This is a genomic window from Halosolutus amylolyticus (assembly GCF_023566055.1).
GTDB classification, from domain to species: domain Archaea; phylum Halobacteriota; class Halobacteria; order Halobacteriales; family Natrialbaceae; genus Halosolutus; species Halosolutus amylolyticus.
On the sequence record NZ_JALIQP010000002.1, the window covers coordinates 1 to 110,517 of the forward strand.

113 protein-coding genes, 3 tRNA genes and 3 pseudogenes (1 of these 119 only partly in view) are annotated in these 110,517 nt (G+C 65.1%); 53 read left to right on the forward strand and 66 right to left on the reverse strand.

The window, feature by feature from the left end; genetic code table 11:
• The 5 genes and pseudogenes from MUN73_RS06365 to MUN73_RS06385 form a co-directional block, all read left to right on the forward strand.
• A pseudogene (locus MUN73_RS06365) lies at nt 1-119 on the forward strand (integrase core domain-containing protein); the annotation flags it as partial.
• An 8-nt stretch (nt 120-127) separates the two neighbouring features.
• A pseudogene (locus tag MUN73_RS06370) lies at nt 128-802 on the forward strand (PD-(D/E)XK nuclease family protein); the annotation flags it as partial.
• Nucleotides 799-4,266 carry an ATP-dependent helicase gene (locus MUN73_RS06375; RefSeq protein ID WP_250139625.1) on the forward strand — a complete coding sequence of 1,156 codons (3,468 nt, stop codon included), beginning with the start codon at nt 799-801 and terminating at the stop codon, nt 4,264-4,266. The pseudogene MUN73_RS06370 and the gene MUN73_RS06375, both read left to right, overlap by 4 nt.
• 385 nt (nt 4,267-4,651) lie before the next feature.
• Nucleotides 4,652-5,746 (forward strand): site-specific integrase, encoded by a 1,095-nt coding sequence (locus tag MUN73_RS06380; RefSeq protein ID WP_250139626.1) that lies wholly within the window; start codon nt 4,652-4,654, stop codon nt 5,744-5,746.
• A gap of 493 nt (nt 5,747-6,239) precedes the next feature.
• The gene (locus MUN73_RS06385; RefSeq protein WP_250139627.1) at nt 6,240-7,598 is read left to right on the forward strand and encodes a tyrosine-type recombinase/integrase; all 1,359 of its coding nucleotides are present in this window, start codon (nt 6,240-6,242) and stop codon (nt 7,596-7,598) included.
• Between the two features lie 75 nt (nt 7,599-7,673).
• Here MUN73_RS06385 and MUN73_RS06390 read toward each other — a convergent pair whose 3' ends face one another.
• The 3 genes from MUN73_RS06390 to MUN73_RS06400 form a co-directional block, all read right to left on the reverse strand.
• On the reverse strand, nt 7,674-8,804 hold the full coding sequence (locus tag MUN73_RS06390; protein ID WP_250139628.1) for a tyrosine-type recombinase/integrase: 1,131 nt from the start codon (nt 8,802-8,804) through the stop codon (nt 7,674-7,676).
• A gap of 220 nt (nt 8,805-9,024) precedes the next feature.
• Nucleotides 9,025-9,099, reverse strand: a tRNA-Glu gene (locus tag MUN73_RS06395).
• A 102-nt stretch (nt 9,100-9,201) separates the two neighbouring features.
• Nucleotides 9,202-10,464: a helix-turn-helix transcriptional regulator gene (locus MUN73_RS06400; RefSeq protein ID WP_250139629.1), complete on the reverse strand. Its 1,263-nt coding sequence runs from the start codon at nt 10,462-10,464 to the stop codon at nt 9,202-9,204.
• Nucleotides 10,465-10,661: 197 nt separating this feature from the next.
• Here MUN73_RS06400 and MUN73_RS06405 point away from each other — a divergent pair, with 197 nt between their 5' ends.
• Nucleotides 10,662-11,240 carry an MBL fold metallo-hydrolase gene (locus tag MUN73_RS06405; RefSeq protein WP_250139630.1) on the forward strand — a complete coding sequence of 193 codons (579 nt, stop codon included), beginning with the start codon at nt 10,662-10,664 and terminating at the stop codon, nt 11,238-11,240.
• Between the two features lie 25 nt (nt 11,241-11,265).
• Here the strand turns inward: MUN73_RS06405 and MUN73_RS06410 are convergent, their stop codons facing one another.
• From MUN73_RS06410 to rpl7ae, 10 genes are all read right to left on the reverse strand, one after another.
• Entirely contained in the window at nt 11,266-12,096 is an 831-nt protein-coding gene (locus tag MUN73_RS06410) for an ATPase (RefSeq protein ID WP_250139631.1), read from the reverse strand.
• Nucleotides 12,093-12,359 (reverse strand): DUF5827 family protein, encoded by a 267-nt coding sequence (locus MUN73_RS06415; RefSeq protein ID WP_250139632.1) that lies wholly within the window; start codon nt 12,357-12,359, stop codon nt 12,093-12,095. Before MUN73_RS06415 ends, MUN73_RS06410 begins: the two co-directional genes overlap by 4 nt.
• A 31-nt stretch (nt 12,360-12,390) precedes the next feature.
• A complete protein-coding gene (locus MUN73_RS06420) occupies nt 12,391-15,501 on the reverse strand; it encodes an FAD-binding and (Fe-S)-binding domain-containing protein (protein WP_250139633.1) in 3,111 nt (1,036 codons plus the stop codon).
• Nucleotides 15,502-15,673: 172 nt separating this feature from the next.
• A complete protein-coding gene (gene sod, locus MUN73_RS06425; protein ID WP_250139634.1) occupies nt 15,674-16,276 on the reverse strand; it encodes a superoxide dismutase in 603 nt (200 codons plus the stop codon).
• Nucleotides 16,277-16,470: 194 nt separating this feature from the next.
• Entirely contained in the window at nt 16,471-16,845 is a 375-nt protein-coding gene (locus tag MUN73_RS06430; protein ID WP_250139635.1) for a DUF7344 domain-containing protein, read from the reverse strand.
• Between the two features lie 161 nt (nt 16,846-17,006).
• A complete protein-coding gene (locus tag MUN73_RS06435; RefSeq protein WP_250139636.1) occupies nt 17,007-18,704 on the reverse strand; it encodes a sensor histidine kinase in 1,698 nt (565 codons plus the stop codon).
• Between the two features lie 173 nt (nt 18,705-18,877).
• On the reverse strand, nt 18,878-19,342 hold the full coding sequence (ndk, locus tag MUN73_RS06440) for a nucleoside-diphosphate kinase (protein ID WP_250139637.1): 465 nt from the start codon (nt 19,340-19,342) through the stop codon (nt 18,878-18,880).
• Complete coding sequence (locus MUN73_RS06445) at nt 19,339-19,749, reverse strand: 50S ribosomal protein L24e (protein WP_250139638.1); 411 nt, start codon at nt 19,747-19,749, stop codon at nt 19,339-19,341. The genes ndk and MUN73_RS06445 overlap by 4 nt, the downstream gene beginning before the upstream one ends.
• Nucleotides 19,749-19,973 carry a 30S ribosomal protein S28e gene (locus MUN73_RS06450; protein WP_006064297.1) on the reverse strand — a complete coding sequence of 75 codons (225 nt, stop codon included), beginning with the start codon at nt 19,971-19,973 and terminating at the stop codon, nt 19,749-19,751. The genes MUN73_RS06445 and MUN73_RS06450 overlap by 1 nt, the downstream gene beginning before the upstream one ends.
• 11 nt (nt 19,974-19,984) lie before the next feature.
• Nucleotides 19,985-20,347: a 50S ribosomal protein L7Ae gene (gene rpl7ae, locus MUN73_RS06455; protein ID WP_250139639.1), complete on the reverse strand. Its 363-nt coding sequence runs from the start codon at nt 20,345-20,347 to the stop codon at nt 19,985-19,987.
• A 290-nt stretch (nt 20,348-20,637) separates the two neighbouring features.
• Here rpl7ae and tmcA point away from each other — a divergent pair, with 290 nt between their 5' ends.
• Nucleotides 20,638-22,938, forward strand: coding sequence for a tRNA(Met) cytidine acetyltransferase TmcA (tmcA, locus tag MUN73_RS06460; RefSeq protein WP_250139640.1), 2,301 nt, complete (start codon nt 20,638-20,640; stop codon nt 22,936-22,938).
• Between the two features lie 135 nt (nt 22,939-23,073).
• On the opposite strand, the gene MUN73_RS06465 is transcribed toward tmcA, so the two are convergent.
• Complete coding sequence (locus MUN73_RS06465; protein ID WP_250139641.1) at nt 23,074-23,811, reverse strand: SDR family NAD(P)-dependent oxidoreductase; 738 nt, start codon at nt 23,809-23,811, stop codon at nt 23,074-23,076.
• A 159-nt stretch (nt 23,812-23,970) separates the two neighbouring features.
• On the opposite strand from MUN73_RS06465, the pseudogene MUN73_RS22765 reads away from it, so the two are divergent.
• The 4 genes and pseudogenes from MUN73_RS22765 (at nt 23,971) to MUN73_RS06490 (ending at nt 27,548) form a co-directional block, all read left to right on the forward strand.
• A pseudogene (locus MUN73_RS22765) lies at nt 23,971-25,769 on the forward strand (SLC13 family permease).
• Nucleotides 25,770-25,840: 71 nt separating this feature from the next.
• Nucleotides 25,841-26,326, forward strand: a complete 486-nt coding sequence (locus tag MUN73_RS06480) for a DUF456 domain-containing protein (RefSeq protein ID WP_250139644.1) — start codon at nt 25,841-25,843, stop codon at nt 26,324-26,326.
• Between the two features lie 48 nt (nt 26,327-26,374).
• Nucleotides 26,375-26,539: a DUF8014 family protein gene (locus tag MUN73_RS06485; RefSeq protein ID WP_250139645.1), complete on the forward strand. Its 165-nt coding sequence runs from the start codon at nt 26,375-26,377 to the stop codon at nt 26,537-26,539.
• Nucleotides 26,540-26,654: 115 nt separating this feature from the next.
• The gene (locus MUN73_RS06490) at nt 26,655-27,548 is read left to right on the forward strand and encodes a carboxypeptidase regulatory-like domain-containing protein (RefSeq protein WP_250139646.1); all 894 of its coding nucleotides are present in this window, start codon (nt 26,655-26,657) and stop codon (nt 27,546-27,548) included.
• A gap of 15 nt (nt 27,549-27,563) precedes the next feature.
• Here MUN73_RS06490 and MUN73_RS06495 read toward each other — a convergent pair whose 3' ends face one another.
• From MUN73_RS06495 to MUN73_RS06510, 4 genes are all read right to left on the reverse strand, one after another.
• A complete protein-coding gene (locus MUN73_RS06495) occupies nt 27,564-29,282 on the reverse strand; it encodes a glutamate--tRNA ligase (protein WP_250139647.1) in 1,719 nt (572 codons plus the stop codon).
• 58 nt (nt 29,283-29,340) lie between these two features.
• Nucleotides 29,341-30,027, reverse strand: coding sequence for a DUF8159 domain-containing protein (locus tag MUN73_RS06500; protein ID WP_250139648.1), 687 nt, complete (start codon nt 30,025-30,027; stop codon nt 29,341-29,343).
• Between the two features lie 144 nt (nt 30,028-30,171).
• Nucleotides 30,172-31,230, reverse strand: coding sequence for a geranylfarnesyl diphosphate synthase (gene idsA3, locus MUN73_RS06505; RefSeq protein ID WP_250139649.1), 1,059 nt, complete (start codon nt 31,228-31,230; stop codon nt 30,172-30,174).
• A 1-nt stretch (nt 31,231) separates the two neighbouring features.
• Nucleotides 31,232-32,584: a ribonuclease J gene (locus MUN73_RS06510; RefSeq protein ID WP_250139650.1), complete on the reverse strand. Its 1,353-nt coding sequence runs from the start codon at nt 32,582-32,584 to the stop codon at nt 31,232-31,234.
• 343 nt (nt 32,585-32,927) lie between these two features.
• Between MUN73_RS06510 and MUN73_RS06515 the strand changes: the two genes are divergently transcribed.
• Entirely contained in the window at nt 32,928-33,836 is a 909-nt protein-coding gene (locus MUN73_RS06515; RefSeq protein WP_250139651.1) for a DUF726 domain-containing protein, read from the forward strand.
• A gap of 58 nt (nt 33,837-33,894) precedes the next feature.
• Here the strand turns inward: MUN73_RS06515 and MUN73_RS06520 are convergent, their stop codons facing one another.
• Together MUN73_RS06520 and mvk are read right to left on the reverse strand one after the other, a co-directional pair.
• Complete coding sequence (locus tag MUN73_RS06520) at nt 33,895-34,647, reverse strand: isopentenyl phosphate kinase (RefSeq protein ID WP_250139652.1); 753 nt, start codon at nt 34,645-34,647, stop codon at nt 33,895-33,897.
• The gene (gene mvk / locus MUN73_RS06525) at nt 34,644-35,630 is read right to left on the reverse strand and encodes a mevalonate kinase (RefSeq protein ID WP_250139653.1); all 987 of its coding nucleotides are present in this window, start codon (nt 35,628-35,630) and stop codon (nt 34,644-34,646) included. The genes MUN73_RS06520 and mvk overlap by 4 nt, the downstream gene beginning before the upstream one ends.
• Before the next feature lie 125 nt (nt 35,631-35,755).
• On the opposite strand from mvk, the gene MUN73_RS06530 reads away from it, so the two are divergent.
• Complete coding sequence (locus tag MUN73_RS06530) at nt 35,756-36,679, forward strand: thiamine-phosphate synthase family protein (RefSeq protein WP_250139654.1); 924 nt, start codon at nt 35,756-35,758, stop codon at nt 36,677-36,679.
• Between the two features lie 43 nt (nt 36,680-36,722).
• Here the strand turns inward: MUN73_RS06530 and MUN73_RS06535 are convergent, their stop codons facing one another.
• Nucleotides 36,723-37,346, reverse strand: coding sequence for a helix-turn-helix domain-containing protein (locus tag MUN73_RS06535; RefSeq protein ID WP_250139655.1), 624 nt, complete (start codon nt 37,344-37,346; stop codon nt 36,723-36,725).
• A 435-nt stretch (nt 37,347-37,781) separates the two neighbouring features.
• Here MUN73_RS06535 and MUN73_RS06540 point away from each other — a divergent pair, with 435 nt between their 5' ends.
• The 6 genes from MUN73_RS06540 to MUN73_RS06565 all read left to right on the forward strand — a co-directional run bounded on the left by MUN73_RS06540 (nt 37,782) and on the right by MUN73_RS06565 (nt 42,763).
• Complete coding sequence (locus tag MUN73_RS06540) at nt 37,782-38,213, forward strand: cupredoxin domain-containing protein (protein ID WP_250139656.1); 432 nt, start codon at nt 37,782-37,784, stop codon at nt 38,211-38,213.
• Between the two features lie 2 nt (nt 38,214-38,215).
• The gene (locus MUN73_RS06545) at nt 38,216-39,643 is read left to right on the forward strand and encodes a YncE family protein (protein WP_250139657.1); all 1,428 of its coding nucleotides are present in this window, start codon (nt 38,216-38,218) and stop codon (nt 39,641-39,643) included.
• Nucleotides 39,644-39,670: 27 nt separating this feature from the next.
• On the forward strand, nt 39,671-40,279 hold the full coding sequence (locus tag MUN73_RS06550; RefSeq protein ID WP_250139658.1) for a hypothetical protein: 609 nt from the start codon (nt 39,671-39,673) through the stop codon (nt 40,277-40,279).
• On the forward strand, nt 40,276-41,034 hold the full coding sequence (locus tag MUN73_RS06555) for a cytochrome c biogenesis CcdA family protein (RefSeq protein WP_250139659.1): 759 nt from the start codon (nt 40,276-40,278) through the stop codon (nt 41,032-41,034). Before MUN73_RS06550 ends, MUN73_RS06555 begins: the two co-directional genes overlap by 4 nt.
• A gap of 11 nt (nt 41,035-41,045) precedes the next feature.
• Nucleotides 41,046-41,258 (forward strand): hypothetical protein, encoded by a 213-nt coding sequence (locus tag MUN73_RS06560; protein WP_250139660.1) that lies wholly within the window; start codon nt 41,046-41,048, stop codon nt 41,256-41,258.
• A 458-nt stretch (nt 41,259-41,716) separates the two neighbouring features.
• Nucleotides 41,717-42,763 carry an outer membrane protein assembly factor BamB family protein gene (locus MUN73_RS06565; RefSeq protein ID WP_250139661.1) on the forward strand — a complete coding sequence of 349 codons (1,047 nt, stop codon included), beginning with the start codon at nt 41,717-41,719 and terminating at the stop codon, nt 42,761-42,763.
• A 118-nt stretch (nt 42,764-42,881) separates the two neighbouring features.
• On the opposite strand, the gene MUN73_RS06570 is transcribed toward MUN73_RS06565, so the two are convergent.
• The 19 genes from MUN73_RS06570 to moaA form a co-directional block, all read right to left on the reverse strand.
• Nucleotides 42,882-45,908, reverse strand: a complete 3,027-nt coding sequence (locus tag MUN73_RS06570; RefSeq protein ID WP_425492718.1) for a DUF7286 family protein — start codon at nt 45,906-45,908, stop codon at nt 42,882-42,884.
• Nucleotides 45,905-47,074, reverse strand: a complete 1,170-nt coding sequence (locus tag MUN73_RS06575; RefSeq protein WP_250139663.1) for a DUF7284 family protein — start codon at nt 47,072-47,074, stop codon at nt 45,905-45,907. The genes MUN73_RS06570 and MUN73_RS06575 overlap by 4 nt, the downstream gene beginning before the upstream one ends.
• A 2-nt stretch (nt 47,075-47,076) precedes the next feature.
• A complete protein-coding gene (locus tag MUN73_RS06580) occupies nt 47,077-47,592 on the reverse strand; it encodes a DUF7285 family protein (RefSeq protein WP_250139664.1) in 516 nt (171 codons plus the stop codon).
• On the reverse strand, nt 47,570-48,481 hold the full coding sequence (locus MUN73_RS06585; protein ID WP_250139665.1) for a DUF7283 family protein: 912 nt from the start codon (nt 48,479-48,481) through the stop codon (nt 47,570-47,572). Before MUN73_RS06585 ends, MUN73_RS06580 begins: the two co-directional genes overlap by 23 nt.
• 146 nt (nt 48,482-48,627) lie before the next feature.
• On the reverse strand, nt 48,628-48,756 hold the full coding sequence (locus MUN73_RS22560) for a hypothetical protein (RefSeq protein WP_265339155.1): 129 nt from the start codon (nt 48,754-48,756) through the stop codon (nt 48,628-48,630).
• A 156-nt stretch (nt 48,757-48,912) separates the two neighbouring features.
• Nucleotides 48,913-49,692 (reverse strand): 30S ribosomal protein S2, encoded by a 780-nt coding sequence (gene rpsB / locus MUN73_RS06590; RefSeq protein ID WP_250139666.1) that lies wholly within the window; start codon nt 49,690-49,692, stop codon nt 48,913-48,915.
• A complete protein-coding gene (eno, locus tag MUN73_RS06595; protein WP_250139667.1) occupies nt 49,689-50,900 on the reverse strand; it encodes a phosphopyruvate hydratase in 1,212 nt (403 codons plus the stop codon). Before eno ends, rpsB begins: the two co-directional genes overlap by 4 nt.
• On the reverse strand, nt 50,897-51,082 hold the full coding sequence (locus MUN73_RS06600) for a DNA-directed RNA polymerase subunit K (RefSeq protein WP_250139668.1): 186 nt from the start codon (nt 51,080-51,082) through the stop codon (nt 50,897-50,899). The genes eno and MUN73_RS06600 overlap by 4 nt, the downstream gene beginning before the upstream one ends.
• A gap of 2 nt (nt 51,083-51,084) precedes the next feature.
• Entirely contained in the window at nt 51,085-51,279 is a 195-nt protein-coding gene (locus MUN73_RS06605; RefSeq protein WP_250139669.1) for a DNA-directed RNA polymerase subunit N, read from the reverse strand.
• A 12-nt stretch (nt 51,280-51,291) separates the two neighbouring features.
• A complete protein-coding gene (locus tag MUN73_RS06610) occupies nt 51,292-51,690 on the reverse strand; it encodes a 30S ribosomal protein S9 (RefSeq protein WP_250139670.1) in 399 nt (132 codons plus the stop codon).
• Complete coding sequence (locus MUN73_RS06615) at nt 51,684-52,133, reverse strand: 50S ribosomal protein L13 (protein WP_250139671.1); 450 nt, start codon at nt 52,131-52,133, stop codon at nt 51,684-51,686. Before MUN73_RS06615 ends, MUN73_RS06610 begins: the two co-directional genes overlap by 7 nt.
• The gene (locus MUN73_RS06620; RefSeq protein WP_250139672.1) at nt 52,130-52,483 is read right to left on the reverse strand and encodes a 50S ribosomal protein L18e; all 354 of its coding nucleotides are present in this window, start codon (nt 52,481-52,483) and stop codon (nt 52,130-52,132) included. The genes MUN73_RS06615 and MUN73_RS06620 overlap by 4 nt, the downstream gene beginning before the upstream one ends.
• A gap of 87 nt (nt 52,484-52,570) precedes the next feature.
• Nucleotides 52,571-52,655, reverse strand: a tRNA-Leu gene (locus MUN73_RS06625).
• A 130-nt stretch (nt 52,656-52,785) separates the two neighbouring features.
• On the reverse strand, nt 52,786-53,535 hold the full coding sequence (locus MUN73_RS06630; protein ID WP_250139673.1) for a DNA-directed RNA polymerase subunit D: 750 nt from the start codon (nt 53,533-53,535) through the stop codon (nt 52,786-52,788).
• 3 nt (nt 53,536-53,538) lie between these two features.
• A complete protein-coding gene (locus MUN73_RS06635) occupies nt 53,539-53,928 on the reverse strand; it encodes a 30S ribosomal protein S11 (RefSeq protein ID WP_006182145.1) in 390 nt (129 codons plus the stop codon).
• A gap of 3 nt (nt 53,929-53,931) precedes the next feature.
• Nucleotides 53,932-54,453 (reverse strand): 30S ribosomal protein S4, encoded by a 522-nt coding sequence (locus tag MUN73_RS06640; protein WP_250139674.1) that lies wholly within the window; start codon nt 54,451-54,453, stop codon nt 53,932-53,934.
• Nucleotides 54,453-54,971 carry a 30S ribosomal protein S13 gene (locus MUN73_RS06645; RefSeq protein WP_250139675.1) on the reverse strand — a complete coding sequence of 173 codons (519 nt, stop codon included), beginning with the start codon at nt 54,969-54,971 and terminating at the stop codon, nt 54,453-54,455. The genes MUN73_RS06640 and MUN73_RS06645 overlap by 1 nt, the downstream gene beginning before the upstream one ends.
• A 144-nt stretch (nt 54,972-55,115) precedes the next feature.
• Nucleotides 55,116-55,198 (reverse strand) — tRNA-Ser (locus MUN73_RS06650).
• Between the two features lie 140 nt (nt 55,199-55,338).
• Entirely contained in the window at nt 55,339-56,331 is a 993-nt protein-coding gene (gene moaA / locus MUN73_RS06655) for a GTP 3',8-cyclase MoaA (RefSeq protein ID WP_250139676.1), read from the reverse strand.
• 183 nt (nt 56,332-56,514) lie between these two features.
• On the opposite strand from moaA, the gene MUN73_RS06660 reads away from it, so the two are divergent.
• Nucleotides 56,515-57,189, forward strand: a complete 675-nt coding sequence (locus MUN73_RS06660; protein WP_250139677.1) for a helix-turn-helix domain-containing protein — start codon at nt 56,515-56,517, stop codon at nt 57,187-57,189.
• A 47-nt stretch (nt 57,190-57,236) separates the two neighbouring features.
• A complete protein-coding gene (locus tag MUN73_RS06665; protein WP_250139678.1) occupies nt 57,237-57,449 on the forward strand; it encodes a hypothetical protein in 213 nt (70 codons plus the stop codon).
• Between the two features lie 54 nt (nt 57,450-57,503).
• Here the strand turns inward: MUN73_RS06665 and MUN73_RS06670 are convergent, their stop codons facing one another.
• From MUN73_RS06670 to MUN73_RS06680, 3 genes are all read right to left on the reverse strand, one after another.
• On the reverse strand, nt 57,504-58,970 hold the full coding sequence (locus tag MUN73_RS06670; protein ID WP_250139679.1) for an RtcB family protein: 1,467 nt from the start codon (nt 58,968-58,970) through the stop codon (nt 57,504-57,506).
• A 213-nt stretch (nt 58,971-59,183) separates the two neighbouring features.
• Nucleotides 59,184-60,251 (reverse strand): DoxX family protein, encoded by a 1,068-nt coding sequence (locus MUN73_RS06675; protein WP_250140809.1) that lies wholly within the window; start codon nt 60,249-60,251, stop codon nt 59,184-59,186.
• Between the two features lie 131 nt (nt 60,252-60,382).
• Nucleotides 60,383-60,871, reverse strand: a complete 489-nt coding sequence (locus MUN73_RS06680; RefSeq protein ID WP_250139680.1) for an archease — start codon at nt 60,869-60,871, stop codon at nt 60,383-60,385.
• A gap of 193 nt (nt 60,872-61,064) precedes the next feature.
• On the opposite strand from MUN73_RS06680, the gene MUN73_RS06685 reads away from it, so the two are divergent.
• The gene (locus MUN73_RS06685) at nt 61,065-61,541 is read left to right on the forward strand and encodes a GNAT family N-acetyltransferase (protein WP_250139681.1); all 477 of its coding nucleotides are present in this window, start codon (nt 61,065-61,067) and stop codon (nt 61,539-61,541) included.
• Between the two features lie 94 nt (nt 61,542-61,635).
• On the opposite strand, the gene MUN73_RS06690 is transcribed toward MUN73_RS06685, so the two are convergent.
• Nucleotides 61,636-62,172, reverse strand: a complete 537-nt coding sequence (locus MUN73_RS06690; RefSeq protein ID WP_250139682.1) for an ArsR/SmtB family transcription factor — start codon at nt 62,170-62,172, stop codon at nt 61,636-61,638.
• A gap of 217 nt (nt 62,173-62,389) precedes the next feature.
• Here MUN73_RS06690 and MUN73_RS06695 point away from each other — a divergent pair, with 217 nt between their 5' ends.
• The 6 genes from MUN73_RS06695 (at nt 62,390) to bcp (ending at nt 68,226) form a co-directional block, all read left to right on the forward strand.
• Nucleotides 62,390-62,605 carry a heavy-metal-associated domain-containing protein gene (locus MUN73_RS06695; protein WP_250139683.1) on the forward strand — a complete coding sequence of 72 codons (216 nt, stop codon included), beginning with the start codon at nt 62,390-62,392 and terminating at the stop codon, nt 62,603-62,605.
• Between the two features lie 6 nt (nt 62,606-62,611).
• Nucleotides 62,612-64,585: a heavy metal translocating P-type ATPase gene (locus MUN73_RS06700; protein ID WP_250139684.1), complete on the forward strand. Its 1,974-nt coding sequence runs from the start codon at nt 62,612-62,614 to the stop codon at nt 64,583-64,585.
• Nucleotides 64,586-64,617: 32 nt separating this feature from the next.
• Nucleotides 64,618-65,265, forward strand: a complete 648-nt coding sequence (locus tag MUN73_RS06705; protein WP_250139685.1) for a formylmethanofuran dehydrogenase subunit E family protein — start codon at nt 64,618-64,620, stop codon at nt 65,263-65,265.
• Nucleotides 65,266-65,502: 237 nt separating this feature from the next.
• Complete coding sequence (priS, locus tag MUN73_RS06710; RefSeq protein WP_250139686.1) at nt 65,503-66,678, forward strand: DNA primase small subunit PriS; 1,176 nt, start codon at nt 65,503-65,505, stop codon at nt 66,676-66,678.
• Nucleotides 66,675-67,640 (forward strand): DNA replication complex subunit Gins51, encoded by a 966-nt coding sequence (locus MUN73_RS06715; RefSeq protein WP_250139687.1) that lies wholly within the window; start codon nt 66,675-66,677, stop codon nt 67,638-67,640. Before priS ends, MUN73_RS06715 begins: the two co-directional genes overlap by 4 nt.
• A 109-nt stretch (nt 67,641-67,749) precedes the next feature.
• Nucleotides 67,750-68,226: a thioredoxin-dependent thiol peroxidase gene (gene bcp / locus MUN73_RS06720; RefSeq protein WP_250139688.1), complete on the forward strand. Its 477-nt coding sequence runs from the start codon at nt 67,750-67,752 to the stop codon at nt 68,224-68,226.
• Nucleotides 68,227-68,334: 108 nt separating this feature from the next.
• Here bcp and MUN73_RS06725 read toward each other — a convergent pair whose 3' ends face one another.
• Both MUN73_RS06725 and MUN73_RS06730 read right to left on the reverse strand, forming a co-directional pair.
• A complete protein-coding gene (locus MUN73_RS06725) occupies nt 68,335-70,599 on the reverse strand; it encodes a CDC48 family AAA ATPase (protein WP_250139689.1) in 2,265 nt (754 codons plus the stop codon).
• Complete coding sequence (locus MUN73_RS06730; RefSeq protein WP_250139690.1) at nt 70,596-70,844, reverse strand: DUF7127 family protein; 249 nt, start codon at nt 70,842-70,844, stop codon at nt 70,596-70,598. The genes MUN73_RS06725 and MUN73_RS06730 overlap by 4 nt, the downstream gene beginning before the upstream one ends.
• A 275-nt stretch (nt 70,845-71,119) precedes the next feature.
• On the opposite strand from MUN73_RS06730, the gene MUN73_RS06735 reads away from it, so the two are divergent.
• Nucleotides 71,120-71,896 (forward strand): alpha/beta fold hydrolase, encoded by a 777-nt coding sequence (locus tag MUN73_RS06735; RefSeq protein WP_250139691.1) that lies wholly within the window; start codon nt 71,120-71,122, stop codon nt 71,894-71,896.
• Nucleotides 71,897-72,141: 245 nt separating this feature from the next.
• On the opposite strand, the gene MUN73_RS06740 is transcribed toward MUN73_RS06735, so the two are convergent.
• The 4 genes from MUN73_RS06740 to MUN73_RS06755 all read right to left on the reverse strand — a co-directional run bounded on the left by MUN73_RS06740 (nt 72,142) and on the right by MUN73_RS06755 (nt 75,500).
• The gene (locus MUN73_RS06740; RefSeq protein WP_250139692.1) at nt 72,142-72,336 is read right to left on the reverse strand and encodes a DUF7511 domain-containing protein; all 195 of its coding nucleotides are present in this window, start codon (nt 72,334-72,336) and stop codon (nt 72,142-72,144) included.
• Between the two features lie 196 nt (nt 72,337-72,532).
• Nucleotides 72,533-73,345 carry a 3-methyl-2-oxobutanoate hydroxymethyltransferase gene (gene panB / locus MUN73_RS06745; RefSeq protein ID WP_250139693.1) on the reverse strand — a complete coding sequence of 271 codons (813 nt, stop codon included), beginning with the start codon at nt 73,343-73,345 and terminating at the stop codon, nt 72,533-72,535.
• 242 nt (nt 73,346-73,587) lie between these two features.
• The gene (locus tag MUN73_RS06750) at nt 73,588-73,725 is read right to left on the reverse strand and encodes a hypothetical protein (protein ID WP_250139694.1); all 138 of its coding nucleotides are present in this window, start codon (nt 73,723-73,725) and stop codon (nt 73,588-73,590) included.
• A gap of 368 nt (nt 73,726-74,093) precedes the next feature.
• Nucleotides 74,094-75,500, reverse strand: a complete 1,407-nt coding sequence (locus MUN73_RS06755; RefSeq protein ID WP_250139695.1) for an FAD-binding oxidoreductase — start codon at nt 75,498-75,500, stop codon at nt 74,094-74,096.
• A 319-nt stretch (nt 75,501-75,819) separates the two neighbouring features.
• Here MUN73_RS06755 and MUN73_RS06760 point away from each other — a divergent pair, with 319 nt between their 5' ends.
• Nucleotides 75,820-76,056 (forward strand): DUF5822 domain-containing protein, encoded by a 237-nt coding sequence (locus MUN73_RS06760; protein ID WP_250139696.1) that lies wholly within the window; start codon nt 75,820-75,822, stop codon nt 76,054-76,056.
• 42 nt (nt 76,057-76,098) lie between these two features.
• On the opposite strand, the gene MUN73_RS06765 is transcribed toward MUN73_RS06760, so the two are convergent.
• Nucleotides 76,099-76,638, reverse strand: a complete 540-nt coding sequence (locus tag MUN73_RS06765; protein WP_250139697.1) for an HAD family hydrolase — start codon at nt 76,636-76,638, stop codon at nt 76,099-76,101.
• Between the two features lie 189 nt (nt 76,639-76,827).
• Nucleotides 76,828-77,952, reverse strand: a complete 1,125-nt coding sequence (locus tag MUN73_RS06770; protein WP_250139698.1) for an acyl-CoA dehydrogenase family protein — start codon at nt 77,950-77,952, stop codon at nt 76,828-76,830.
• A gap of 261 nt (nt 77,953-78,213) precedes the next feature.
• Between MUN73_RS06770 and MUN73_RS06775 the strand changes: the two genes are divergently transcribed.
• On the forward strand, nt 78,214-79,335 hold the full coding sequence (locus tag MUN73_RS06775; RefSeq protein ID WP_250139699.1) for a hypothetical protein: 1,122 nt from the start codon (nt 78,214-78,216) through the stop codon (nt 79,333-79,335).
• A 113-nt stretch (nt 79,336-79,448) separates the two neighbouring features.
• Here MUN73_RS06775 and MUN73_RS06780 read toward each other — a convergent pair whose 3' ends face one another.
• Nucleotides 79,449-80,126 (reverse strand): helix-turn-helix domain-containing protein, encoded by a 678-nt coding sequence (locus MUN73_RS06780; RefSeq protein WP_250139700.1) that lies wholly within the window; start codon nt 80,124-80,126, stop codon nt 79,449-79,451.
• A gap of 388 nt (nt 80,127-80,514) precedes the next feature.
• A complete protein-coding gene (locus MUN73_RS06785; RefSeq protein ID WP_250139701.1) occupies nt 80,515-81,831 on the reverse strand; it encodes an HAD family hydrolase in 1,317 nt (438 codons plus the stop codon).
• Between the two features lie 140 nt (nt 81,832-81,971).
• On the opposite strand from MUN73_RS06785, the gene gfcR reads away from it, so the two are divergent.
• Nucleotides 81,972-82,628, forward strand: coding sequence for a transcriptional regulator GfcR (gene gfcR / locus MUN73_RS06790; protein ID WP_250139702.1), 657 nt, complete (start codon nt 81,972-81,974; stop codon nt 82,626-82,628).
• A gap of 72 nt (nt 82,629-82,700) precedes the next feature.
• On the opposite strand, the gene MUN73_RS06795 is transcribed toward gfcR, so the two are convergent.
• The gene (locus MUN73_RS06795; protein WP_006108914.1) at nt 82,701-83,663 is read right to left on the reverse strand and encodes a transcription initiation factor IIB; all 963 of its coding nucleotides are present in this window, start codon (nt 83,661-83,663) and stop codon (nt 82,701-82,703) included.
• Between the two features lie 162 nt (nt 83,664-83,825).
• On the opposite strand from MUN73_RS06795, the gene rnhA reads away from it, so the two are divergent.
• Together rnhA and MUN73_RS06805 are read left to right on the forward strand one after the other, a co-directional pair.
• Nucleotides 83,826-84,419, forward strand: a complete 594-nt coding sequence (gene rnhA, locus MUN73_RS06800) for a ribonuclease HI (RefSeq protein WP_250139703.1) — start codon at nt 83,826-83,828, stop codon at nt 84,417-84,419.
• A 71-nt stretch (nt 84,420-84,490) separates the two neighbouring features.
• Nucleotides 84,491-85,120: a DUF7108 family protein gene (locus MUN73_RS06805; protein WP_250139704.1), complete on the forward strand. Its 630-nt coding sequence runs from the start codon at nt 84,491-84,493 to the stop codon at nt 85,118-85,120.
• A gap of 23 nt (nt 85,121-85,143) precedes the next feature.
• On the opposite strand, the gene MUN73_RS06810 is transcribed toward MUN73_RS06805, so the two are convergent.
• Nucleotides 85,144-85,512 carry a PadR family transcriptional regulator gene (locus MUN73_RS06810; protein ID WP_250139705.1) on the reverse strand — a complete coding sequence of 123 codons (369 nt, stop codon included), beginning with the start codon at nt 85,510-85,512 and terminating at the stop codon, nt 85,144-85,146.
• 203 nt (nt 85,513-85,715) lie between these two features.
• On the opposite strand from MUN73_RS06810, the gene MUN73_RS06815 reads away from it, so the two are divergent.
• The 5 genes from MUN73_RS06815 to MUN73_RS06830 all read left to right on the forward strand — a co-directional run bounded on the left by MUN73_RS06815 (nt 85,716) and on the right by MUN73_RS06830 (nt 89,600).
• Complete coding sequence (locus tag MUN73_RS06815) at nt 85,716-86,249, forward strand: inorganic diphosphatase (protein ID WP_250139706.1); 534 nt, start codon at nt 85,716-85,718, stop codon at nt 86,247-86,249.
• A gap of 232 nt (nt 86,250-86,481) precedes the next feature.
• Nucleotides 86,482-86,607 carry a hypothetical protein gene (locus tag MUN73_RS22565; protein WP_265339157.1) on the forward strand — a complete coding sequence of 42 codons (126 nt, stop codon included), beginning with the start codon at nt 86,482-86,484 and terminating at the stop codon, nt 86,605-86,607.
• A 280-nt stretch (nt 86,608-86,887) separates the two neighbouring features.
• Nucleotides 86,888-88,231, forward strand: coding sequence for an alkaline phosphatase family protein (locus MUN73_RS06820; protein WP_250139707.1), 1,344 nt, complete (start codon nt 86,888-86,890; stop codon nt 88,229-88,231).
• Between the two features lie 55 nt (nt 88,232-88,286).
• Nucleotides 88,287-88,706 (forward strand): DUF371 domain-containing protein, encoded by a 420-nt coding sequence (locus MUN73_RS06825; protein ID WP_250139708.1) that lies wholly within the window; start codon nt 88,287-88,289, stop codon nt 88,704-88,706.
• An 81-nt stretch (nt 88,707-88,787) separates the two neighbouring features.
• A complete protein-coding gene (locus MUN73_RS06830) occupies nt 88,788-89,600 on the forward strand; it encodes an endonuclease III domain-containing protein (RefSeq protein ID WP_250139709.1) in 813 nt (270 codons plus the stop codon).
• Nucleotides 89,601-89,925: 325 nt separating this feature from the next.
• On the opposite strand, the gene MUN73_RS06835 is transcribed toward MUN73_RS06830, so the two are convergent.
• Nucleotides 89,926-91,860 carry a beta-CASP ribonuclease aCPSF1 gene (locus MUN73_RS06835; protein ID WP_250139710.1) on the reverse strand — a complete coding sequence of 645 codons (1,935 nt, stop codon included), beginning with the start codon at nt 91,858-91,860 and terminating at the stop codon, nt 89,926-89,928.
• Between the two features lie 362 nt (nt 91,861-92,222).
• Here MUN73_RS06835 and MUN73_RS06840 point away from each other — a divergent pair, with 362 nt between their 5' ends.
• Nucleotides 92,223-92,705, forward strand: coding sequence for a DUF7984 family protein (locus tag MUN73_RS06840; RefSeq protein WP_250139711.1), 483 nt, complete (start codon nt 92,223-92,225; stop codon nt 92,703-92,705).
• A 54-nt stretch (nt 92,706-92,759) separates the two neighbouring features.
• On the opposite strand, the gene MUN73_RS06845 is transcribed toward MUN73_RS06840, so the two are convergent.
• Nucleotides 92,760-93,305, reverse strand: a complete 546-nt coding sequence (locus MUN73_RS06845; protein ID WP_250139712.1) for a hypothetical protein — start codon at nt 93,303-93,305, stop codon at nt 92,760-92,762.
• 117 nt (nt 93,306-93,422) lie between these two features.
• Here MUN73_RS06845 and nucS point away from each other — a divergent pair, with 117 nt between their 5' ends.
• Nucleotides 93,423-94,166, forward strand: coding sequence for an endonuclease NucS (gene nucS, locus MUN73_RS06850; protein ID WP_250139713.1), 744 nt, complete (start codon nt 93,423-93,425; stop codon nt 94,164-94,166).
• Nucleotides 94,167-94,182: 16 nt separating this feature from the next.
• On the opposite strand, the gene MUN73_RS06855 is transcribed toward nucS, so the two are convergent.
• Nucleotides 94,183-94,638, reverse strand: coding sequence for a YbhB/YbcL family Raf kinase inhibitor-like protein (locus tag MUN73_RS06855; protein WP_250139714.1), 456 nt, complete (start codon nt 94,636-94,638; stop codon nt 94,183-94,185).
• 100 nt (nt 94,639-94,738) lie between these two features.
• Between MUN73_RS06855 and MUN73_RS06860 the strand changes: the two genes are divergently transcribed.
• On the forward strand, nt 94,739-95,206 hold the full coding sequence (locus tag MUN73_RS06860; RefSeq protein WP_250139715.1) for a DoxX family membrane protein: 468 nt from the start codon (nt 94,739-94,741) through the stop codon (nt 95,204-95,206).
• Nucleotides 95,207-95,253: 47 nt separating this feature from the next.
• Here MUN73_RS06860 and mutS read toward each other — a convergent pair whose 3' ends face one another.
• Complete coding sequence (mutS, locus tag MUN73_RS06865) at nt 95,254-98,010, reverse strand: DNA mismatch repair protein MutS (protein ID WP_250139716.1); 2,757 nt, start codon at nt 98,008-98,010, stop codon at nt 95,254-95,256.
• 157 nt (nt 98,011-98,167) lie between these two features.
• On the opposite strand from mutS, the gene MUN73_RS06870 reads away from it, so the two are divergent.
• Nucleotides 98,168-99,670, forward strand: a complete 1,503-nt coding sequence (locus MUN73_RS06870) for a winged helix-turn-helix transcriptional regulator (RefSeq protein WP_250139717.1) — start codon at nt 98,168-98,170, stop codon at nt 99,668-99,670.
• Between the two features lie 243 nt (nt 99,671-99,913).
• On the opposite strand, the gene gvpO is transcribed toward MUN73_RS06870, so the two are convergent.
• Genes gvpO through gvpA form a run of 3 tightly spaced genes read right to left on the reverse strand, consistent with a single transcriptional unit; the run spans nt 99,914 to nt 101,818 of the window.
• Nucleotides 99,914-100,456, reverse strand: a complete 543-nt coding sequence (gene gvpO / locus MUN73_RS22685; RefSeq protein ID WP_321575758.1) for a gas vesicle protein GvpO, halophile-type — start codon at nt 100,454-100,456, stop codon at nt 99,914-99,916.
• A gap of 46 nt (nt 100,457-100,502) precedes the next feature.
• The gene (gene gvpN / locus MUN73_RS06880; protein ID WP_250139718.1) at nt 100,503-101,531 is read right to left on the reverse strand and encodes a gas vesicle protein GvpN; all 1,029 of its coding nucleotides are present in this window, start codon (nt 101,529-101,531) and stop codon (nt 100,503-100,505) included.
• Nucleotides 101,531-101,818 (reverse strand): gas vesicle protein GvpA, encoded by a 288-nt coding sequence (gene gvpA, locus MUN73_RS06885; protein ID WP_250139719.1) that lies wholly within the window; start codon nt 101,816-101,818, stop codon nt 101,531-101,533. Before gvpA ends, gvpN begins: the two co-directional genes overlap by 1 nt.
• 323 nt (nt 101,819-102,141) lie before the next feature.
• On the opposite strand from gvpA, the gene MUN73_RS06890 reads away from it, so the two are divergent.
• The 8 genes from MUN73_RS06890 to gvpM all read left to right on the forward strand — a co-directional run bounded on the left by MUN73_RS06890 (nt 102,142) and on the right by gvpM (nt 107,064).
• Nucleotides 102,142-102,759, forward strand: a complete 618-nt coding sequence (locus MUN73_RS06890; protein WP_250139720.1) for a GvpL/GvpF family gas vesicle protein — start codon at nt 102,142-102,144, stop codon at nt 102,757-102,759.
• Between the two features lie 2 nt (nt 102,760-102,761).
• Complete coding sequence (gene gvpF, locus MUN73_RS06895) at nt 102,762-103,016, forward strand: gas vesicle protein GvpF (RefSeq protein ID WP_250139721.1); 255 nt, start codon at nt 102,762-102,764, stop codon at nt 103,014-103,016.
• On the forward strand, nt 103,016-103,873 hold the full coding sequence (locus MUN73_RS06900) for an Hsp20/alpha crystallin family protein (protein WP_250139722.1): 858 nt from the start codon (nt 103,016-103,018) through the stop codon (nt 103,871-103,873). Before gvpF ends, MUN73_RS06900 begins: the two co-directional genes overlap by 1 nt.
• Nucleotides 103,866-104,795: a hypothetical protein gene (locus tag MUN73_RS06905; protein ID WP_250139723.1), complete on the forward strand. Its 930-nt coding sequence runs from the start codon at nt 103,866-103,868 to the stop codon at nt 104,793-104,795. Before MUN73_RS06900 ends, MUN73_RS06905 begins: the two co-directional genes overlap by 8 nt.
• Before the next feature lie 68 nt (nt 104,796-104,863).
• Nucleotides 104,864-105,439: a gas vesicle protein GvpJ gene (gene gvpJ / locus MUN73_RS06910; RefSeq protein ID WP_250139724.1), complete on the forward strand. Its 576-nt coding sequence runs from the start codon at nt 104,864-104,866 to the stop codon at nt 105,437-105,439.
• Between the two features lies 1 nt (nt 105,440).
• Complete coding sequence (gene gvpK, locus MUN73_RS06915; protein ID WP_250139725.1) at nt 105,441-105,785, forward strand: gas vesicle protein GvpK; 345 nt, start codon at nt 105,441-105,443, stop codon at nt 105,783-105,785.
• A gap of 20 nt (nt 105,786-105,805) precedes the next feature.
• Nucleotides 105,806-106,678 (forward strand): gas vesicle protein GvpL, encoded by an 873-nt coding sequence (gene gvpL / locus MUN73_RS06920; RefSeq protein ID WP_250140811.1) that lies wholly within the window; start codon nt 105,806-105,808, stop codon nt 106,676-106,678.
• On the forward strand, nt 106,675-107,064 hold the full coding sequence (gene gvpM / locus MUN73_RS06925; protein ID WP_250139726.1) for a gas vesicle protein GvpM: 390 nt from the start codon (nt 106,675-106,677) through the stop codon (nt 107,062-107,064). Before gvpL ends, gvpM begins: the two co-directional genes overlap by 4 nt.
• Before the next feature lie 143 nt (nt 107,065-107,207).
• On the opposite strand, the gene MUN73_RS06930 is transcribed toward gvpM, so the two are convergent.
• Nucleotides 107,208-107,423, reverse strand: coding sequence for a hypothetical protein (locus MUN73_RS06930; RefSeq protein WP_250139727.1), 216 nt, complete (start codon nt 107,421-107,423; stop codon nt 107,208-107,210).
• Between the two features lie 658 nt (nt 107,424-108,081).
• Between MUN73_RS06930 and MUN73_RS06935 the strand changes: the two genes are divergently transcribed.
• Nucleotides 108,082-108,240, forward strand: a complete 159-nt coding sequence (locus tag MUN73_RS06935) for a hypothetical protein (protein ID WP_250139728.1) — start codon at nt 108,082-108,084, stop codon at nt 108,238-108,240.
• Here the strand turns inward: MUN73_RS06935 and MUN73_RS06940 are convergent.
• Both MUN73_RS06940 and MUN73_RS06945 read right to left on the reverse strand, forming a co-directional pair.
• Nucleotides 108,195-109,262 (reverse strand): zinc-dependent alcohol dehydrogenase family protein, encoded by a 1,068-nt coding sequence (locus tag MUN73_RS06940; protein ID WP_250139729.1) that lies wholly within the window; start codon nt 109,260-109,262, stop codon nt 108,195-108,197. The genes MUN73_RS06935 and MUN73_RS06940 overlap by 46 nt on opposite strands.
• Nucleotides 109,263-109,331: 69 nt before the next feature.
• Nucleotides 109,332-109,739, reverse strand: coding sequence for a hypothetical protein (locus MUN73_RS06945; protein WP_250139730.1), 408 nt, complete (start codon nt 109,737-109,739; stop codon nt 109,332-109,334).
• Between the two features lie 117 nt (nt 109,740-109,856).
• On the opposite strand from MUN73_RS06945, the gene MUN73_RS06950 reads away from it, so the two are divergent.
• Nucleotides 109,857-110,517, forward strand: the beginning of a protein-coding gene (locus MUN73_RS06950; RefSeq protein ID WP_250139731.1) for an aldehyde ferredoxin oxidoreductase family protein. Its footprint extends 1,142 nt past the window's final position; the window shows 661 of its 1,803 coding nt (coding positions 1-661); its start codon is at nt 109,857-109,859; its stop codon lies beyond the right edge, outside the window.

Consider the following 110,517-nt stretch of genomic DNA (forward strand, 5'->3'; position numbering starts at 1 on the left):
GGCGGGGCAGTCCGGCCAGCGCAAAACGCTGGCTCAGACGCTTCAGACACCACTACAACTACGATCGACCGAATCAAGCACTCAATGGCCGAACGCCAGCCGAGGAGGTGCTGAACTAGACAGTGCCGACGCACACTTAGAGCCTGACGAGTACGAGTCACGCGCACACCAGGCGTATCAGCGATCGGAGAACCGCGCGGCCATCGACGCGTTCTTAGACCCCGACGACGGTGACGGCATTCGTCACGCGCGACAGTCGGTTGTGACCGAGAAGTGGCTCGAAAGCGCCCACGACGAGCTAGGGCTGCACGGCTACGCGGACAACGTTCTGCGAACTGAGGACGGGCTCCACGTGATCGATTACAAGCGGAACGTCCACGGCGTCCTCACGTCGTACACGGCGAAATACCTGGCTGACCATTTGAACGGTGAGGCACACGAACCAGGTCGAGTCAAGAACGCGTTCCAGACGGCGACGTATATCGAGGGCGTCAAACAATCGGATCTTTACGAGGACGGGATGGACGTTCGCTTCAGTTTCTACGGGCTGCTCCACAGTACGGACGTCGAGAGTACACCGGACGGGTACGAGGTCGTGGTGAGCGGTCGGTCGCGGGAAACGACCAGCGTGTACGACGAACACTACGAGACGATCTGGTCGCTCATCGAGACCGCACACGAAGGCATCACGAACGAAGCGTACTCTCCAGACCCGTTCGAACCGATCAACGAGGAGGCCTGTCCGGACTGTGACTACCAGGCGATGTGTCCGGAGTATCTCGCCGAGGAGGTGCACCGATGACTGCCGACGGTCCCGAGTGGCTCCCGACCGCCGAGGACGATGTCGAGCCGGAACCCCAGCAGGCAGCCATCATCGAATCGGATGCGTATCCGATGCGCGTCCTCGCCGGCGCCGGGACCGGGAAGACGTTCACGATGGTCCGGAAAATCGAGCACCTGATCGACGAGGACGGTGTATCACCGGATCGGATTCTCGCACTCACGTTCACGAACAATGCTGCCGGCTCCATGCGGGAGAAACTCAACGCAAAACTCGGCACCGCCGGGTACGACATCGACGCGTACACGTACCACTCGATCTGTAACGAGTTGCTGACCGACTACGCGTACGAGGCTGGGATCGATCCGGATTTCGACGTCGTCAGCGAGGTCGAGAAGTACGCGATCGTGCTGGACGTTCTCGACGACATCGAGTATCGGTGGGTGAAGCCCAACGTGTACGGCCCCGACTCGTATGGGAGCGGTGCAGCGTCCAAACTCCTCTCGTTCATCGGGACGATGAAACGCAGCGGTATCCAGCCCGCCGAAATCGATGAATTCCTCGGGCCTGCCGAGCGGCTGTACGATCTCGCCAATCTTCCGGAGCGGATCGAAGCGATCGCAAGCGAACATCTCGGCGGACGGTCAGTATCGACGGTTCTCGATGGACTGCCGGACGTTCGAGGTGAGCTCGTCGCTGAACGCGACGCACTCGGCGAGACGGATGTCGAAATAGCCGTCGCGGAGTTCCTCGATCGGTTGATCGCGCTGTGTAACGGGCTTATCGACACGTTCGAAGCCCACGAGGACGGCAACCGATCACTGCCCGACGCTGCACACAAACTCCCGAAGTACTTGTTGGGCGGGTACAGCAGCGGCGCACCGTCCGGGATTCCGGCGCTGGATCTGGAGTTACCCGACCACCTCGATGCGTTTCTCGATGATTGCCTGACGGCACGGGATCTCGTCGCGGGGTACGCAGCGTACGAACGGGAACTCGACGAGCGAAACCTCCTCGACTTCGACGGGCTCGTCGTCAACACTGTCGGGTTACTCAACAGCGATGCGGGGTACGAGATCGCAGACAAGTGGGAGTACGTATTCTGTGACGAGTTCCAGGATACGGATCGTCTCCAGTTCGAACTGGTCGACTCGCTCGTCTCGAACGGCCAGTTGTTCGTCGTCGGTGACGACGATCAGGCGATTTACGAGTGGCGCGGCGCTCGCGTGTCGAACATTACGACCGAACTGACCGACGAGTACGGCCCAACGCTCACCGATAAGCCGCTGGAAGAGAACTTCCGGTCGCGGCAACCGATTCTCGACCTTGCGAACGACCTGCTCACCCGGTTGGAAGGCCGCGGGAACGAGAAAACCCTGACGCGCGTTGACGAACCCGAGTATGACGGCGACACGGTCGCCGTCGTCGACGAAGCAGACGATGACGAGGCACGGGCCCAGCAACTGGTGACCGTCACGCAGAACCTGCTGAGCGGCGCGGGTGACGAACTCGATACCGCGTACGATCCCGGGGATATCGCGCTGCTCGTCAGGAAAACCGCTCACGCCGAACCCGTTCTGAACACGTTCGATCAGGCAGGCATTCCGTACCAGGTCGCTGGCGACCTCTCGACGGACTCGATCGGCGTCGAGACCGTCGTCGCCTACCTGAAAGCGCTCGCACGACCGAAAGAAGACGAAGTGAGTTGGAATCGCGTGCTGACGATGCGGTACCGGCTGACCGACGCGGATCTTCGTCGGCTCAACGAGTACGACGACGATGACGGGTGTTTGCTGGCGGAACTCCGCGACGCTCCGCTGTCGGAGTTCGATGAACCGGAGCGCGTCCGCGAAGCCCGCACTCACGTGACGGAGTTACTGGAACTACGGGACAGGTCGTCACTGTCACACCTGTACAGCGAACTCAAGGACATCACCAACATCGAGTGGTATCTGAGCGAGCAGGAACGACGTGACCTATCTCAACTCGACGAAGTCGTCAGTCAGTACGGACAGGACGCCGTGCAACCGCCGTTGACGACCGAGTTCATCGACTCGCTGCAACACTACGAGTCACTGTTCTCCGAGAGCGGTGCGTCACCGACCGATCAACCCGAATTGGCAGACGATGCGGTTAACGTCATGACGGTCCACAAGAGCAAGGGTCTGGACTTCCCGGTCGTCCTCATGCCGCGGTTGACGGCCGACGAGTGGGAACCGAGTTCCCGCACGTACGACGCCCTCGAAGCGGGCCTCACTAACGGCGCGACTGCCGTCTTCGATGACGACTTCGTCGCACGCGATGCCAGGGAAGCCCGCCGCCTGCTTCACGTCGGCATTACCCGTGCCGAGGACGTCCTCGTCCTGCAGGGCGGCCGCGACGATGACGACGCTGATCCGTCCGATCCCCATCCGATTACGGAATCGGTCGAGGCGATTCTTCCGGACCGCCTTCCCTGGCGACCGGAGCGCAGCCAGTTGCCTGTCTGGCGCGATATTCAGGCCTGCCTTCCGCCGGATGCAACCAACTGGACAGAAACATTAGCCAGCGATCTCATCGGTCAAATCGGTGGGACTGTGCAATATGAGGACGACGTCCTCTCGACAGAGACAGCTCGTGATCGCGTTCTCGATCTCGCTTCTGCGTCGCTCAACGGCAGCCTCGATCCAACGGGTGAACAGGTACGGATTCGGGTGGAAATGCTTACGGGGCCGAGGACGCCGGCTCCGTCCCTCTCGCATAGCTACACGTCGCTACAAACCTACGAAACCTGTCCGAGACAGCACTACCTCGACTACGTCGTTAACGCGTTCCCTGACTACAGTCCTGCCGAGAATCACGAGAGCGACGGCGTCTCACAACAAGAAATCGGGATCCTGTTCCACGATACAGCGGAACAAGCCGCCGAAAACGGCGTACAGGAACGAGCTGGCTGGTACGAGATCTGCGAGCGACTCGCCAGCCAACAACGAGCTGAAGACGCGCTTCCCCCGGCGAAACGATGTATCGACCGGTATTTCGACTTACCGTTAAGCGACTACGAGATCATCGACGCCGAACGCGAGTTCGAAATCGATATCGACGGGCACGAACTCGTCGGCTTCATCGATGCCGTGTATCGAACGCCGGACGACGAATTGCTCGTTATCGACTACAAGGCGACTGAGAGACACCGCGATCTCGACGACGACAAGCAACTCCCGATCTACCTGCTGGCATGTCGTGATCTGTACGACGAGCCAGTAACGCAAGCAGGGTACGCGTATGTCGGCGACATCGGACCAAAGGTCGAAACCCGCTCGTTCAACGAGTCGGAACTCGAAGCCGTCGAAGAGGATATCATGGCTGCGATGAACCGGATTGCCGAGTTCTCGTTTACTGAGTACTCTACCGGTGACCACTGCCAGTGGTGCCAGCATCACCATCTACCGTGTGCACCCGATTTGCTATCCGACATTTCAGAGACACAGATCACCAACAAATAGTACCTGGAAAGACGAAGTGATGGGCTGATCCAACGACGAGTTTCGCGGAAATCCGCGAGTTTTCTCAAGCAGGGGGAACCTGCTCACGTCACGGGATTACGAAAAGTTCGTTACAAGATCGGCGGAACAGCTGGCTGTCGCGCGCCAAGCCGACTATATTCCATCCATGAGAATCCAACAATAACTGGTTCGGAACTCTTCCAATGCCGAACGATAACGAACCCAGAAACGCCAAAACCGGCAGACGGAGACCGATTTCGTTACTCTTCTCTTCTCCGAAATCGGCTGGCAGAGAAGGAGGGTGACAACCCGAGGGTACCTATATAACCGGTGAATAGTCTGCCTTGTCGAACACGAGAGAAGAGACGACATGAGACTACGACCAATGGAAAAACGGGTCCGCGTGTATCTGGCCCCGCATGAATACGAGACCTATTTGGACCACTGTGAGCGTCGAACGAGACTCGGTTCACGGATCATCGGTGAGTCGTCACCCCGAATCGGGAAAACGGTAGAACTCAGACGGAACGATTTCTTCGTTCCGGACGATCCGAATGTGAACATCGCGTTCGTAAGGTTACGTGAAACGAAAGACACCACCGAAGGAGAAAATGCACTCGGTGGAAAGACACGGATCTCGTGGGTCCCCTGGGACTTATACGAAGAAGTACAGCAGTACTGTGAGGACAATGGCATCGGGGGCGACGATAAGATCTTCGACATAACCAGTAAACGGTTAGGAGACCTAATCAAAGAAGCAGCTGAGGCCACAGCAATCGCGACAGGTAACGAAGACTACAGGCACATCACGTCCCACGACTTCCGGGCGTTCTACGCGACGAACATGGTGCGACGACTCGGCGTTGATATCGAGACGGTGATGGAGATGGGAAGTTGGGGGAGCCGGAAAGCGATCGAACCGTACCTTGCGAGCCCCTTGCCTCGGGATCTGCAGAACGATCTGGCACGCGCGGGGGTGCTGGAGCGAGATGTGCCTGTCCCGCCACAACTAGACGAGTTTGGAGAGATCTTGGCCCGGCTCGAAAAGATCGAACGCGCCCTTGATCTCGATCGAGTAGTTGACGACGTGAGAGACTTGACTACAAGCGAGGTACGTGCGCTGAAACACCACGTTGAGGAAGCGGAGACTAAGTCCGACCAGCGGGAGTTCGAAGCGACCCGATCGCTGAACGAGTTCGTGAATTCGGTTACGCTGATCGGCGCAGCTACGGTCTGGAGTGGACTAGCTCTAGACCGAACGGTGACTCGAATCACACGGGAGTACAACGCGATGAATGCGACGACGGCAGCGTTGACACCAGTCGCCGGCTCCAGTGCCTACACGATTGGTTTGCTGGCAGTCATCCTTCCGCTAATGGTCATGTCGGGCACGATCATTTCGCTCGACGTAATTGCAGCGGCGACGGGAGGCGTGCTCGGATCGACCCAGTTCGAATTCCAGGGCTCGATCGAGAAGTAACGGTTCGAAACCAGAGTAGCCGATCAGCGAGCCTTAGGCAGCACCCCCACTTTGAGGTAAGTTCGAGATCAAGAGCAGTAGTCACCGATCAGAGGGATTTGTCGATCATGCGTTCAGCATCGACGACTGCGACCGGTCCGTAATTCGCGCAGACCAGGGTGGGCGTCACCTGAGTGAATCCAAGTTGCCTGGTGGGCAATCAACAGGTAGGTTTTATTAACCGTCAGCCCCAGTATCTACTCACACGGCCGAGAACCCGCGTTTCAAAGGATCGGGTTGCTCCGAAATTCGGTCTTTGCCTCCCAGGGGCGTATTGCCCTCTCGACGCTATAACCACGTTCGAGTGGTCAGTTCGTCGACGATCGCGACTCCGAGTCAGAGTTTCATCGCTTAACTCGATTCGGCGGCGGGCCCTGTCGTCGATATCTTCTATGCAGTGTGCTGAGGGCAAGTGCTTTTAAGTGAGGGCTGAATACGCCGTTTCACGAGACTCATGAGTTCAGAACGCTCACACGTAGAAATAACCGGGAAGATGCAGGAGGTAGCTGGAAAACAGGCTGCCCAAGTCCAAGCAGCGTACGATAAGTTCTACGACTGGATGCTTCGAGAAGGGAAGAAACCACGTGAAGGGACCCCGTTACAGGAATCCACGGCGAGAAATTACGTTCAACGACTCGACCAGGCACACCGGCACGTAATTCGCACGCTCAACCCCGAAGACAACGCGACGATTCGACCCGAACACGCCGACGCGTACCTCGAGCTGCTCAGAGACGACGAAATCAAGAAAGATGATGGGGATGAGTACGGGAACTCGGCCAAACGGAAATTCGAAGAGACGCTGCTGAAATACTTCCAGTGGCGATTCTACGACGGGTCACTGGCCGACGAGTGGGAGAAACCGATCAACTTCTCAGACGACACCGGAGAGGATGCGTACCGGTTCACCTACGCGGAACTCGGGAAGCTATTCGAGGTGACCACGTCCTACGGGGCGCTCCCATCGTACGGTGACGTCTCCGAAGCCGAACGCGACGAATACAACACGGTCATCGCGCAGCGTCTCAGTATCCCCAAAGATGAACTCACACAGGAAGACTGGCTGCGCGCGGATTACACCACGAAGAATCGCTCACTCGTCATGGTCGGGCACGACGCTGGACTGACACCGAAAGAAGTCGCAAATGCGGAACGAAGCTGGTACGATCCGAAGCGCAAAATCCTGAAAATCCCCACGGAAAAAGCGTGCAAACAACGCAAGAAAGAAGAAGCCGCGCTCAGCGACGAGGCTGCTGACGCACTCGAGCGGTGGTTCGAACTCCGTCAACGCCTCTCAGTGTATGACGGCACGGAGAAACTCTGGCTGAACCTGAACGGGACCCCGTACACGTCGGGGAGTCTGTGTCGCCTGCTGAGAACGCTCTGCGAAGAGGCAGGCATCGAGACCGAGGGGAAACCGATCAAGTGGTACAGTTTACGCTACACGATGGGGAGGAACGTAACCGAGGAAGGCGAGCTGTCGGAGGCGAACGATCAACTGCGACACTCCACCACCAAGGCGACCAAAGGATACGACAAAACACCGGTGGAAAAACTCCAGAAGCGAGTCACCGCAACGCACGAGAAGGCAGCCGCTGCAGCCGCCGATCCCGACTACGACCCGTTCGATGAATCGATCGATCACAGCCAAACTGCGACGCAGCGAGAATCCGTCGATATAACCGCGACGGTCGCTGCCGATCCGATCACGAAAACGCGCGGTGGGAACATCCACGCCGACGTCGTGATCCCGGACACGACCGAAGCCCGCGCGAAACTCGCTCGGATGCTCCTCTCTGAAGAGACGGAGTAACCGAGACGGCGCCGGAATTGAAGCAGGGCCTGACGGATCGACGGTTCGCGCGGCGAAAAAGACGGAGGCGCTTCGCTACCCTATTCGCTCGAGCGCGTCTTTCCGGTCTTCGACCGGGACCTGATCGTATCGCATCGTGGATTTCGGGTCACGGTGGCGGAGTTGCGTCTGTGCAGCGGCTAGATCCTCTTCCCGAACCATGTACGTCCCCGTCGAGTGCCGGATCGTATACCAGCTCATTTGTCGATCTTCGATGTCGATATCGGCGAGCTCGCAGAGCCGGTGCAGCACCGACCGGAGCGACGCTGACTGGTACGGGTTCGACTCACGCGTCAACCACAGCGCGTCCGTCCCGTCGTACTTCGCTATCGACCGGCGCTGATCGAGCCACCGGTCCAACATCTCGACGGTCTGGTCTTTGAGCCCGACGACCCAGTTCTCACTGTTCTTGGCGGCGTCTTCGCGTGGAATCCTGAGCACGCCGTTCTCGATGTCGACCCACGACGTGCGCGCTCGCTCGACCTCGATCGGGCGGAGCGCAGCGTCGAGACTCGTCCACGTGAGCGTCGGGATCTTCCAGGAGTTCGCGCGCTCCCAGTCGTCCCGCGTGAGCTCCGATTTCGGCTTCTCGAAGCGCTGTGCGAGGTACGTCTTCCATCGCTCGCGTTTCTCACCGGAGACGCTGTCGACGTTCGGGACGCTCCCGTACTCGAGTGCTGCCTCGCGGATCTTCGATCGTTCTTCCCGCGTCAGGTAGTCGCGTGGCGTGGTCGTCTGATTCGACCTGGAGAACGTGATCGTCGGTTCCCACTGCTCGGCACCGCGCTTGTGGTGGCGCCACTTGTACAGCATCATCAGCGCTTTTCGGCACGCCGATTTGTGCGAGTTCGACGTCTCCTGCCGTGCGAGGTACTCGAGGTACGCGTCGGCGTGTTCGTGCGTGAGGTCCGTCGTGTACCTGCTTTCTTCCCGCCAGACCCAGCGGTAGTACTGGTCCATGCGGCTCGCTCGGTTCTTCACGGTCGAGTGTGCGTACCCATCGGCGCGTTTCGGGTTCTTGCCGAACGCCAGCAGCCACTCGAGACAGTGTTCGCGCTCGGTCCGGTAATCGATCACCTGTCGCTCGTTCAGCTGTTCAGCGGAGGGTTCTGGGACGACCGAGATCTCCGCTAACGGACCGGGAGCGGCGTCGCTATCGTCGGTCATTGCCCCACCTCCGAACAGGGGCCCGTTGATTGCCCACGAATTTTCGCCGATCGCCGGACGGCGCCGAAAATTTCCCGTCGAGTTTCATTGCCCTTAATTTCAGGCGAATCGCAAGAGGGAGACGGGTTCGGTACTCCACTTGAATCGAATTGCCCAACATCATGGTCGTGTAGCGTACTCGTTCACGACCGAAAACCGCAGGAAGGAATCGGGGTAGGAGTGCTCCGACGGGGATTCGAACCCCGGTCATTGCCTCGAGAGGGCAATATGATTGGCCGGACTACACTATCGGAGCGGCCTGCGTCTGCATTTCTTCGTAGCGCGGACCGATGTTTAAGCATTCCGTTTCATTTCGAGAGTGTCGGACGATGACACGCACTACAATCGGCCGATCGGCTCACTCCTCGAACGGTGACTTCGTCGCCTCGGGTTCGAATCCCTGGAGACTGATGATGTTCTCGCGGCCAACGCGGAGTTTACTGATGGTTCCCTCCTCTTCCATGTCCGACAGAAGCATACTGACCTTGGACTTCGACCAGCCGGTCTCCTCGACGATGTTGACCTGTTTCATCCGGCCGCCGTTCTCGCGGATGAGTGTGACGACGCGATCCTCGTCGGTGAGCAGTTCCTCCTCGGGAAGTCCACCGTCGTCCGCGTCGTCGAGGTCTCCGGCCTCCGCCGTCGATCGATCCCCGGCGGCGTCCGGCGGTGGGGCCGATTCGAGCGACTCGGTGGTTGCCGCGGTCGCCTCGTCGTCGGACCGATCGGATCGGCGATACCAGACGACGGCACCGCCGATCCCCGCCAGGATCGCGAGAACGACCAGTGGCCACAGGAGGTCACTGGCCGCGCCCGTCACCGTCGAGACGGGGTCGTCCGAATCGGGACCGGTGATGTCGGGATCGTCGTAGACGACGCGGGGATGGCCGGCGAGGAACTCGCGGTCGCCGTTCCAGACCACCTCGTCGGCATCCGCCAGTTCGGGGGAGGTATACTGCGCGTCGTCCGGCGCGACGGACTCGAAGACGAGGTCGCCGCCCGGCCGGAACACGATCGACTGATCGGAGTCGATGATGAGCCCATCGAAGACGTCACCGGCAGTCACCGACCCGCCGTCGACGTCCGCGAAGCCCTCCCAGGTGAACGACTGTTCGACGACGCCGATCTCCGGCTCTCTACTCGGGTCCAGATTCGTTTCCTGGTCGATGTACGCGGTCGCCGTAAAATCGCGGGCCGCCATCTCCCGCCCCGTGGTATTGGAACCTTTCGCCGCCAGTGCGCGTGCCTGGCTCTCGAAGAGATCGGTCACACCGGAGTCGTTCGATTCGAAATCCTCGATGATCGCCTCGAACGCCTCCCGGTCGTCGCTGGATTCGTTGAGATCCATCTCGTGGCGGTGGGTCCACGTCGCGGAACCGTTCTCGTAGACGGTGACGACGAACGTGGTCCTGTCGAAGGTGGCACTGTTGATACCGTCTGACTGGAGCGCGGCCGGAGCAACGCCGGTCGACGACGAGGCGCCGCTGGAGAGCGATGCGGTTGCGCTCGTCGGTTCCTGGACCGACGCCGTTACCCCGACCACCGCGAGCGGTCCACCGATGCCGGCGACAGCGACGACCACAGCGAGGACGACGAGTCCCACGGAGCCCGGCCGGTTCATTCGTCTACCACTACGTGCCGAAGCTAAAAATCCTTGTGAATAGGGAGTTCGAACCGCAATCCGGCGCGTAACGGCTCTCGTCCCGCTAGAAGCAGAGGTTTGCAGACGACACCGGTCGTTCTATCAGCGTCGGATACTGTTCGTCAGCCCCGAATCGTGTCGATACGCACAAACGGGTCGACACCCTACCGGCGGCCATGATCGCCAATCTCGCACAGGGAGTGCAGGCCTTCACGAGTAACGTCTTTCTCGTCCCCGGCGACCGAACCGTCCTCGTCGATCCGGGCGCGAACTTCGACGTCGTCCCGGCGATCCGATCGCGCGTCGACGACCTCAACGCGGTCGTGCTCACGCACACCCACCCGGATCACGTCGGGAATCTCGGGGACGTGAAGGCGGCGTTCGACGTCGACGCGTGGGGGTGCGATCCGTCGATCGACGGCGTCGACCACGCCATCGCGGACGAGGAGCGGGTCCAGCTGGGCGATCACGAGTACGTCGCGTTGCACACGCCCGGCCACAAGGACGATCATCTCTGTTTCTACGCGGCCGACCCCGGCGTGCTCTTCGCCGGCGATCTGGTCTTCCAGAACGGGAGCTTCGGCCGGACGGATCTCGAGGAGGGCGATCGCGGGACGCTGATCGAGAGCATCGATCGGGTCCTCGAGTGGATCGACGAGGACCTCGCGGAGATGCACACCGGTCACGGGCCGAGCGTGACCAACCGGCCGTACGACCACGTCGAACTGTCGGCCCGGATGGCGCGCCAGGCGTAGGTTCTGGAGTCCAACGCCGACCGCGCTAGACCCGCTTCGCGGCGTCCAGCAACGCGTCGTAGGCGGGCGCGTAGGCGTCCGCGATCCGCGCGGGATCCGATCTGGCGTCGCCGGGAAGGGGCGGTAACGGGACGCGATCGACGGGGTCCAGGTAGTCGAGCACGGCCGGGACGCGCTTCTCGAGCGTCCCGTCTTTCGGACTCGAACTGGTGATCTCGCAGGCGCGACAGTAGCGATCGCCGGGGTAGATTCGCGCGCGACCGGGTTCGACGGCCGCGACGGCGGCGATCGACGCGGGATCGACCGACGAGAGCGGCTGGGCGATGTCGCTGTAGGACTCGACGACCGCGACGTTCGCCCCCTCGACGTCGGCGGCGAGGGTCTCGAACGCCGGCACGTACTCCCGTTCGACGATCGCGTTGAGTTCGTCGACCGTCTCGACGGGGATCGCGTCCGCGACCGGAAGTGCGTCGCCGACCGCGTCCGGCAGGTCGACGGTGGCGTTACGGACGAACGTCGGGTCGTCGGCTGCGCGACCGATCCGATCGACGAGGAACTCGCGGTCCGAGCGGCCGAGCAGACCGCTGCCGCCGTTCGGCGAGGGTCGCCACAGCCGGTGGACCGGGTTGAGGCGTTCGGGGTCTCGATCGCGCCCTTCCGCGCTCGCGAGACGGGCCGCGTCCTTGCCGTAGAGGCGGCCGTCCGCGATCGCTGACCGGCAGTCGTCGTGGTCGAACCAGTAGTCGTTGCCGGCGCGGGGTTTGTAGCCGACCGCTCCGGTTCGTTCGAGCAGGCCGACCGAGAACGTCGTCTTGCCGGCGTCGACGCGATCGGCACCGACGACGAGGAGGATCATTCTTTCAGGCCGTAGTAGCCGGGTTCGTCGTCGGATCGCGGCTCGGCGACCACGAGGTCGTCGGCGTTGGTCATGATCCAGGGGATCGCCCAGTCGAGCAGGATGTCCTCGGTCCCTTCGTCGATCTCCGCGTCGGGATCGAGCCCCTGCAGGAGGCGGGCGATCTCGTAGACCGTGTACATCTGGTCGGACTCGAGCAACTCCGCGGGCGTGTAGAAGTCACACGGCGGCAACTGGTCGAACTCGGATTTCGGAACCGGCATGGGCGGTATTACTAGCGCCTGACTCAAGACCTCACCGATCCAGATCCCTCGCGAGGACCTCGATCGGGTGGGGCGGCCGCTCGTACTCCTCGAAGTCGCCGATCTGGGTCCGACAGGAGGTACCGGGTGCGACGACGGTCTCGCCGTCGCTGTCCGAAAGCTGGTCGACGAGCAGGGAGCCGATCGCCCGCGAGAGGTCGTAGTGATCCGCCTCGTAGCCGAAACTGCCGGCCATCCCGCAACAGCCCGAGTCGACCGGATCGACCGCGTAGCCGGCGCGCCGGAGCACGCCGACCGCGTGGTGGTCGGTCCGGCGGGCCTTCTGGTGGCAGTGCCCGTGATAGGTGAGTCGATCGGTCCGCGCGTCTACCGGGAGGTCCTCCTCGGCCCGATTCAGGTCGAGGTACTCGAAGACGTCGTAGGCGTTCGCCGCGAGCGCCTCGACCCGATCGTCCCCGAGCAACGAGCGGTACTCGTCGACGACCATCGAGGCGTCGGAGGGTTCGACGAAACAGACCGACCAGCCGTCTTCCAGGTAGGGGGAGAGGTCGTCGAGCAACTCGCGGGCGTCCGCCGCCGCCCGATCGAGCAAGCCCTGGGAGTAGGCGGCCCGGCCGGTCGGGCCGAGGTCGGGAACCACGACGCGAACGTTCGCGGCCTCGAGGACCCTGACGGCCGCTTTCCCCACCTCCGGATGGGAGTAGTTCGTGTCCGTATCTGGAAAGAGCACGACCCGATCGGTCGCGTCGGCGGCACGCACCTGCGGCCCCCGGTCCCTGAACCACTCCACCAGCGACTCCCGCCGGAAGGTCGGGAGCGATCGATCGGGAGCGATCCCCGCCGTGCGCTCGAGGATCGTCCGCGCGCCCGGCAGGTCGGGCAGTCGGTTCGCGACCGGGGCCAGCACGCTCCCTGCAGCGGCGAGGCGATCGATGTTCGCGAACAGCCGTTCCCGCGCGCTGACGCCCTCGCGATCGTGGTACTGGTGTTTCACCTCGACTTTGAGTTTCGCGAGGTCGACCCCCGTCGGGCAGTCGCTCTGACAGCCCTTGCAGCCGATACAGAGGTCGAGCACCTCGGACTGGAACCGCTCGCTGTAGAGTTCGTCGGGATCGATTTCGCCGCTGATCGCCGCCCGGAGGAGGTTCGCCCGCCCGCGGGTCGTCGCGATCTCCTCCTCGGTAGCCCGGTAGGTCGGACACATCACGTCGCTTCCGGTCTGGCGACAGGTCCCACAGCCGTTACAGAGTTCCACGAGGTGGGAGAAGCCGCCGTCGTCATCGAAGTCGAGCGTCGTCCGCGGCTCGAGCGACGCGTAGTCGGGGCCGTACCGCAGGTGCTCGCGGATGTCGGTGGGATCCTCCTCGCGGTAGACGACCTTGCCGGGGTTCATCCGCCAGTCCGGGTCGAACGCCGACTTGAGTTCCTTGAACGCCGCCCAGAGGTCGGGGCCGTACAGCTTCGGATTGAACTCTGTCCGCGCCAGCCCGTCCCCGTGTTCGCCGGAGAACGCGCCGTTGTGTTCTACGACGAGGTCCGTGACGTCGTCGGCGATCGATCGCATCGTCTCGACGTCCGCGTCGGTCTTCAGGTTCAGGATGGGCCGGATGTGGAGCGTCCCGACCCCGGCGTGGGCGAAGTACGCGGCCGTCGTGTCGTGATCCTCGAGTATCTCCTGGAAGCCCGCGACGTACTCGGCCAGTTCCGCGGGCGGGACCGAGGCGTCCTCGACGAAGGGGTACGGTTTCGGATCGCCCTCCATGCTCATCAGCAGGGGGATGGCGGCCTTCCGGAGCTTCCAGAGTCGATCCTGTTTCTCGGGACTGAACGCCTCGATCGACTCGAACGCCGTCCCCGCGTCGACGAGTTCGTCCGTCGCCAGATCGATCGCGTCGGGGAGGTCGTCGACGACTTCGTCGTCGAACTCGAGCATCAGCGCCGCGGCGGTGCCGTCGGGGATCGGCTCCGCGTACTCGGCGTACTCCTGCGAGTCGGCCGCGAGACGGAACACCTCGCTGTCCATGAGTTCGACCGCGCTGGCGTCGAGCGCGAGCGCCCCGGGGACCGCCGCGAGGGCCTCGAGCAGGTCGTCGTAACAGCAGACGACCAGCGCGGTCTCCTCGGGCCGAGTCACGAGCGACAGCGTCGCTTCGACGACGACGCCGAGGGTGCCCTCGGCCCCGACGAGGAGTTTCGAGAGGTTGATGATCCGATTCCCCTCCTCGCGGGCTTCGCCCGCTCGGTCTTCCGAGGCGGCGCCAGCCGCCTCGCTCTCCCCGTCCTCTCGAATTACCTTCTGCAAGTTGTAACCGCTCACGCACCGCTTGAGATCCGGATACCGCTCCTCGATCTCGTCGGCGTTGTCCTCGACGATCGCCCGGACCGTTCGGTAGATCGCCGCCTCGCGATCGTCCTTCGAGACGATCCGGTCCCACTCCGGGCTGTCGAGAACGACGTCGCGGGTCCGGATCAGCGAGCCGTCCGCGAGGACGACCTCGCACTCCTCGACGTAGGCGTCGGTGATCCCGTAGCGGACCGAGTGGGCACCCGTCGAGTTGTTCCCGATGCCGCCGCCGATCGTTGCCCGGTTCGAGGAGGCTGGGTCGGGGGCGAATCGAAGGCCGTACGGTTCGAGCGCGTCGTCGAGGTCGTCCTGCACGACGCCCGGCTGGACGATCGCTCGCCGCCCGTCGGGGTCGATCTGGCGGATCTCGTCCATGTGTCGCGAGCAGTCGAGGACGACGCAGCCGGGTCCGACGGCCTGACCGGCCAGCGAGGAACCCGCCCCGCGGGGCAACACCGGGACGCCGTGGTCGGCCGCGACCCGGACCGCGGCTCGCACGTCGTCCGTATCCCGCGGAAAGACGACGCCGGCAGGCTGTGCCCCGTAGATGCTTCCGTCGGTCGCGTAGAGGACCCGCGTGTACTCGTCGAACCGGACGTCGCCGCGACAGGCGTCGTCCAGCGCACGCGCCAGCGAGGCCGCCGCTTCGGGTCCCTCCCGATCGGCCGCTTCGCTCCGTGACCTGCCCGGTTCGACCGTCACGTCGGGGTGTCCGATCTCACTGCCTCCGACGCCCCGGGAGTCGACGCCCCGGGAGTCGACGCCACTGTCGTCGCTGTCGCTATCCTCGACCGCCATACACGGCCCCAATCGTCCCGTGTGTAGTTAAACTATGGTACCGGTTCACAGTGGCCGAACGGGGATTGCGGCTCCGCCGCGAAACTGAGCTACCCATCCGGGACGGCCCACTCGCTACTCGGCGATCGGTTTCAAAAAAGTCGGGATCGACTGGCTCGGCGCGTAGCGCAACTTACTCGAAGTGGTCGAGGCACTTCTGGTACTCTTCTTCGGCCTTCTCCCAGTTGACGACGTCGAAGAAGGCGTCGATGAAGCTCCCGCGGTCCGGACCGTAGTCGTAGTAGTAGGAGTGCTCCCAGACGTCCAGCGCGAGCACCGGGTGCGAGCCCCAGAGCGCGCCCTGGTCGTGCTTGTCGACCGCGATATTGCGCAGCTGCTTTGCGACCGGGTCGTATACCAGCAGCGCCCAGCCACCGGCGGCACCGGCAGCGGCCTCGAACTCGCCCTTCCAGCCCTCGTAGGAGCCGAAGTCCTCCTCGATGCGGTCGGCGAGGTCGCCCTCGGGTTCGCCGCCGCCGTCGGGAGACATGTTCTCCCAGAACAGCGTGTGGAGATAGTGGCCACAGCCGTTGTGGGTGACGTTCGAGAGCGCGCCGGGCGTCGAGCCGAAGTCGCCCGATTCGCGGTTCTCGGCGAGGGTCTCCTCGGCCGAATTGAGGCCGTTGACGTACCCCTGGTGGTGCGTGTCGTGGTGCCAGGTCAGCACCTGCTCGGAAAGCGCCGGTTCCAGTGCGTCGTAATCGTACGGTAGTGGTGGAAGTTCGTGATCAGTCATGGATCTCACCTGTGAATCTGTATCGGTAGCTCCCCTGTTAAGTTTTGAGGAGTGAAACGATATCACACCTCACAAACCGTCGGCTACCGTGGTTTTCGTCGTACCCCTCCAGTGGTATCACCACGGACCACGTGTTAAACCTTTCAGCGACGGCGACCCCGCGCGCCTCTCGGTCCCGTCGACGGTAGGTGAGTCTAGGACCGTTCTTTGTGCTGTGCGTGCTCGAGCCACTCCTCGAGCGACGGCTGGGTCCAGTACCGAACCGTCTCGCTGCGGCGATCGTGTTCGACGATCCCCGCGTCTTCCAGTTTCGGTAGGTGAACGTGCTGAAGTTCCGTCCGGATCAGGTTGCGCTCCTCGTCCGCGTCGCGGTCCGCCCTCCCGGACTCGTGCTCGCGTGCGGCGACCGTGTCCGTCAGTTCGTCGACCGTGGCGACGCCGTCCGGCCGATCGTTGAGATGGTACAGCACTTCCCGCCGATGCCGGTTCGAGAGTATATCGAAGATCAGATCTAGCGACGGCGTCGCCTCGACCGCGAGTGACGTCGGCTCGCCCTCCGTTTCACGCATCCACGAACCACCTACCGTAAGTTACCATTCGAAACCACCAGCGGACCCTACTGCAGCCGACACATTAGATGTTACGTCTCTCTAGAACTAAACGTATATTATTTATTATATCTATAAAATAGTAAAAAACTCCCTCAGTAGCTATCGTGCTGGTTCGGTGGTCACTCGATCGACTCGGTCGTTGCCGCGTGGAGTGCGATTTCGACGATCGTCCCCCGCGGAGATCGGTCGGCGATGTCGAGCGTTCCGCCCGACACCCGGACGAGCCACGTGACCAGCCACAGTCCGAGCCCACTGGTGTGTTCGAGCGCGGTCTCCTGACCCGTCTCGAGGACCTCCCGCTCGTGGTCCGGGATCCCCGGACCGTCGTCACTCACGCGAAGAATCGTCTCCGCCTGGCCGCGCTCGACGGTCACGGTGACGTCGGGTGCGGGCCGATCGGCGTGCTCGAACGCGTTGCTGAGCAGTTCCTCGAGGGCGAGTTCGAACGACTCGTGGGCGACGACCGGGGCCCGATCGGGGAGCGTCGTCGAGATCGGATCGCCGTCACGGCTCGCACGAACGTCCACGACCGTTTGCTCGACCACCGACACGAGGTCGATCGTCTGCCGATTCGCGCTCGCCTCGCCCATCGTTCGTTCGGCGAGTCGCGATCGTTCGCTCAGGGTCGCGAGGTTCTCGGCGGCGGCCTCGATCTGCTCGACGTGCTCGTGCTGGTCCGACGGAAGGGTCTCGCGCAGGATCGAACTGTGGCCGAGCATGAGGTTCGTATCGTGACGGACGTTGTGTCGCAACACGCGATTGAGGACGTCGAGTTGCTGTTCCCGGAGTGCCTGTTCGGTGACGTCGTGCAACAGCAGGAGTCGACCGACGATGTGGGCCCCTCGTTCGATATCGCTGACCTCGACGTCGTAGTGGCGGGTTCCCGACGCCGTCCCCATCACGACCGATCGATCGACGTCGTCGTCGGAATCCAGTATCGCCGCGAGCGGTTCGGCGACCTCCTCGAGACGGGTCCCCCGGGAGAGTTCGCGATCGGTACACTCGGTCGCTCGTGCGTTGTACTCGACGATCCGCCGGCGCGTGTCGACGACGATCACGCCGCTTTCCATCTCCGCGAGGACGGTCCGACTGGCGACGAGCGGCGACACCGGAACGACCTCGAAGAGGTCCCGTTCGAACAGCGCCCAGCCGAAACAGACCATCGAGACGGAAAACGCGACCGGCGTTGGATCGACGCCCGGAATCGGGCCGTCGTAGAGCAGTTGCCAGCCTCCGGCGAGAGAGGGGGCGAACACGCCCAGCAACAGCGCCGTCGTGCGACCGCGATAGAGCCCCTGGGAGGTGCCGAGCAACGCGAGCAAGACCGCCGCACCGGCGAGCACGAGGAGAAAACTGTAGCCGATCGCGAGGTAGTAGGGAAGTTCGAACGCGACCCCCCACGTCGGATAGCCGGTGCCGATCGCGAACGCCGACGGATCGCCGTCCCGAACGAGTCCGTGGAACGGGTTCGTCCAGACCAGGACCTGCACGACCAGGGGGACGACACACAGCGCGGCGATCGATCGGCGCGTGACGTACTGGTGCTGACCGGCGTACCTGAGTGCGAACACGAGCCACGCGACCGGGGCGAACATGATCCCGATCCACTCCACGTTGACCCAGATCCAGAAGCCCTCGAACGTCGCACTCGCGAGCCGAAACGCGTGCGCCGCCGTCCAGACGCCCATCAGACCGGCGAGGGCGGCGAACGCACCGGCACCGGGCAGTTCCTGTCGCCGGTAGCCGTACCAGGCGATCGCCGTCGCACCGCCCGACAGCGCGACGAGCGCCAGCGGCAGGAACCGTATCTCGGTCATCGTTCGCCCCCCATCCGGTCGGGATAGACAGGCATCCCACTTGAACTACTGGTTTGTTCGACAACCAGTTCCCACGACGGCAGGAACGGCCACGGGCGGCGCGGTGAGACGGTACGCGATCGGCTACGCCGGTGGTGAAACTGCAAAACAGACGCGACGGTCGACGTGGGTGGCTACTCGTAGAGCCACTCGGCGTCGTGCTGATCGTAGTCGATCAGCTCGTCTTCGTCGAAGTGGATCGCGATTTCGCGTTCGTTCGCGCCCTCGTCCTCGTGATCGGCGGCGTGGACGACGTTCCGACCGAGATCGAGCGCGTAGTCGCCCCGGATCGTGCCGGGGGCGGCCTCGAGCGGATCGGTCTCACCGATCATCTGGCGGACCTGTCGGGTCGCGTCCTGGCCCTCCCAGACCATCGGGACGACCGGTCCCGAGGTGATGAAGTCCACGAGGTCGTCGTAGAACGGCTTGTCCTCGTGTTCGCTGTAGTGTTCTTCGGCCCGTTCGCGGGGCATGGTCTCGACCTTGATGCCGACGAGTTTGAGCCCGCGGTCCTCGAGTCGGGAGACGACCTCGCCCACGAGGCCGCGCGCGAAGGCGTCGGGCTTGACCATCACGAAGGTACGCTCGTGATCGCTCATTGTTCGGCTTCCTCGGCCTCTTCGGCTTCCTCGGCCTCTTCGGCCTCCTCAGCGTCTTCGGCCTCTTCGACCTCTTCAGTTTCGTCGACGGTTTCGTCCCCGGCGGGTACGTCTTCGTCGTCCTCGACGTCCTCGGTCTCCGCTTCGAGATCCTCGTCTTCGCCGGCCTCGACCTGCTCGGTCCCGTCGGCCTCCTCGTCTGCGGGGGTGTCGGTCTGGGCCGGACCCTTGCCGCGACGACCTTCCTCGGTCCACTCGAGGTCGCGCGGTTCGCGACCGAGCTTGTAGTTTTTCTCCGCCTTGGAGTCGACGAAGTGGAGCACGGAGCCGTCGTTCTTGACGTACATGATACCCGTGCCGGGTTCGATCTCTTCGCCCGTGTAGTCACAGGTTCGTTTCTCGACCATTATTGCCCTCCGATGGAGTCGGCCTCGCGGGCGGTCTCGCGAAGCTGGAGTACGTCGCCCTCGCGGACCGGCCCGAGGCAGTTTCGGGTGATGATGCGTCCCTGGTTCTCGCCCTCCTTGATTCGGCACTTGACCTGCATGGCCTCGCCGTGCATGCCGGTCTTGCCGACGATCTCGATGACCTCGGCGGGCGTGGAGCCGCTTTCTTCCTCTTCAGCACTCATCTCTAATCACCTCAGTCGAGGTCCTCGACCTTGTCGGCGATGTCCTCGACGTCGCCGTCGGCCTCGCCGGCGTCGACGATCGCCGCGGCGGCCGAGCCGACCTCGAGGCCGGCGGCGTGGCCGACGTCGTCCTGGGTCTCGATGAAAACGACGGGGATGCCCTTCTCCTCCGCGAGGTCGGGAAGGTGCATGACGATCTCTTCGGGGGAGACGTCCTCGGCGACGTAGACGAGATCGGCGTTGCCGCGCTCGATCGCTTTCGTCGTTTCGTTGGTTCCTTTCTTTACGCGTCCGGTGTCTCGAGCGACCTCGAGCGCCTCGAGGGCGTCGTCTGCGAGGTCGGCTGGGATGTCGGTTGTGACGTAGACTGACATTGGTTGTTCACCTCTCCTACACGTGGGCTCGCGCTCCCCTGCCGTCCGGGGGCTGGGCCCCGGGCCGAGTTCGACCCGGCGGAAGTCCTGTGAGGCTAGGAGCATCATCAACCCCGCGTAGGGTGTACTACGCAGTAGCGTTGCCCCCCTTAAAAGCGTGTTCAAACGGCCGAGGCCGTGAGACACCTCCGCACGGGCCGCAGTCGCGCCGACGACAGGTTGGGCGTCCGAACGGACGCTCCTCGTGGCGTTCCGGTGCCTATTACTCTCGAGCCAACCGATCGGGTCACATGGAGGCCGACGTCGTCGATCTCACCCGCAGGCTCCGCACGGAAGCGACGCGGACCGACGAGCGCCGACTCCTGGTGCTCGCGGGCGATCGCGAGCGGGGCTACGACGTCCTCGACGCCGTCCTCGACGACCTCTCGGTCCCGATCACGCGGACGACGCTCGTCGGCCCGGACGATCGACTTCGCTGCGAACAGGTCCCCCAGTCGAACGCCGGTGATCTCCTCGGGACGACGCGGGACGCCGTGGCGATCGACGCCCACGCGGAACTCCGTCCGAACGCCGTCGGCAAACTCGTCGGCACCGTCGACGGCGGCGGCCTACTCGTCCTCCTGACGCCGCCGCTCGAGGTGTGGCCCGATCGGCGCGACGGGTTCGACGAGTCGCTAGCCGTCCCACCGTTTTCGCTGTCGGACGTGACCGGGCGGTTCCGCCGCCGTCTCGTCGAGACGCTCCGGGAACACCGTGGCATCGCGATCGTCGACTGCGACGCCGGCGCGATCGAGGACGACGGACTCACCCACCCGGCACCTCGCCTGACCGCCGAAACGGAGTCGCCGATCGTGTCCGACGACCACCTATTTCCGGCGGCAACCTACGAGGCCTGCCTCACGGCCGACCAGGCCGAGGCCGTCGCCGCGTTCGAGTCCCTCGCGAGCGCCGACTCCGCGGAGCCCGACCGCGGGGAGCCGCGGGCCGTCGTGCTCGAGGCCGATCGGGGCCGCGGCAAGTCGAGCGCGGCAGGACTCGCGGCGGGGGCGTTCGCCGCCGACGGCCAGGACGTGCTCGTCACCGCCCCGCAGTTCCGGAACGCGCGGGAGGTGTTCGATCGCGCGGGCGAACTCGCCGAGACGCTCGGCGTCGCGACGGCCGTCGAATCGACGCTGGTAGAGACGGACGCCGGGGGTCGCGTCCGGTTCCGTGATCCCGACGAGGCCGTCGATCGACTCTCGAGCGTCGACGTCGTCGTCGTCGACGAGGCGGCCGCGCTCCCGGTCGCGAGGCTCGAGTCGCTGCTCGACGCCGATCGGGTCGCGTTCGCGACGACGATCCACGGCTACGAGGGCGCGGGCCGGGGCTTCTCCGTCCGGTTTCGCGATCGACTCGCCGAGAGCGACCACGCGGTCACCGACTGCACGATGTCGGAGCCGATCCGCTACGCCGCGGGGGACCCGATCGAGGTCTGGGCGTTTCGCGCCCTGCTCCTCGACGCCCGGCCGCCCGTAGAACCGCTCGTCGCGGACGCGAAACCGGATTCGGGCGCGATCGAGTACCGGCGGCTCGACCCCGACGCACTCCTCGCCGACGAGACCCTGCTGCGGGAGGCGTTCGGCCTGCTCGTGCTCGCTCACTACCGGACCGAGCCCAACGACCTCGCGCGACTGCTCGACGCCCCGAACCTCGAGGCGCGGGCACTGGTCCACGACGGGCACGTCGTCAGCGTCGCCCTGCTGGCCCGCGAGGGGACCCTCGCGAGCGAGACGCGATCGGCGATGTACGAGGGCGGGCGGGTCCGCGGGAACATGCTCCCGGACGTGCTCACGAGCCAGTTGCGCGACGAAGCGGCGGGCGACTCCGCGGGACTCCGGGTCGTCCGCATCGCGACCCACCACGCCGCCCGATCGCGGGGCCTGGGTTCGCGCCTGCTCGCGGAGATCCGGACCGAGTACGGCGAGGACGTCGACTGGCTCGGGACCGGTTTCGGCGCGACGCCGGGGCTCCTGCGGTTCTGGCACGAGAACGGCTACGGGGCGATCCATCTCTCGACGACGCGCAACGACGCCAGCGGGGAGTACTCCGCGCTCATGCTCGCGCCCACGAGCGACGAGGGACGAGCGCTCCGCGATCGCCACGCCGACTGGTTCGCCCGGCGATTCGCCGCGGTCTGTTCCGATTCGCTCGACGACCTGGACCCGGACGTAGCCCGCGCGGCGTTGCGAAGCGTCGATCCCGACGCGGCCCCGCCGATCGACCTGACCGATCACGAGTGGCGGGTCGTCGCCGGTGCCGCCTACGGCCCCGGACTCTTCGACGTGGATCCCGGCCCGTTCCGATCGCTGGTCGTCAGGTGCCTGGTCGAGGACCCGGCCGCGATCGATCTGACGGACCGCGAGGAGCGACTGCTCGTCCTCCGGGTGCTGCAGGCTCGCGAGTGGTCGACGGTAGCCGATCGCCTCGACTATCCCTCGTCCGGGCAGTGCATGCGCGCCCTCGGCGACGCGTTCTGTCCCCTCGTCGATCACTACGGCGGGGACTCAGCGCTCGCGGTCCGCGATCGGTTTCTCGACTCTAGTAGCAACTGAAACGACTCATACGGTTTACTGTAAGTCAGTTCCGGCGCAACCGCCGCCCGGATCGCGGTTGCGCCGGTAAATCGTTACAGCAATCCGTATCACACACTGATCTCCGATCAGGAGTTTATTGACTTTCAGTTGCTACTAGGAAAACGCGCGCCGGATGACGAACTCGGGTAATAGGTCGAGGAGCCACGCGACCAGTCGCCAGCGACGGGTGACGTACGCGTGCTTGCGCTCGTTCTCGATCGCACGGGAGATCTGACGGGCGGCCGTCTCGGGCGAACACTCCCAGAACGTGCCCATCGAGAGGTCGGTGTCGACGAACCCCGGTTCGATGGTGGTGATCGCCACGTCCGACTCGGCACCGCGCTGGCGGGCCCGTAGCCCCTCGAGGTAGGTCGAGACGAACGCTTTCGAGGCGTTGTACGCCGGCGTCGCGCCGTTCCCGAAGTGGGCGGCGACCGACGAAACCCCGACGAGGTGGCCGTCACGGTCCCGCGCGTGGTCCGGATTCGCCTCGAAGTACTCCATCGCGGCCGTCGCGATCGCGGCGAACCCGCGGACGTTGACGTCGATCGTCCGGCGTTCCCGCTCCCAGCGCAGTTGATAGTTCGCGTACCCGACCCCGGCACTGAGAACGACGACGTCGACCGACGGCATCGCCGCGGCGAGTTCGAAAAACCCCTCGCGGGCGTCCGCGGTATCGGTCACGTCCATCGTCGCGACGTAGGCCTGCGTCGGTAACTCGGCCCCGATCGCTTTCAGTCGCTCCGTCCGTCGCGCCGTCAGGCCGATCTCGTAGCCCCGATCGGCGAGTTCCCGGGCAAGCGCTTCGCCGATCCCCGAGGACGCACCGACGATGATGGCACCACGTGTCATGGGTAGACGTTCAATCCGGACACCATAATGGTGCCGAGTCGACGCCCCGGCCGGAGTGCTCACACTCGCGACAGCCGTCCTGTCGACGGCGGCGGTATCGATTCCGGTGAGAATCGACAGGGGGTATTTGACAGTCGCTCTGGAAGTACGTCCAACCGGATGGCCACGCTGACGACTGGGACGGTGCTGGTCTTCCTGATCATCTTCGTCGCGCTGGTGTTGTTCGTCACCGAACCGGTCCCGATCGACGTCACGGCGATCGGGATCATGGTCAGTCTGATGGTCCTCGGCCCGTGGACGGGCGTCTCACCGAGCGACGGCGTGGCCGGATTCTCGAACCCCGCGACGATCACGATCCTCGCGATGATGATCCTGAGCGAGGGGGTGCGCCGGACCGGCCTCATTCAGCGTCTCCAGCAGACCGTCGCCGCCTACACCGGGACGAGCGAACACAAGCAACTCGGCGCGACGATCGGCATCGTCGGGCCGCTGTCGGGGTTGATCAACAACACGGCGGCGGTCGCCGTGCTGGTGCCGATGGTCAACGACCTCGCCCACGAGAACGGGACCTCCCCGTCGAAACTCCTCTTGCCCCTGTCGTACGCGTCGATGTTCGGCGGCATGCTCACGCTCATCGGCACCTCCACCAACCTCGTCGCGAGCAGTCTCTCCGCCCAGTACATCGATCGGCCCTTCTCGATGTTCGAGTTCACCCGGCTCGGCGTCGTCGTGTTCGTCGTCGGCTCGATATACCTGCTCACGATCGGCTACTGGCTCACCCCAGCGCGTGTCACGCCCCGGAGCGAGCGAGCGACGACGGCGAAAGAGGAGTACCTCACGGAACTGGTCGTTCGCGAGGAGTCGCCGGTGATCGCACGACGATCCGGGATGCCCTCGAGGAGGTCGACTTCGAGGCCGAGGTCACCCAGCTGATCCGGAACGATCGGTACATGTCCAACCCCTCGCTGTCGACGGCCGTCCAGAGCGGCGACGTCTACACGGTCCGGCTCACCGACGACGCGCTCCAGACGTTGCTCGACGTCGACGGCGTCGACCTCGTTCCCGGCGTGACGACCGAAGCCGACCTCGAGACGCTCGCGCCGGAACAGACGCTCGTCGAGATCGTCCTCACGGCGGGTTCCGACCTGATCGGCGAGACGATCGACTCGGCCCGCTTTTCCGACAGCTACCGGGCTCGCGTGCTCGCCGTTCGCCGCGGCGGCAGGATCACCCACGAACGGCTCTCCGAATTCCGGTTCCGGCCGGGAGACGCGCTCCTCATCGAGTCCGAGTCCGAGACGGTCGATCGCCTCGCGGACGACCCGAACGTCATCGCCGCCGGTGATCTCGCGCTCCAGCAGTTCCGACGCTCGAAACTGCCGATCGCGGTCGGCGTCGTACTCGCCGTGGTGGGGCTGGCCGCGATCGGCCTGTTACCGATCATGGTCTCCGCGCTGGCCGGCGTCGTCACGATGCTCGCGACCGGCGTCGTCAAACCGGCCGAAGCGTACGAGGCCGTCCAGTGGGACGTCATCTTCCTGCTGGCCGGCGTTATCCCCCTGGGGAACGCGATGGCCGAGACCGGCGGCGCGGACGTCGTCGGCGCGATCGTCGTCTCGAGCGCCGACGTGTTGCCGGCGATCGGCGTCCTCGGCCTGTTCTACCTGCTGACCGCCATGATGACGAACGTCGTCAGCAACCAGGCGAGCGTCGTGTTGCTCGTCCCGGTCGCCGTCGACGTCGCCGCGCGGCTGAACGCCAACGCATTCGCGTTCGTCCTCGCGGTGACCTTCGCCGCCAGCACGGCGTTCATGACGCCCGTCGGCTACCAGACCAACCTCTTCGTCTACGGGCCGGGGAAGTACCAGTTCCAGGATTTCGTCCGCGTCGGTGGCCCGCTCCAGTTCCTGCTCGCGGTCGTGACGACCGTCGGCATCGCCTTCTTCTGGGGTGTGTGATCGCCGGGACCGGTCGCCGACCTGCCGCAGCCAGCGGTACGTCTTTGACCCGAGCACCCGTCGACAATCGTATGGTCGACGCGGTGACGATCCTCGCGATCGCGTTGCTGGCTGGTGCAATCGTCGGGGCGGCCGTCCCGATGGTTCCGAGCGGCCTCCTCTCGCTGGCCGGACTCGGCCTCTACTGGTGGGGCTCCGGATTCACCGACCTCGGGGTTCTCGCCTTCGTCGTCCTCGTCTCGATCGCCGTCCTCACTGCGCTCGTCGAGTTCTTCGGCGGCTCGATCGCCGCGAAAGCCGGCGGCGCCTCGTGGGGAACGACCGCCGCCGCCGCGGTCGCCGGGCTCGTCCTCATGATCGTCACGGGCCCGCTGGGGCTGGTCGTCGGCCTCTTCGGGACCGTCTTCGCGCTCGAATTCGTCCGAAACGGGGAACTCGAGGGGAGCACGCGATCGGCCGCCTACACGACCGTCGGCGTCTTCGCGTCGACGGCGGTGCAGGTCCTGCTGACGGCGTCGATCCTCCTCGGCTTCCTCGTGGCCGTCTTCCTGTTCTGATCGGCGACGGGGAAACACTCAAGCCGTGGGCATCGTTCACACGAATGAATGGAGTGTTCCGAAGCGGACTGCGATCGACCCGCCGCCGTCGAGTTGCACATCCCGTGGGCCGAGAACCGGTACGTCTGTGCCGCCCACGCCCGCGTGCTCGGCCGTCAGGACGGCGTCGTCGCGGACCCGGTACCCGATCGGGCCGACGACCTGCTCGAGTGAGCCGGCGATCGGCGATTGTATACCGGAACTGAAATACACTAAAAGCACACATTCGGTGATTTAGACGGCCCTCTTTCCAGAAGATCTATGGTCGGACGGTCGGTTTCACCTGGGGATGACACATTCTCGACGAACCATCCTCCAGCGCACGGGTCTCGCCGGCACGGCGATCGTCGGCGGAGCGACCGGGACCGTCGGGGCGTCCGACGACGCCCGGGTCGACGGAACGATCACGGACTTCGGCAGCCCCGTCGCGGGCGCGACCGTGACGTTCGACGGCGAGGGCGCGGGGTCGGAGGGGGAACTCACGACCGAGTCCGACGAAGACGGCTCGTTCTCCCGGACGCTCTCGCCAGGCACGTACACGATGACGGTGGCCGCCGACGGCTACGCCGAGGAAACCCGATCGGTCGCGGTCGAGTCCGGCGACGCGGTCACCGTGACCGTCCAGCTCGATCGCTCCTGGGGTCCGGGCGAGGGCGAACTCGAACTGGACGTCACGCGCCGCGGCGGCGGGCGGACGATCCCCAGTTACGTGACGGTCTACGGCGACGAGGTGTACGGGGAATACGCACCGCGCGGCTCGATCCCGGACCCCGACCAGCACGGCCGGGGCTTCGTCGTGAGTGAGGGCTGGTGGGAGATCCGCGTCTCGAACGTGGACGGCTACAGCGACGGGTACGCGGCGGTCTACGTCCCGGCGGACGAAACCGTCCGCCCGTGGGTCCAGCTTTCTGCGGGCGAGGAGACGATCGCCCGCATGGGAACGATCGCGGGGCGGATCCTCGGCGGATCGAGCGTCCCGATCGCCGACGCGACGGTCACCGTCGATGGCGAGCCGATCCCGATCGCGGCTGACGGAACGTTCGAAACGGACGTCGCCCATGGCCGTCACGAGGTCGAAGCGAGCGCGCCGGGCTACGAGCCCAGGCGCAGAACGGTCGAGGCCAGGTTCGGCCGGACGACGACGCTGCCGGTACGATTCGCGACCGATTCGAACGAGTCGTAGAGAGCGGGAGATCGCTCAGGGGTGGGTGTAGTAGACGACCGTCTCTTCGTCGTCGTGTCGGTCTATTCTCGCGAAGCCGACGCGTTCGAACTGGACGACCTCGTCGCCTTCGAGGTCGGCGACGCCGGGTTCCGCGCGGCCGGTCACGTCGCCGTCGGGCGTGCGCATCCGGACGGGGACGCTCTCGGTCGCCGGGACCCAGTGGACGACGTCGACGTCGCCCTCGCGGACCACGTCGATGTCCTCGCCGGTGTACTGGAGGACGTCCCGGGTGTACTGGAAGCAACCCAGCCCCTTGAGCCAGACGCGCTCCTCGCGCTGAGGGAGGTCCCCGGACTCGAGCAAGACCGCATCGTCGACGGGTATCTCGCGGACGCCGCGGTCCTCGTGGTCGGGGTGAAGCGGCGGGTTCGCCTCCGCGGGGGGACTGCCGCCGAGCGGGACCTGGGTGCCGTCGCGGACGAGGAACCGCCGATCGCTCTCGTCGTCGATCAGTTCACGGTTGTTCGCGTAGATCGAACTCATCGCGAGGTCGACGTTCGACGTCGAGGTCCCCAGTTCGACCATCGCTTCCGTGATCGCCTCACCGCGGATCCCGCGGCGCTCGAGGCTCGCCAGCGTCGGCGCCCGGGGATCGTCCCAGCCGTCGAGTTCGCCGTCGTCGATCAGTTCCTTGATCGACGAGGTGCTCATCGGGACGTCGTAGGCGTCGACCTGCACGTGGCCCCAGTGGATCACCTCGGGGTACTCCCAGTCGAAGTAGTCGTAGACGAACCGCTGTTTCTTCGCGGAGTCCTGCAGGTCGATCCCCCTGATGATGTGGGTGATGCCGATCAGGTGATCGTCGATCCCCGACTGGAAGTCGAGCATCGGCCAGCAGCGGTACTCGCTGGCCTCCTCGCGCGGGTGCGGCGTGTCGATCATCCGGAACGCGACGAAGTCCCGGAGCGCGGGGTTCTTGTGCTCGATATCGGTCTTGACCCGCAACACCATCTCTCCGCTGTCGTACTCGCCCTGGACCATCCGCTCGAACTCCGCCATGACGTCCTCGGGGTCGGCGTCGCGGTGTGGACACGATTCGCCGGCATTTTTCAGTTCGCTGAACTCCTCGGCCGGGCACGAGCAGGTGTAGGCCCCGCCCAGTTCGATCAGTTCGCGGGCGTGGTCGTAGTAGGTCTCGACCCGATCGCTGGCCCGGTAGACTGCGTCGGGCTCGAACCCGAGGTAGTCGACGGCGTCGAGTATCTGGTCGTACGCGTCGAGGTCCGGCCGCTTCGTCTCGGGATCGGTGTCGTCGAACCGGACGCAGAACCAGCCGTCGTACCGTTCCTTGTAGGTACCGATGACGGCGGGCATCCGGGCGTGGCCGACGTGCCAGGGCCCGTTCGGGTTCGGCGCACACCGCATCCGGATCTCGTCGTACTCGTCCGCGTTCGGCAGGTCGGGAAGGTCGTGCTCGTCTTCCTCGTCCTCGGCCTCGATCTCGGCCAGTTCCTCGGGGGCGAGTTCCTCGAGGCGATCGCGTTTCGCGTCGTAGTCGAGGTCGTTGACCCGACCCACGACGCCGCCGACGACGCCGGGAATCTCGTCGCCGTGTTCGCGGAAGTCGGGATTGTCGCCCATCAGCGGCCCCATGATGGCACCGACGTCGGCGTCGCTCTCGTGTTTGACCGCGTTCAACAGCGCGTGCTTCTCGGCCTCGCGTTCGACACGCTCGCGTAACTCGTCGTCCATTATCGATCGGTAAACGGGCCCTGCCCAAAACAGCCGCGATGTCGGTCGCGCAAACCCGTCAGTCCCCGCTTTCGTCGTCTGCCCCGGCGAGGTCGTCCCCCCCGCTTGCGTTCCCGCCCTCGAGATCGTCCCCGTATACCTTCGAGTTCATGATATTGTTCCAGAGCGTGACCTGGTCCATATCGATCCCGTTGCCGGCAGTGTCGTTCCCTGCCGTCTCATCCTCGTCAGCCCCGTCGTCCTCCCTGGCCGCGTCGTCCGTCTCGTTCGGATTCGACCCGTCGGTGTCGTATCGGCGAATCCACTCCGTGTCGATCCCCCACCCGTAAGCCTGGCCGTCGAAGGGGTTCGTGATCTCGCAGGTCAGGAACGAAATCTCCGAGCCGCGTTCGATCAGCGCCTGTTTGTACACCTGGTAGACGATCATGATCTCCTCGTCGGACTCCTCGACCGTCTCCGCGTCCGATCGGTAGAGAAGCACCAGTTCGTCGCCGTCACCCTGCTCGTCGCGAACGAGCGTGTCCACGTCGATCCCGTTCTCCTCGAGGAAGTGGTAGAACTCGCCGGGCGTCCCCTCCCGGGGTTCGCTCGGCTCTTCGGGGTCGATCTCGTACCGGGAGGGTGAGGAGCCGAGTACCGAGCCGAGACAGCCGGCGGTCGCGATCGTTCCGACGGCGGCTACGCCGCCCAGGAACCGGCGGCGGGTCGGGCTGCCAGCGGGGATGCGAGGGGAGTCGTCCGTCATGGCACTCACTCGTGATAGCACCCGCAAAAAGTCCCGGTCGATATCGAGCGGTGAGTCGCGACCCGCATCGTCGGTAGCGGCGATCGGCCAGCATCGACGGTGTCAGCCGCGCCGATCGACCGCGATCGACTGACTTCGGCGCCGTCAGTACCCGCGCTCGATCAGGTAGTCCGCGAGGTCGCACAACTGGGCGCAAGCCTCGTTGTCCGGCAACACGTCGAGCCGGCCTTTCCCCTGGCGGACCAGGTCGCGAGCCGTCTCGTTCGCGTACGAGATCGAGCCGGCGGTCTCGAGTTCGGCGACGGCGTCGTCGATCTCGGACTCGGTGACGGCGTCCACGTCGGTCGTGTCGACCAGGTCCTCCACGTCGAGGCCGTGCTCGCGAGCGTGGACCGTGATCAGCGTCTGCTTGTTCTCGACGAGGTCGCTACCGCGCTGTTTCCCGAGTTTCTCGCTCGGGACCGTCAGGTCCAGGACGTCGTCCTGGATCTGGAACGCGCGGCCGATGTCGAGTCCGTAGCCGTAGAGGGCGTCGATCGTCTCGTCGTCGGCCCCCAGCAGGACTGCGGGGAGACACGCGGAGGCGGCGTACAGCACCGCCGTCTTCTGTTCGACCATCTCGAGGTACTCTTCGGGCGAGACGTCCTCGCGCTCCTCGAAGGTCACGTCGAGCGACTGCCCCTCACAGATCTCCGTACAGGTCCTCGCGAGGACCCCGAGCGCCTCGACGACCCGATCGGGCTCCGCGCCGGTCTCGAGCATGATCTCGAAGGCCTTCGAGTAGAGGGTGTCACCTGCGAGGATCGCGGTCTCCAGGTCGTATTCCTTGTGGACCGCGGGGACGCCCCGACGAAGGTCGTCGTCGTCCATGATGTCGTCGTGGATCAGCGTGAACGACTGGATGACCTCGACGCTGACGGCCGCCGCCATGACGTCGATCGTGGACGCCGCGTCCCCGGCGACCGGCGGGAACGAACGGTAATCCCGGCTCATCGGCTCGACGTCGGCGAGCGCCTCGGCGGTCGTCAACAGGACCGCCGGCCGGAGTCGCTTGCCGCCGGCGTCGAGCAGGTAGCGCGATGCCTCGTAGAGCCGTTCCGGCCGCTGGATCGGGAGTTCGTCCGGAATCGCGTCGTTGACCTGCTCGCGGCGTTTCCGGACCGCCTCGAGTACCGCTTCTTCTCGTGCCTCGGGGCTCGTCATATCAGTCGACAAGCTGGATGAGGTTCCCGTTGCGCGTGACGTGGAGGTCCCGGCCGAGCTTGTACCCCTCGCTCTCGCAGAGGTTGACGTAGCTCGAGTAGCCGCTCATGTCCTGGTGGGCGGGAATGACGTGCTGAGGCTGGAGCGCGTCCAGCATCTCGTAGTGGCCCTCCTGGTTGAGGTGGCCCGAGACGTGGATGTCGTCGTAGACGCGAGCGCCCTGCATGCCCAGCAGCTTCTCTGCCTGGTAGCGCTGACCCTCGTTGGTCGGCTCCGGAATGACCCGCGCCGAGAAGACGACCTTGTCGCCGTCGTCCAGTTCGTAGGGGGTCTCGCCGCGGGCCATCCGCGTGAGCATCGCCCGGGGCTCGCCCTGGTGGCCGGTGACGACGGGCAGGAAGTTCTCCTTGCCCTCGTTCATGATCCGCTTGAACGTCCGGTCGACGGACTTGCGGTGGCCGAACATCCCGAGATCCTCGGGGAAGTCGATGAAGTCGAGTCGCTCGGCGGTCCCGGAGTACTTCTCCATCGAGCGGCCCAGCAGGACGGGCTGGCGGCCGATGTCCTTGGCGAACTCGACGAGGCTCGTCACGCGGGCGATGTGACTCGAGAACGTCGTGGCGACGATGCCGCCGTCGTAGTCCTCCATGCTGTAGAGGACGTCGCGGAGGTGTTCGCGGGCGACGTTTTCGGAGGGTGTCCGGCCCTTCTTGTTCGCGTTCGTACAGTCCTCGATGTAACAGAGGACGCCGTTGCCCTCGCGCCCGATCTCGCGGAACCGCTTCATGTCGATCGGGTCGCCGATGACGGGCGTGTGGTCCATGCGCTTGTCCAGCCCGTAGACGACTGCGCCTTCGGGCGTGTGCAGGACCGGGTTGATCGCGTCGATGATCGAGTGAGTGACGTTGACGAACTCGAGTTCGACCTGCCCGGAGTCGCCGATCGACATCGTCTCGCCGGCGTCCATCTTGATGAGGTCGTTCTCGACGCCGAACTTCTGCTCGCCCTCGATCTGCTGTTTGACGAGTTCGATCGTGAAGGGGGTGGCGACGACCGGTGCGTTGTACCGGTGGGCCAGCTTGGAGATGGCGCCGATGTGGTCCAGGTGGCCGTGGGTCGGCACGATGGCCTGAACGTCGCCCTCGAGATCGGACATGATCCGGTCGTCGGGGATCGCGCCCATGTCGATCAGGTCGAGACTGTGCATCCGCTCGGTTTCGACGTTGTCGTGGATCAGAACCTGCGAGAGGTTCAGTCCCATGTCGAAGATGACGACGTCGTCACCGGCGCGGACGGCAGTCATCTGCCGTCCGACTTCCTCGTAACCGCCAATCGTTGCAATTTCGATTTCCATGGTCGTTGTACTGAAAGCCGCGTATGGACTCTCATCGAAACGGTCCGCGGACTCCCGGTTGTGCGGCCCCGGCGTCTTTCAGCGCGTTGGCCATCCCGCTATGCGCTCGTGGCGGCGATCGCCGCCGATCGGCCCACGGCACCGCCGTGAGCCGCGAACGCACTTGCCCGCGGGTTTCGCTAGTGGCCACTACACGCCCGGGTGTTAAAAACGCAGTGGGTTGACCACGCCTCGACCGAATACCGTCACGCCGTCGAACGGCGAGCGTAGACGGCCCCCTCGACCGGCAGTTTCCTTCGCACATCCATAAATATTAATTACAGTGGGGTAATAGTACATTGGCATGCCACATCACACCACAGAATCGGAGTCGACATCGACGACACCCTCACGACGGACCGTCCTTCGAGGAACCGGCGCGCTGCTCGTCGGCACCGGTACGATCGCGGCGGCGAGTGCGCCCGTTTCGGCGGGGAAGAAAGACAGTTGCGACGACCCGCCGCTGTCCTATCCGCGGGTAACGACCCGCGGTCACTTCGACACGACGTGGTACGGGAGCGTCGTCCTGACCGACGGCAATACGGCCACCAACTTCGAGTACGCCGGAGACGGGATTCCGGGCGTTCACACCGATCCCGAGGACGAACTCCTGATTCACGCCCACGGCTGGAACAACGACCTGGAGGGCGGCGTCTGCTCGGTCAGCGAGGCCGGCGAGACGTTCGCGGCCGAAGGATACGACTTCCCCGTCGTCGGCTACAGCTGGGACGCGGATTTCGGCTGGTACAACGCGACCGAAATCGCCGAACGGAACGGCGCGAAACTGGCAGCCTTCCTGAGCGGGTACGCGGACGCGAATCCCGACGTCACGCTCCGCGTGTGCAGTCACTCGCTCGGTGCGCGAGTCGCTCTCAGCGCCCTGCAATCGCTCGACGCCTGGGGCCGGTCCGACGTCGTCGAATCGACGGTTCTGCTCGGCGGTGCAGCCGACGAGGACGCCGTCTCGATGGAAGGGCAGTACGGATCGAACATCGAAGCCGCGACCGGACGACTGGACAACTTCTGGATGGAAGACGACGACGTCCTCGACTGGGCGTACAGCACCGCCGAGTGGGGAACCGCCGTCGGGGCCGCCGGCGTCGACGGAACGCCGCCGGTGAACTACACCGACCACAACGTCGATTACGTCCCGGACCACTTCAGCCACTACAAAGAAGACGGCTGTCTCCACGAGGTCGTCGACACGTTCTGACCGGGTGGAGCCGTGTACGGGATCCGGAGACCCAGGTCGCTGGTGTCCCGGGCGAGGCCTACCCGATCGTCGTCCCCGGATCCGCTCCGGCGAGGAAGCCGTCGAGATCCTCGAGCCCGAAGATCGACGCCTCGGCCTCCAGTTCGAGCAGCGCCCGGACCTTCGCGGCCATCCCGCCGGTGACGTCCGTCGAATCGCTCTCCCCGAGCACGTCCGCCACGTCGTCGTACGACCCGATCCGATCGATCACGGCGTCCTCGTCGTCGAGGACCCCCGGCACCGTCGAACAGAGGCCGATCCGATCGGCCCCGAGATCGCGTGCGAGTGCCGCCACGAGTTCGTCCCCGCTGACGATCGTCACCCCCTCACCCGCGTGGGCGATCACGTCGCCGTGTAAAACGGGGACGAACCCCTCCGCGAGCAACGTCTCGACCTGACCGGTCGGGAGCGTCAGTTCGCTCTCGCCGTCACGGTGGCCCCCCGAGAACGGATGGACGGGAACGGCCGCGACGTCGCGCTCGTGCAGTCGCGAGAGGACGAACCTGTTGAGCGTCGTCATCGCGCCGTGGATGTCGAGCACGGCACCCGCGTCGTGGGTTCCGCCCGTCGTGCTGACGCCGTGCTCGCTCGCGTTGTGGTGGCCGAAACTCCCGCCGCCGTGGACGATCACGAGTCCGTCTGCGAGCGCGTCGCCACCCGCATCGAGCGCGGCCGCGATCGCGTCCGCCGCTCGAGCGAGTGCCGCACCGTCGAGGGTCTCCGCCCGATCCTTGTCCGTGACGACGCTTCCGCCGAGTTTCAGGACGATCATTCGAGTCGCTTCACCCCTTCCTCCGCGAGTTCGGCGCGGAACGCTTCCTCACAGCCCGGCGTAAAGGAGAGGGCCGTCTCGGTCTCGTCGGTCGGGTCCAGGGCGACGATACAGCCGCCGCCGCCCGCACCGGTCAGTTTCGCCCCGTAGGCCTCCGCGTCGCGGGCCGCCCAGACCATCGCGTCGAGTGATCGCGACGAGACGCCGAGCGCCGCCAGGAGGCCGTGGTTGAAGTCCATCAATCGCCCGAGTTCTTCGATATCGCCGTCCGCGAGCGCCTGTTCGCCGTTCCGGACGACGTCGCCGATCGCCTCGACCGTGTCCGCCGCGAACTCGTACTCCTCGCGCAGGCCGCGCACGCCCGCCACCAGTTCGCCCGTATCGCCCGCGCCGCCGTCGAACCCGATCACGATCGGCAGGTCGGGGGCCTCGATCGAGCGGCAGTCGTCGCCCTCGACCCTGACCGCGCCGCCGGTAGCCGAACAGAACGTGTCCGCACGCGAGGCCTGGCCGTCCTGGACCGCATACTCCGTCTGGAAGGCGCGCTCGGCGAGTTCGTCGGTGTCGAGCGTGACGCCGAGTTCCCGCGTGGCCGCGTCGATCGCAGCCACGACGACGGCCGCCGAGGAGCCGAGCCCTGCACCCAGGGGAATGTCGCTCTCGATCGTCACGTCGAAGCCGACGTCCGCCTCGCCGGTGACCTCGCGTACCTGTTCGATCGCGCCGTCGACGTACCCCATGGCCGCGCTGACGAGCGACTGGGGGACGTCGACGTCCGGTTGATCGTCCGGGTTCGCGCCGTACTCGACCGTAAAGCCGTTCAGGCTGAGATCTTCCGAGTTGACGCGTAACTTCCCGTCGTCGCGTCGTCTGGCGTCGACCCGGGCCCGCCGCTCGATCGCACACGGCACCGCGGGTTCGCCGTAGACGACTGCGTGCTCCCCGAAGAGGTATACCTTGCCGGGGGCGCTCGAACGTGTCATGCCCGGCCGTTCGCACGACGATGGTTAATAGCTGTCTGTCTCTCCGATCGACCGCTCCCGGCCCGGGTCGGCCGTTTCTCCCGCGGTGACTGGACTTATGTCCGCGTCGTCCGAATCCGGGGACGATGTCACTGGTCTTGCCGAGCGAACTCGTCGTCGAGCGGTTCCTGCCGGCCGTCCGGGGGATGCTCGCCCGTCGGCTCGCCGATCGCGGCCTCACCCAGCAGGAGATCGCCGCCCACCTCGGCGTCACCCAGGCCGCCGTCAGCAAGTACGTAAGCGGCGATCCCGAGGGAGACGATCGCTTTCGCGAGGATCCCGAGACGGTCGCGACCGTCGATCGGATCGCCGACGGCCTCGCGAGCGGCGAGCTGGACGGCTACGACGCGCTCGCCGAACTGGTCGCGCTCGTCCGCCAGCTGGAGGATCGGGGTCCGGTCTGCGAACTCCACGAGGAAGAGATGCCCGAACTCAGGGGGCTGGGCTGTGACCTCTGCGTCCGCGGCCTCGACCCGGACGTCCGCGCCGAACGCGACGTGCTCGCGTCCGTCCGCACGGCTGCGCGATCGCTCGCCTCGATCCCCGGCATGGCCGACTACGTCCCGAACGTCGGCACCAACGTCGGCACGTGCCTGCCCGACCCGCGCGACGAGACCGACGTCGCCGCGATCCCCGGCCGGATCTACGCGATCGGCGGGCGGATCGAGATTCCCGCCAACCCCGAGTTCGGCGCCTCGAAACACGTCGCCACCGCGATCCTGGCCGCCACCGACGCCGACCCGGCCGTTCGGGGTGCGACGAACGTCGAAACCGACGACGCGATTCTCGACGCCGCCCGATCGTACGGGATCGAACCCCTCGAGTTCGACGCCGACTACGACGATCGGGGCGCACACCTTCGATCGCGGTTCGACGATCGGGGCGACGTTCCGCGAGTGGCCTACCACCGCGGGGCGTTTGGTATCGAACCCGCGACGTACGTCTACGGCGAAACGGCACTCGACGCCGTCGAGACGCTCGGGGACCTGCTCGAGGAAGCTTCCCGGTAGTAACGGACATCTGATCGCTCCGCGTGAACGCGGCGGGGGAGTATCACTCCCGCCCGTAGTAAATCGATTCGTCCTCGGCGGTGGATAGTTCCTGACGGATGACGTCTGCGGACTCGAGTGCGGCTTCTTTCTCCACGATGATCTCGTCGTCGAGAAGCGCTCGAGCATCCTCGAACCAGTCGAACAGTGCTTCCTCGAACGCCCGTTTGACGTCCGGGAGCGAGCTATGCGCGTAGACGTTGACTCGACCCCCGCCCCGAACGAGCTTCGAACGGGTTTCGACGAGGCCGGCGTCGTCCATGTGGTGGAGTAGCTGGCGGACGTACCCTTCGGAGTAGTCGAAGACGCTGGCGATTTCGGTGACAGTCATCTCCCCCTCCTCCATGAGCGCGATACAGATCGCGATCTCCGTGTCCGAAATTCCGAATACGTGCGCGAGCAGCGTCGGCAGGTCGGGTGATTCGGTCGGTCGCTGTCGCTCGACGGGGACCATGGACGATCCGCAACACTGCATCGGCTCGGCCCCGAACCCGACGCTCTCACATCGTTCACAGGCGTACGCGGTGAACGTCGCCGTTCCATCGGAGTTCGTGGTGGTATCCGACGTTCCGGCGCGCGCCCGATCGACCGGTTCCTCTTCTACCACGCTCTCGTCCGTACTTGCCATCACACCTGCACTAGCGGACGCGCCGCGGTAGGGGTGTCTGCGTATTATTCAGGCATTCAAGTACCCGGTGGCGAGAGCGATTGGATCGAGACGACGCTCCACGGTCCGGCACCACGGGAGCGAGCGGCCGATCGACCGCGCAGATATCGCATATTGAAACACACATGAATCATGCCCTACAGAATTAGTTATATAGTGGGCTATTTGAAACGCATAAGTATTTCGCGTCCAAAGGTAACCGATCTCCGGACGGTACGGCATTGATATAGAGCTATCAGCCAGCGTATATAATTCGGGGGGCTTCTCCTTCGGTGTCGGGATTCAGAGCAACCGCCTTCCACTACCCCGGCCGATATTCGACTGCACAGCATGAAAGTACGTCGTCGAAAATTGTTGCTGATCTGTGCAGGGACGGTCCCTGCCACAGCCGGGTGTATGGGCGATGGTGAAAGTGATACCGGGGACGGCGAAGACACCGAATCGGATAACTCCCCAACGGGGGACGATAGCGAGTCAGACGGATCGAGTGATAGCGACTCCGACGTCGATCCGGACGACGTCGACAGGACCATCGAAGTCGAAGGGTGGTCCTTTGGCTGGGATCCGAGCGAGATCGAAGTCGCACGCGGCGAGACGATCGAACTCGTCGTTTCGGTCGAAGATGACGGTATCGGCGACGGGCATGGGCTGGCGATTCCTGCCTTCGACGTCGGCATCGCGCCGATTTACCCGGACCAGTCGGAGTCGGCAGTCTTCGTCGCCGACGAGGTGGGCGAGTTCCAGATGCTGTGCTCGGTTCAGTGCAGCCAACCTGGGGCAGGTACCGGACACGAACAGATGATCGGTTCGTTTATAGTAACTGAATGACAATGACTAACAGAACAGACGGCGTTTCGAGACGGAAGTTCATCCTGGCCACCGGTGCAGTGTCGGTTGCTGGGCTGGCAGGGTGTAGTGAAACCGAAGAACAGGACGCCGCTATCCAGAAGGTCGAAGCCTCCGATCCCGAGACCGACGAGTCGGTCGTCGATCCGGACGGGTGGGCGACGAAGTATTCGGAGCGACAGCAAGTTCACCTGACGGACGAACTGGATTCGTCGGGCGATCCCGCCTGGGACCAGTCGGAACACCCGCACGTGTACGTGACGTCGAACGGCCCCGGGTACTCGGGACAGCTGTCCAGCGTAGATCTTCCCGGGATTTCGATCGTCGACGCCGATACCCACGAGGAAGTCGTCAGCAAGCAGTTCGACCTGGGGATCGACGAACCGTTCGAGCCACACGGATGTGCCGTCTCCCCCGACGGTAAGTGGATCTATTCCCTCACCGGTGGGGGCGGTTTCAGCACTGGGACCGGTCGATTGATGATCGTCAACGCGGAGACGCTGAAGATCGACAAGATCCTGACGACGGCCGGGATGCCACACCACGTCAAGACGTTCGAACTGTACGACGGGAGGCCTGTCGTCCTCGCGTATACGTTCAACTGGTACAACGCCGAGCCGATGCGGGAGTCGACGACCGGCATGATCGTCATGGATCCCGCCGACGATCACCGCGTCATCGGCGGCATCGACGGGGAAATGCTCCAGGAACACCCCTATCTCGCGTTCCCACACCCCGACGGTCGGCACCTGTTGATCAGTTGCCCGGATGGGAAACACGAGCACGTCGACGGACTGTGGGCCGTCGTCGAGATGGAAAACTGGACCGCCGTCGACTTCTTCCCCGGCGGCCTCGGTCCGATCTACGGCGCTTTCACCGTCGACGGCCGACACGCATACCTCGGTGCCAGTTACGAGGATACCGTCTTCAAGTACGACGCCGCGGCCAACGAAGTGGTCGACGAGTCCAACAGCGGTACGTTCGGCCTCTATGGCGTCACGCTCAGCCCGGACGAGAATTCGTTGTACACGGTTGGCAAGGGCGAAGGTTCCCACAACGTCGGCAAAACCCTCGGAAAGGTCGACACGACTTCGATGAACGCCGTGGACGAGTTCGACTACGGCGTGACCCGCGGTGACCACGCGCTGGTCAACCCATTCCAGCCAAGCGAACTGTGGATCAGCGGGAACGCCAGCTTCAACGACGTCGTCTGGGACATGGAAACCGACCAGCGCGTCGAGAACATCGAGAAGTCCGGCAGTTCCCACAACGGTGCGTTCGTCGACTACGAAACGGACGACGAGTGGAAGGTCGTATTCGACCAGGCGGGGTGGCACGGCTGGGCTCGTGACGAACAGATGGACCGCGTCGGAGCCGACGAAGTCGTCGAGTGGGGCAGCGAAGACGTCTAAGTCACCCTCGGCCAGCTACGCCAACACATGACCCCCATTACCCGCCCGATCGATCGGGCACAACTGCTGAAAGCGGTTGGAACTCTCGTCCTCGCCGTAGCGATCAGCTTCTCCTGGCTCAGCGTCGGGTACGTCCTCGACGGACCGCCCGATCTCGAGCGGGACGAAGACGCGATCCAAGACGCGCTCACGCGAACGAGCGACGGAGACATCGAGGTCACCGCCGTGTGGGCGGTAGAGGAGTACTTCGCCGTTCAGGACGTCGAACCGGCGGACATCGGAGTCGATCCGGAGACGCACCACGTCTTCGTGATCTACCTCGACACGCACACGAAAGAACTCCCGTCGGTCGACTGGACCGAGCAGGCCGTGTTACGTGTCGACGGGGAGGAGTACCGGCCGATCGACGGGGAGCGACTCTCGGGCGGGTACCACCACTCTACGGAAACCGTCTCGTTTCCGAAAGAGCGCGGCGGGGATCAGGTGATTCCGGACGACGCCGCGGAGGTTTCCGTCCAGATCCGGGAGGATGCACTACGCGAGAGTCGGGATCGCGAGCTCTCGTGGTCGAATCCGCCGCTGGAACGAGAAAGCGCCGAAGACGAAGCGAACGAAAATAACGAGGTGAAACCATGATCGACTTCCTATCGCTGGTGGCGGTCGCGCTGGGCCTGCTCGCAGTAACGATGACCCCCTGTCTGATCCAGTTGGTCTTCGTATATTTCGCGGCAGTCTCCGGCGTCTCCGTCGCCGAGGCAAACCGCGGTGCGTTGACCGAGAGCAAGTTACGGGCCCATCGTCTCACCGTCATCAAGTTGACGCTGGCATTCGTCGTCGGCTTCACGATCGTGTTCACGACCGCGGGTGGACTGGTCGGACTGTACGGAGAGGCGGTTCAGGACTTCCCGCTGTGGGGTGCTGACTCCACCCTCGGCGAACGGATCTTCGGCGTGGGATTCGTCATCCTGGGGCTCTGGATGGCAAACGTCTCCCGGGCTCCGGTCGCGTGCAAGATCCCATTCCCGTCGTTCGACCGCGACCCGCAGAACACGAGCGTTCTGGGGATGTTCTCGATCGGGTTCCTGTACATGTTCGGCTGCGCGACGTGCTTCAGCGGCGCGATCTTCGCCGGCCTTCTCGCCGTGCTCGGTACGACGGCCGCACCCCTCGAGGGTGCGCTCGTCATGTTGCTATTTAGCCTGGGCATCGGCGTTCCGTTGTTGGTCGCTGCGACGCTGCTGACGGACGTCTTCCCCTATCTCGCGCGCTTCCAGCGTGTCGGTCGGATCGTCTCCCTGGTCGCCAGCCTCTTCATCGTCGGAATGGGGATCGTGGCGATATCGGGGAACTTCCACGTGCTCTCGGATCTGATCGCGACCGTCCTGCTCTGACAAACTCGCGTTTGACCGACGACCACCACCGCATCTACGAACGACACGCGACGACGCGTTCTCCCTTCTCCAGTCTCGTGGCCCTCGAGGTCGCCGTAACGGACCGTCTCGACGATCGGACACTACTCGACGGTGACACGCACCAACTGACGGTCACCGGCTTGGAAGTCGAGCCGTCGATGGCCATGGTCACGACCGAGGTGGAGTCCGAGGTCGTCGTATGAACCCCTGCCATCGGACTCCACGCCCCGACGATCGAGATCGCCGAACTTCTGGAATTCGCGGTCGGCCCCGACTCGACTTCATCGCCGCCCGGCGCATCCAGCATGACACTCTCGTCCTCTGTGCGTTCGCGATCGCGATCAGCTATCTCGGCTGGGAATCCATCGGGGACCGGCCTTGACGGCACGGTTCCGCCGCCCCATCATTCATCCATTCTCGCCAGTAATTCATACTACGGAGAATATTTAGTTGAAGATATCGAACGGGGGAGACAATGACCGATCGGATGCCACGGACGCGGCGACGATGGCTCGGTACCTGTGCGAGCCTCGCAGGTGCGACTGCACTTGCGGGCTGTTTCGGGAGCGACGAGGACGGAACTGGCGATGGTGGGAACGATGAGGATGATGGTGGTGACAGCACGGACGCTGACGAGGAGACACTTGGCGGTGACTGGCCGATGTACGGCGTCGATCTGCAGAATACGGCTCATCACCCGGATGCGAACGGACCCGAGGGTGACGAAGTCACCGCACGCGCGGTAACTGATACAGAGGAAACGGGGATTTACCCGGTTACGATCGCCGATGGAATGTTGTACGGAAATAGTGGCGGCAAAAAGATCTACGCACTCGATCTCGAGACGGAAGAGATCGAATGGGAAGGTGACGTCAGCGGTTCGACAGCCGTCCGTGATGGGCGGGTGTACGGTCCCATTAGTGACGAAACGCTGTACGCCTACGATGTCGACAGTGGAGACCAGTGGGAATCAGAACAGCACGACGAGATCGATGCCTTCGTCACACACCCGCTCCCGACAGCGGACGGCATTCTCATTGCCTCGGACGACGCGATCTGGGGGTTCGATTCGGATACAGGCGACTACACGCACATTATCGACACCCCGCTTACTAACCTCACCACCGATTGGCCCGCGTTCGCAGACGACACGCTGTACATCGGCCGATCGGACGGGTTGCACGCGATTAACGTTGCGACTCCAGAAATCGAGTGGACGTTCCAGCCCGAAGATGAAGGAGGTTTGACCAATAGTAATCCTGCCATTAGTGACGGCACGGTCTATACGATAAAATTCACCTCGTGGAACGAGAAACAATTACTTGCGATCGACGCAGACTCCGGCGAGGAAGAGTGGGCGACCGAGATAGATATCGATGGAGTAAGTCCGGCCGTGGCCGACGGAACCGTTTACCTCGCTGGCTCCGAATCCCTCGTGGCCGTCAATGCCGATTCGGGAACCGTAGAATGGGAACGGGGGGACGATATCGCCCTCGAACCGTACGACGTGGTCGTGGCAAACGGGATCTGTTATGTCACAACCTCGTTTCGAATCTGGGCACGCGATGCTGGGACCGGTGACCTCGTCTGGGAGTACCAGCGACCCGACGAAAGCGACATCCGATTCTCGGCATCGCCGACGGTATTCGATGAGACGGTCTACGTCCCGTCCAGCGATGATACCCTGTACGCGATCGAAGAGGCCTGATTTGAGAGGGGGTCCATTCGCTGGAGGAGTAACTCCCAGACAGGTGTCGACAAGGATCTCTCCTACTTGGTCGCAGAAATAATCGGTCCGGGATCGAATGAGAAGCGTAGCGGTGGCGTTACAGACAATTCTCCTCGGGTTCGGGATCGTCTTCACCGAACTCGGGCCCAGTCTCGTTCCAGAGCGGTGAACACATTTCTCCTGGAGCGCCAGCCATCGTGTTATCGCCGACACCGGGAGCACCCTGTGGCAGGAACTGCGGCGCGGGCACGACGACGAGGATCGTCTGGTTGGTCTCGTACGTGATCGGATCGGTCGATCCCAGCTGGACCTCGTCCCCGTCGGGGGTCTCCAGCATGACGTCTTTGTCCTCGCGGACGTACGTCGTCGAGTCGGTCACCGACGGATCGCTGCTGGTCGCCTCTACCTCGAAGCGGGCGTACTCGCCCTCGACATCGATGTGCCAGACGTCGACCTGCAGGTAGAACAGCGGCGGCCACGGGATCAATGGGAAGCCCGGGAGATTGACTTCGTTCTCGTAGGCGGCACCCATCGGTGCGAAGTCCACGTCCTCGTCGATATCTAGCGGACCATCGCCCTCGGCCCGAACCGCAGGTACCTCGGTCTGGTTGACCGCAACCTGTGACGAGTGGTAAGTCGGCGAGCCATCGACATCGATGTGGACGTCGTTCAGTACCTCCGGCGTGTCGACTTCGGCACCGCCTTCGTCCTGCAGCATCTCCTCGCCAGATCCAAGCATCTCGTCCAGTAAGTCCATCGGACCGCCGATAATCTCGTTTGCCGAATCCAAAAACTCACCAAGGAGACTATCTATTAGATTTCCACCGCCCGTAGTCACGTTTTCGTGATGAGTCGCCAGTTCATCGATATACTTATATATATTATCGAAGTACAGTTGTCGAGCCTCCATCTTGGCGGCGCCCGGGGCGTTGTCAAAGTCATCGCTTTCGTTCACGTACTCGTCTTCCATCTCTTTGACATTATCGGACATCTCGCGTATTGGGCTCTCGTCGGCCGTCAGCATCTCAATGACTTCGGCCTCGACCGGTTCGATCTCTGTCACGGTCTCGTTATGAACTTCGATTAGATCCTCCCAGACGATATAGCTGTGAAGACTCCCGTCGCTCCGGGGCGATAACTGGATCTCTTCGTCGAAGTTACGATCGTAATTGATCGCGTCTTCGAAGTCGCTTACCGATTCGACATCGGCCGCTCTCGGCCGGATCCAGCTTTCGAATTCCGAATCGCTGTCGAAGTCACGCCCGAAGTACACTTCAGTTACCTCGTCAGAAGCGTCTTCCCAGTTGGTCGGGCTTCCCACGTATGGATCCGGAGAGCCACCCCGGTCGAGAACGTGTTCGACGCTGCTTGGATTGATTTCCAGATCAGGTGCGAACTCTCCATCCAGTTCGAATGCCGTCGTGTAATTCGTATTCCTTGACTCGTACTTGACGACGTCCGGTGATGAGTTCGTATTCGTGTTGTTCCACCTCCTCTTCGTCGTATACCGCATCTCTACCTCGATTTCGACCGAAACGAGCGATCGATCGAGACTTGAATCGCCGTCATCAGCGGTCGTCTTGTCGATACTGGCATCTACACGTTCCCGCCACGTGTAGTACTCCGGATCCATTTCGGTCAAATTGTCGACGTCGTACTCATCCGGATCGAGGTAGGGTGTCGGTGGATGGGTGCCGCCATCACTACTCGGATAGCTGTGGACGCTTCCGAGTTTCCCGTTTACCGTATACACATCGTCAATAGCGGTATCTGTATTGTCCATATTAACGGCTTCTTCCCGTAGAGTTTCGAGGGAATCTAGCAAATTGGACAGTTCGTCAATTTTGTCGTCTAGATCACCAATATCAGTTCGATCGTTTTCGGCGTCATCGTAATAGTCCTCGAGGTACTCTTCGTTAAATCGCTCCGTCTCATTTAGCTCCTCCCTCATTTCCCTCTCGAGGCCATCCTGATCGAGACTCGTTTCCATTTCGTACATGGACATATCCGCAAACGGATGCCCCTGGATCGTCCCGTTCTTGTCGATATTTCCGAGCATTCCCGTGATGATCTCCTCGATCGTGGGCATCTCCGGTAACTCGCCGTCCGGAGAGAGAATGCCTTCTGCACAGAGGTCCTCGACGCTACTGACGTTCTCGTCAGGATGGAGATCGTCTGCAATCGAGTCGAAATCGTACTTGTCACCCACGTCGAACGCGCTGTCCGAGAGATCGTAGGCCATACACAGGAACGGCCCCGCCATCACGCGGTTCCCGTAATCGTCCTGCGTGCCGAAGACCTCCTGCTGGGCCGTAAATCGCGCGTCGTTGGCCATGACCTCGGTGTGATCGTTCGGCGTGACGTTGTCGAATGCCCGATCTTCGACGTCACCCAGCAACCGATCGTAGTAGGCTTTCCCCCAGACGAGCGGCCACATGCGTTTGGCGAGGTCGTAACCGTAGCCCTCGCGATCCTGCACGCTCTCGATCATCCCCTTGTTCAGGTGGTCCTCGTACTCGTCGACGCGATCGTGAAGTTCCATCATGGTCGTCCCCACAGCCACGGTGACATCGCGCGTCGTCGACGTCTCGACCTCGCCGTCCTCGTCGCGAACGGTGAACTCGATATCCTGGATCGTCACCTCCATCACGCCGTCGTCTTCCTCGAGGTCGACGTATTTGATCGCCGACTCCAGGTCGCTCTCGTCGGACCAGTCGTCGACCTCGGGCACCGATACCTCGACGGTCCGGCCCTGGCCGACGTCCTGTTCGCGCCCGTCGAGGGCCGCGGTGACCTCGGCGAGGATCGTGAGTTTCGTCTGGTCCTCGAACGCCTCGTCGTCGTCGATCGCGCCGTTCACGTCGCCATCGACGGTCGTCAGCGGCGATCGAACGACCTTGTCGGTCGCTCGGACGGTCGCGTGGCGGATCTGGCTGGTCGCGTACGCCTCGCCGCGATCGACGGCCATCTCGGTGCCGAGGTCGATCTCCGGGTCGCTTCTCGTCTCGAGCGTGGCGACGATCAACACGCTGCTGACGAGCAGCAAGACGCCGATAATTGCGAACGGGATCCGTGCTCTGTCGTCGTCTGCGATCGAAATCGTACGGGGTGAATTGCGTGTCATTCGTGCCAGGTCTGGACCGTGATCGTTACGTCGTCGTTCGACAGTGCCTCGACGACCGCCTCGGCTCGCTTCCTGTCGCGCTCCTCGCCGTCGTACTCCGCGTCGATGTCCGCGAACTCGTCCTCGAACGCGCGGGGAATGTCCGCCGCGATCCACGCGGCGAGCGCGTCGGCGTCGGTGACGTCGTACCCGCCGTCCTGGCCGATGAGGACCTTGTGATTCGCCTCCTCGGCCCGCGCCTCGGATCGGACCAGCGGGGGATGGGTGTCCGGGCTTCGGAACGAGAAGTCACCGATGGCGTCGACCGTCGACTGGTAGTGGTACACCTTGAGCTCGCGATCGATCCCCTGGTCCTCGAGTGCGTACTGGGACTCTTCGGGCGGGAAGAGGCCCTCGACGATCGGTTCGCCGATCACCGTACCCGCGGCGGCGTAGGACTTGTTGTCCGACCCCTTCAGTCCGGGAACGTCCGACGAATCGTCGACCCCCGGCAGGAAGTCGGCCATCTCGTCGATCCAGTCGTCCCACCAGTCGTCGGCGTCCATCCAGTTCGACTCGAGTTCCTCCCCGTCTACCTCCGGAAAGCCACTGGAGACCGTCGTCGTCGTACTGGAGACGTCCGCGGTCGGCGGTGGACGCTCGCCGGCGGTCGCCGTCCCGTTGATGGCCGCTCCTTCGTAGGGCTCCCACTCGGCGACGATGTAGAAGTTCCGTTCGGCACCGAGCAGATTGTGTCGAATCGCCCAGTCGACGGCCTCTTCGTACTCTTCGCCGTAGGCTAACACTGGTTCGCCACCGATCTGGTGGTTCGCGATCGCGGCGTCGGCCAGCAGGCCGAGCGGTGAGCCGTGATCGGTTCGCGTGTACGTGGTGGCGTCCGTCACGACCGGTTCGGAGAAGTCGCCCGCGTCACGGACGCCCTCGAGGCTGTACGTGACGGTGATCGTCGATTCGCTCAGCGTCTCCGTCGTGTGAGCGGCCGACTGTGCATCGTGCTCGTCGGTCGCGACCACCGACGCACCCCCGTCCGTTTCGCGGATCGTGGTATCGTCGCCGGCGTCGTCGAGATACAACCCGACGATCATGACGCTCGCGGAGACGAGCAGCAGGGCCATGGCCACGTCGACCACGGTGCTGACACCGCGGTCGGAGTCGCGCCCTCGCATGCTTACCAGACCTCCACGTGAAGCGTTCCGCCGCGCACGTCGGCTGGCTCGACCTCGATCGAGATCGGTCGGGTTGCGATCCCGGTATCGTCCGGTTCACCCGCCTCCCGCGGCGGGCCGAAGTCCGCCTCGCTCGACGTGATCTGTTGGTCACCGAGGCTGTCCCCGTCCGAGTCGAAATGCGCCGCGGCGAAGACGGTCGGTTCGCCGTCGTCGTACGCCCAGATCTCTATATAGACGTTCTTACCGTACGGTAACGACTCGCGGTCGATGGCATCGCGCATCTTCGCGTCCGTGTCGGACTCGTACTCGTAGGCGGGGAAGACGCCGCGATCCTCGTCTTCGATGTCCTTCCAGACGAGATCGATCGTCGTCTCCTCGACTCCCCGATCCGTTCCTCCGGGAAGGGCGTTACCCGCGTACACGGCGTATACGCCGACGCCGACGACGACCGCCATCACGGCGATCAGGGCTGCGATCGGTTCGGTCTGCGCTCTAGACGGTAACGATCGTGACATGGTACTCACCAGTAGAATCCCTGTATTCGACGAACGGTGCGTCGTCGTCGAGATCCGCACTGCGTTCGACTTCGTTGTCCCAGGTCAGCGTCGTCCCCACGTTCAGACCGGTTCCGCCCCACGATCCGTCCTCGTACTCCACCGAAAAGTCGAGCGGCGGATCACCCGCAAAGTTCGCCTTTGGCGAGGAAATATCCGAGATAACGATCGATCCACTGCCGGTCGAAAACGTTCGCGACTTCTCGTAGTGTAGGTCGGTCCCCGTCGTGTAGGAACCCTCCAGTTCGAGTTCGATGGATCTACCGTCGATCCCGTCGTACGAGAGCGTGACTTCCCTGATGTTTCCGAATCGTGACGTTTCCGTCACTTCGAGCTCTGCCGACTCGTGCTCGTTCTCGACCTCGTCTACGTTCGGATCGATACTGATCTGGCGAACGACGAGTTCGCCGCTCGCGACCATCGGTTCGCCGCTATTTTTCTGGTATTCGTCCTCGAGGTCCGAGAGAAACGTCTCGAAGGCGTGAGTGTCTCCGTCGTCCAACTCCGTCTCGTACTCGTCTTCGAACTCCGCGCCGTGAGTGATGTTTATCAGTCGATCGGTTTCGTTGACCGGGACCACGACTCCGTACGCCGTACTGGCGCGATCGGTGCCGTGCTCGTTCTCGAGTTCGATCGTCGGGCCGTCGATACGGATCGTATCAGCCTCGTACTTCCAGGTGGCGCTGGCCTCGGTGGAACTTCCCGACACCCGCTCGATCGTGTTCGCCGCCTGGGTCGCGTCCGGTGGCGGCCCCGTCGGTAGACTCAGTACGACGCCAGCCAGCGCGGCGCTGACGATGGATACCGCCAGAAAGACGTACCACGCATCGGCAGGTGCCTCCCAGTCCATGGCCCGATTGGCCTCCCCTTCGTATTTAAATTCAGACGTCGAACGTCAGTGAATAGCATCACTCGCTGGCGTGCCCGATCGTCCTCGCACCGACGTCGGGTGGCTATCGCTCGGTGACGACACGAGTCCATCTAGAGGCTCACCCGTCAGAACGCGACGATCGCAAGTAGTCGGTAGGCGATACCGATCGCGAACAGCGCGATCAGTGCCAGCGTCGAGAGGACGACCGCCGGCGGCAGCGTCTCCTGCTCGAACTCGAAGAGCCGATGGATCATATCGGCACTTTCGGCGGTCTTTACCTAATTCTGTCGCTCCGCGGGTTCGGCGCGGGCGGGACTGGGCAGTCAGGTACAGGCCGTCGATCGGCCTGCGACGGCCGCGTGGCTCGGGGGCGAGTCGACGGAAAAATCACGCTCCGGATTCGAATCCGCTCAGACCATGCTCTCGAAGTCCTCGAGCGAGTAGGACGGCTCCGCGCCGCGTCGGTCGAGGACTTCGTTGGCGAGCAGCCAGTAGACGACCGAGAGGGCCTTGCGACCCTTGTTGTTCGTCGGAACGACGAGGTCGACGTTGCTGGTCTGGTTGTTCGAGTCACACATCGCGATGACCGGGATGCCGACCGTGATGGCCTCCTTGACGGCCTGGGCGTCGCCGATCGGGTCGGTGACGACGAGGACGTCGGGTTCGATGTAGCCGTCGTACTTCGGGTTCGTGAGCGTGCCGGGGATGAAGCGGCCGGTGCGGGCGCGAGCGCCCACGGCTTCGGCGAACTTCTCCGCCGGGAACCGTCCGTACTGGCGGCTCGAGGTGACGAGGATCTGTTCGGGGTCGTAGTTCGCGAGGAAGTCCGCGGCCGTGCGGATGCGGCCGTCGGTCTTCGAGACGTCGAGCACGTAGAGACCGTCGGTCCGGACGCGGTGGATGAACCGCTCCATGTCCTCGGTCTTCTGCTGGGTGCCGATGTGGGCACCGGCGCCGAGGTAGTCCTCGACGGGGATCAGCAGGTCCGCCTCCTCGTCCGACATCACGTCGTCGTCGAGTGCGGGGCCCTCGTCTTCCGGTTCAGCGTCGGCCTCGTCGGCCTCGGCTGGCTGTTCGTCTACTGGCTCGACGTCCGCGTCGGCGGCGGGGCCAGCCCCTTCGGCTGGCTCCTCGTCGATCTCCTCCTCGGCGGCGTCGAGCCCTTCCTGGGATGGGTCGTTGTCTGTCATGTCGCGTCGTCTGCGATTCGTACGAGCTCGTTGAGCTTGGCGGTTCGCTCGCCGCCGACCGCGCCCGTCTTGATAAACGGCGCGTCGGTCGCGACGGCGAGGTGTGCGATCGTCGTATCCTCGGTCTCGCCCGAGCGGTGGGAGACGACCGAGTCGTAGCCGTTCTTCGTCGCGAGTTCGATCGCGTCGAAGGCGTCGGTCAGCGTCCCGATCTGGTTCGGCTTGATCAGGATGCTGTTGGCCGCGCCGAGATCGATCCCCTCGACGAGCCGATCGGTGTTGGTGACGAACAGGTCGTCACCGCAGATCAGGGTCCGATCGCCGACCCGATCGGTGAGGTCGGCGAAGGCGTCGTAATCGTTCTCGTCGAGCGGGTCCTCGACGTAGACGAGGTCGTACTCGTCGACGAGGTCGGCGATGTAGTCGATCTGTTCGTCCGTGTCGCGACTGGTGCCGGCCGACTCGTACTCGTAGGTTTCCGAGTCGGCGTCGTACATCTCGGCGGCCGCGACGTCGAGTCCGAAGCCGATCTCGAAGCCGACCTCGTCGGCGACCATCGAGACCGCCTCGTCGACGATCTCGAACGCCTCGCCGTCGTCGATCGACGGCGCCCACGCGCCTTCGTCACCCTTGCCGGCGGGTTCGTCGCGTTCCTCGAGCAGGTCGGCGACTGCGGCGTGGACGGCGGCGTTGGCGAAGACGGCGTCCTCGACGCTCGGTGCGCCGACGGGCGCGGCGAGGAACTCCTGGATGTCGGTCGCGTCGGCGGCGTGTTCGCCGCCGCCCACGACGTTCCCCAGCGGGATCGGGAAGTTCTCGCCGCGGAAGGTTCCGCCGAGGTGCTGGAACAGCGGCGCGCCGAGCACGTCGGCACCCGCTTTTGCGGCGGCCATCGAGATGGCGACCGCGCTGTTGGCGCCGATCTCGGAGAAGTCGTCGGTGCCGTCCGCGGCATGCAGGATGGCGTCGACTTCGCGCTGGTTTCCGGCGTAGGCCTCGCCGACGAGACGGGGGACGGCGTGTTCGCGGGCCGCGGCGATCGCCTCGGTCGGCGGCCGCTCGACGGCCTCGTACTCGCCCGTGCTAGCACCGCTCGGTGCCGCGGCACGGCCGAACCCGCCGCTCTCGGTCAGCACGTCGGCCTCGACGGTCGGGTTCCCCCGCGAGTCGAGGATGCGCCGGAGTCGGACGTCGGTGATGAGCGTCATTTTCGATCGTAGCCCCGCTTGACGGTAAAGGGCAACACGCCGGCGTCGTACTCTTCTGCGGCGATCAGGATCGGCTCCGTCTGGTCCGTCTCGATCAAGACGGGTGCCCCGTAGGACACCTGCAGCGCTCGCGCGCCGAGGATGCGTGCTTTCTCGTATCGGTTGTGTCGTTCCTGTTGCATGGTTACTGGTACGGAGCGACGACGTCGACGAGGTCGGTGTGGGAGACGAGCATGCGCCGACAGCAGTAGCGATCGACGCCGAGTTCGTCGAGGACCTTCTCGGGGTCCTCGTCGCCCTCGTTCGCTCGCTCGTCGAACTCCTCCCAGTGTTCGCCGACGACAGTGCCACAGGTGAAACACCGGACCGGTACCATCATGATTGGATCACCTTAGCGGTAGGACTTCTGGTAGCGTGCCCGAGCGCCCGGGCCGCCCCACTTCTTCGGTTCGGACTGGCGGACGTCGTTGACCAGGAGCGATCGATCGAACTCCATGAACGCGTCACGGAGTTCGGCGTCGTTCGTGTGCTGGACGATCCCGCGAGCGATGGCGGTGCGGACGGCGTCTGCCTGACCGCTAATGCCGCCACCTTCGACATGGACGTCGATGTCCATCTCGCTGCGCAGGTCCTCGCCGGCGATGCGGAACGGCTCGAGCATCTTGAGACGCGACATCTCAGGCTCGACCAGTTCGACCGGCTTGGAGTTGATTCGAACGCGACCCTCGCCCTCGTGGACGGTCGCGCGAGCGACGGCGGTCTTTTTCTTGCCACTCGTGTTGGTTACCATGTGACGTTAGCACCGAGTTGTTCGGAGACTTCGCCCAGGTGGACGAAGCGGATGTTCGACAGGCGATCCAGCGACGTATCGTCGAGGATCTCGGCCTCGTGCTCGTCGTCGTCTTCGTAGGGGTTGCCGACGTAGACGCGGACGTTGTCGAACGCCTCGCGGCCGCGTGGCTTCTTGTGGGGCAACATCCCGCGGACGGACCGCTTGAAGATGGTGTCCGGCCGACGCGGGTAGTTCGGCCCCCTGTCGGAGCCGAGCTGGAGCCGCGTGCGGTAGGTGTCGAAGACGTCTTCCTTGTCGCCGGTGATGACGGCGTCTTCGGCGTTGACGATCGCGACGCGGTCGCCGTCGAGGGCGCGCTGGGCGACCTCGCTGGCGACGCGGCCGAGGATACAGTCGCGGGCGTCGACGACGACGTCCGCGTCGAACTCTGCGATACTCATCGAATCACCCGTACGTTGGATCCGTCTGGGTTCTCTTCGAGCGCCTGCTCGAGCGGTACTGGGTCACCGACCTGATCGATCTTCGTCTCGGCCGAGGAACTGAAGTCGACGGCCGCGACGGTGACGTTCTTCTGTAGTGCGCCGGAGCCCAGCACTTTGCCGGGGACGACGACTGTCTCTTCTTCGCGTGCGTACCGCTCGATGCGGCCCAGGTTCACCTCTGCGTGGGTGCGCCGGGGCTTCTCGAGTCGATCCGCAACGTCTCGCCAGACGTCGGCGTCCGTCTCGCGGGACGTCGACTTCAGCTCGGCGATAAGATCGGTGAGCCTCGGATTGGTCTTGCTACTCATTGGTTTCCTCCAAATACTGCGAAACTGCGATCGTTCGGCGACGCGACGTCGCGTCGCTGAGCGAACTGATCTGTTGCAAGAAGTGGATGCAGGGAGCAGGATTTGAACCTGCGGACTCCTACGAGACAGCGCCCTGAACGCTGCGCCGTTGGCCAGACTTGGCTATCCCTGCTCGCACTTCCGTCTACCCACTGCCCCTTCAAACCCCTTTCGATTCGGCGTGCCGACGCGTCGCCAGTCTCGTCGCTCGCGGCGCTGGCGAGTGGGGCGTCGGTCGCGTGGGATCGGGGGCGTGGACTCATCTATAGCTGTACTGCGTCTTCGAGGTCACTCGCGCGCGCCTCGATCGTGTCGGCGGCTCGCGTGACCAGTTCCTCGACGTCGAAGGAGCCGTCCGTCTCCACGTGGAAGACGAAGGCGTTCGGCACGTCTTCGACCCGGAGCTCCTTGCCCGGATAGCGGTTCGAGAGGTCGTGATCGAACTCGCTCGTCGGCACGAGTTCGCCGTCGTCTTCGACGACGCCACGGACGATCTGGGGCTCCTCGTCCTCGAACTCGGGCAGGTCGCCGACGACCTCCACGCGCTGGAGGTGCCGGTAGCCGACCGCGACGCCGCCCTGGTGTTTGGCGTGGTCCTTGCCACGATCGAGCACGGCGTCCGCCTCGGCCTCGAGCCGCTGGTCATCCTTGAGGTCGATGATCGGGATGTTCTCGTCAGCGGGCCGAACGAGGTCGTCGCTCGAGACGAGATCGCCCGAATAGGCGGTGGCCGGCCCTTCGACGTCGATCGAGAGCGTGACCGTGTCGTCCTCGCCGAACTCGCCGACCGGCGGGGTCGTCAGCGGGACGAGTCCCAGCCGCAGGGCGAGTTGCTCGTCGAACATGACCGACGAGTTCTCGACGAACCGGACGGTGTCGATCGCCATCGTGGGCACGTCGGCGACCATCGCGCGACGGATGCCGTTGGCGAACGCGGGCGTCACGCCCCGGACGAGGAATCGGGCTTCGCGATCCTCGCGTTCGACGAACTCGACGTCGTACTCTTCTGTCATGGTCTAGTAGCCGCCCTTGCCTTTCGGAGCGCGCGATCCGTCGTGCGGGATCGGCGTGACGTCTTCGATGCGACCGATCTCGATGCCCGATCGGGCGAGTGCGCGGATCGTCGCCTGCGCACCCGGTCCGGGGGACTTCTGGAGGTTCCCGCCGGGGCCGCGAACGCGGACGTGGAGGCCGGTGATCCCGGCCGCCTTGACTTCCTCGGCGACGGACTCGGCCATCTGCATGGCCGCGTACGGCGACGCCTCGTCGCGGTTCTGCTTGACCGCCGTCCCGCCGGAGGACTTGGCGATCGTCTCCGCACCCGTGAGGTCGGTCACGGTCATGACGGTGTTGTTGAACGATGCGTGCACGTGGGCGATGCCCCACTTTTCGTCGTCCTGGCTCATGGTTTACTGACCCTCCGCGCGTTCGGGGTGAAGTTCGTCCGCGAGCGGACTGTTCTCGTCGAACGCCACGAGGTCCTCCTCGTCGACGTCGACGACGTACGAGGGAATCCGGTGGCGCTGGTCACCGACCACGACGTGGCCGTGGGTGATGAACTGGCGCGCCTGCTGGGTGGTGTTGGCGAGCCCCTTGCGGTAGACGACCGTCTGGAGCCGGCGCTCGAGGACGTCCTCGATCTCCAGCGAGAGGACGTCGCCGAGTTCGTCACCCTCGTCGAGGACGCCGACGCGCTTGAGCCGTCCGAGGAACTCCTCAGAGCGGCGGACGACGGTTTCGTCGCCCTGGGCCTGGCCGAGCAGGTCCCGGGCCTCGCGCCGGTAGGAGCGAAGCTCGGACTGTGCCCGCCAGAGTTCTTCCTTGTTCTTCAGGCCGTAGCGATCGAGCAGGGAGTGTTCGGTCGCGATGCGTTCTCCCTGGTAGGGGTGGTTCGGCGTCTCGTACTGCTTGGTGTCAGTGCCCAGTGGCATTATTCACCCTCACCCTCTTCGGCGGCTTCTTCGGCCTGTTCTTCGCGGATCTCTTCGACGTTGACTCCGATGGTGCCCTCCGTACGACCGGTGGACTTGGTTCGCTGGCCGCGGACCTTCTGGCCGCGCTTGTGGCGAACGCCCCGGTAGGAGTCGATCATCTTCATCCGGTTGATGTCGTGCTGTCGGGTCAACTGGAGGTCGTTACCGATCTCGTGGGTCGTCTCGCCGCTGTAGAAGTCGGACTGGCGGTTGTTGAGCCAGTCGGGGACTTCGTCGGCGTAGTTCTCTACGAGTTCGACGACCTCGTCGATGACGTCGTCGTCGAGTCGACCGAACGTCGCCGTCCGATCGACGCCCGCTTCCTCGGCGATGATCCGGGCGGTCCGACGACCGATTCCGTTCATCTCCGAGAGCGAGCGCTCGACGGATTTCGTCCCGTCGAGGTCGGTTTGACCGATGCGGACGAAGTACTGAAGGTCTTCGTCCTCTTGCTCTTGAGGTGCTTCCTCGCTCATGTGTGATGGATGTATGTCTGGTCTGCGCGCGTTGCAAGCGACTGGCGAAATCGCCAGTCCGTACCGCCGGCCGACCCGGTTCACGCACCGATCGTAGCCGATCGGTCGTTCACTGGGGGCCGTCCGACAGTCTGGTGTATCCGACGTCGTGGCGGGGATTCGAACCCCGGAGGCTTGACGCCACATGGTTAGCAACCATGCGCCTTGGGCCGCTTGGCTACCACGACACCGTGGTGCTATCATCGCCCTCCCGGACTCGGGGACTGCATCCCCTACACGTATCGCACCTGAACGTACCGCCGACGGGTACTTAAGCGCAACGAAAGGTGGCGACGACGGGGACGGATAGCATTCCGTGATCGACGCTTCAATCGGCCAGCGTCTCGACCTCGAGGTACTTCTCGTTCAGTTCCCACTCGCCGTCGTCGTTCCGGATCATGTACTCGCCGTAGTAGGGGACCCGGTTCGCGACCACCTCGCGGAACGCTGCCCGGATCTCGGGTCTGGTCATCTCGCCCATCGGTTGGAGGTCGTCGTTGCGGTTGAGACAGCCCTTCAGGTATCCCTCGTGGGTGACCCGGACGCGGTGGCAGTTCGCGCAGAACGTGGGGTTCTCGACGGGGTCGACGATCTCGACCATTCCCCCCTCGTCGTTCGCGGTCCCGCCGACCCAGTAGCGCCTGCGATCGTGCATCTCGCGGTGTTCGATCTCGACGGCCTGCTCGGCCAGCCAGTCGTGGACTCGCCCGATGTCGATGTTCCACTCGGGCTTGCCCGTTAGCTCTGGCATGTACTCGATCAGCTGGAGCTGGAGGCCGTCGTTTTCGGCGACGTGGTCGACCATCTCCGGCACGTAGCCCGCGGTGTGCTCGAAGACGACCATGTTGAGTTTGACCGGATCGAGTCCGGCCTCGAGCGCCGCTTCGACCCCCTCGAGGACCGTCTCGTATGCGCCGCTTTTGGTGATTTCGGCGAAGTCTTGCGGGTCGAGCGCGTCCTGGGAGACGTTGACCCGCTCGAGACCGGCGTCGACCAGCGCCTCGGCGCGGCCGGGGAGAAAGGTACCGTTCGTCGTCAGCGAGACTTCCATCGAATCGGGCGTGCGCTCGATGATCTCCTCCAGGTCCTGCCGGAGCATCGGTTCGCCGCCGGTGAACTTCACCGCGTCGACACCGAACTCGGCGGCGACTTCCAGAAAGCGAACGACGTCGTCCGTCGACATCTCGTCGTCCTGGGGATCCATCGGTCCCCTGGTGTCGCCGAGCCCCTCGTTGTGGCAGTAGACGCAGTCGAAGTTACACCGATCGGTGAGCGAGACCCGCACCCCAGTAACCTCGCGCCCGAACTCGTCGGTGAGCATGTCACCCAGTTGCAGACGGAACTGCTTAAGTGCGCCGGGCATCCGGCCCCGATGTAACCAAATTCAGTTTCGCCCGGATCGGACCGCCGATCGATCGGTCGTCCGATCGGCAGATCCGCGACAGTGGTGAACGACGGTCGAACGCATCCATCACTCTTGACGCTGGCCGTCGTGGAGAGTGCCATGAGCACGATCGCCGAACTCGCGGTCCCCGCCGAGGAGTTCGCGCTACGGCGGACGCTCGAGGCGACGGACGCGCTCACCGTCGAGATCGAACGGGTCGTCGCGCACGATCCCGACTCCGTCATGCCGTGCGTCTGGTTCGGCGGGGACGAGTCGACGCTCGCGACGGTCGACGACGCGCTCGCGGACGATCCGACGGTGGACGAGGCCGAACTGCTCACGGGGTCCGGCGGCGAACGCCTGTACCGGATGCACTGGGTCGACGACGTCACCGTCATGTTGCACATGTTGACCGAAGAACGGGCCACAGTCCTCGACGCGACCGTCGAAGACACGCAGTGGCGGTTTCGCGTCCTCTTCCCCGAACGTGACGCACTCTCCCGGACCTACGGGTTCGCGACCGATCGGGGGTTGACGATCGAGGTGCGGAAGATCCACCGGCTCGAGGAGGCCCACGGGACCCGCCACGGACTCACCGACGCCCAGTACGAGGCGCTGGCCACGGCCCTCGATCGCGGCTACTACGAGATCCCGCGGGCGATGGACATGGAGACGCTCTCGGACGAACTCGGGGTGTCCCACCAGGCGCTCTCCGAACGGCTCCGGAGGGGCCACCGGACGCTCGTCGCGGAGGTAGTCGACAGTGCCGATCGCGCCGGGAACGGCCCACGGTAGTCGCGACAGGCGGAACACCTACCCGGATCAGGCCCGAACCGGGCCGTATGGACGACGATATGCTCGCCGATCAGCGCCGACTCGTCGAACTCATCGAGGCGGAAGGCTGGGACGTGACGGACCTCGAACTCTCGGCGTACGACAGCCCCTGGGCCGACGAGGACGACCCGGAGGCGACCGTGACGATCACGGCACGGCGGCCCTACGAGTCCGATAGCGACGACGAGGACGACGAGGACAATCCGTTCCGGCTGAAGTGAGAGCGGCCGATCGACGGGCCGATCGTCGGGATCAGTCCGTGACGGTACAGCGGATCAGCCCTTGATGTTACAGACGGGGAACGTCCGCGCGACCTTGTCGCCGATGCCGAGTTCGTCGGAGACCCGGACGACCTCGTCGACGTCCTTGTAGACGCCGGGGGCCTCTTCGGCGACGGTCGCCCCGGACTGGGCCTTCACGTAGATCTGATCCTGATCCCGGAGTTGCTGTTGCACATCGCCGCCCCAGTACTCGTTTTTCGCCTGCGTGCGACTCATCAGTCGCCCCGCGCCGTGTGCGGTCGAGCCGAAGGTGAGGTCCATGGAGTTCTCGCCGCCCCGGAGGACGTAGCTTCCCGTCCCCATGCTGCCGGGGATGATCACGGGCTGGCCCACGTCGCGGTACGCGTTCGGCACCTCGGGGTGGCCCGCGGGGAACGCCCGCGTGGCCCCCTTCCGGTGGACGTAGAGTTCGCGTTCCTCCCCGTCTACCGTATGCGTTTCTTTCTTCGCGATGTTGTGGGCCACGTCGTACAGGAGCTGCATGTCCATCGACTCCCAGGACCGATCGAACACCCGTTCGAACACCTGCCGCGTCCGGTGCATGATCAGCTGGCGGTTGACCCACGCGAAGTTGATCGCGGCGTTCATCGCGCCGTAGTAGTCCTCGGCGAGCTGGGATCCGGCCGGTGCCGCGGCCAGTTCCTTGTCGGGGAGCCGGTCCAGCAGCCCCTGGTGTTGCTGTTCGATCTTTCGCAGGTAGTCGTTACAGGTCTGGTGGCCGAGTCCGCGCGAGCCGCAGTGGATGAGGACGACGATCTGGTCCTCCTCGAGGCCGAACGCCGCGCCCACCTCGTCGTCGAAGACGTCGGTGACGCGCTGGACCTCGAGGAAGTGGTTCCCCGAGCCGAGCGAGCCGATCTGGTTCTTGCCCCGATCCTTGGCCTTCTGGCTCACCTTCGAGGGATCGGCACCCTCGCGCATCCCCTCGTCCTCGCAGTGGAGCAGGTCGTCTTCGACGGCGTGGCCGTTCTCGAGCGCCCAGTCGACTCCCCTGGCGAGGATTTCGTCGACGGTGTCGACCCCGGATTCGACGACGCCGCCGCCGCCGAGTCCCGACGGGATGTTCGCGAACAGCGAGTCGACGAGTTCCTCCTCCCGGCCCTTCAGGTCGTCGTACGTGAGGTTCGTCCGCATCATCCGGACGCCGCAATTGATGTCGTACCCGACCGCTCCGGGCGAAATACAGCCGTTCTCGGCGTCCAGTGCACCTACTCCGCCGACCGGGAAGCCGTATCCCTGATGGCCGTCGGGCATACAGATCGCGTGGTTCGTGATGCCGGGCAGATGGGTCGTGTTCTTGATCTGCTCCAGCGTCTTGTCCTCCTTGATCTCCTCTAAGAGCGCCTCGCTCGCCAGAACCCGGGCCGGCGTTCGCATGTCTCCTTCTCGCGGGATCTCCCAGACGTACTCGCGTACCTGTTCGAGCGTGATGCCGTCCGCGTCGAACGTGGTCTCGGTCATACGTGACCATCCGTCGCCGACGATGAAAGGTGTTCGTCTCTCCGGTCGATGCTGCGACCCGAAATCGCGGCGATCGCAGGACGTGATCGCCGGATACCACAGGTCGAAATCTCCAGGCCACTGCGGGAGACGGCCGAGTGCCGCTGTAGTAGCCACCGAAACGATTCACACACTGATCGCAAAGCCGTCCTTCGATCAGGTGTGCAGTGACTTTCAGTGGCTACTACAATCCTCGTCGGCAGTGGCGCTGGTCCGATCGCCCGCTGGCACGTCCGTCGGCGTTCGTCCGTCGCGTGCCAGGCGTCTGTCGACGGCGTACGGACCGCTCCCGGTGATAAGTAACACCGAGGCCATCCCGAAGAGGCCCACGTGAGCGAGGACTGGATCGTCGGGAAGCGCGAACAGCGTCAGCGAGAACATCCCGATCGCGACCGTGGCGCTCGCGCGGGTGAAGAACCCGACGACGAGCGCGAGCCCCAGCGCCACTTCCGCCAGTCCCGCGCCGAGTACCCACAGTTCCGCACTCGCCGGCACGACCGCGGTCAGGTCGTACCGATCGACGACCGAGAGGGCGATCCCGGGCCGCATGAGCTTCTGGCCCAGACCCAGGTAAACGAACGTCGCCCCGAGCCCGAACCGGACGACTACCGGCAGGAGGGCGGTGTACTCCCCGATCCACTCCTGAAACGTACGCGCGCGATCGTAGATCGGGTCGACGCGAGCGTACATTGCACCCGGGGTGCCGGCGATCCGCTGGAGAACGTGGTCGGCACTCGGTCGCCCACCCCCGATCAGTGCGATCGCGGCGAGCCCGCCGACGAACTCGAACTGTAACAGGAGCGTCGGTCGGATCGCGACCCCGACGAGGTAGGCGACGAGTGCAAGGAGTGCGACGAGACGCGTGGCGAGGCCGAACAACAGCCCAAAACCGAGCCCGACCTGCAGCAATCGCAGATTCACCTCGATTTCGGGACTGATAAAGTACCCGCCGAAGCCGGCCCCGATCAGCGGGATCCCAAGAGAGATCCGCAGGAGCCAGGGTACGTACGGCTCGTACTCGCCCATCGCCGATCGGAAGGCGGCGACGTCTCGCCCGAACGGGCGAACGGCGAGATACGTCGCGACGACCGCGAGGACGACCACCCCGCCCAGGATCAGGGGTCCGACGACGAGGGGATCGGTGAGCGCGTCCGCGAGGAACTCCGCCGCGTCGACTTCCCGTTCGTCGTCGACGACGTACTCCTCGTGGGCACTGACCGTCCCGACGCCGAGACCGAGCAGGGCCGTCCCGAGAACGAGACGCCACCGGACCCGATCGATCGTGGGGATCACTGGCACAGATACGCCCCCTAGCGTGAAAACGCACTGGGCTACATACGTCGCGTACGGGCTTCGGTCCGGCCGCCGACGGATCAAACGTCGAACACGACGTACGCCTCCCACCCGTCGTCGACCCGCTCGAGGCACATCTCGGAGTAGGTCACCGCCTTCACCTCGCGTGCGTCGATCGCGGATAGCGGAACGCCGCGGGCGCTGGCCTCGAGCGACCACGCCTCGGCGTCGAAGTCGCTGGCGTCCGACCGCTCCGCTGACCCGGAACGGGTGTCCGCCTCCGATCCCGCCCCGTCGGCCGGCCCGGCGATCGATTCGACCCGATTGTCGACCGGGAGTTCGCCCCGGACGTCCCGGAGGTAGACCAGTTCGTCGAGGTAGTCGAACAGCAGTGCCTCGCGGCTCTCGGCGGAAACCGACAGCGTGAATCGATCGCCGGTCTCGGCCGGGACGTCGTCACACATCGCGGCGGCGAGTCCGTCCGCGACCGCCGCGAAGACGGCCGCGGGCGTCTCTCCGGTCGCCGCAACTCCGACGTCGGCCGTGTGATCGCGCAGTTCGAACCCCATCGTGAGGGGTGTTCACCGGCTGGCGTCGTATGCCCGTCGGTTCGCCGCTGTTCCGGCCGGTGATCGCTCGACGGTTCCGGAGATCGTCGACGGCCCCGAGAGCGGCCCGAACCCGCGAACCTCGTCTCCGTCTGACGTTCCCGAGCCGGTGCTGCCGGTGGAATTATATTGGGGACGCTGGTAGGGTGTGGTAGTGAGCGTCAACATCGACAGCCGCGTCGTCACGCCGGGGAGTGACGACTTCGTCGACGAAGCCTGGAAGCTGAAAGAGCGGATCAATCGGCGGGAGGGAGTACTCAAGCAGCGGTACGATTTCTTCACCGACGCGTATCGTCGATCGACGGTCCACTGTTACGTCCAGGACGGCGACCTCGTCGGGTTCGCCGCCGTTCGACGCGACGGCTACATCCTGTTCCTGGCGGTCTCGCCGGACTGCCGCGGCGAGGGGATCGGGAAGCGACTCGTCGCTCGCGTCGCCGAGGATCACGACACGATCACGTGCCACGCCCGGACGAGCAACGAGAACGCCCTCCAGTTCTACGAACACCTCGGGTTCGAGATCAAACGCCGCATCGACGGCTACTACGAGGACGGCGGCGACGCCTACTACCTGAAACTCGGCTCCGACGTCGGCATCGCCGATCGGATTTCGGACCTGATGCGTCGCTAAGCGCGGTTCTGCGTGTCGACTGTACCCACATAGCTTCGGCTCTGGTTCGCGCGTCGGACGACGCTCTAGTTCCTGTCGTCACGTCGGACGACGCCTACTCCTCGTCGTCGCGTCGGACGACGCCCGCCACGAAGGCCCGCCGAAACACCGTCGACAGCAGGTAGGTCCGGTACTTCTGGTTGCGACAGTGCTCGCAGGGAGCCATCTCGCCGACGATCCGATCGATCGTCTCCCCGTGCTCGGACTCGAGCGTCCCCACGAGGTCCGCGACCTCGGGCGCGATCGCGTCGGCCATCCCCGCGACGTCGGCCCGCGCGTCTTCGGGGAGCGCGTACGAGAGGACGATCGTGTTCGCGCGGTAGTACTTCGTCGTGGCGCCGTTGCGTTCCTCGAGTCGGGCGACCTCGACGAGGCCCGCGTCGCGGAGTTCGTTGACGTGGTGGCGCACCGTGTTGCGCGTCCGATCGTACCCTCGCTCCGCGAGTTCCGCGTCGATGTCGGCCACGGAGTGTTCTGCCTCCGCGAGCATGTCGAGGATCATCGCCCGGACGGGTTCGTCGACGGCGCTCGAGACGTTCGTGTCCCTGACCGCGATGTCTTCGACCGTGACGTCCGACGTGAATTCGGCCATTGAATGGCGAGGGTAGGCGGCCGATCCGTAAAAGTCGTTCAGCCGAACGACGCCGGTCGGTCGAAGGATCGCCCCCTCACAATCGGGGGATCGCAGTCCGTACCGACGCACCCCCTAGACGAGTCGTTTCACCGGTGGAAACGCCTGTGATGGTATTCGAACAGGTCATTTGAGTGATATATTTATGTGGTGGTTTCGTAGGGGTACTCGAAGGGAAATGACGCAGATCACCGAATACCGTGTGACCGACTTCGACTGCCCGACCTGTGCGAGCAACGTCGAACGATCGCTCTCGAAGACCGACGGCGTCGATCGCGTCGAGGTTCACTACACGACGGGCCGCGTCGAGATCGAGTACGACGAGGCCGCCGTCGACCCCGAGACGTTCGAACGAACGATCGCGAACCAGGGGTACAGCCCACAGCCCAGGTGATCGGACGTGAACCTCGAGCGATACGTCCGAAAACACCGGCAACCGATCGTCGTCGCCGCCAGCGGCCTGCTCTTCGCGGTGGGCTGGAGCCTCGGCTACGTCCACGACGTCGAACGGGCGAGCGCCGCGCTGATGATCCTCGCGGCGGTCGTCGGCGGCTACGACGTCGCGAAGAAGGCGTACTACACCCTCCGGAGCGGCACCGTCGGGATCAACACCCTCGTCACGCTGGCCGCGATCGGGGCGATCGCCATCGGCGAGTACTGGGAAGCGGCAGCCGTCGTCTTCCTGTTCTCGCTGGGCAACTATCTCGAGGCGCGGACGATGGGCAAGACCCGCAACGCCCTCCAGGAATTGCTCGAGATGACGCCGGAGACGGCGATCGTTCGGCGCGAGGGTGAGGACGTGGAAGTGCCCGCAATGGAAGTCGAAACGGGCGAAACCGTCATCGTCAAACCCGGCGCGAGGGTCCCCGTCGACGGCGAGGTCACCGAGGGTGAAAGCAGCGAGGGATCGGAGATCCCTCGAGCGAACGGGGAACCCGTGAGCGCGATCGACCAGTCCCCCGTCACGGGCGAGAGTGCCCCCGTCCCCAAGTCGGCGGGCGACGAGGTTTACGCCGGGACGATCAACCAGGAGGGCGCACTCGAGGTCGTCGCGACCGGCACGGGCACCGATACGACGCTCGAACGGATCATCCGCCGCGTCGAGGAGGCCCAGGAGGCGAAAGCGCCGACGGAGACGATCATCGAGCGCTTCGCGAGGTACTACACGCCCGCGATCGTCGTGCTGGCGGCCGGGACGTACGCGGTCTCCGGGAACGCGATCGTCGCGCTGACTCTGCTGGTCATCGGCTGTCCCGGCGCGCTGGTCATCGGCCCGCCGGTCAGCATCGTGAGCGCGATCGGCAACGCGGCGCGATCGGGCGTCCTGATGAAAGGCGGCGAGCACCTCGAGACCGCGGGCAAGATCGACCTCGTCGCGTTCGACAAGACGGGAACCCTGACGAAAGGCGAGACGACCGTCGCATCCGTCGAGGGGTTCGGCGTCGACGCCGACGCGGTGCTTCGCGACGCGGCGATCGCCGAGAAGAAGAGCGAACACCACCTCGCGGACGCGATCCTTGCGGCCGTCCGGGGCGACGACGACGGCTCCAGCGCGGCCCACCTGACCGACGGCGGAGCGATCACCGAACGGCCGGGAGACGACGCGAGCGTCGCGTCGCCGACGATCCCCGATCCCGACGCGTTCGAGGTCGTCCCCGGGAAAGGCGTCGTCGCGAGCCACGACGATCGTCGGATCGTCGTCGGCAACCGCGCGCTCCTCGCCGAACGCGGGATCGAAGTCCCGGCCCCGATAGCGGACCACGTTCGCGAGCGCGAGGCGGCCGGCGAGACGGCGGTCCACGTCGTCCGTGACGGCCAGGTCGTGGGCGTCGTCTCGCTTCGGGACGAACTCCGTCCCGCGGCGGCGGACGTCGTCGCGGACCTGCAGGACGCCGGCGTCCGCACGGTGATGCTTACCGGAGACAACGAGCGTACCGCCCGCGCAGTGGCCGAAACGATCGGGATCGACGACTACCGGGCGGCACTGTTGCCCGAGGAGAAACAGGACGCCGTCCGATCGTTCCAGGAGGAGGGCCACGTCGTGGCGATGGTCGGCGACGGCATCAACGACGCACCCTCGCTGGCCACCGCCGACGTCGGGATCGCGATGGGCGCTGCCGGAACCGACACGGCGATCCAGACGGCCGACATGGCCCTGATGGCCGACGACCTGGAGCGCATTCCCTACGCCGTCTCGCTCAGCAAGGCGACCCGCTGGAACGTCGCGGAGAACGTCGCGATGGCCGTGGCGACGGTCGTCCTGTTGCTGGCCGGTGTCTTCGCCGGCTACGTCCACATGGCGAGCGGTATGCTCGTCCACATCGGGAGCGTGCTGCTGGTCATCCTGAACGGCATGCGACTGTTGCGGTACTGACGACTGATCGATCCGATCCACATTACACGACAATGACCGACACTACCACCGACCCCGACCGCACGAGCACGAACTGGAAAGTCGACTACGAGGACGTCGAACCGATCCGACTCCGTGACCCCGCCGCCGAGGCGCTGGCCGTCGTCGATCCGGACGACCCGATCGTCGTTACGTACGAGGACGTCGTGAAGGCGGCGGGCCACTCCTGTCCCACGGCGGCAGGTGCCTACCGCATCGCGCAGGCCGGCCTCGACGCGCTGTACCCCGGCGACGAACTCCCGGTCCGCGGCAACGTCGCGGTGCTCGCCGGCGGGCCGCGGGACGATCCGGCCTACGGCGTCACGTCTCGACTCGTCTCGTACGTCACGGGGGCCGCGGGCGAGGACGGCTTCGCCGGACTGGCCGGTGGCCACGGCGGCCGCAAGGACCTGCTCCGGTTCGGCGCGATCGGCGTCGACGGAATCGCCTTCGAGTTCACGCGCACCGACACCGACGAGACGGTCCGCATCACGTACGACACGTCGAAGATCCCGGACGCCGGCCCGGCCACGCGGCACTTGCCGGCGCTGATCGAGGGCGACGCGACCGACGCGGAACGCGAGGAATTCACGGCGGCGTGGCACGATCGGGTCGACGCAATCTTGCGGGGCGATCGATACGTGACCGTCGATCCGCAGTAATACTACCGGATAACAGTCAGTGAATACTCGATCGCGTCTCGACGGCTGTCGTCAGCGACGACAGCGTCTCGAGTGCGATCGATGTATGAACCGTTTTGTCCGGCAGTATAAGCCGACGCCGTCTCGGAGACGGCGTCGGCTACCGATTCCGACATCAGCGGACGGTGGTCCCCTGTACTGTCCGAGACGAACAGTCCAATACAATTATACCGGACCCACCCCGAGTAGGCGAAGCGCATGGAGGAGCGAACGAGGGCCTATCTTCGGGGGCGATTTCGCGATCACTACCGGCGGACGGAGCTATCGCCGCCGCCCGCGGCCAACGAACGCGAGTGGGGCTTCATCCCCTGGACCGACGGACCGGGGACGACCATGGTTCGGCACCGATCGTTACTCGAACTGGGGGACCTCTCGGAGTTTCTCGTCCGCAAGCGCCCGCGACACGTCTACTTCTCCGCGGGGCGCTTCCGCGATCCGGGAGCCAGTTCGATGAGCGAGAAGGACTGGCAGTCCGCGGACCTGGTCTTCGACCTGGACGCCGACCACCTCCCCAACGTGACCCTCGGCGAGGACTCCTATGCGGAGATGCTCGCGACGTGCAAGGACGCCCTCCTCCGATTGCTGGACTTCCTCGAGAACGACTTCGGCTTCGACGATCTGGAAATCGTCTTCTCCGGCGGCCGGGGCTATCACGTCCACGTCCGCGACGAGTCCGTCCTGCACTTAGAACGGGAACACCGCCGCGAGATCGTCGACTACGTCCGCGGCATCGGGCTGGACTTCGAGGAACTGATCGAGACCGAGACCGTCGCGGGGCTAGGTCGCGAGACGCCGACAGAACGACGCACGCTACGGATCGACGGCGGCTGGGGCAACCGGATCCACACCCACTTCATGGCCTTCGTCGACGACCTCCTCGAGATGGAGGAGAAAGCCGCGCTCGATCGCCTCCAGCAGTTCGACGGCATCGGCGAGGGGAAAGCGCAGGCGACGCTGAACGCCGCCCGGAACAACCACGAGGGGCTCGAGGCGGGCAACGTCACCGTCCACACCGCGGTCGCGCAACTGGCCGAGCGGTTCGCGTCGACGGCCGTCGAACGGGACAACGCGCCGATCGACGAACCCGTCACCACCGACACGAACCGGCTCATCCGGCTTCCCGGGAGCCTCCACGGCGGCAGCGGCCTCGAGACGGTCCGGCTCGATCGGGACGAGGTCGCCGACTTCGAACCGCTGGTCGACGCCGTCCCCGGGACGTTCCGCGGGCACGAGATCACGGTCGACGTCACCGACGGCGGCGAGGTCGAACTCGGGGGGAATAGTTTTACAGTCTCGGAGGGTGATCAGTCACTACCGGAGTACGTCGCCGTGTTTCTCATGGCGCGTGGCAGGGCTGAAAAGGAGAAAGAATGAATCTAGACGAGTTGCGTTCGGTCCAGAGCAAGGAGCGCCAGAAGGACAGCCTCCAGAATTTGCGCCCCTCGTTCTACCAGGAGGTCGGCGACTACATCGCTGATCTCGAGGCCGAACGCGATCGCGTCGCCGAACAGGCCGACGATCCGTTCTCCTCGCCCGAGGTGGGTCGGCTCACCGACGAGATCGAGACCGCCCGCGACGTCGTCGAGGCCATCTACGAGCGCCGCATGGGAAAACTCGTCAAACAGGCCAGCCTCTCTGCGGCCGGCATGCCGGCCGACGACGAGGGGCTGACGGCCGAAGAGCAGGACCTCTTTTCGGACCTCGTCGATCGGATCCAGTCGAACAAGGGTCGCGTCCTCGAGACGCTCGAGGGCGGTCCCGACGAGGCGGCGAGCGATGCCACACCGGCGACCACGGACGACGATCCCGTATCACCCGATGCACCGCCGACTCGGGACGACCCGGGGCAGGCCGATGCACCCCCGGCACCGCCCGAGGAACCCGTCCCCGAACAGGTCCCACCCGAAGACGGGCCCGCGACCGGGACCACGGCCGACGGTAGTGGCGTCACCCCCGCGGACGTGATGGGTGGCGACCCGGCGTCGACCGACCTGCCGGCCCGAGAAGGTGACGGAGACGAGACGCCGTCACCGCCGGACAGCCCCGATCCCGAACCGGCCGAGACGGACGTCCCCGGGGGCCCGTCCGATCGGGATCGATCGGAACCCGCCACCGACGCGACACCCGCCGGGAACGATCGGTCCGCGGCAACCGGGGCCGGCGGGGACGATCGATCGGACGTCGATCGACTCACCGTGCGGATCACGCAGGACGTCGGCTCGATTCTCGGCGTCGACGACCGCGAGTACACCCTCTCGCGTGACGACGTGGTCACCCTGCCGGAACAGAACGCGACGCCGCTCGTCGAACAGGAAGCGGCCGAACCGCTCGAATAACCGGGTCCGATACGGACGCGCCGTTCGATCACGGACTAACGCGTGTAGGATCGCAGGGTGTGTATTTTACGATCATAAAATATACAACTGTACTCGCTAACGTGTGGCTATGCTCGACGTAGGCGACGACGCACCGGAGTTCGAACTGCCCAACCAGCACGGCGAGACCGTCCGCCGCTCCGACTTCGAGGGGCAGCGACTCGTCGTGTACTTCTATCCACGCGCGAACACGGAGGGCTGTACCACCGAAGCCCGATCGTTCGACGACGCGAAACCGGCGTTCGACGATCGGGACGTCGCTATCGTCGGGATCAGCGACGATCCCGTCGACGACCTCGCCGACTTCGCGGGCGAGTACGATCTCGAGTTCGACCTCCTCTCGGACGAGTTCGGCGAGGTCGCCACGCTGTACGAGTCCTACGGCGAGAAACACATGTTCGGGAACACCTTCGACGGCGTCTTCCGGAACACCTACCTCGTCGGTCCCGACGGGACGATCGAGGCGGTTTACGAGGGCGTCACGCCCGAGGGTCACGCGAAAGAGGTGCTCGCCGATCTCGACGGCGCCGAAGTCGCCGCCGACTGAGACGGGTCGGTCGGTCGGGACTGATCCGCCTGTCGTTCGCGTCGTTCGTCACGAACGCGCCGTTCGAAATTCGATCGCGGACGCGATCGGCCGCCGCTCGTCGCGACCTTACTGGAAGGTGCGCCCGAGCTGGTCCTCTTCCTGGGCCGGTTCGGCCTGCTGGAACTCCTCTTCGATCTCCTCGTAGCGCTCGCGGGTCTCGGGGGTCACGCTCGGGTTGATCTCCTCTAAGGCGTGCTCGAAGTGTTCCTTGCTGATGCGGACGTTGCCGATCGTGTCGTCCATCTCCTCGGGGTCGACCGAGTTGATGAACTCGCGGCTCGCGGCCATCGACGCCTCGCGAGTGACGGCCTCGATGTCCGCGCCGACGTAGCCCTCGGTCTCGCTCGCCAGCCAGTCGAGGTCGACCGCGTCGGCCAGCGGCTTGTCGCGGGTGTGGACCTCGAAGATCTTCTTGCGGCCGTCCTCGTCCGGCACGGGGACGTGGACGTGACGGTCCAGCCGGCCGGGCCGGAGCAGGGCCGAGTCGATCAGGTCCGGCCGGTTGGTCGTCGCGATCACGACGACGTCCTCGAGTTCCTCGAGCCCGTCGAGTTCGGTCAGCAGCTGTGAGACGACGCGCTCGCCGACGCCGGAGTCACCCTGGCGCTGGCCGCGTTCGCCCGCGATCGAGTCGATCTCGTCGAAGAAGATCACGGTCGGGGCGTTCGAGCGCGCCTTCTCGAAGACCTCGCGGACCCCCTTCTCGGACTCGCCGACGTACTTGTTCAGCAGTTCGGGGCCCTTGATCGAGATGAAGTTCGACTCGGCCTCGTTGGCGACCGCCTTGGCGAGTAGCGTCTTCCCGGTGCCGGGCGGCCCGTACATGAGGACGCCCTTGGCGGCCTCCATGTCCAGGGTCTCGAACACCTGCGGGTAGTCCAGCGGCCACTGGATCGTCTCGCGCAGGCGCTCTTTGGTATCACCGAGTCCACCGACGTCGTTCCAGGTGACGTCGGGGACTTCGACGAAGACCTCGCGCATCGCGGAGGGCTGGATTCCCTTGAGCGCCTCCTTGAAGTCCCCCTCGGACACCTGCAGGGACTCGAGTACGTCCGCGTCGATCTCCTCGGACTCGAGGTCGAGTTCCGGCCGAATGCGCCGGAGCGCGTTCATCGCGCTCTCGCGGGCCAGCGACTCGAGGTCGGCCCCGACGAAGCCGTGCGTGTTGGCGGCGTAGTGATCGAGATCGATCGACTCGGTGAGGGGCATCCCGCGGGTGTGGACCTGCAGGATCTCCTTGCGGCCGTCCTTGTCCGGAACGCCGATCTCGATCTCGCGATCGAATCGACCGCCACGGCGCAGTGCGGGGTCGATGTCGTCGATCCGGTTCGTCGCGGCGATGACGGTGACGCGACCGCGCTCCTCGAGGCCGTCCATCAGCGAGAGTAGCTGGGCGACCACGCGCCGCTCGACGTCGCCGCCGGCCTCCTCGCGCTTGGCCGCGATCGAGTCGAGTTCGTCGATGAAGATGATCGCGGGGGCGTTCTCCTCGGCCTCCTCGAACACCTCGCGGAGCTGCTCCTCGCTCTCGCCGTAGTACTTCGACATGATCTCCGGGCCGGAGATCGTCTCGAAGTGGGCGTCGATCTCGTTCGCCACGGCTTTCGCCATCAGCGTCTTCCCGGTCCCCGGCGGGCCGTGCAGGAGGACGCCCTTCGGCGGTTCGATGCCGAGCTGCTGGAACAGCTCGGGGTGGCGCATCGGCAGTTCGATCATCTCGCGGACCTGGTCGAGTTCGTCGTCCAGGCCGCCGATGTCCTCGTAGGTGACGTTCGGGACGCCCTCGGCGGCGGGTCCGCCGCCGGCACTGACCTGCTCGGCCGGCGTCTCGGAGATTTCGATGTTCGTCGAGTCCGTGATGACGACCGTGCCCGAGGGCGAGGTGCTCGCGATCTTCAGCGGCACCGACTGCCCGGAACTCGCCATCGGACCGAACGAGAGCGAGAACGGGACCGTCTGTCCTTCGGTGACGGCCTGTCCGCTCAGCTTGTCGCGAACGAGCGGGCCGATGTCACCGCGGATGCGAAGGTTCTGCGGGAGCGCCACGGTGACCGACTTCGCGGGACTGACGTCCGCGGGCTCGACCGTCACGCGGTCGTCGATCCCAACGTCGGCCTCCTGCCGGAGACGGCCGTCGATCCTGACGATCCCGCGGCCCTCGTCTTCGGGGTAGCCGGGCCAGACGCGAGCGACGGCCTGGCCGTCACCGTTGCCCTCGAGGACGATGTAGTCTCCGTTCTCGAGATCGAGTTCGCGCATCGAGACCCGATCGATCGCGGCCAGTCCGCGCCCTGCGTCTTTCTGTTTCAGTGGTTTGACAGTAAGTTTCATCGGTGGCCCTCCATTTCGACAGTGAGCACGCCGTTTTGCATAAACGTGTGCGCGTCGTCCGCGTCGACCGGCAGTTCGAACTCGTACTGGTCGTCGTCGACCACGACGATAACGGTATCGTCGACGAGGTCGACGGACGCGTCGGTCCGGGCCGCACCGAAGTCGACGGCCACGACCGTCTCGTCGTCGTACTCGTACTGCCGGGCGACCTGCCCGTCTTCGCGAGTGAATTGTTCGAGTGTCATCTTCAACTAACCCCAGGTAAGCATCCATAGTATAAAAACCTTTCACCGGTTACCCCGGCGACGGCGTCCGAATACGAGAAAGATCGCTGTTCGCAGTTCACAGTAGATTGACTCGGTCGCGACGGGACAGGACAGCGGGTCAACCGTCCAACGGCGCCGCGTCACACGGGCTCCTGAATCCGCGACAGGCCCGTCATCCGGTAGCGCCGATGCCGCCTCGCTCGCGGTCGTCGTCGGATCGAGTCTTTATACGGGCCCCTGTCGTTCCCATAGGTATGGCAACGGTTACTCACCACGGCCGGGAGACGGCCTACGACGTGACGGATCGGAGCGGCGGTGGGCCGCCGATCTGCTTCGTCCACGGAAGCGGCGGGTCGCGCGACGCATGGAGTCCGCAACGACAGCTGGCCGATCGCGCACCGATCGTTCGCGTCGACCTGAGCGGGCACGGAAAGTCGGCGGACATCGACGCCGAACCGGGGTACGTTACGCTCTCGGCGTACGCGGACGACGTCATCGCCGTCGCGGAGGCCACGGACGCCCGGGTGCTCGTCGGGAACTCCCTCGGTGGAGCGGTCGTCCAGCACGTGTTGCTCGAACGCGACTTCCAGCCGAACGCGGCCGTCCTCACCGGCACCGGTGCGCGACTCGGCGTCCTCGAGGATCTCCTCGTCTGGCTCGAGGAGGACTTCGAACGGGCCGTCGACTTTCTCCACGACCCCGATCGTCTTTTTCACGACCCCGATCCGGAGATTACAGAGCGATCGAAAGAGCGGATGTACGCGACCGGCCAGGCGGTGACCCGACGGGACTTCTTGACCTGCCACGAGTTCGACGTTCGCGATCGCGTCGCCGAGATCGACGTCCCCACGCTCGCGGTCTACGGCGAGTACGACCAGTTGACGCCGCCGTGGTTCCACGAGTACCTCGCGGACGAGATCGACGACGGAACCATTGCCGAGATCGACGACGCGGCCCACCTCGCGATGCTCGAACGACCCGACGCGTTCAACGCGGCCGTCGCGGACTTCCTCGACTCGATCGACTGGTGACCGTTCTGGATCGACGAGTGGGTCATCCGAAGCCGATCGCCCACCGATTGCGACACCCCCTCCGTGATCGGTCTGACGTGAGTCGCCACCGCTGGCCGGTGCTGCGGTCGGAAAGACGAGTGGCTGATATCGACGAAAAGGCGGGTCCCTGGTGTCGGTGAAACGGCGAGATCCGGAACTCTGTTCCCAACACGACGACCGGGGCGTCGGTCGATCGATCGCGATCGGCCGTACTGTGGCGGGCGCTACCGGCACTCGCGAAGCGAGACGAACGAGTCGCCGCTGGCGGTGATCCACTGGGTCGCCATCGCGTTCTCGTCCATCTCCCGTGGAAAGATCGTACACGCTGCGAGGTCGCCCTCGTCGACGGTCACGTGCTGGAAACGGGCCGTGTGATCGGACCCCGGACCGAGATCCCGGGGCGGTTGCGTCGTGGACATAGTGGTCGCGCTACGTATCATCCGGTACGACGAGGATGGATATAAATATTGCCGATAAATATACAATACGCCTTTGTGGTCATAATATGTCCTTATTATCCGTTCGGAAGACCGATCGACTGCTGTAACCGTCGGCTGGCGGTGACTGGGAAGAAACCGATCGCAGCGTGGCAGTGACGGTCGCCTCGGAATCGCGTCAGTAGAATTCGTCGAGATCGCTCTCCTCGTGGCTGTGTTCGTCGGCGGGGAACGAGCCGGACTCGACGGCCGAGACGTAGTCGTCGACGGCGCATTCCATCTCCTCGCGGACCGCGCCGAACTGCTTCGAGAACGAGGGCGACCACTCGCTCAGCCCGACGGCGTCGTTGATCACGAGCACCTGTCCGTCACAGTCCGGTCCGGCACCGATCCCGATGGTCGGGATGTCGATCGCGTCGGTGACCTCGGCCGCGAGGTTCGACGGGACGTGCTCCAGTACGAGCGAGAACGCGCCGGCCTCGGCGTGGGCCTGCGCGAGTTCGAGGATCCGGTCCGCGGCCTTCCGATCGGTCCCCTGTCGCGGGTAGCCGCCGTACTGGTTGACGTGCTGTGGCGTCAGGCCGAGGTGGGCCATCACCGGGATGCCCAGCTGGACCATCTTCTCGGTCAGGTCGATCGTGTGGGGCCCGCTCTCGATCTTGACGGCCTCCGCGCCCTCCTCTTTGAGCATCCGGCCGGCGTTCTCCAGACTGTCTTTCTCGTCGACGCCGAACGAGAGGAAGGGCATGTCGGCCACGACCAGCGCGTCCTCGGTCGCCCGGGAGACGGCCCCGACGTGGTGGGCCATGCCGTCGACCGACACCGGGAGCGTCGTCTCGTGGCCCAGCGTCGCGTTCCCGACGCTGTCTCCGACGAGGATGACGTCGACTCCCGCATCGTCGACGATCGCGGCCGTCGGCGCGTCGTACGCCGTCAGCATGGTGATCGGTTCGTCCCCCGCCTTTGCCCTGAGGTCCCGTACGGTAGGCATACGTACAGGTTCGTCCCCGGGAAGTAAACGTCACCGCTTGTGGATCGGTGTCCGATCGCCGCGCCGGTAGACGGAGTCGCGAACTCACCTGCCTCGTTCACAGCCTTCGATCGGAACCCCGGAGGAACGCGGACGGTGTCGACGAGTCATCCGGTATCTGTTATCCGTGTTGAATACCGCAGATGCGTACCGTGTTGAATACCGCAGATGCGTACGACGGACCCGTTGTCGGTCCGGAACGCTCAGAATTCGTAGTAGGCGATCCCCTTCCAGTTACAGTTGGGGCACTCGTCGGCGTCTTCTGCGAGCTTTTCGCCACAATTTCGACACTCGTACAGTTCTCTGCCGTTGCGGTTACACACCCTGTGAAGTACACTCATTTCGGCACCCCCTCGATTGGGCATCTGGGTGTCAGCCACATAACGGTATCTGCTACCAAACCATCGAGTGTTGACAACGGTTCACCCGTTGAGCAACACGCACTGTCTGTGCAGTACCGACTGTGCGTTTTTATCGGGTTCTGTCGACCGAAGCGCGGCGAATACGGCTGTATGGCCCCTCCCAATACTAGACACGGACAGTCACTGCACACCCGATCGCACGACGGGAGTGCGGTCCGGAACGATCGAAGCGAGCGAGAATCGCGGACAGTGCGATCGGTTTGGAAATCGGTTCGGCCTATAGTAGCAACTGAAACGATTTACACACTGATCGCACAGCCATCCTGCGATCAGGTGTGCATTGACTTTCAGTTGCTACTATAGTCTGCTGGCTTCACGTTCTGATTCAGCCGGAAGCGGTTCTCCGGGTCGTACTCGTTTTTCGCCTCGACGAGTCGGTCGTAGTTCTCGCCGTACGCGTTCCGCTCGCGGCCTTCATGGTCGCCCTCGAAGTTGACGTACGTCCCGCCGGTCGCACCTTCGGCGAGCGCGTCGTGGCACGCTCGCACCCACTCGATGCAGACGTCGTCTTTCGTCGGCTCTTCCCATCGGGCGGCGACGCTGACGATGAACTCCGTGTCCCGGTGCGGGTATGCGGTCGCGTCCGAGGGAACGTCGTTAACGGCCCCGCCGACCTGGTGGATGAGGATCTCGGATTGCGGGGTCGGGGCCCGTTCGGCGTACTCGACGATGGTGTCGATCGTCCCTTCGCCGAGCGCCCTGAAATTGGGCGCCTTCCAGTAGTTTCGGGCGCCCTCGACGTACAGATCGTCCATGAGGCGCTGGGCCTCCGTATAGCGCGTCGGTTCGACGGCGTCGGCGATAGGATCGCCGAACTCGCGGAGCGGTTCGAGCACCGCCTCACCCTCGTCGAGATTGCCGGCGTAGAACCCCATCAGTACGAGAACCGTGGTACCGTGAACGTCTTCGGGAATGAACGGGAGCGGCGGCGCCGCCACGCTGTTCGCCCAGACGGCGCACTCCCGGGGTACGTCTCGCGTGAACTCCTCGTAGCGGGCGAGCAGGTCGGGTGCGTCCTCGTACGGGTAGACGATCGGTCCGAAGAGTACCTCGGGGCCGACCTCGTGGAGGTCGAACTCGAACGACGTGACGATCCCGAAGTTGCCGCTCCCGCCGCGGATCGCCCAGAAGAGCTCCTGGTTCTCCTCATCGCTGGCGCGGACGGGCTCCCCGTCCGCGGTGACGACGTCGACCGACCGAAGGTTGTCGATCGAGAGGCCGTACTTACGGCTGAGCCAGCCGATCCCGCCGCCGAGCGTGACGCCAGCGACGCCGGTCGTCGAGATGACGCCGCCGGGCGTCGCCAGACCGAACGCCTGGGTCTCGTGGTCGAGGTCGGCCATCGTCGCACCGGGCCCGACGCGGGCGGTCTGGGCTTCGGGATCGACCCGCACCGACGTCATCGAGGAGAAGTCGATCGTGAGACCGTCGTCACAGATGGCGTTGCCGGCGACGTTGTGGCCGCCGCCTTTGACGGAGAGTGGAAGATCGTACTTGCGGGCGAACGCCACCGCAGTCACCACGTCGGCTGTCCCGGTAGGGCGGACGACGACGGCCGGTTCCCGGTCGATCGTCGCGTTCCAGATCGATCGGGCCTCGTCGTAGCCGTCGTCTCCGGGCTGGAGCACCGCACCGTGGATCTGGTGATCGAGCGTTTCGTATTCGGACTCGTCGACCGGAGCGTTGAGACTCATTAGGAACGCCTCATGCGGGGTACGATCACGAGGAATAGATAGGCATCTAGTGGCGATCCGGCACCCACTGCTGTTCGTGCAACCGTTGCAAGACTACACAGGGGTGCTCGAAGAGAGTTCTCCGAATGGAATCCTTCTCCCCCTGCGATCGTCCTCTTTTGGGACGGTCGAAGCGAGCGTCACCACCGACAGAGGGGGCACGCTATGCTGCGCGATCGCCGAACCCCATCGCTGGCCGAGACGTTCACCGAAACTACCTGTACTCGCTACCGATCGCGCACCCGCGATGCTTATTAGTTCCCGGTCGACACCTTCGAACGTGCCAGAACCCGTCGAAACCACGAATCCCGACGGCGTCGACTACGGCTGGGTGATGCAGGTCACCTTCGTCACGACCATCATCGTCGGCGCGCCGATCGTCACACTCCTCTCGACCACCGCCGACCTGCCGACGTGGGGCGCGCGGGCCGAGTTCGCCGTCCGCGTCGGGGCCGTCGTCTGGCTGGTCGTCGCGCTCTCCGTGTTCGCGTACGCGAAGCGCCACCAGTCCGACTGACGTCCCGAGTGCCGATGCTCGTTTCTTCGCGGCTGGCCCGTGCTAGACGCCCGAGGGCCCGTCTCCCACGTATTCGAACGCGACCCCGGCCCTGTCGGCCGTCCGTTCGTCGGTCGCCGAGTCGCCGATAAAGAGCGTCCGATCGGGCGCGACGTCGAGTTCGGCCACTGCCTTGAGCAGCGGTTCCGGATGGGGTTTCTGGTTCGAGACCGTGTCCCGGCCGACGACGACGTCGACGCCGTCCGTGAGGTCGTGTTCGTCGAGCGCGATCCGACAGGCCGCCTCGCAGTTGAGCGAGCAGACGCCGATTTGCGTCTCTCGATCGGGCAGTTCGTCCGCCCGGGGGAGCCGGCGTGAACGCCGGGCACCTGCCCGCTCGTACTCCGCGATCGCGGCCTCGACGTCGTCGGCGACGTCCAGTTCGCTGGCGGCCTCGAGCATGTCCCACAGGCCGTTCCCCGGCGGTTCGAGATCGGCAGCGTGGTAGACTCCACGGACCTCGCGTTCGACGGCCTCCCAGTCGACGTCGAGGTGGACGAGCGTCCCATCGAGATCGTAGACGACGGCGTCGTAGTCGGTCACGGTGGCTGATACGAGCGGCGAGCGAATAGTGACTTCGGTCCTCGGGTAGATGCCGGCGCGACGTGCGGGCCGCCGCGATCGAGCGTCGGCCGCCCCTTCCCACGGCGTCATACGGATTGCTGTGACGATGTACCGGCGCACCGCCGCCCGGATCGCGGTTGCGCCGGAAATGACGTACAGTAAACCGTATCAGTCGAGCAACTCGCGGGCGATCACTTTCTTCTGGATCTCGGTCGTTCCCTCGTAGATCTCGGTGATCTTGGCGTCGCGGTAGAGCCGTTCGACGTCCGTTTCGGTGACGTAGCCGTAGCCGCCGTGGATCTGGACGGCCTCGTTCGTGACGAACATCGCCGTCTCGCTGGCGAAGTACTTCGCCATGCTGGCCTCGAGCGCAGCATCGCCCTCGGCTCGCGTCTCGGCGGCGTCGCGAGTCAACAGGCGGGCCGCCTGCGTCCTGGTCTGCATCTCCGCGAGTTTGTGCCGGATCGACTGGATGTCCGCGATCGGCCCGTCGAACTGCTCGCGCTCCTGGCTGTACGCGAGCGCCTCGTCGAGAGCCGACTGGGCGAGGCCGACCGACTGGGCGGCGATCGCGATCCGGCCGCCGGTGAGAATGTGGAACGCGGCGGACAGCCCCTTGCCCTCCTCTGTCAGGCGGTTCGCGACGGGAATGCGAACGTCGTCGAAGGTGAGGCTCGTGGTGTCGCTCGCACGGAGGCCGAGTTTGTCCTCTTTCTCGCCGACGGTCAGGCCGTCGACGTCGCCCGGGACGAGAAACTGCGTGACCGACGACGGGTCGGCCCGATCGGTCCTGGCGAACAGCACGTAGACGCCGGCCCGCTGGCCGTTCGTGATCCACTGTTTCTCGCCGTCGATGAGGTACTCGTCGCCGTCCCGTCGCGCAACGGTGGCCATCTCGGCCGGGTTCGATCCGGCGTGCGGTTCCGAAAGCGCGAACGCGCCGACGGGTCGTCCCGCGGCCATCTCGGGGAGCCACCGCTCTTTCTGGTCCTCGTCGCCGAACGCCGCGATGCACGACGTCGCGAGCGAGTGGACCGACAGCGCCGTCGCGACCGCGAGCATTCCGTAGGCGACCTCCTCGTTGACGATCGCGGCAGTGACCGGATCGGCGTCGTAGCCGCCGTACTCCTCGGGCACCGTCAGCCCCGTCAGGTCCAGGTCGGCGAGGCCGTCCCAGATCCCCTCGGGAAACTCCTCGGTCCGATCGGCCTCGAGTGCGGTCGGCCGGATCTCCTCGCGGGCGAACTCGCGAACCACGTCCCTTACTGCCGCTCGTTCCTGCGTGGGGTCCATGCGTCTCGGTACGAACCCATCACACAAATATTGCCAGTAATTCGATCGGTCCACGGAGCGACCGGCGGATCGGCGGCCGATCGGATCGGCGCTCCCACAGGGGCCGTCCACTCGTTGAGGCGCGGAATACCCTGCTGAAGTCTTCCTCCCGGCGATCCGCTCTGGCGACTGTGTAATCCAGAGGGAATTAACGCCCACAATATATTTATTTCTTGTATTTCCAGAACATCTATATAATCCCGCTGTCACGGTTCGTCTGAAATGGAAGAGATTTCACGACGTGGGTTACTCAGAAACGGGAGTGCGGGGGTTTTCGCAGTCGGGACTGCGGGGCTGGCAGGGTGTACCAGTTCCATTCCGGGGTTCGGTGACGATTACAGCGGGGCCAACATAAAGAACTGGCTCGTCGGCTTCTCGTTCGCCGACTTCTTCCAGGAAAGCGAGTGGAAAGAGACGCTGTACCAGGGGGGCGAAATCGACGACAGCGAGCGGGAGATCGACTTCGCCTACGTCGCTCCCGAACCGTTCCTCGATCACGAAGAGGAACTCAGCGGCTACTCACAGAAGATGCTGGAGGGAGAGGAGTTGCGAGGGAAGATCGGCGTTCCCCTGATGGAGACCGACTGGGCGCTCACGCAATCGGTCACCTGGCAGTACAGCTACTCGTACGAGGAAGAAACCTGGGGCGGCGACACCCAGACCGTCGAGGATCGGGGGAACACCGGCGTCAGTATCGGGATCGCGAGCGGTTCGTTCGACACCGACGACATCGCGGACAACCTCGAACGCTGGATCGACGACAGAACCCCGGACGAAGTCGATGGCACGGAGTACGAACTCGCGAGCGAAGGCGAGTACGAGGGGTACCAGCTGTACCAGTACGAAGTCGAGAACACCGTCTTCGCCGTCGACAGCAATCACGTCCTCGAAGTTTCGGGTGGCGACTACCTGGATACGATCGAGTTGGCCGAGGCGGTCCTCGACGTCCGGTGGAACCAGGAGAACCGTCTCGCGGACGAAGAGGACGGCGAGGCGCTTCTGAGCCGGTTCGATACGGGCCACTACTCCACCGGGACGCTCCACGAACCGCTCAGTTCCGACGAGGACGACACGCCATCCTGGCAGGGGAGCCCGGATCTCGCGGAGTACGAGGAGGGCCTCGTCGGCAAAACGACCTCCTACGAACTGGACGGATCCGAGACTGACATCTCCGAGATCTACCTCTACGAAACCGAACGCGACGCGGACGCCGAGACGCTTCGGGAACACGTCGACGTCAACCGCGACCTCCGTGACGACTGGCCGACGATGGAGGACTACTCGATCAGCGATCACGATCGGACCCTAGTCCTCAACGGAACGATGCGGACGCGAATCGTCTGAATCGCGTCACACGGCAGTCCACGGACTGCAGTCCCCCGTTTTTCGCAATTCGATCGCGGTGGGGACAGCTCGCTGACCACCGCGTAACGCTGGTCCGGAACCGGGTCACCCTGTCAGTCGGTCGCCATCTCTCCCGTCGGGTCTTCGATCTGCTCGCTCGCCAGGACACGGTTCGCTCGCCGGAGTCGTTCGGACAACGCCTGGTGGGAGATGTCGAGTTCGTTGGCCAGTTCTTCGAGGGAGATCTCCCGCGGGACGTCGTAGTACCCCTGCCGGTACGCCTCGGCGATCGCCTCTCGCTGGGGGTCGGTCAGGGCCGCGGTCGCCTCGAGGTCGTCGTCCTGGTCGGCTTCGACCATCCGGCGCACGTCGACGTGGACCCCCTCGGTCTCGATCTCCGAAACGGCGCTGGACAGTTCGTCGCGGTGGGGAAACAGGAGTCGAACTGTCCACTGGCCGTCGGCAAACTGGGCGTCGAGCACCGTCCCGCCGTGGGTGTAGAGCGCACAGCAGACCGAGCCGACGCCGTCGCCGTACTGGAGGCGGTACAGCCACTCCCCGGCGTCTGCGTTCTCGAGCAACTGGAGGTGTTCGTCGACCGTCGGATCGTCGTCGAGCGCGTCCTCGATGCGGCCCCGATCGACGTTCGAGAACCAGACCAGCGGCATCGTCCGCGTCGGGCCTTCGGCGACGACGCTTTCGACGCGGAGTTCGAGGTCCGGGAGCGTCTGGAGCGTGTCTGCGAGTGCGAACTCCTCGGCCGAGAGTGTGAGTTCTGCGATCGTCGTCATCGTGTCACCTCTACGTGTGCGCTCGAGTCCGGTTGGCGAACAACGCGGCTGTCATGTGGGTACGTGGACTCGACGCGTCTCATAAGTGTGTCAGCCGATCCACTCGGACGGTGACGAGAGCGGGCATCGACGCTGTCCGAATCGATCGGCAGTGCTCCGGGTTCGGGACGGCAGTTCGCCGGAAACTCGCCGCGTCGACGCCGTCTGACGCTCTCGTTCGGATCGTGCTGGTAGAACCAACAGCGCCGGTACCGATGACGAGCAGGCCTTTGTGTTCCAGCGTTTTAAGAACGGGCGACGAACTGGCCGCCGAACCGGATCCGTGTCGGCCGGCAGTCGATCGAGCGGACCGACCAGGAGCCACGTCGAGCGGCCGGATCGAAGCCGGCTATTCGAGCCGAGCGAGGCGATTGAGCGCGTAGATCGTCTGCAAGACGTCCACGCTCTTTCCCTGATCGAAGACGAGTTCGTCAGTCTCGAGGACGTGTTCCAGGGTGTCGCGGGAGGCGTGTTCCGGTGCGGCTGCGATCCCCGCGTCGGTCTCGTCGACCCACTGCATCACCCGGAGATCGCTCTTCGAGTCGCCCATCACCAGCGCGAACGGATCGCCGACGCCGAGTACCTCGAGCGCTCGCTCGACCCCGACGACCTTGTTGAGTTCCAGACTGCCGATCTCGGCCGCGTCGGCCTCGTAGTAGGCGACGTCGATCCGATCCAGGATCTCGGTCAGGGTTTCGGGCACCGCGTCGACGTCGAGATCCGGGTAGGCCGCCTCACCTTCGAGGACACCCCTGATCTCGGGATCCTGCGCGGCGTAGAAGGCACGGGTCCAGTCGCGGACGGCTTCCCCCTCGAGTACGATATCGCCGTTGGCGTCGCTCGCGTCGCCCTCGCCGTCGTCACCGCTGGTCTCGCGCTCGTCGTCGAGACCGAGCGCCGTCCCTACCGCGTCCGCGAGCAGGTCGATCAGGTACACCAGCGCTTCGTCGATGATCTCGCGTGCCTTCGAGGACCCGGTCTCGTAGTTGGGCTTCATCGTGACGTTGAACTCGTTGCCCTGCAGGTGACAGCCCCGCCGCAGGTTCTCAGGGGCCCCCGGAAGCACGCGCGATCGCACGTCGTCGAAGACGTCGCGGATCTCCGCGTCCAGGTCCTCGTAGAGGAGTTGCTTCGTCTCCGCGCCGTGGCCCGGCGTGAACACGCCCGTCCCGGCCTCGTAGACGATCGAGAGATCCCCCGAGTGGACGATCTCGCTGCCGAGCCCCTGGATCGCGAACCCCTTGACGTTCTCCAGGGTCTGACCCGTACAGATGACGATCGGAACCCCGGCCTCGTGGAACTCCGTCAGTACGTGGAGCGTGTCCCGCGGAATCTCGTTGTCGGTGCCGCCGGCCGAGCGGAGCGTCTCGTCGACGTCCAGGACGAGGACGTTCACCGCGCGGCCGTACTTGGCGTCGAGGTCGAGCGCGGTGAACGCCTGGTCGCGGGTCGCGCGGGCCGCGATCTCCGCGAACGTCTCACCGGCCGCGAAGTCCGATCGGATCTCGTCTTTCCGCTCCTCGAGTTCCTCCTGGACGCCCTGCCAGTGTTCGAGGGCGACCCGGGAGTCGACGGCCGGAAAGACGTCGACGAACTCCTGGTACTCCCGTAACGTCTTCGTGTCGTACTCGTCGTAGAGGCGATAGACGAGGTCGTATCGTTCCATGTCCCCTACAGGCGTCGGCAGTGGGATAATCGTTTCCAGTCGGCATGCGTCGTGGCCACCGTCGGCCGGCCGCGACCGGGGACATGGCCGTGGGTCCGCCTCACAGCCTTTATAAAAGCCGCACGCGAATTCGAGGACATATGAAAAACGTGGACGACCTCATCGAGAGTGCAGCCGAACTCGCCTCTCGAGGGCTCTCGAAGGGCGAAATTGCCGACGAGTTGAACGTCTCCCGGGAAACCGCGAGCTGGCTCGTCGAGCGAAGCGGCGCGACGACGCAACCGACCGACCAGGCCACACCCGAGTCCGCCCAACCCCGTGCGAACGGGCCGCAGGACATCCACGTGGACTGGTCGGCGATCGGTCGCGACAGCAAGCGCATGGGCGCGATCGCGGAAGCGATGGCCGACATGCTCGCCAAGCACGGGGAGGACGTCGACCTCACGATCGGGATCGAGAAGGCCGGCGGCCCGATCGCGACGCTCGTCGCGCGCGAACTGGAGACCGACCTGGGGACCTATACCCCCGCGAAACACCAGTGGGAGGAAGGCGACATCGAGGAACTCGGAGGCACGTTCTCGCGGAACTTCGCCGGTATCCGCGACCGGGAGTGTTACATCGTCGACGACACGATCACGAGCGGCACGACGATGCGCGAGACGATCGAGGCCATCCGTGCGGAGGGCGGCGAACCGCTGGCCTGTATCGTGCTGGCGGACAAACAGGGCCTCGAGGAACTCGAGGGCGTCCCCGTCTACTCGCTGTTGCAGGTCATCAGCGTCGGCCAGGAGGAGTGACGCGGCCCGGCAGTCGCTGACCGATCGTGACGTCGGTGTTCAAAAAACGGAGTTCGCGGAGACGGGTCGGTCCTAGCCGTGGATGCCCATCGCTTCGATCTGTTCCTGGTAGCGGTTCCGGATCGTCACTTCGGTCACCTGGGCAACGTCTGCGACCTCGCGCTGGGTCTTCTTCTCGTTGCAAAGCAGCGACGCGGCGTAGATCGCGGCCGCAGCGTAGCCGGTGGGTGACTTGCCCGAGAGGAGCCCTTCCTCGGCCGTCTTCTCGATGATCTCGTTGGCCTTGGTCTGGACCTCTTCGGAGAGTTCGAGTTCGGAGCAGAATCGCGGGACGTACTTTTTCGGGTCGACGGGGCGCATCTCGAGACCGAGTTCCTGCGAGATGTACCGATACGTGCGACCGATCTCTTTCCGTTCGACGCGTGAGACTTCCGAAATCTCTTCGAGACTGCGCGGGATCCCTTCCTTTCGACAGGCGGCGTACAGTGCCGACGTCGCGACGCCCTCGATCGAGCGGCCCCGGATGAGGTCCTCCTTGAGCGCGCGTCGATAGATGACCGACGCGACCTCGCGGACCGACCGCGGGACCCCCAGCGCGGATGCCATCCGGTCGATTTCGCTGAGCGCGAACTGCAGGTTTCGTTCGCCGGCGTCTTTCGTTCGAATGCGCTCCTGCCACTTGCGCAGCCGGTGCATCTGGCTGCGCTTTTTCGAGGAGATGGACCGCCCGTACGCGTCCTTGTCCTTCCAGTCGATCGTCGTCGTCAGCCCCTTGTCGTGCATCGTCTGGGTCGTCGGCGCGCCGACGCGGGACTTCTCCTGTCGTTCCTGGTGGTTGAACGCCCGCCACTCAGGGCCGGGGTCGATCTTTTCTTCCTCCACGACGAGCCCACAGTCTTCACAGATGAGCTCACCCCGGTCGGAGTCCTTTACGAGATTGTCCGATTCACACTCGGGGCAGGCACGTACCCCCTCCTGATCCTCGGTCTCGTCCGTCTCACGCGTTCGCTCCCGCTGGCGGGTGGACCGTGTCATCGCACTTTTATAGTAGTATCACCAAAGTATATAAACCCTTGGGAAGGGTTTTCGGGTAATGGTACGTATCTGCCGAAAACAGCACATCTGGGACCTCAGACGCGAAGTTTACGATTTGGAACCGGAAAGCCTTTATCCCAATCCTACCGACCGCAGCCACGAATGCCGGTCATCGAGTGCGACGTCGACGCGGCCCGCGATCGTCTCGAGCAAGCAGGTGTCAGCGTCGAAACCGGGAACACGGATCACGAGCGATGGCGTGCGAGCCGCGGCAACGCGACCGCAATCGCGTACGACGACAAAGTGGTGATCCAGGGCGGGACGCCGCGGGATCTCGAGGCACTGCTCCGGGAGGACGGCGGTCGCGCGCACGTCTACTTCGACGGTGCGGCCCGCGGTAACCCGGGGCCGGCGGCGATCGGCTGGGTGATCGTCACGGGCGACGGAATCGTCGCCGAAGGGAGCGAGCGGATCGGGCGCGCGACGAACAACCAGGCCGAGTACGAGGCGCTCGTCGCCGCCCTCGAAGCGGCCCGCGACTACGGCTACGACGAGGTCCACCTGCGCGGCGACTCCGAACTGATCGTCAAACAGGTCCGCGGCGAGTACGACACGAACGATCCCGAACTGCGCGAGAAGCGCGTAACCGTCCACGAACTCCTCGCCGCGTTCGACGAGTGGACCATAGAGCACGTCCCGCGCGAAGTCAACGATCGGGCGGACGGGCTGGCGAACGAGGCCCTCGACGCGGCCTGACCCGCCGACCGGGACGGGTGAACGACCGCGGACCGGCAAGGGGAAAATCCCTCGAGCACGAACGAGCCGACATGGACGATCGGAACGCGACCGACGCCGACGACGAGAGCGAACTCCCGGCCGACGTCGTCGACGACGCCGAACGACTCACCAGGCTCGAACGACAGGCGATCGACGAGAACGAACGCACGGCGTACGCAGAGCGCCGCGACGACCTGCTCGCCGATCACGGGTTCACGTCTCGCGTCCGGGACGATTCCGGAGCCGCCACGCTCGTGCTCCACCCCGCGGAGTGGCTCGCGGACGGCGTCGTCCGGACCGATCGCATCGACGACACCTCGCGCGCGATCGAAATTCCGCTGGAAGGGGCGGACAACCCGGACGACTGGGACGCAGTCGACGAACGCAACCGGGAACTCGCCCGCGAAGTCGAGGCAGTTCACGGCGACGTCCACGGTGCCAACGCGGCCGCACTCGCCGATTTCCTGGGCAATCACTACGCGAAGCCGATCGAATCGGCGACGGCCGCCGAACTCGAGGAGTTCCGATCGGAGTACTTCGTGCGCAACGCCTGGCCCAGCGAAAAACAACGGCAGGTAATCGACGACTCGATCAGACTCGTCTTCGAGACGGCCGGTGAACCGGTGCCCGGATTCCAGGTTCAGTCGTCGTCTGCGAACGACGGGACGCCACGCTCGTAACTCGTCGAGCGGGTGGTCCCGGATTACTGGTTACTGTAGCTCTCGTCGACGATGTCGCGGATCTCGTCGGCGCGATCGTCGTCCGTGACGACCTTCGAGAGGGTCCACTGGATGCCGTCGAGGACCGCGTCGTAGCCGTCGTCGGTCAGCGAGTACTGGTTCGTTCGCTTGTCCAGTTCGCTCTTTTCTACCAGTCCGAGGTCGACGAGTTCGTCGAGGTTGGGGTAGAGTCGCCCGTGGTTTACTTCGGTTCCGTAGTACTCCTCGAGTTCGCGCTTGATCGCCAGCCCGTACATGGGTTCTTTGGCGAGGATGACGAGGATGTTGTTCTGGAACGCGGTCAGGTCGCGTGCAATACTCTGTTCGCCGGTGATTGATTGTGCCTCTGACATACGTGTGCAAATGTCACCAGACTATTTAAGACTTGCCAACTATTTGCCCACTTCGGTCGATCAGACGAGGCTAATCGACATCCGCGGGCCCCGGTACGCTGGTGCGACCGGATCTCGTCCCTCGGCTGTCTGGAAGCCGTCAACTGGAAGATGAAACTCGATTACGAAAGTACTTTTTGATCCACCCGTGGAGTTTCCGGTACATGGTCAATCTCTGGGAAGACTTAGAGACCGGACCGAACCCGCCAGAAGAGATCTACGCCGTCGTGGAGTGTCTCAAGGGCGAGCGCAACAAGTACGAGTACGACAAGGACGTCCCCGGCGTCGTCCTCGATCGCGTGCTCCACAGCAACGTCCACTACCCGTCGGACTACGGCTTCATCCCGCAGTCGTACTACGACGACGAGGACCCCTTCGACGTGCTCGTCCTCGTCGAGGACCAGACGTTCCCCGGCTGTGTCATCGAGGCTCGCCCGGTCGCGCTGATGAAGATGGACGACGACGGGGAACAGGACGACAAGGTCATCGCCGTGCCCGCCGAAGATCCCCGGTACGACCACATCGAGGACCTCGAGGACATCCCGCAACAGCAACTCGACGAGATCGACGAGTTCTTCGCGACCTACAAGAACTTAGAGGAGGGCAAGGAAGTCGAGACGCAGGGCTGGGAGGACAAGCAGGCGGCCTACGACGCGATCGAGCACGCCCAGGACCTCTACGAGGAACACTTCGAGTAGCCGCTCCGTCGGCAATTACAGCGGAAGCAGGGAGGAGGCCCACGGCTTCAGTCGTGGGAGAAGTCAGGACCGCGGTGTCGCTTCGACTCCGTTTCCTGCCTTCCGTTTCACGGTCGTGGCCAACCCGGACCAGGGGTGCCATTCGATTCACGGGAGTTATCCGGCCGCCCGCGACTCATGCATTATGAGCATGGGTAATTTTATTGGGTGCAGGACCGTAGCTACTCCTGTCATGGCAGCCACCAACCCGTCCGCCCGCGACTCCTCGTCGGCCCCCAGTTCCGACACCGGCGCCGGAATGAATCATCCGACGGTCGTCCCGACGAACTTCGATCCCGAGGACGACGATCGAGAGTAGGCTGGCCACCCGCCCCGCTCTTCAGCCCCCGATTCGTCGGTCCCCCGTCTCGTTCCTCGCTGCCGTTCGATCGCGGATCGGCCAGTCCGACTATAGTAACGACTGGAACGAGTTACACACTGATCGCAAGGCGGCTTGCGATCAGGTGTGCATTGATCTTCAGTGGCTGCGATAGAACCAGTCAGGATTGCCGCGACCTGCGACACGAGCCCTGTCGCTCCTTCTCGGAAATCGTGTCTCGAAACGAACCTTCTTGTATACGGTCGAACTACGACCGCCCATGGGTCTGTTCGATCGATTGCGGGGCGACGGCGATCCCAGGGTCGCATTTATCGGGATCGACGGCGTACCGTATAGCCTCTTGTCGGAACACGAGGAACTGTTTCCCAACTTCGCCGCCCTCGCCGACGAGGGAACGGCGAGCGAAATCTCCAGCATCGTCCCGCCCGAATCGAGCGCCTGCTGGCCGTCACTCACGACGGGGATGAACCCCGGCGAAACCGGCGTCTACGGCTTCCAGGATCGCGAAGTCGGTACGTACGACACCTACGTTCCGATGGGTCGAGAGGTGCAGGCCGATCGGGTCTGGGACCGCGTCCAGGAGGCGGGTCGCCAGTCGACGGTGCTGAACGTCCCCGTCACCTTCCCGCCACAGCGGAACGTCCAGCGGATGGTCTCCGGCTTTCTCTCTCCCGGTCTCGACAAGGCCGCCTATCCGGACGACGTCCGGGACCACCTCGAGTCGATCGACTACCGGATCGACGTCGATCCGAAACTCGGTCACGAGGACGACAAGGCCGCGTTCATCGAGGACGCCCACGCCACGGTCGACGCCCGGTTCGAGGCGTTCGAACACTACATCGAGGAAGACGACTGGGACCTGTTCTTCGGCGTCTTCATGACGACCGATCGGGTCAACCACTTCCTGTTCAAAGACTACGAGCGAGACGGCGAGTACCGAGACGAGTTTCTGGACTTCTATAAGAAGATCGACGATTACATCGGTCGCCTGCGAGAGGCGATGCCGGAAGACGTCACGCTGATCGTCGCCTCGGACCACGGCTTTACGAGCCTCGACTACGAGGTCCACTTCAACGAGTGGCTCCGGGAACAGGGCTGGCTCTCCTTCGAGACCGACGACCCCGAGGAACTCGGCGACATCGCCTCGGACACGAAAGCGTACTCGTTCATCCCCGGCCGTTTCTACATCAACCTCGAGGGCCGCGAACCGCGCGGATCGGTCCCCGAAGACGAGTACGACGCCGTCCGGGACGAACTCAAGGCCGACCTCGAGGCCCTCGAAGGGCCGGACGGGCGGGCAGTCGTCGAACGCGTCGTCGAGAAGGAGGACGCGTTCCGGGGCGACCACGACGACATTGCGCCCGACCTCGTCGCCATCCCGAACAAGGGCTTCGACCTCAAGTCGGGATTCAAGGCCGACTCCGAAATCTTCGACACCGGGCCCCGCAACGGCATGCACAGCTTCGACGACACCGCCCTGTACATCGACCATCCCGAGGCGTCGATCGGCGACGCCGACCTCTTCGACATCACGCCGACGATCCTCGACCTGATGGACGTCGAGTACAGTCGCGGCGACTTCGACGGCGCGAGTCTCGTCTAGGATCGCCGTCCGCAGTTCGATTCCGTTTTCCGGGCGCGGGGACCGAACCTCGGGTATGGAAGAAGTGATCCACGCCCGCGGCCACGAGCACGTCACCGCCGAACACGTGAGCACGTTCGAGGTGACGACCGACGACTATCTCACTCCTGCCGGCGACTGCATTCTCGCGATCGAAGCCGATCGCGCGCCGGCGGACTTCGATTCCGACTTCGTCACAGCCTGCCAGGACCGGGACGCGACGATCACGGTGACGATCGAGGCCGACGGCCACACCGAGACCGTTGAGGGACGAGGTCACCCCGACCTCGAGTTCACCAACGAGCGAAGCGCAGTCGGACGGACCAGCGACTACGTGGACGACCGGACGGTCGTGACCGGGGCCGAGTTCGCGGCCGAGGGGTTCGATCGTGACCTCGTCGACGCGCTGGCCGACGGTGCCGAGGCGACGGTGACGATCGGCGTCGAGCGACGCTGACTGGTGGGGAACCGCACGGTGAGACGAGCGATCGATTCCGGTTCCGTCGTCGTTTTGGGTGCCGCGTGCGAAGGGCGCTCCATGAGTGACGATCCGGAGCCTGCGGTCAACATCAGCGGCGGGACGGCCGGCGGTGGCGCGCCCGCCGAGTTCGATCCGGCGACCGCCGACACGCGGGCCGAGCGCGTGGTCGACCGGCTCGGCGAACTGTACTGGCAGAAATCCTACGGCGGCCGGGACGCCTTCACCTGTCTCGTACGGACGATCCTGAGCCAGAATACGAGCGACAAGGCGAGCCAGCCGGCCCACGACGCGCTGATCTCGAAGTACGACGGTGAGGGCGTCGATCTCGCCGAGTCGCTCGCGAACGCCGAGCAGTCGACGCTCGCGGAGACGATCAGTTCCGCCGGGCTGTACAACCAGAAGTCCGAGATCCTCATCGCGACCGCCGAGTGGGTACTCGAGGAGTTCGGCTCTGCGGTCGCCTTCGACGAGTTCGTCACGGACGAGGGCCCGGAGACGGTCCGCGAAACCCTGCTCGAAGTGCGGGGCGTCGGTCCCAAGACCGCCGACTGCGTCCTGCTGTTCGCGGGCGGTCGCGGCGGCGTCTTTCCGGTCGACACGCACGTCCACCGGATCTACCGCCGGCTGGGAATTGCCGATCCCGACGCCGATCACGAGGACGTTCGGGCCGTCCTCGAACGCGACGTCCCCGCCGCGAAGTGCGGCTTCGGCCACACCGCGACGATCCAGTTCGGTCGCGAGTACTGCACGGCGCGGAAACCAGCCTGTCTCGACGACCCCGACGCGTGTCCGATGGCCGACCTGTGCGATCAGGTCGGCGTCTACCCGGCGTCCGACGAGGTCGTCGACCCCGCCGCGACGATCGAGTGAGTACGGATTCGGACCCCGATCGTGAACCTGACGCGACGATCCGCATCCGTTCCTCGCCATTCTCGGATTCGAAACACGGGACTCGGACGGCCACCGGATCGTTGCGTTGCCGATCAGCTACCGGGTCGTACACCAGTAGTCGACAACTGAATCGTACCGTCGCCAACCAACCGCGTGGCCGAATCGCGCGCTCGCCGCTCATCGATGCGAGCGCGCGATTCACGGGGGAGGGCTGGCCGATCGCGCGGCGCGCGGATCCGCGCGCCGCGCTGCGTGGTGGACATGAAAAGGGCGAGTGAGGCCTGCCAAGGGCGAGTGAGGGCTTTCAGAGGAAGCGGAAGGTCTCGAGGTTCTTCGGCGCGAAGGTTCGCATGTCGAACTCGTGGTAGAGCGCGCTCGAGAGGTCCTGCGTGGAGCGTTCGTCGCCGTGGACGCAGAGCACCTTCTCGGGCCGGGGGTTCATCGTCCGCACGAAGTTCTCGAGGCCGGCCCGATCGGCGTGGCCGGAGAAGCCGTCGACGGTTTCGACGTTCATGTTCAGCGAGAGGGTGCCGCGGCCGCCGCCGTTGCCCATCGCGCCCACTTCGCTGGTGGGGATCTCGTCCCAGCCGTTCTGGATGCGCCGGCCGAGGGTCCCCTGGGCCTGGTAGCCGACGAAGACGAGCGTCGAGTCCGGATCGGGGCCGATGTGGCTGAGCCAGGACATGATCGGGCCGCCGGTGACCATCCCCGAGGTCGAGAGGATGATGCAGGGTTCGCCGTCGGCGACGTCCTGTCGCTCCTCCTCGCCGCCGTCGATGTGGTTGAACTCCTCGGCGAGGAACGGGTTCTCGTCCTCGTGGAAGATCCGATCGCGCAGGTCGTCGCGCAGGTACTCGGGGTAGGTCGTGTGGATGGCGGTCGCCTCCCAGATCATCCCGTCGAGGTGGACCGGCATCGAGGGGATATCACCGCTTCGCATCGCCTCTTCGAGGACGAGCATGATCTCCTGGGAGCGCCCGACCGCGAACGCGGGGATGAGGACCTTGCCGCCCTCGTCGTAGGTGTCCTTGATAACCTGTTTCAGCTTCCGTTCGGAGTCTTCCTGGTCGGTCTGGTAGTCGTTGCGACCGCCGTAGGTCGACTCGAGGACGAGCGTCTCGACGCGCGGGAAGTCGTTGGTCGCGCCGTTGAACAGGCGGGTGTCCTCGTAGTGGATGTCGCCGGAGAACGCGACGTTGTAGAGGCCGTCGCCGATGTGGAAGTGCGAGACGGCCGAGCCGAGAATGTGGCCAGCGTTGTGGAACGTGAGTTTGACGTCGGGCGCGATGTCGGTGACGTCGCCGTACTCGAGCGGGATCGTGTGCTTGATCGCCTCGCGGACCTGCTCGCTCTCGTAGGGCGGGGTGCGTCCCTCCTTGGCCGCGACGTCGAGGTAGTCGAGCGTCAGCAGTCCCATCAGGTCCCGCGTGGGTTCGGTACAGTAGATCGGCCCATCGTAGCCGTACTTAAACAGGAGCGGAATGAGCGCGGAGTGATCGAGGTGGGCGTGGGTGAGGACGACCGCGTCGATCGTCTGGGGACCCGCACCGAGCGCTTCAGGGGCGTGGAGGTAGGGAACTTCGCCTTCGGCGCCCGGTTTGTCGCCGCAGTCGATGAGAATCCGCGTTTCGGGGGTCGAGAGGATGAAGGAGGCGCGGCCGACCTCGCGACAGCAGCCCAGCGTGGTGATGCGGACGTACTCGTCGTCGGACATCTCCTCGCGGTGGATCTGTCGGCCGACCTTCTCGAGGATGTCCCGGCGCTCGTCGCGTTCCTGCTTGAGGAAGCTCCGGACGTTCGAGACCGTCGAGGACTCGATCGGCGGCGTGCGGACGACTTCGGGCGTCCAGCCGACGTTCTTGGTGATGTCCCGGAGCGTCGAGCCGTGGCGGCCGATCACCATGCCGGGCTTTTCGGCCTCGATGACGACCTCGCCGGTGTCGGCGTGGAAGTCGAGGTCGGTAACGCCCGCCTCGTCCGGGATGACGTTCATGATCTGCTCGCGAGCCTCGTCGGGTCGCGAGAGAACGCTCGGGTCCGGACGGACGGTGATGCGTTTGCGGAGTTTGCTCGCGAGCTTCCGGATCAGGTCGCCCTGCTGGGCGAATTTCTTCGGATCGCGCGTGTAGACCACCAGTTCCGGGCCTTCGTATTTCACCGAGGAGACCGAGATATCGGTCGGTAACTCGCTCGTGATCTCTGCTTTCAGATCGTCGAGTTGCTGCTCTACAGTACTCATAGGTCGCCAATTGGGCTTGCGTGAACTCGCCGACGGGGAGCCGACGTGTCGTCCCGGAACCGACCCCGGGCGATCGGCGACGAACGGATCTCGTCGCCGTCCCGGTCCCTGCCGACCACCGATAGCCACTCGTGTGTGGGTCCTGATAGCGACGGGGAGTGATGTCGGACTGTGACGGGGTTCGGATACCGTCTCGTGTTCCGGATCATCCTGTCAAGTTCCGTGCGTGACGACACGCTCCCAGGTCGGTCGTCCTGGTCCGTGCGGGAAGATTCCAGGGAGAACCCGCTTACTCGACGCTATTCTTTGCGTGGTATAAAAGCCTTCGCAAAAATCAGGGCCCTTCGACACGTTGTCCACCTATGGAACTGACACCGGACCGCGTCGTTGCCGAACGCGACTGGGTCGTACAGCGTGCTGACCGCGTCGTTCCGCTCATCAACGACGTCCGATCGGATCTCGGCGCGGCCTTCGATACCGACGTCGATCCGGTGACCGACGAGCAGTACCGCGCGGAAGTCGACGCCGTCTTCGCCGACGGCGACCTGGCGGTCAACGTCGCGGCGATGGTCGCCATCCTCCGCAGGCTAGACGTCGAGGGGGACTATCCCGGCTTTATCGTCGACGAGATTCTGGGTCGAGAACTCGCGGCGACGATCGCCGGCACGCAACCCCTGCGGACGCTGGGCGAGGCGACGTTTCACTACGCGGACGTGCAGGTCCACGGCGGCGACGACGAGAACGCTGGCGTCGACGACCTGGAGGCGGCGCTCGCGGCTGGCTTCCAGGAGCGCATTCCCGGCTGGAACTGGACCGAGCGCGAGAGTCCGTTCAGCGTCGACTGACGGGGCAGAAGCCGAGTTTCGGTGTCGACCGGCCGGCGGAAAGAAGAAGCGTTCTCAGGAGTCGGAGGAGTCGTCGTCCGCCGAACCGTCGTCGCCGTTCTCCGATTCGTCGGTGTCCTCGTTCGCCGTCTCGTTCTCCGCTCCCTCCTCGGGGACGGGTCCCTGCTGTTGTTGCTGTTGCTCGATGATCAGGTCGTAAGCCTCGCTCCCGTACAGCACGGTCAGGGGGCCGCTTCGGAGTGCGCCGAGGATTGCCCCGTCGTCGCCGTCGATCAGGTACAGCCCCTCGACCTCGTCTGAGGACTCCTCGACCGTCACGTCCTCCTCGTCGACGTAGGATTCGAACTCGTCGATCGCGTCCTGACGGCGCTGTTCGACCTCCTCCTGGAACTCGACCCGATCGATCTCGCCCGATTCGAGCTGGTCGTAGAGCTCTTCGACGTCCGCCTGTGCTACGTCGACGACGGCGGTGAGGCGGTCGTCCCCGTTCTCGTCTTCGTCCTGATTCAACAGACTGGCGTCGGTACAGCCCGCGATCGACGCTGCGGCGCCCGTGCCGGCGATCCGAAGGAATCGGCGGCGATCGTGCTCTGTGGTCATGTCGTGCTCGAACGCCACTCCCCGGAGAAATAAGGGTTTTTGACAGCCAGTCACACGTTTGGCGTCGCTGCGACGGGTCCGGGCCCCTTTTATTCGGCCGTGAGCAATCTCGAGACAGTGACAGCCAGTCCCCACACCTCGCGAGCGGTCACGCTCGAGCAGCCTTCGCTCGCGGCCGCGTGCGAGGCGATCGCCGACGGGCTCGAGCGGGAGGCCCTGGTCACGGTGTTCGGTCGCTGTACCGTCGACTACGAGGGTCGAGCCGCCAGCACCCTCGACGCGGGCGATCGCCACGTCATGCTGAAACCCGACGGCGCGGCGCTGGTCCACACCCACGAGGGCCAGCAACCGGTCAACTGGCAGCCGCCCGGCTGCGACCACGACGTCGCCTGCACGGACGAGACCCTCCTTCTCGAGAGCCGCCGATCGACGCCGGACGAACGGCTCAGCGTGCGATTCCAGCAGGTGCTACAGGTCTCGGCCTTCTCGGGCACCGACACGAACGAACTCGCACTCGAGGGAACGGAGGAAGATCTCCGCCAGCGGATCCTCGACGAACCCGCCCTGCTCGAGGACGGGTTCACGCCGCTCGCGACCGAACGCGACACCCCGGCCGGCGCCGTGGACATCTACGGCGAGGACGCGTCCGGTCGCGCCGTCGTCGTCGAACTCAAGCGCCGCCGGGTCGGCCCGGACGCCGTGAGTCAACTGCGACGGTACGTCGACGCCCTCGAACGCGACCTCCACGCCGACGCCGCCGTTCGTGGCCTGCTCGTCGCCCCGTCGGTGACCGACCGGGCCGATCGGCTCCTGGCCGATCACGGTCTCGAGTTCGTCGCGCTGGAGCCGACGGCGGAGTGAATCGCCGACGTCCGACTCAGGGCGCGTACGTCCCCTCGAGCGTCGCCTCGTCGATCACGTGGCCCTCGATCGCCGACTCGAGCGCGTCGGCGTCGGTGTCAGCGCCGAGGTCGAGCGTCGTGTCCAGCGCGTAGAGGGTGAACACGTAGGTGTGTTCCCGGTCCGGCGGGTTCGGCCCGCCGTAGCCCGGTTCACCGTAGTCGTTCGTCCCCTCGTCGGCGTCGTCCGGGCTCCAGTCTTCGGGAATCTCCGTCCGCTCCGGCGGGACGTTCCAGACGACCCAGTGGTCCCACACCTTCCCCGCCGGCTCGACCGCGTCGGGGTCGTCTATCACCAGGGCCAGCGACTCGGCGTCGTCCGGCACGCCGTCGATCAACAGCGGCGGGTTGACGTCGTCGTGCTGGTAGCCGTACTTTTCGGGGATCCGATCGCCGTCGTCGAACGCAGGACTCGTCAGGGACAGGGAGGACATCACTCGGCTCTCCCACCTCGTCCACGAAGAAAGTTACACAGTGGCGCGGTGACGTCGATGTCAGCGCGCACTTATCCCTCTCGATTTCCTAAGGCGGTCGATGTCACTTGCATCTCGTCTTTCGAACCGTCGCGGTAGCGAGTCTGCGGACCGATCCGAATCGTCCGCGTCGTCGACCGACGAACCGGTGTCCGACACCGCGCTCTTCCGCCTGGGACGCGTCCTCTTCGGGGGCGTCCTCGCGTTCAACGCGATCGACAACCTGCGGAACCTCGAGGAACGAATCGGCTACGCAGAATTCAAGGGCGCGCCCGAACCCGACCGTACCGTCCCCGCGGCCAGCGTCGGCCTCCTGCTCGGCGGACTCGGCGTCGCCCTCTGGAAACTCCCGGCCGCGGCCGCGCTCGGGATCGCCGGCTTCCTGGCCGGCACGACGCCCGTGATGCACGACTTCTGGAATCAGGACGACGAGGAGGAGAAACAACAGGAGCAGATCCAGTTCCTCAAAAACACCGCGCTGTTCGGCGCCACACTGGCGTTCGTCCGCGTCGCCCGCCGTTCGAGGTAACCCTCGCCGTTTTCTCACCCAGTCGTCGCCGTTCCCCACCCGTTCGACTACTCCTCGAGCAGCCGTTTCAGCCGATCGAGTTCCGTCAGCGCCTCGACGGGAGTGAGGTGTGCGAGGTCGAGCGCCCGGAGTTCGGCGGCGACGTCGGTCGGCACGTCACCTACGTCGGAGCGTGGCTCCGACGAGGATCGCGAACCAGGGGTTCGCTCACCCCCGTCTGCGGTCGCCTGCCCCGTTCCCGCGTCGTCGACTGGCGACACCTCGGACTGGTCCCGGTCGTCCCCGGCGATCGGATCGTCGGCCGCCTCCGCGACCAAATCCCGCGATCGATCCACTACCGACTCCGGAACGCCGGCGGCGGTCGCGACTTCGACCCCGTAGGACCCCGTCGCCGCGCCGGGGGCGATCTCGTGGTGGAAGACGACCTCGCCATCCTCCTGGTCGACCTCGAAGTGGAGCGTGAACGCGGCCGGGAGGTCGTCCGCGAGTTCGGTCAGCGGGTGGTGATGCGTCGCAAAGAGCGTCGTCGCGCCGACCTCGTCGTGGAGGTGTTCGGTGATCGCCTGCGCGATCGCGAGACCGTCCGCGGTCGACGTGCCGCGGCCCACCTCGTCCAACAGCACGAGCGATCGCTCGTCGGCCTCCCGGAGGATCGTCGCGAGTTCGTCCATCTCGACCATGAACGTCGATCGGCCGCCGGCGATGTCGTCGCTGGCACCCACGCGGGTGAAGATCCGCTCGACCGGCGTCAGCCGGGCCGATCGCGCGGGGACGAAACTGCCGACCTGCGCGAGGAGGACGATCTGGGCCACCTGCCGCATGTACGTCGACTTCCCCGACATGTTGGGGCCGGTGATCACCGCCAGCCGCCGATCGTCGTCGAACCGGGCGTCGTTCGGAACGAACGACTCCTGCGTGCGCTCGACGACCGGGTGGCGGCCGCCCTCGACGTCGATGACGAGGCCGTCGTCGCCTCCGGTTCCGTCCCGATCGAGGATCTCGGGCCGACAGTAGTCGTACTGGGCCGCGGCGGTGGCCAGCGAGACGAGCGCGTCGAGCGTCGCGACGGCGTCGGCGAGCGCCTGCACGCGTTCGACCTCCTCGGCGATCTCGCGGCGTACCTCCCGGAACAGTTCGTACTCGCGTTCGTCCGCGCGCTCTTCCGCGCCGACGATCTCGTCCTCGCGCTCCTTGAGTTCGGGCGTGACGAACCGCTCGGAGTTTTTCAGCGTCTGGCGGCGCTGGTAGTTCTCCGGCACCGCGTCGAGGTTGGGGTTGGTCACCTCGATGTAGTAGCCGTGGACCGAGTTGTAGCCGACCTTCAGCGAGTCGATCCCGGTCCGGTCCCGTTCCGCCTCCTCGAGGTCGTCGATCCACTGTTTGCCGTTCCGGGCCGTCTCGCGCAACGCGTCCAGGTCCTCGTCGTACCCCTCGGCGATGATCCCGCCCTCGGTGATCTCGATCGGCGGGTCCGCGACGATCGCGTCCTCGATCAACTCGCGGACGTCGGCGAGCGGGTCGAGGTTGGCGTGGAGGTCCTGGAGGCGGTCGCAGTCGGCGTCGGCGAGTTGCGCCCGGATCTCGGGGACGACCGCCAGCGTGTCCCGGAGCGAGCGCAGGTCCCGCGCGTTGGCTCGCTCGCGGGAGATGCGACCGATCAGTCGCTCCAGGTCGTAGACGTCCCGCAGGCGGTCGTGGAGCCGTTCCCGCCGCTGGACCGCCCCCGTGAGTTCGTCGACGGCATCGTGGCGGGCCGCGATCCGATCGGGATCGAGCAACGGCCGGCGGAGCCAGTCCCGGAGTTTGCGGCCGCCGAGAGCGCTGGCGGTCTCGTCGAGCACGCCGACCAGCGTGGCGTCCTCGCGGCCGTAGACGGCCCGCGGCTCGAACAGTTCGAGGCTCCGCAGGGCGACGGCGTCGAGGAGGAGGTACTCGCGGGGATCGTACCGGGTGAGGCGGGTGATGTACTCGAGTCGGTGGGCCGAATCGGCCGCGAAGACGGCGTCGACGCGCCGGTCGTCGTCCTCCCCGCGTTCGCCCTCGTGTTCCCCGCCGCGGACGTACTCGGCGTAGGCGAGCAACGCGCCGCAGGCCCGAATCTCCGCGTCGCTGGCGAGCAGTGCATCCGGGTTCCGGAAGTAGGTCGAGAGTTTCTCGCCGGCCCGATCGCGATCGAACGCGCGGGCGTCGAACGGCGTCACCATGCAGTCCTCGGGGACGAGGTCGGCCGGAGCGTCGGGACCGACGACCGCCTCGGAGGGGTCGAACCGGCTCACCTCGTCGGCGATCGACTCGCTCGCGGTCGAACTCGTCGCGAGGAAGTCGCCGGTCGAGACGTCGAGGAGGGAGAGCGCGAGGGCGTCGCCGTCCCGCGCGATCGCGGCGACGAAGTTGTTGTCGTCGCCCGCGAGCAGTTCGTCCTCGGTGAGCGTCCCCGGCGTGATCACGCGGGTGACCGCCCGCTCGACGACGCCGGAGGTCTCGCCCGGTTCCTCGACCTGGTCGGCGACCGCGACCCGGTACCCCGCCTCGAGCAACTCCTCGACGTACGACTCGGCGTTGTCGATCGGGATGCCGGCCATCGGGTACTCGCCGGTGCTGTCCTCGCGACTGGTGAGCGTGATCTCGAGCAGTCGCGCGGTGCGTTCGGCGGCCTCGCAGAAGGTCTCGTAGAAGTCCCCGACCTGGAAGAGTACGAGCGCGTCGTCGTAGCGCGCACAGAGGTCGTGGTACTGGCGCATCATCGGCGTCAACTCGTCGCGTTTCTCGGCCATCGCGTCGGGCGGGCCAAGCGCCGAATCCATGTCTCAATTCCGCCGCCGCACGGGGAAATACCTTGCTGGATCTCTCCCCGGATCGATCGCGGTCGATCGGTTCTCTGCTCGACTGATCGAGTCGTCTGACTGTCACGCTATCGGAAAAAACGTATTACGGGGGCTCTCGAAGAGGGGAGTGATTGACATGGAACCGGGCTCGTCGATCGGTCGGGTACTCGCGTTTCTGGCCGTCACGCTGCTGATCAGCAGCGCCCTCGTCGGCGTCGCCGTCGCCGCGCCGTCGAGCACGACCGACGCCGGCCTGCTGGAGTCGGAGCGCACCGATCGCGTCGGCGCCATCGACGACGAACTGAACGACACGACCGGGACCCTCGAGAACACGACGAACGAGACCACGGACACGATCGAGAACACGACGAACGAGACGACAGACGCGATCGCGACCGTCACGAACGAGACGACCGACGCCCTCGCGAACACCACCGACGAAACGACGGACGCCGTCGAGAATACGACGTCCGAGACGACCGACGCCGTGGAGAACACGACGAACGAAACTACCGGCGAACTGGACGACCCCGTCACCAACACGACCGAGGACGCCGTCACGGGCGTCTCCGACGGCCTCGAAAACACGACGGGGACGACGACCGATCTCGTCGACGACGGCGTCGAACTGACGGCCGACCTCGTCCAGTACACCGTCGACGAGACGACCGGCACGATCGAGTACACGGTCACCGGAACGACGAGCCTCGTCGACGACACTGTGGCGGAGACGGGGACGCTCGCCACCCTCGAGATCGACGACCGGCGCGCGCAGTCGTCGGCATCGATCGAGCGGCCGGAAGCCGAGTCGTCGAGCGAAGACGGGGCGACCGCTTCGGATGCGGACTCGGACGACGCAGGGACGAGCGGCGACGAGACGGGCGACGCCGATCGATCGAGTCCGGATACGTCGTCGACCGCCGCCGACGCCGTCCTGGTCGGCCTCATGGGTGCGATGACCGCGACGGGTGCCGCGGCCGGCGGGTCCGGCGCCGGCGCTGGCGGTGCGGGTGGATCGTCGGCCACCGCGAGGGCGCTTCGCCACCTCCGGCACGCGAGAGCCGAGTTCCCGTGGAAGCTCTTCCCGATCTTCAAGTACAGCCGCTACGACGACTCCGATCCGCTCGAGAACGATCGGCGTCGGGCGGTCTACGAGACGATCGAAGCCGATCCGGGCTGTTACCTCTCGCGGATCAGCGAACGAAGCGACGTCTCCCTCTCGACGGTCCGCCACCACGTCCGCATTCTCGAGGACGAAGGACTGGTGTCGACCGCCAAGATCAACGGGAAACGGCGGTACTACGTCGAGAACGAGACGCCGGCGGACTCTCGAGAGGACGGCGACGCCGTCCGTGACGTCGCACTCCACGCCGCGCTCGACGAACCCGCCAAACGCGACGTCCTCGAGACCCTCGCCGACCTCGGCCGGGCACCCAACGGGCGACTCGCGGACGCCCTCGATCGGGACCCGAGCACGGTCTCGCACCACCTCTCCTCGCTCGCGGACGACGGGCTCGTCGTCCGCGAACGCGACGGCCGATCGATGGTCAACGAACTCGCCCCGCGAGTCGAGGCGGTCCTCGCCGACGAGGGGGCGGCGGGGGCCGACGCCTCGTCGCCGACTCCGGCCGACGATTGATACGGTCTGCTGTACCGGGTTACCGGTGCAACCGTGACCGCCCTGCGGTTGCACTGGAACTGACTTCCAGTCGTCCGTACGAGCGCGATCGGGACGCCGATCGAGCGAGCGATTCCAGGCACCGCTCGCGAGCCTCTCGGCGATATCGTGACAGAAACAGCCCAACGCTACAGTCGCGACTGACGGCCCCCGGACGGGGTGTGACGAGTGCTCCCGGGAGTGCCGGGCGTGATCCGTCGGCGCCTAGCCCTCGAACGACGTCGTGTCGCCGCGCCGGTAGCGATCGAGTCGCCGGTAGCCGTGGACGGTGCCCTCGGTGTCGAGTTCGATCTCGTACCGACCGATGATGTCCTGCGTGTCGGGCACCGATCGGCGTTCGACGACCTCGACGACCGCGCGCCAGCCGTCATCGGTCGGCGCGATTTCGCTGACGGCGTCGAACTCCCGGCCGATAAGTTGGCCCGCAGTCGATCGGACGGTCTCGCGAATGGCGAGGACGCCCGCGATCTCCTCCCGATCGGCGTCGACGTCGGCGTCGACGGTCTCCGGATCGACTCGTTCCTCGGCGGTCATGTCGGCCGCGGGCGATTGTCGGCCCTCGCTTTCGGTTTCCTGTTCGTCCGCTCGCTCCTCCTGTTCGACGGCCTGGCTGTCGTTCACGGTTGGATCACTCTCGTCGTGCTGGTAACAGAACCCATCGTCCTGGGCTGGCCGCGAGCAGCGCTCGCCGTCCCCGGTGAGCGCCATGCACTGGTCCGCTTGTTGTTTCGTGTCGGCTTCGGCCATGGTCGTGGTAGATCTCGGTGTGCGTGCTGTACGTTCACAGAGCGACTCAGATCGTCTCGGCGATCGTCGACCGCAGCGCGTCGACGTCGTCGACGCCCTGGCCCGCGATCTTCGGCGCGAGAACGTCGGTGAAGACGTCCGTCAGCACCTGCTCGTCGATCGTGCCGTTCTCGGACGCGCCGTCGAAGACGGCCACGCCCTTCGCGGCCGTGATCGCCGCGCGCGTGCCGACGACCATCTCGAGTTCGTCGCGGAGTTTGCGGGTCGTCGCGACGATCGTCGCGACGTCGTCGTCGGAGAGGTCGACGTGTGCGGCGACGATCTCCCGTTCGGTCTCTTCGTCGTAGAAATCGACGTGGACGCCGACGAACCGATCGAGCAACGCGTCCTGTTGCCGGTGGACGCCGGCGTACTCGACGTCGTTCGACGTGAGGATCACGCGGAAGTCGGGGTGGACCTCGAGCGTCCGGTCGTCGCCGCGTTTGCCCGGTCGCTCGAGGACGCCCTCCTCGAGCACCGAGAGCAACACGTTGTGGGCTTCCGGATCGCTCCGCGAGAACTCGTTGTAGACGAGCGTCGCGCCCTCCCGGACCGCGACCGAGAGGGGGTTGTCGACCCACCGCTGGCGGACGATCTGGGTCTTCTTGTCCACGCCGCTGACGTACCGATCGTGTTCCTCGTATCGCTCCCCGCCCGCGTGTTCACCGACGAGCGCGGCGGTGTCGACGGCCTCGTCGCCGTTGAGCCAGACGACCGGACGGCCGCGTTCGGCCGCGGCCGACAGTGCGAGTGCCGTCTTCCCACAGCCCGTCGGGCCGATCAGGTGAACCGGCTGGTCCGCGTCGAGCCAGCCGGTGATCCGATCGCGGAGCGACGCGACTGTGTCGGTCTCGACGAACGGCTCGGGAACGACCGCCTCGGGATCCGCGAGCGGGCTATCGCCGTTCCGATCGCCGGCCTGCGACGCCTTTCGCGCGAGTTCTTTCTTCGCTCGTCGGCCCTCCTTGCGCTCGCGATCGCGTCTGATCTTGCGGCCGCGCACCTTGCGCTTGCGGGAAGACGAGTCGCCGGCCATTATTCGGTCGCTGACTGTGGCGACGACTCCGGCCGCGGCTCGACCTCGAGCTCCTCGAGTTCCTCGAGATCGCCCTCCGCGGTGGCCTGCTCAATTTTCGCAATCTCCTCCGCGTAGTGCAGGAACGTATCGACCGAGGCGACGACGACGCGGGCCTCGATCGTCAGCAACTCGATCCCGACGACCGAGATGCGCGCCCAGACGTCGATGACGACGCCCTTGTCGAGAATGCGGTCCAGTACTTCCGCGAGACTCGAGGAGTCGGGTCTGCGTTGTGGTTGTGCCATAGCTACATCCGCTCGTTCACGCCACCTTCGTAACACGGCTTGCACTGCGACTGCAAGCCGCCAAGAAGAACGCCTGACGGCCCCGGCTCGAGCGCGTCGGAACGCCCAGCACGGTGGCTCGCGAGACGCGCGATACGACTATCAGGGACCGATCGCCACGGGGTCGTCCCACTGCCATTGCAAGCACCACGGTAAGGCCGCGGGGGCGCAAACGTCGCGTGACGAGTTATCACAGTCGCAGTATCGTTCCAGAACGCGATCGAACAGCTATCCCGCACCGTACGGCCGACCACGACCGCTACCCCCGAGCACGTCCCCGACCGATGACACACCGCTACGTCTACGGCGTCGTCGACTCCGACGACGTCGAGTTCGAGACCGACGCCGTCGCCGGAGCGACGCAGATCTACACGATCGCACACCGCCGACTCGGTGCCGTCGTCTCCGACATCGACACGACAGATCCCGAAGAGACCGACGAGGACGCGCAGCGCCACGACGACGTCCTCCGCGAGATCATGGACGACGGCCACACGGTCGTCCCGATGCAGTTCGGCATGGCCTTCGAGAGCGATCGGGCGCTGAAGAACGTCCTCCGGGGCGCTCGCCCCGCGTTCCGCCGGGCGATGAACGACGTCGAGGGCCGGATCGAACTCGGCGTCAAGATCGTCCGCGACGAGGACGACGACGTCGATCGGGGGACGATCGAGGAGTCGGTCGCGGACGAACTCGAACCGATCGCGGCACAGTCCGTCGCGAACGACCTGTTCAGCGATCGCCTCGTGCTCAATCGGTCCTACCTCGTCGAACGCGACGACCGCGAGGTGTTCGACGCGGCGATCGCGCGACTCGAGGACGAGCACGAGGATCTCACGTTCCGCTACACGGGTCCGTTCGCGCCGTACAGTTTCGTCGACGTCAAGATCGGGGCCCAGCGCTAACCATGTTCATCCTCGACGACCTCCTGTTTCGACCGATCGTCGGCATCGTCGACACGCTCCACACGCTGGCGCTCGACGAACTGTACGACGTGGAGGGACTCGAGGACGACCTCAAGGAGAACCAGTTGCTGTACGAACTCGGCGAGCGCTCCGAGGAGGAGTACCGGCGCCGGAAGGAGGAACTCGAGGAGGAACTCGAGATCGCGCGGGAGATCCACGAGGAACTCGCGAGCGGCCGCGTGGAGGTGAAACGATAATGAGTGACAGGACCGACGACAGCGACGACGAACCGGCCGACGACCACCGCGACGAGTCCGAAGATCTCGAGGAGTTCGATGCGACCGACGAGTCGGCCGACCGCCCGATCGACGGCGACGACGCCGGTCCCGGAACCGACGAGAGCGAAGCCGAGCCGTCGGAGTCGGAGCAGGACGATAGAGATCCGTCGGAGCCGAAGCGGGTCGATCGAGAGTCGACCGAGGCCGCGTCCGGGGACGCTCGTCACGATGGGGACGAGTCCGATCGTGACGGGGACGAGTCCGATCGGAGCGACGACGACCGGCGAGCGGCGCCCCGGGATCCACACCCCCACACACGGGCGGCAAACGCTGGCTCGGACGACGGCCACTGGCTCTCGAACCTGATCGACGCGCTCGAGCGACTCGAGGGGAGTTCGACGTCGGGTCAGCGCCGCAGTGACAGGACGGTTCTCGACTACGACGTCTCGATCGGTACGGCGTTCGACTCGGACGACGACGAGTCGGCGGAGTCGCCGTTCGGATCGCGTCCGATCGACGAGTCGGGGGAATCGCGGCGGGACCGGCCGCGAAAACGCCGTCGTCGCAACAGTTCCACGGGCGGCCACCACCTGACGACCCGGACCGGCGAGGACGAACTGCTGGTGACGGCCGACGTCGCCAGCGCCGACCCGGACGACGTTACGGTCGGCTTCGACGACGGCACGCTCGTCGTCGCCGTCGGCGACCGAGAAATCGATCGGGTCGACGTTCCCTGGACCGATCGATCGGCGGACGCGACGATCAAGAACGGAATCCTGACCGTCGAAGTGACGCCTGGGACCCGATCGACGGACGAGGTGGACGACGATGAGTGACGGGGACTCCTTCGCGCGTCTGCTCGCGGACGCGGAGGACTGCCTGACGAACCTCGACGACTGTCTCGGCGGCGTGGAGGATCTGGACGAACTCGACGCCGACACCCTCGAAGGGGTCCAGTCGGACCTCGACACGCTCACGCGGGTCGCGACGGAGACCGGCGAGTTGCTCGAGGCGCTCGACCTGACCGACCTGCCGGAGGCCGTCGACGCCGACGAGTTGTTCGAGGCGATCGACGCCGGCGAAATTCCGGACGCCCTCGCCGACGAAGACACGGGCGTCGGCGACGTCGTCGAGTTCACGCAGGTGTTCCGGGCGATCGACCTGCTGGAGGCGTGGGACGCCACGGACCTGACCGACATCTGGGCGGAGAAACGCGAACTGGACGACGCGATCGAGGCGGCTGCCGACGAGGGTGAGGACGCAAGCGCGGTCGAGAAGGCCGCCGCGACCGTCGCGGACGACGACGAGTCCCTGCTCGGCGACGAGGACGGGGACCTGATCGGCGACGACGACGAGGATCTGATCGAGACAGACGTGGATCCGGTGGAAGGGACGAAGGAAGCGCTCGGCAAACCCGACGTCGCCGAGGATCCCGAGGCCTACCAGGTGTTCATCCAGAAGCAGGCGATGAAGGGACTCGATGCGTTCCGGGAGGCGCTGCTCGAGACCAACGCGAAGTTCGAGCGCCTGTACGAGATCAACCGCGAGAAGATGCGCCGCCAGGACACCAGCACGAACTCCCGGAACCCGACGGCGGCGTCGACGATCCAGACCGATCGGCGCGACCTCGGCGGCGGGGCCCGTCACGCGACGGTGCCACAGCAGGTCAAACTCTCGACGGCCCCCAGTCGCAAGCGGATCTACGGCCGGCGGTTCGAGATCGAGCGACAGAAACGGAGGACCGACAATGACGACTGATTCACCACTCAAACGACGGGAGTATCGGGCGGGAACTGCACCACGATCGGGAGGATCCGGCTCGGGAGGTGAGCGCCGTGCCGCATGATTTCCAGCCCAGCCGCCAGAAGACCGACCTCGCCGACGTCATCGAGATGCTCCTCGACAAGGGGATCGTCATCAACGCCGACATCGCCGTCTCGATCGGCGACACGCAACTGCTCGGCGTACAGATCCGGGCCGCGATCGCCTCCTTCGAGACGGCTGCCAAGTACGGCCTCGAGTTTCCGGAAGGCACCGATATGCGGCGGCTCGCGGCGGCGGTCGGCGAACCGGAACTCGCGGAGATGGAGCGACCGAACCCCGTCATCGATCCCACCCGCGGCGTCAACGTGACGCCGAATCCCGAAGAGGGCGGCGACGACGAATCGGGCGACGGCGGGGAGGGCGACGACGAGAGCGGCTCGCTCGACATCGAGGAGGATCGCGTGTCCGAACGGGTCGGGAAGCGGCCCGATCCCGAGCGGCCGACCAGCGGCGGGTTCGACCTGCTCAGTGACGATGCGGACGACGATGGGGAGGACGCGGCAGACGACGAAGCCGGGAGCGACGAGGGAGGGACAGAGGACGAAGCGGAAGCGGCCCCCGAAACGGAGGAGTCCTGAGATGCCCACGATCGACGTCGGCGACGGCGAGGACGCGCGCCAGGGACTCGTCACACTCGTCGTGACCGTCGTCGAACTCCTGCTCGAGGCCCTCGAACGCGAGGCGGTCCGCCGCATGGAGTCGGGAAACCTTGCCGACGAAGAAATCGATCGGCTCGGGACCCAACTGGCGACGATCGAGGCCGAAATCGAACAGATCAAGGAAGACGAAGGGATCGAGGAGGGGGTCGACGACCTCCGTGGCGACCTGGACGGACTGGTCAGCGACGCGATCGAACGGTTCGACGAGGAACCGGAGGCCCACCGGAAGCCCGGCTACTCCGTGTTCGGAGGTGAGGAGCCGTGAGTTCCGACGACCCGGAGACGATGACCGATCGCGATCGACGGGGGGAATCCCCGGACGACGAGGGACTCCCGGAGATCGAGGAGGGGCGGTACCTCTACTGTCTCGTCCGGGCCGACGGGGACGAGACCATCGACACGACCGGCGTGGATGGCGAACCGGTCTCGCTGCTCACGGTCGACGGCGTCGGGGCCGTCGTCCACCAGTGTGACACGATCTACGACTCGGCCGACCTCACGGAGGTCAAGCGGTGGCTCGTCCGGCACCAGACGGTCGTCGACGAGGCCGGCGAGGCGTTCGGCACGCCGATCCCCTTCCAGTTCGACACGATCCTCCGCGGCGGCGACGAGGGACTCCGCGAGTGGCTCCGCGAGGAGTACGAGACGATCGATCGGGCCCTGTCCGAACTGGCGGGCCACTGGGAGTACCGCGTCGAGGTCGTCGAGACCGATCCGATCGACGACGAGGCGCTGCTCGAGCGCGACGATCGGCTTCGCGAACTCGACGAGCGGATCGACGCGTCGGAAGAGGGCGCCGCGTTCCTCCTCGAGAAACAGTACGAGCAGCGGGTCAGGGAACTCCAGCAGGCGCGCCGGGAGTCGCTGAGCGACGACCTCCAGGGACGTCTCGACGACGTGACCCGGGAGGTCCACGCGCTCGAGCGCTCGCCCAGTGCGACGCTCGGGGACGGATCGGCCGACGGTGCGCCGGCGACGGACGGCGAGACGCTCTGTCGGCTCACCCTGCTCGCCCACGAAGACGACGAGGAGGCGGTCGGGTCGATCCTCGACGACGTCGCGGCGAACCCCGGACTCGAGGTCAGGTTCACGGGCCCGTGGCCGCCGTACACGTTCGCGCCGGAACTCGGCGACGACGAGGGAGCAACCCAGCCATGAGACCGAGACGAGACGACGAGACGTTCGTCGACGTGATCGACGTGTTGCTCAGGGACGGTATCGTCGTCCGTGCGGACGTAATCGTCTCGGTCGCGGAAATTCCGCTCGTCGGGATCAAACTCACGGCGATGCTCGCCGGGATGGAGACGATGAACGAGTACGGCGTCTTCGAGGAGTGGGACGCCAGACAGCGCCGACGGGCGATCAGTCGGGGGCAGTACGAGGGCGGCGATTCCGGCGAGCAGGTGGCCGACGACGTGTACGACCGACTCACCGTCGGTCACAGGGACGGGGACGCCGACGCCGATGGAGAACGTGCGGCCGCGGAGAGCGACTCCAGCGGCGAAAGCGGCGACTCCAGCGGGGCTGTCGAAGACGATCGGTGACCACGATCGAAACTGAAACGGTTGGCATCAGAACAATCGACGGCGACACGGGCGGCGTGTCGTGGAGGGACGATCACGTCCAGAGCCGCGATCGAGTGGTAGCGCTGTCCAGCCGTCCGTCGCCCCCAGGCGGGGGCGATCGGTCAAGCCTGCTTCGGCCGTTCCTTCGTGAGTTCGACGTCGCCGGAGACGGTGGCCTCGTCCCGATCGTCGTCGTAGACGTACTGGCCGGTTCCCTCGCAGAGGGTACACTCGTAGGTCTCGGAGATCTCGTTGATCATCTCCCCGTCCTCGAAGTAGACGCGGCTCTGGGTAATCTGCAGGAACTGGGGGGTCTCGCAGTTAGTGCAGGTGATCATATCGAGTGGGTCAGGCCGGTCGGTTGTAGTTATCCGGCTTGTAACCGAAAGTGAGGGTTTCCTATGGCCGTCTTACTCCCGAAACCGCCACGCCACGACGCCCGAATCGTGTGGTGAAGTCGCATGCCCCCGTCCGGACGACAGGCGGTGCGTAACCGACCTCTAACCGGCGCTTAATCACCGGGCAGCGATGGAGTACGACCGATCTCGAAACCACGGCGCGATCGCTGGAAGGGGTCGGTTATCCGGGGCCGAAACGGGCGGTTCGACCGATCGCGTGGGCCGAGGGACTCGGTCCTGATGATCCCACCCGGCTATCGCTGGGCCGGCCCGCCGTCGCAGGGAAAGCGGGAACGGGCGGCCGGATACTGCAAGCAGGACCGTTTATGCGGGGGCTAGCGGCCGAGGGAGCCGATCGCCGGAATCGTAGCGCTTCCCTGTTCGCGAGGTAGTCCGTCCCTTGCTGTGGATCGGGAACGCTACCGGGTGCAAAACCGCCGTATAACAAATGGGGGTTCGCTCGTTGGCCTCACGTGCGGGGATGGAACGCCCCGCCGGGTACACGCCAGGCCCAGACCACAACGCGCTGACCAGCCGATTGCGTGCGTTCGTGCCCGGATCGCTCGGAAGTGGACTCGCCCCCGCTTCGAGTTAGCTCATGTCTCTCACGCCAGGCGGGCTCCCGCCCCCGCCCGGCTTCCAGCACACGACCGGCGACCGATCGGTCTCGATCGGACGACGCGTCGTCGAACGGTTCCTCCCGCCCGTCGATCAGCCCGAGAACTCGGTAACGACGGGGATGCCGATCGTCTCGTAGTCGTCCATCGAGGCCAGCGTCTCGGGGAGTTCGTCGAGCGTGAGCGTCTCGCCGATGATCTTCCCCGGTTCGAGGGTGTCCTGTGCGATCAGGTCGAACAGTTCCTCGTATCGGACCAGCGGCATCCCGAACGAGCCGTGGAAGTCGATCTCCTGCATCGTCATCTGGTCGATGGGCAGGTCGATCCGGCCCTCTTCCTCGCCGGTGGTCAGGCCGACCTGGACGTGGGTGCCCCGCGTCCCGAGGCTGGCGATCGAGTTCTGGCACGTCTCCGCGATCCCCAGCGCGTCGATCGAGACGTCCGCGCCGCCGCCAGCCAGCGCCTTCACTTCGTTGGCCGGGTTCTCGACCTCGGTCACGTTGACCGTCTCGACGGCCCCCAGTTCGCGGGCGCGTTCGAGTTTGTCCTCGCGGACGTCGACCGCGATCGGGTGCGCGCCGAGCGCGCTGGCGATGTGGATCGCCGAGAGCCCGACGCCGCCGCAGCCGTGGACCGCGACCCAGTCGCCGGGCCGGAAGTCCGCCCGGTCGGCCAGGGCGTGGTACGCCGTCATGAACCGACAGCCCAGCCCAGCCATTTCTGCGAAATCGACGTCGTCCGGGAGTTTCACGCAGTTGAAGTCGGCCTCGCGGACGGGGAACGCCTCGGCGAACGCCCCCGGCGAGATGCTCGTGAATCCGAGCGGGATGACCGTCTCGCAGTTGTTGGCCCGTCCCTCCCGACAGTGCGAACAGGTCCCGTCGCCGAGGTGGAACGGGACCGTGACCCGATCGCCCTCCGAGAGCGTCTCGACGTCCTCACCGACCGCCGAGACGACGCCGGCGGGTTCGTGGCCGAGGATCTGGCCCTCGGGCGTTTGCACGCCGACCCAGCTCCAGTCGCCCTGCCAGCCGTGCCAGTCGCTCCGGCAGACCCCGCAGGCCTCCGTCTCGACGATGACCTGGTCCGGTTCCGGCTCCGGATATTCTACGTCCTGCACTTCGAGCAACTCCCCGTGTTCTTCGAGTACGGCCGCTCGCATACGGTGACAATTCAGCGAGCGAGTACAAAAGTGTGGGAGGTGTTCACGAGCTTCGCATCCCCGGTTCCCTCACCGCGACCCGACCAGCAGGTCCGAACTCTCGGGCGAGAGTTCGACGGTGACGTTCTGGCGGGTCTGGTCGTCGATCTGGTCGATGTTCCGCGTCAGCACTTCGAGGACGTCCTCGGGCTCGGGGTAGACGAGCAGGTTGCCGTCCCCGTCTTCCATCACGAGTTGCGTGTCCGCGAGGGTCACCTGGTCCTCCTCGATCCGGGCCACGATCGCCGGAAGCGCCTCCGCACCGCCGACGTCACCCTCCTCGACTTTGGCGATGTACACCGTCTCGACGCCGATCAGGTCCTTGTACTCCCGGACCACTTCCGCACACGCGACCATGTCCCGCGTGATGGCCGTCTTCGCGTCGTTCCCGTGGGTCCCCTCGTAGCAGTGGTTGCAGACCCGGAGTTCCATTCGCATGTTTCCCTGCTAGCGATGAACAGGCAAGGGAATTTTCGTGAGCGGACGTGAGAGTCAGCGGTAGTTGCAGATTCCCGGCCAACCGTTAAAGGCCGCCGGGCACGTACGTGGCATTCGATGACACGGGACACTCCGCCGCGCCTCCTGCGGGTCGACTGCACGACCCGGACCGTCACCAGCGAGCGGATCCCGGAAGCGTGGCTCGAGGCCTACGTCGGCGGCAAAGGTCTCGGCGCGCGGTACCTCTACGAGGAACTCGAGGCGGGGACGGACCCGCTCGCGCCCGAGAACGTCCTGCTGTTCATGCTCGGGCCGGTCTCGGGACTGACGCCCGGCGAGGCCCGGTACGCGGCGATCACGAAGTCCCCGCTGACCGGGACCTTCCTCGACTCCTACGGCGGCGGGAGCTTTCCCGATCGACTCGCCGGCTCGCTCGGGGCACACATGGGCATTCTCGTGACCGGCCGATCGGACGAACCGATCGTCCTCGAGATCGAGGACGGCGAGGCGACGATCGATTCCGCGGCCGACTGCTGGGGGGCCGACGCGGCGGCGACCTGCGAGGCGTTTCCCGACGCGGCCGTCGCCTGCGTCGGCCCCGCGGGCGAACACGGCGTCCAGTACGCGACGATCGCCTCCGACGGCGGCGACCACCACGCCGGACGCGGCGGTGCCGGGACCGTGATGGGATCGAAGCGGCTCAAGGCGGTCGTCGCCCACGGGGACCCCCTCGACGAGCACGTTGCCCTCCGAGAGCGCTACGAACGGGCGTTCGCCG

What these genes read in the sequence shown, in the direction of transcription:
- MUN73_RS06375 (WP_250139625.1), top strand. Translation starts at nt 799, where the DNA reads ATGACTGCCGACGGTCCCGAGTGGCTCCCGACCGCCGAGGACGATGTC.
- MUN73_RS06380 (WP_250139626.1), top strand. Translation starts at nt 4,652, where the DNA reads ATGGAAAAACGGGTCCGCGTGTATCTGGCCCCGCATGAATACGAGACC.
- MUN73_RS06385 (WP_250139627.1), top strand. Translation starts at nt 6,240, where the DNA reads ATGAGTTCAGAACGCTCACACGTAGAAATAACCGGGAAGATGCAGGAG.
- MUN73_RS06390 (WP_250139628.1), bottom strand. Translation starts at nt 8,804, where the DNA reads ATGACCGACGATAGCGACGCCGCTCCCGGTCCGTTAGCGGAGATCTCG.
- MUN73_RS06400 (WP_250139629.1), bottom strand. Translation starts at nt 10,464, where the DNA reads ATGAACCGGCCGGGCTCCGTGGGACTCGTCGTCCTCGCTGTGGTCGTC.
- MUN73_RS06405 (WP_250139630.1), top strand. Translation starts at nt 10,662, where the DNA reads ATGATCGCCAATCTCGCACAGGGAGTGCAGGCCTTCACGAGTAACGTC.
- MUN73_RS06410 (WP_250139631.1), bottom strand. Translation starts at nt 12,096, where the DNA reads ATGATCCTCCTCGTCGTCGGTGCCGATCGCGTCGACGCCGGCAAGACG.
- MUN73_RS06415 (WP_250139632.1), bottom strand. Translation starts at nt 12,359, where the DNA reads ATGCCGGTTCCGAAATCCGAGTTCGACCAGTTGCCGCCGTGTGACTTC.
- MUN73_RS06420 (WP_250139633.1), bottom strand. Translation starts at nt 15,501, where the DNA reads ATGGCGGTCGAGGATAGCGACAGCGACGACAGTGGCGTCGACTCCCGG.
- sod (WP_250139634.1), bottom strand. Translation starts at nt 16,276, where the DNA reads ATGACTGATCACGAACTTCCACCACTACCGTACGATTACGACGCACTG.
- MUN73_RS06430 (WP_250139635.1), bottom strand. Translation starts at nt 16,845, where the DNA reads ATGCGTGAAACGGAGGGCGAGCCGACGTCACTCGCGGTCGAGGCGACG.
- MUN73_RS06435 (WP_250139636.1), bottom strand. Translation starts at nt 18,704, where the DNA reads ATGACCGAGATACGGTTCCTGCCGCTGGCGCTCGTCGCGCTGTCGGGC.
- ndk (WP_250139637.1), bottom strand. Translation starts at nt 19,342, where the DNA reads ATGAGCGATCACGAGCGTACCTTCGTGATGGTCAAGCCCGACGCCTTC.
- MUN73_RS06445 (WP_250139638.1), bottom strand. Translation starts at nt 19,749, where the DNA reads ATGGTCGAGAAACGAACCTGTGACTACACGGGCGAAGAGATCGAACCC.
- MUN73_RS06450 (WP_006064297.1), bottom strand. Translation starts at nt 19,973, where the DNA reads ATGAGTGCTGAAGAGGAAGAAAGCGGCTCCACGCCCGCCGAGGTCATC.
- rpl7ae (WP_250139639.1), bottom strand. Translation starts at nt 20,347, where the DNA reads ATGTCAGTCTACGTCACAACCGACATCCCAGCCGACCTCGCAGACGAC.
- tmcA (WP_250139640.1), top strand. Translation starts at nt 20,638, where the DNA reads ATGGAGGCCGACGTCGTCGATCTCACCCGCAGGCTCCGCACGGAAGCG.
- MUN73_RS06465 (WP_250139641.1), bottom strand. Translation starts at nt 23,811, where the DNA reads ATGACACGTGGTGCCATCATCGTCGGTGCGTCCTCGGGGATCGGCGAA.
- MUN73_RS06480 (WP_250139644.1), top strand. Translation starts at nt 25,841, where the DNA reads ATGGTCGACGCGGTGACGATCCTCGCGATCGCGTTGCTGGCTGGTGCA.
- MUN73_RS06485 (WP_250139645.1), top strand. Translation starts at nt 26,375, where the DNA reads ATGGAGTGTTCCGAAGCGGACTGCGATCGACCCGCCGCCGTCGAGTTG.
- MUN73_RS06490 (WP_250139646.1), top strand. Translation starts at nt 26,655, where the DNA reads ATGACACATTCTCGACGAACCATCCTCCAGCGCACGGGTCTCGCCGGC.
- MUN73_RS06495 (WP_250139647.1), bottom strand. Translation starts at nt 29,282, where the DNA reads ATGGACGACGAGTTACGCGAGCGTGTCGAACGCGAGGCCGAGAAGCAC.
- MUN73_RS06500 (WP_250139648.1), bottom strand. Translation starts at nt 30,027, where the DNA reads ATGACGGACGACTCCCCTCGCATCCCCGCTGGCAGCCCGACCCGCCGC.
- idsA3 (WP_250139649.1), bottom strand. Translation starts at nt 31,230, where the DNA reads ATGACGAGCCCCGAGGCACGAGAAGAAGCGGTACTCGAGGCGGTCCGG.
- MUN73_RS06510 (WP_250139650.1), bottom strand. Translation starts at nt 32,584, where the DNA reads ATGGAAATCGAAATTGCAACGATTGGCGGTTACGAGGAAGTCGGACGG.
- MUN73_RS06515 (WP_250139651.1), top strand. Translation starts at nt 32,928, where the DNA reads ATGCCACATCACACCACAGAATCGGAGTCGACATCGACGACACCCTCA.
- MUN73_RS06520 (WP_250139652.1), bottom strand. Translation starts at nt 34,647, where the DNA reads ATGATCGTCCTGAAACTCGGCGGAAGCGTCGTCACGGACAAGGATCGG.
- mvk (WP_250139653.1), bottom strand. Translation starts at nt 35,630, where the DNA reads ATGACACGTTCGAGCGCCCCCGGCAAGGTATACCTCTTCGGGGAGCAC.
- MUN73_RS06530 (WP_250139654.1), top strand. Translation starts at nt 35,756, where the DNA reads ATGTCACTGGTCTTGCCGAGCGAACTCGTCGTCGAGCGGTTCCTGCCG.
- MUN73_RS06535 (WP_250139655.1), bottom strand. Translation starts at nt 37,346, where the DNA reads ATGGCAAGTACGGACGAGAGCGTGGTAGAAGAGGAACCGGTCGATCGG.
- MUN73_RS06540 (WP_250139656.1), top strand. Translation starts at nt 37,782, where the DNA reads ATGGGCGATGGTGAAAGTGATACCGGGGACGGCGAAGACACCGAATCG.
- MUN73_RS06545 (WP_250139657.1), top strand. Translation starts at nt 38,216, where the DNA reads ATGACTAACAGAACAGACGGCGTTTCGAGACGGAAGTTCATCCTGGCC.
- MUN73_RS06550 (WP_250139658.1), top strand. Translation starts at nt 39,671, where the DNA reads ATGACCCCCATTACCCGCCCGATCGATCGGGCACAACTGCTGAAAGCG.
- MUN73_RS06555 (WP_250139659.1), top strand. Translation starts at nt 40,276, where the DNA reads ATGATCGACTTCCTATCGCTGGTGGCGGTCGCGCTGGGCCTGCTCGCA.
- MUN73_RS06565 (WP_250139661.1), top strand. Translation starts at nt 41,717, where the DNA reads ATGTACGGCGTCGATCTGCAGAATACGGCTCATCACCCGGATGCGAAC.
- MUN73_RS06570 (WP_425492718.1), bottom strand. Translation starts at nt 45,908, where the DNA reads ATGACACGCAATTCACCCCGTACGATTTCGATCGCAGACGACGACAGA.
- MUN73_RS06575 (WP_250139663.1), bottom strand. Translation starts at nt 47,074, where the DNA reads ATGCGAGGGCGCGACTCCGACCGCGGTGTCAGCACCGTGGTCGACGTG.
- MUN73_RS06580 (WP_250139664.1), bottom strand. Translation starts at nt 47,592, where the DNA reads ATGTCACGATCGTTACCGTCTAGAGCGCAGACCGAACCGATCGCAGCC.
- MUN73_RS06585 (WP_250139665.1), bottom strand. Translation starts at nt 48,481, where the DNA reads ATGGACTGGGAGGCACCTGCCGATGCGTGGTACGTCTTTCTGGCGGTA.
- MUN73_RS22560 (WP_265339155.1), bottom strand. Translation starts at nt 48,756, where the DNA reads ATGATCCATCGGCTCTTCGAGTTCGAGCAGGAGACGCTGCCGCCGGCG.
- rpsB (WP_250139666.1), bottom strand. Translation starts at nt 49,692, where the DNA reads ATGACAGACAACGACCCATCCCAGGAAGGGCTCGACGCCGCCGAGGAG.
- eno (WP_250139667.1), bottom strand. Translation starts at nt 50,900, where the DNA reads ATGACGCTCATCACCGACGTCCGACTCCGGCGCATCCTCGACTCGCGG.
- MUN73_RS06600 (WP_250139668.1), bottom strand. Translation starts at nt 51,082, where the DNA reads ATGCAACAGGAACGACACAACCGATACGAGAAAGCACGCATCCTCGGC.
- MUN73_RS06605 (WP_250139669.1), bottom strand. Translation starts at nt 51,279, where the DNA reads ATGATGGTACCGGTCCGGTGTTTCACCTGTGGCACTGTCGTCGGCGAA.
- MUN73_RS06610 (WP_250139670.1), bottom strand. Translation starts at nt 51,690, where the DNA reads ATGGTAACCAACACGAGTGGCAAGAAAAAGACCGCCGTCGCTCGCGCG.
- MUN73_RS06615 (WP_250139671.1), bottom strand. Translation starts at nt 52,133, where the DNA reads ATGAGTATCGCAGAGTTCGACGCGGACGTCGTCGTCGACGCCCGCGAC.
- MUN73_RS06620 (WP_250139672.1), bottom strand. Translation starts at nt 52,483, where the DNA reads ATGAGTAGCAAGACCAATCCGAGGCTCACCGATCTTATCGCCGAGCTG.
- MUN73_RS06630 (WP_250139673.1), bottom strand. Translation starts at nt 53,535, where the DNA reads ATGACAGAAGAGTACGACGTCGAGTTCGTCGAACGCGAGGATCGCGAA.
- MUN73_RS06635 (WP_006182145.1), bottom strand. Translation starts at nt 53,928, where the DNA reads ATGAGCCAGGACGACGAAAAGTGGGGCATCGCCCACGTGCACGCATCG.
- MUN73_RS06640 (WP_250139674.1), bottom strand. Translation starts at nt 54,453, where the DNA reads ATGCCACTGGGCACTGACACCAAGCAGTACGAGACGCCGAACCACCCC.
- MUN73_RS06645 (WP_250139675.1), bottom strand. Translation starts at nt 54,971, where the DNA reads ATGAGCGAGGAAGCACCTCAAGAGCAAGAGGACGAAGACCTTCAGTAC.
- moaA (WP_250139676.1), bottom strand. Translation starts at nt 56,331, where the DNA reads ATGCTCACCGACGAGTTCGGGCGCGAGGTTACTGGGGTGCGGGTCTCG.
- MUN73_RS06660 (WP_250139677.1), top strand. Translation starts at nt 56,515, where the DNA reads ATGAGCACGATCGCCGAACTCGCGGTCCCCGCCGAGGAGTTCGCGCTA.
- MUN73_RS06665 (WP_250139678.1), top strand. Translation starts at nt 57,237, where the DNA reads ATGGACGACGATATGCTCGCCGATCAGCGCCGACTCGTCGAACTCATC.
- MUN73_RS06670 (WP_250139679.1), bottom strand. Translation starts at nt 58,970, where the DNA reads ATGACCGAGACCACGTTCGACGCGGACGGCATCACGCTCGAACAGGTA.
- MUN73_RS06680 (WP_250139680.1), bottom strand. Translation starts at nt 60,871, where the DNA reads ATGGGGTTCGAACTGCGCGATCACACGGCCGACGTCGGAGTTGCGGCG.
- MUN73_RS06690 (WP_250139682.1), bottom strand. Translation starts at nt 62,172, where the DNA reads ATGGCCGAATTCACGTCGGACGTCACGGTCGAAGACATCGCGGTCAGG.
- MUN73_RS06695 (WP_250139683.1), top strand. Translation starts at nt 62,390, where the DNA reads ATGACGCAGATCACCGAATACCGTGTGACCGACTTCGACTGCCCGACC.
- MUN73_RS06705 (WP_250139685.1), top strand. Translation starts at nt 64,618, where the DNA reads ATGACCGACACTACCACCGACCCCGACCGCACGAGCACGAACTGGAAA.
- priS (WP_250139686.1), top strand. Translation starts at nt 65,503, where the DNA reads ATGGAGGAGCGAACGAGGGCCTATCTTCGGGGGCGATTTCGCGATCAC.
- MUN73_RS06715 (WP_250139687.1), top strand. Translation starts at nt 66,675, where the DNA reads ATGAATCTAGACGAGTTGCGTTCGGTCCAGAGCAAGGAGCGCCAGAAG.
- bcp (WP_250139688.1), top strand. Translation starts at nt 67,750, where the DNA reads ATGCTCGACGTAGGCGACGACGCACCGGAGTTCGAACTGCCCAACCAG.
- MUN73_RS06725 (WP_250139689.1), bottom strand. Translation starts at nt 70,599, where the DNA reads ATGAAACTTACTGTCAAACCACTGAAACAGAAAGACGCAGGGCGCGGA.
- MUN73_RS06730 (WP_250139690.1), bottom strand. Translation starts at nt 70,844, where the DNA reads ATGACACTCGAACAATTCACTCGCGAAGACGGGCAGGTCGCCCGGCAG.
- MUN73_RS06735 (WP_250139691.1), top strand. Translation starts at nt 71,120, where the DNA reads ATGGCAACGGTTACTCACCACGGCCGGGAGACGGCCTACGACGTGACG.
- MUN73_RS06740 (WP_250139692.1), bottom strand. Translation starts at nt 72,336, where the DNA reads ATGTCCACGACGCAACCGCCCCGGGATCTCGGTCCGGGGTCCGATCAC.
- panB (WP_250139693.1), bottom strand. Translation starts at nt 73,345, where the DNA reads ATGCCTACCGTACGGGACCTCAGGGCAAAGGCGGGGGACGAACCGATC.
- MUN73_RS06750 (WP_250139694.1), bottom strand. Translation starts at nt 73,725, where the DNA reads ATGAGTGTACTTCACAGGGTGTGTAACCGCAACGGCAGAGAACTGTAC.
- MUN73_RS06755 (WP_250139695.1), bottom strand. Translation starts at nt 75,500, where the DNA reads ATGAGTCTCAACGCTCCGGTCGACGAGTCCGAATACGAAACGCTCGAT.
- MUN73_RS06770 (WP_250139698.1), bottom strand. Translation starts at nt 77,952, where the DNA reads ATGGACCCCACGCAGGAACGAGCGGCAGTAAGGGACGTGGTTCGCGAG.
- MUN73_RS06775 (WP_250139699.1), top strand. Translation starts at nt 78,214, where the DNA reads ATGGAAGAGATTTCACGACGTGGGTTACTCAGAAACGGGAGTGCGGGG.
- MUN73_RS06780 (WP_250139700.1), bottom strand. Translation starts at nt 80,126, where the DNA reads ATGACGACGATCGCAGAACTCACACTCTCGGCCGAGGAGTTCGCACTC.
- MUN73_RS06785 (WP_250139701.1), bottom strand. Translation starts at nt 81,831, where the DNA reads ATGGAACGATACGACCTCGTCTATCGCCTCTACGACGAGTACGACACG.
- gfcR (WP_250139702.1), top strand. Translation starts at nt 81,972, where the DNA reads ATGAAAAACGTGGACGACCTCATCGAGAGTGCAGCCGAACTCGCCTCT.
- MUN73_RS06795 (WP_006108914.1), bottom strand. Translation starts at nt 83,663, where the DNA reads ATGACACGGTCCACCCGCCAGCGGGAGCGAACGCGTGAGACGGACGAG.
- rnhA (WP_250139703.1), top strand. Translation starts at nt 83,826, where the DNA reads ATGCCGGTCATCGAGTGCGACGTCGACGCGGCCCGCGATCGTCTCGAG.
- MUN73_RS06805 (WP_250139704.1), top strand. Translation starts at nt 84,491, where the DNA reads ATGGACGATCGGAACGCGACCGACGCCGACGACGAGAGCGAACTCCCG.
- MUN73_RS06810 (WP_250139705.1), bottom strand. Translation starts at nt 85,512, where the DNA reads ATGTCAGAGGCACAATCAATCACCGGCGAACAGAGTATTGCACGCGAC.
- MUN73_RS06815 (WP_250139706.1), top strand. Translation starts at nt 85,716, where the DNA reads ATGGTCAATCTCTGGGAAGACTTAGAGACCGGACCGAACCCGCCAGAA.
- MUN73_RS22565 (WP_265339157.1), top strand. Translation starts at nt 86,482, where the DNA reads ATGGCAGCCACCAACCCGTCCGCCCGCGACTCCTCGTCGGCCCCCAGT.
- MUN73_RS06820 (WP_250139707.1), top strand. Translation starts at nt 86,888, where the DNA reads ATGGGTCTGTTCGATCGATTGCGGGGCGACGGCGATCCCAGGGTCGCA.
- MUN73_RS06825 (WP_250139708.1), top strand. Translation starts at nt 88,287, where the DNA reads ATGGAAGAAGTGATCCACGCCCGCGGCCACGAGCACGTCACCGCCGAA.
- MUN73_RS06830 (WP_250139709.1), top strand. Translation starts at nt 88,788, where the DNA reads ATGAGTGACGATCCGGAGCCTGCGGTCAACATCAGCGGCGGGACGGCC.
- MUN73_RS06835 (WP_250139710.1), bottom strand. Translation starts at nt 91,860, where the DNA reads ATGAGTACTGTAGAGCAGCAACTCGACGATCTGAAAGCAGAGATCACG.
- MUN73_RS06840 (WP_250139711.1), top strand. Translation starts at nt 92,223, where the DNA reads ATGGAACTGACACCGGACCGCGTCGTTGCCGAACGCGACTGGGTCGTA.
- MUN73_RS06845 (WP_250139712.1), bottom strand. Translation starts at nt 93,305, where the DNA reads ATGACCACAGAGCACGATCGCCGCCGATTCCTTCGGATCGCCGGCACG.
- MUN73_RS06855 (WP_250139714.1), bottom strand. Translation starts at nt 94,638, where the DNA reads ATGTCCTCCCTGTCCCTGACGAGTCCTGCGTTCGACGACGGCGATCGG.
- MUN73_RS06860 (WP_250139715.1), top strand. Translation starts at nt 94,739, where the DNA reads ATGTCACTTGCATCTCGTCTTTCGAACCGTCGCGGTAGCGAGTCTGCG.
- mutS (WP_250139716.1), bottom strand. Translation starts at nt 98,010, where the DNA reads ATGGATTCGGCGCTTGGCCCGCCCGACGCGATGGCCGAGAAACGCGAC.
- MUN73_RS06870 (WP_250139717.1), top strand. Translation starts at nt 98,168, where the DNA reads ATGGAACCGGGCTCGTCGATCGGTCGGGTACTCGCGTTTCTGGCCGTC.
- gvpO (WP_321575758.1), bottom strand. Translation starts at nt 100,456, where the DNA reads ATGGCCGAAGCCGACACGAAACAACAAGCGGACCAGTGCATGGCGCTC.
- gvpN (WP_250139718.1), bottom strand. Translation starts at nt 101,531, where the DNA reads ATGGCCGGCGACTCGTCTTCCCGCAAGCGCAAGGTGCGCGGCCGCAAG.
- gvpA (WP_250139719.1), bottom strand. Translation starts at nt 101,818, where the DNA reads ATGGCACAACCACAACGCAGACCCGACTCCTCGAGTCTCGCGGAAGTA.
- MUN73_RS06890 (WP_250139720.1), top strand. Translation starts at nt 102,142, where the DNA reads ATGACACACCGCTACGTCTACGGCGTCGTCGACTCCGACGACGTCGAG.
- gvpF (WP_250139721.1), top strand. Translation starts at nt 102,762, where the DNA reads ATGTTCATCCTCGACGACCTCCTGTTTCGACCGATCGTCGGCATCGTC.
- MUN73_RS06900 (WP_250139722.1), top strand. Translation starts at nt 103,016, where the DNA reads ATGAGTGACAGGACCGACGACAGCGACGACGAACCGGCCGACGACCAC.
- MUN73_RS06905 (WP_250139723.1), top strand. Translation starts at nt 103,866, where the DNA reads ATGAGTGACGGGGACTCCTTCGCGCGTCTGCTCGCGGACGCGGAGGAC.
- gvpK (WP_250139725.1), top strand. Translation starts at nt 105,441, where the DNA reads ATGCCCACGATCGACGTCGGCGACGGCGAGGACGCGCGCCAGGGACTC.
- gvpL (WP_250140811.1), top strand. Translation starts at nt 105,806, where the DNA reads ATGACCGATCGCGATCGACGGGGGGAATCCCCGGACGACGAGGGACTC.
- gvpM (WP_250139726.1), top strand. Translation starts at nt 106,675, where the DNA reads ATGAGACCGAGACGAGACGACGAGACGTTCGTCGACGTGATCGACGTG.
- MUN73_RS06930 (WP_250139727.1), bottom strand. Translation starts at nt 107,423, where the DNA reads ATGATCACCTGCACTAACTGCGAGACCCCCCAGTTCCTGCAGATTACC.
- MUN73_RS06935 (WP_250139728.1), top strand. Translation starts at nt 108,082, where the DNA reads ATGTCTCTCACGCCAGGCGGGCTCCCGCCCCCGCCCGGCTTCCAGCAC.
- MUN73_RS06940 (WP_250139729.1), bottom strand. Translation starts at nt 109,262, where the DNA reads ATGCGAGCGGCCGTACTCGAAGAACACGGGGAGTTGCTCGAAGTGCAG.
- MUN73_RS06945 (WP_250139730.1), bottom strand. Translation starts at nt 109,739, where the DNA reads ATGCGAATGGAACTCCGGGTCTGCAACCACTGCTACGAGGGGACCCAC.